Source organism: Ruegeria sp. AO1, assembly GCF_056535985.1.
Genome location: NZ_JBQFJC010000001.1, coordinates 3,530,172 through 3,637,083, shown reverse-complemented (window position 1 = coordinate 3,637,083; position 106,912 = coordinate 3,530,172). Strand labels below are relative to the sequence as shown.

General features: G+C 59.9%; 104 protein-coding genes, 1 tRNA gene, 8 pseudogenes and 1 riboswitch (1 of these 114 running past the window's edge). Of the genes and pseudogenes, 51 read left to right on the top strand and 62 right to left on the bottom strand.

Annotated elements, in window-relative coordinates:
* The coding region (locus ACR3FB_RS18110) for a DUF4399 domain-containing protein (protein WP_480566473.1) at positions 1-241 on the bottom strand (241 nt) is incomplete at its 3' end.
* Positions 242-468: 227 nt separating this feature from the next.
* On the opposite strand from ACR3FB_RS18110, the pseudogene ACR3FB_RS18105 reads away from it, so the two are divergent.
* Positions 469-1,371, top strand: a pseudogene (locus ACR3FB_RS18105) (LysR family transcriptional regulator).
* Between the two features lie 63 nt (positions 1,372-1,434).
* Here ACR3FB_RS18105 and ACR3FB_RS18100 read toward each other — a convergent pair.
* The 5 genes and pseudogenes from ACR3FB_RS18100 to ACR3FB_RS18080 all read right to left on the bottom strand — a co-directional run bounded on the left by ACR3FB_RS18100 (position 1,435) and on the right by ACR3FB_RS18080 (position 4,348).
* Entirely contained in the window at positions 1,435-1,887 is a 453-nt protein-coding gene (locus tag ACR3FB_RS18100; protein WP_480566471.1) for an OmpA family protein, read from the bottom strand.
* Positions 1,878-2,333, bottom strand: coding sequence for a hypothetical protein (locus ACR3FB_RS18095; RefSeq protein WP_480566469.1), 456 nt, complete (start codon positions 2,331-2,333; stop codon positions 1,878-1,880). Before ACR3FB_RS18095 ends, ACR3FB_RS18100 begins: the two co-directional genes overlap by 10 nt.
* The gene (locus tag ACR3FB_RS18090) at positions 2,330-2,902 is read right to left on the bottom strand and encodes a peroxidase-related enzyme (RefSeq protein ID WP_480563232.1); all 573 of its coding nucleotides are present in this window, start codon (positions 2,900-2,902) and stop codon (positions 2,330-2,332) included. The genes ACR3FB_RS18095 and ACR3FB_RS18090 overlap by 4 nt, the downstream gene beginning before the upstream one ends.
* Before the next feature lie 16 nt (positions 2,903-2,918).
* Positions 2,919-3,628 (bottom strand): annotated as a pseudogene (locus tag ACR3FB_RS18085) (GNAT family N-acetyltransferase).
* Positions 3,625-4,348, bottom strand: a pseudogene (locus ACR3FB_RS18080) (competence/damage-inducible protein A). Before ACR3FB_RS18080 ends, ACR3FB_RS18085 begins: the two co-directional pseudogenes overlap by 4 nt.
* A gap of 51 nt (positions 4,349-4,399) precedes the next feature.
* Here ACR3FB_RS18080 and sfsA point away from each other — a divergent pair.
* Positions 4,400-5,106, top strand: a pseudogene (gene sfsA / locus ACR3FB_RS18075) (DNA/RNA nuclease SfsA).
* Here sfsA and ACR3FB_RS18070 read toward each other — a convergent pair.
* Positions 5,103-5,468 carry a hypothetical protein gene (locus tag ACR3FB_RS18070; RefSeq protein ID WP_480563228.1) on the bottom strand — a complete coding sequence of 122 codons (366 nt, stop codon included), beginning with the start codon at positions 5,466-5,468 and terminating at the stop codon, positions 5,103-5,105. The pseudogene sfsA and the gene ACR3FB_RS18070 overlap by 4 nt on opposite strands.
* A gap of 111 nt (positions 5,469-5,579) precedes the next feature.
* Positions 5,580-7,127 carry a tetratricopeptide repeat-containing sulfotransferase family protein gene (locus tag ACR3FB_RS18065; protein ID WP_480563227.1) on the bottom strand — a complete coding sequence of 516 codons (1,548 nt, stop codon included), beginning with the start codon at positions 7,125-7,127 and terminating at the stop codon, positions 5,580-5,582.
* A 306-nt stretch (positions 7,128-7,433) separates the two neighbouring features.
* Here ACR3FB_RS18065 and map point away from each other — a divergent pair, with 306 nt between their 5' ends.
* Positions 7,434-8,246: a type I methionyl aminopeptidase gene (gene map / locus ACR3FB_RS18060; protein WP_480563226.1), complete on the top strand. Its 813-nt coding sequence runs from the start codon at positions 7,434-7,436 to the stop codon at positions 8,244-8,246.
* On the opposite strand, the gene ACR3FB_RS18055 is transcribed toward map, so the two are convergent.
* From ACR3FB_RS18055 to ACR3FB_RS18040, 4 genes are all read right to left on the bottom strand, one after another.
* A complete protein-coding gene (locus ACR3FB_RS18055) occupies positions 8,234-8,413 on the bottom strand; it encodes a hypothetical protein (RefSeq protein ID WP_480563225.1) in 180 nt (59 codons plus the stop codon). The genes map and ACR3FB_RS18055 overlap by 13 nt on opposite strands.
* 42 nt (positions 8,414-8,455) lie before the next feature.
* Positions 8,456-8,677 (bottom strand): hypothetical protein, encoded by a 222-nt coding sequence (locus ACR3FB_RS18050; protein ID WP_480566467.1) that lies wholly within the window; start codon positions 8,675-8,677, stop codon positions 8,456-8,458.
* 254 nt (positions 8,678-8,931) lie between these two features.
* Positions 8,932-9,498: a 16S rRNA (guanine(966)-N(2))-methyltransferase RsmD gene (gene rsmD / locus ACR3FB_RS18045; protein ID WP_480566465.1), complete on the bottom strand. Its 567-nt coding sequence runs from the start codon at positions 9,496-9,498 to the stop codon at positions 8,932-8,934.
* Positions 9,495-10,706, bottom strand: coding sequence for an NAD(P)/FAD-dependent oxidoreductase (locus ACR3FB_RS18040; protein ID WP_480566463.1), 1,212 nt, complete (start codon positions 10,704-10,706; stop codon positions 9,495-9,497). The genes rsmD and ACR3FB_RS18040 overlap by 4 nt, the downstream gene beginning before the upstream one ends.
* 99 nt (positions 10,707-10,805) lie before the next feature.
* Here ACR3FB_RS18040 and ACR3FB_RS18035 point away from each other — a divergent pair, with 99 nt between their 5' ends.
* The 4 genes from ACR3FB_RS18035 to ACR3FB_RS18020 all read left to right on the top strand — a co-directional run bounded on the left by ACR3FB_RS18035 (position 10,806) and on the right by ACR3FB_RS18020 (position 12,321).
* Positions 10,806-11,291 carry a peroxiredoxin gene (locus tag ACR3FB_RS18035; protein WP_170379412.1) on the top strand — a complete coding sequence of 162 codons (486 nt, stop codon included), beginning with the start codon at positions 10,806-10,808 and terminating at the stop codon, positions 11,289-11,291.
* Between the two features lie 102 nt (positions 11,292-11,393).
* Positions 11,394-11,639, top strand: a complete 246-nt coding sequence (locus ACR3FB_RS18030) for a hypothetical protein (protein ID WP_170379414.1) — start codon at positions 11,394-11,396, stop codon at positions 11,637-11,639.
* Between the two features lie 11 nt (positions 11,640-11,650).
* Positions 11,651-11,995 carry an EF-hand domain-containing protein gene (locus tag ACR3FB_RS18025; protein ID WP_425084854.1) on the top strand — a complete coding sequence of 115 codons (345 nt, stop codon included), beginning with the start codon at positions 11,651-11,653 and terminating at the stop codon, positions 11,993-11,995.
* A gap of 83 nt (positions 11,996-12,078) precedes the next feature.
* Entirely contained in the window at positions 12,079-12,321 is a 243-nt protein-coding gene (locus tag ACR3FB_RS18020; RefSeq protein WP_425084853.1) for a hypothetical protein, read from the top strand.
* Here the strand turns inward: ACR3FB_RS18020 and ACR3FB_RS18015 are convergent.
* From ACR3FB_RS18015 to ACR3FB_RS18000, 4 genes and pseudogenes are all read right to left on the bottom strand, one after another.
* On the bottom strand, positions 12,318-12,611 hold the full coding sequence (locus tag ACR3FB_RS18015; RefSeq protein ID WP_170379422.1) for a 4a-hydroxytetrahydrobiopterin dehydratase: 294 nt from the start codon (positions 12,609-12,611) through the stop codon (positions 12,318-12,320). The genes ACR3FB_RS18020 and ACR3FB_RS18015 overlap by 4 nt on opposite strands.
* Positions 12,608-13,791 (bottom strand): annotated as a pseudogene (locus ACR3FB_RS18010) (GNAT family N-acetyltransferase). The gene ACR3FB_RS18015 and the pseudogene ACR3FB_RS18010 overlap by 4 nt, the downstream one beginning before the upstream one ends.
* A 45-nt stretch (positions 13,792-13,836) precedes the next feature.
* Positions 13,837-14,603, bottom strand: a pseudogene (locus ACR3FB_RS18005) (glycerophosphodiester phosphodiesterase family protein).
* Entirely contained in the window at positions 14,600-15,055 is a 456-nt protein-coding gene (locus tag ACR3FB_RS18000; RefSeq protein WP_170459597.1) for a RidA family protein, read from the bottom strand. The pseudogene ACR3FB_RS18005 and the gene ACR3FB_RS18000 overlap by 4 nt, the downstream one beginning before the upstream one ends.
* A 333-nt stretch (positions 15,056-15,388) precedes the next feature.
* On the opposite strand from ACR3FB_RS18000, the pseudogene ACR3FB_RS17995 reads away from it, so the two are divergent.
* Together ACR3FB_RS17995 and ACR3FB_RS17990 are read left to right on the top strand one after the other, a co-directional pair.
* Positions 15,389-16,158: pseudogene (locus ACR3FB_RS17995) on the top strand (MlaA family lipoprotein).
* Positions 16,148-16,755: pseudogene (locus tag ACR3FB_RS17990) on the top strand (MlaC/ttg2D family ABC transporter substrate-binding protein). Before ACR3FB_RS17995 ends, ACR3FB_RS17990 begins: the two co-directional pseudogenes overlap by 11 nt.
* A gap of 183 nt (positions 16,756-16,938) precedes the next feature.
* Here ACR3FB_RS17990 and fliP read toward each other — a convergent pair.
* From fliP to fliF, 4 genes are read right to left on the bottom strand one after another with little or no spacing between them, the layout of a single operon-like run.
* Positions 16,939-17,670 (bottom strand): flagellar type III secretion system pore protein FliP, encoded by a 732-nt coding sequence (gene fliP / locus ACR3FB_RS17985; protein WP_480563222.1) that lies wholly within the window; start codon positions 17,668-17,670, stop codon positions 16,939-16,941.
* On the bottom strand, positions 17,670-17,948 hold the full coding sequence (locus ACR3FB_RS17980; RefSeq protein WP_425084849.1) for a FliM/FliN family flagellar motor switch protein: 279 nt from the start codon (positions 17,946-17,948) through the stop codon (positions 17,670-17,672). The genes fliP and ACR3FB_RS17980 overlap by 1 nt, the downstream gene beginning before the upstream one ends.
* The gene (locus ACR3FB_RS17975) at positions 17,941-18,537 is read right to left on the bottom strand and encodes an ABC transporter ATP-binding protein (protein ID WP_480563221.1); all 597 of its coding nucleotides are present in this window, start codon (positions 18,535-18,537) and stop codon (positions 17,941-17,943) included. Before ACR3FB_RS17975 ends, ACR3FB_RS17980 begins: the two co-directional genes overlap by 8 nt.
* Positions 18,537-20,129 carry a flagellar basal-body MS-ring/collar protein FliF gene (gene fliF / locus ACR3FB_RS17970; RefSeq protein WP_480566461.1) on the bottom strand — a complete coding sequence of 531 codons (1,593 nt, stop codon included), beginning with the start codon at positions 20,127-20,129 and terminating at the stop codon, positions 18,537-18,539. Before fliF ends, ACR3FB_RS17975 begins: the two co-directional genes overlap by 1 nt.
* 119 nt (positions 20,130-20,248) lie before the next feature.
* Between fliF and ACR3FB_RS17965 the strand changes: the two genes are divergently transcribed.
* Genes ACR3FB_RS17965 through ACR3FB_RS17940 form a run of 6 tightly spaced genes read left to right on the top strand, consistent with a single transcriptional unit; the run spans position 20,249 to position 24,900 of the window.
* Entirely contained in the window at positions 20,249-20,746 is a 498-nt protein-coding gene (locus ACR3FB_RS17965; protein ID WP_480566459.1) for a flagellar basal body-associated FliL family protein, read from the top strand.
* A 9-nt stretch (positions 20,747-20,755) separates the two neighbouring features.
* Entirely contained in the window at positions 20,756-21,259 is a 504-nt protein-coding gene (locus tag ACR3FB_RS17960) for a hypothetical protein (protein WP_480566457.1), read from the top strand.
* Positions 21,256-21,840: a MotE family protein gene (locus ACR3FB_RS17955; protein WP_425084844.1), complete on the top strand. Its 585-nt coding sequence runs from the start codon at positions 21,256-21,258 to the stop codon at positions 21,838-21,840. The genes ACR3FB_RS17960 and ACR3FB_RS17955 overlap by 4 nt, the downstream gene beginning before the upstream one ends.
* Before the next feature lie 45 nt (positions 21,841-21,885).
* Entirely contained in the window at positions 21,886-22,755 is an 870-nt protein-coding gene (motA, locus tag ACR3FB_RS17950; RefSeq protein WP_480566455.1) for a flagellar motor stator protein MotA, read from the top strand.
* Positions 22,752-24,551 (top strand): hypothetical protein, encoded by a 1,800-nt coding sequence (locus ACR3FB_RS17945; RefSeq protein WP_480566453.1) that lies wholly within the window; start codon positions 22,752-22,754, stop codon positions 24,549-24,551. The genes motA and ACR3FB_RS17945 overlap by 4 nt, the downstream gene beginning before the upstream one ends.
* Positions 24,532-24,900 (top strand): hypothetical protein, encoded by a 369-nt coding sequence (locus ACR3FB_RS17940; RefSeq protein WP_480566451.1) that lies wholly within the window; start codon positions 24,532-24,534, stop codon positions 24,898-24,900. Before ACR3FB_RS17945 ends, ACR3FB_RS17940 begins: the two co-directional genes overlap by 20 nt.
* Positions 24,901-25,097: 197 nt before the next feature.
* Here ACR3FB_RS17940 and betB read toward each other — a convergent pair whose 3' ends face one another.
* The gene (gene betB, locus ACR3FB_RS17935) at positions 25,098-26,552 is read right to left on the bottom strand and encodes a betaine-aldehyde dehydrogenase (protein ID WP_480566449.1); all 1,455 of its coding nucleotides are present in this window, start codon (positions 26,550-26,552) and stop codon (positions 25,098-25,100) included.
* 164 nt (positions 26,553-26,716) lie between these two features.
* On the opposite strand from betB, the gene ACR3FB_RS17930 reads away from it, so the two are divergent.
* Positions 26,717-27,046: a hypothetical protein gene (locus ACR3FB_RS17930; RefSeq protein ID WP_480566447.1), complete on the top strand. Its 330-nt coding sequence runs from the start codon at positions 26,717-26,719 to the stop codon at positions 27,044-27,046.
* A gap of 3 nt (positions 27,047-27,049) precedes the next feature.
* On the opposite strand, the gene ACR3FB_RS17925 is transcribed toward ACR3FB_RS17930, so the two are convergent.
* Together ACR3FB_RS17925 and trhO are read right to left on the bottom strand one after the other, a co-directional pair.
* Positions 27,050-27,550, bottom strand: coding sequence for a potassium channel family protein (locus ACR3FB_RS17925; protein ID WP_170379453.1), 501 nt, complete (start codon positions 27,548-27,550; stop codon positions 27,050-27,052).
* 64 nt (positions 27,551-27,614) lie between these two features.
* On the bottom strand, positions 27,615-28,520 hold the full coding sequence (gene trhO / locus ACR3FB_RS17920) for an oxygen-dependent tRNA uridine(34) hydroxylase TrhO (protein ID WP_480566445.1): 906 nt from the start codon (positions 28,518-28,520) through the stop codon (positions 27,615-27,617).
* A gap of 94 nt (positions 28,521-28,614) precedes the next feature.
* Between trhO and pncA the strand changes: the two genes are divergently transcribed.
* A complete protein-coding gene (pncA, locus tag ACR3FB_RS17915; protein ID WP_480566443.1) occupies positions 28,615-29,211 on the top strand; it encodes a bifunctional nicotinamidase/pyrazinamidase in 597 nt (198 codons plus the stop codon).
* Here the strand turns inward: pncA and ACR3FB_RS17910 are convergent.
* Entirely contained in the window at positions 29,208-29,573 is a 366-nt protein-coding gene (locus ACR3FB_RS17910; protein WP_170667321.1) for a hypothetical protein, read from the bottom strand. The genes pncA and ACR3FB_RS17910 overlap by 4 nt on opposite strands.
* A gap of 297 nt (positions 29,574-29,870) precedes the next feature.
* Here ACR3FB_RS17910 and pncB point away from each other — a divergent pair, with 297 nt between their 5' ends.
* Positions 29,871-31,163: a nicotinate phosphoribosyltransferase gene (pncB, locus tag ACR3FB_RS17905; RefSeq protein ID WP_480566441.1), complete on the top strand. Its 1,293-nt coding sequence runs from the start codon at positions 29,871-29,873 to the stop codon at positions 31,161-31,163.
* Here pncB and ACR3FB_RS17900 read toward each other — a convergent pair.
* Genes ACR3FB_RS17900 through ACR3FB_RS17885 form a run of 4 tightly spaced genes read right to left on the bottom strand, consistent with a single transcriptional unit; the run spans position 31,160 to position 36,003 of the window.
* Entirely contained in the window at positions 31,160-32,611 is a 1,452-nt protein-coding gene (locus tag ACR3FB_RS17900) for an aldehyde dehydrogenase family protein (RefSeq protein ID WP_480566438.1), read from the bottom strand. The two genes, pncB and ACR3FB_RS17900, sit on opposite strands and share 4 nt — an antisense overlap.
* A 37-nt stretch (positions 32,612-32,648) precedes the next feature.
* Complete coding sequence (locus tag ACR3FB_RS17895) at positions 32,649-34,247, bottom strand: ABC transporter ATP-binding protein (RefSeq protein WP_425084837.1); 1,599 nt, start codon at positions 34,245-34,247, stop codon at positions 32,649-32,651.
* On the bottom strand, positions 34,244-35,059 hold the full coding sequence (locus ACR3FB_RS17890) for an ABC transporter permease (RefSeq protein ID WP_170640558.1): 816 nt from the start codon (positions 35,057-35,059) through the stop codon (positions 34,244-34,246). The genes ACR3FB_RS17895 and ACR3FB_RS17890 overlap by 4 nt, the downstream gene beginning before the upstream one ends.
* Positions 35,056-36,003: an ABC transporter permease gene (locus tag ACR3FB_RS17885; RefSeq protein ID WP_480566436.1), complete on the bottom strand. Its 948-nt coding sequence runs from the start codon at positions 36,001-36,003 to the stop codon at positions 35,056-35,058. The genes ACR3FB_RS17890 and ACR3FB_RS17885 overlap by 4 nt, the downstream gene beginning before the upstream one ends.
* Before the next feature lie 105 nt (positions 36,004-36,108).
* Here ACR3FB_RS17885 and ACR3FB_RS17880 point away from each other — a divergent pair, with 105 nt between their 5' ends.
* Entirely contained in the window at positions 36,109-36,435 is a 327-nt protein-coding gene (locus ACR3FB_RS17880; protein ID WP_170640562.1) for an SH3 domain-containing protein, read from the top strand.
* Positions 36,436-36,444: 9 nt separating this feature from the next.
* Here the strand turns inward: ACR3FB_RS17880 and ACR3FB_RS17875 are convergent, their stop codons facing one another.
* Entirely contained in the window at positions 36,445-37,932 is a 1,488-nt protein-coding gene (locus ACR3FB_RS17875; protein WP_480566434.1) for an ABC transporter substrate-binding protein, read from the bottom strand.
* A gap of 171 nt (positions 37,933-38,103) precedes the next feature.
* On the opposite strand from ACR3FB_RS17875, the gene panB reads away from it, so the two are divergent.
* The 3 genes from panB to glpK all read left to right on the top strand — a co-directional run bounded on the left by panB (position 38,104) and on the right by glpK (position 41,339).
* Positions 38,104-38,940 (top strand): 3-methyl-2-oxobutanoate hydroxymethyltransferase, encoded by an 837-nt coding sequence (gene panB, locus ACR3FB_RS17870; protein WP_480566432.1) that lies wholly within the window; start codon positions 38,104-38,106, stop codon positions 38,938-38,940.
* Positions 38,937-39,788 (top strand): pantoate--beta-alanine ligase, encoded by an 852-nt coding sequence (panC, locus tag ACR3FB_RS17865; protein ID WP_480566430.1) that lies wholly within the window; start codon positions 38,937-38,939, stop codon positions 39,786-39,788. The genes panB and panC overlap by 4 nt, the downstream gene beginning before the upstream one ends.
* 72 nt (positions 39,789-39,860) lie before the next feature.
* Positions 39,861-41,339 (top strand): glycerol kinase GlpK, encoded by a 1,479-nt coding sequence (glpK, locus tag ACR3FB_RS17860; RefSeq protein WP_480566428.1) that lies wholly within the window; start codon positions 39,861-39,863, stop codon positions 41,337-41,339.
* A 67-nt stretch (positions 41,340-41,406) separates the two neighbouring features.
* On the opposite strand, the gene smpB is transcribed toward glpK, so the two are convergent.
* From smpB to ACR3FB_RS17810, 10 genes are all read right to left on the bottom strand, one after another.
* Complete coding sequence (gene smpB, locus ACR3FB_RS17855; protein ID WP_170379480.1) at positions 41,407-41,883, bottom strand: SsrA-binding protein SmpB; 477 nt, start codon at positions 41,881-41,883, stop codon at positions 41,407-41,409.
* Between the two features lie 47 nt (positions 41,884-41,930).
* Positions 41,931-42,473: an isopentenyl-diphosphate Delta-isomerase gene (gene idi, locus ACR3FB_RS17850; RefSeq protein WP_170459547.1), complete on the bottom strand. Its 543-nt coding sequence runs from the start codon at positions 42,471-42,473 to the stop codon at positions 41,931-41,933.
* 204 nt (positions 42,474-42,677) lie between these two features.
* Entirely contained in the window at positions 42,678-43,091 is a 414-nt protein-coding gene (locus ACR3FB_RS17845) for a c-type cytochrome (protein ID WP_480566426.1), read from the bottom strand.
* 109 nt (positions 43,092-43,200) lie between these two features.
* Positions 43,201-44,214 carry a P1 family peptidase gene (locus ACR3FB_RS17840; RefSeq protein ID WP_480566424.1) on the bottom strand — a complete coding sequence of 338 codons (1,014 nt, stop codon included), beginning with the start codon at positions 44,212-44,214 and terminating at the stop codon, positions 43,201-43,203.
* An 81-nt stretch (positions 44,215-44,295) separates the two neighbouring features.
* The gene (locus ACR3FB_RS17835) at positions 44,296-45,042 is read right to left on the bottom strand and encodes an SDR family oxidoreductase (protein ID WP_480566421.1); all 747 of its coding nucleotides are present in this window, start codon (positions 45,040-45,042) and stop codon (positions 44,296-44,298) included.
* A 60-nt stretch (positions 45,043-45,102) separates the two neighbouring features.
* Positions 45,103-45,522, bottom strand: a complete 420-nt coding sequence (gene arfB / locus ACR3FB_RS17830) for an alternative ribosome rescue aminoacyl-tRNA hydrolase ArfB (protein WP_480566501.1) — start codon at positions 45,520-45,522, stop codon at positions 45,103-45,105.
* A 264-nt stretch (positions 45,523-45,786) separates the two neighbouring features.
* Complete coding sequence (locus tag ACR3FB_RS17825) at positions 45,787-46,431, bottom strand: queuosine precursor transporter (RefSeq protein WP_480566419.1); 645 nt, start codon at positions 46,429-46,431, stop codon at positions 45,787-45,789.
* Between the two features lie 91 nt (positions 46,432-46,522).
* Entirely contained in the window at positions 46,523-47,407 is an 885-nt protein-coding gene (locus ACR3FB_RS17820; RefSeq protein WP_480566417.1) for an esterase-like activity of phytase family protein, read from the bottom strand.
* Positions 47,380-48,243: a penicillin-insensitive murein endopeptidase gene (mepA, locus tag ACR3FB_RS17815; RefSeq protein WP_480566415.1), complete on the bottom strand. Its 864-nt coding sequence runs from the start codon at positions 48,241-48,243 to the stop codon at positions 47,380-47,382. The genes ACR3FB_RS17820 and mepA overlap by 28 nt, the downstream gene beginning before the upstream one ends.
* Positions 48,240-49,607 carry an MFS transporter gene (locus tag ACR3FB_RS17810; RefSeq protein ID WP_480566413.1) on the bottom strand — a complete coding sequence of 456 codons (1,368 nt, stop codon included), beginning with the start codon at positions 49,605-49,607 and terminating at the stop codon, positions 48,240-48,242. Before ACR3FB_RS17810 ends, mepA begins: the two co-directional genes overlap by 4 nt.
* Before the next feature lie 129 nt (positions 49,608-49,736).
* Here ACR3FB_RS17810 and ACR3FB_RS17805 point away from each other — a divergent pair, with 129 nt between their 5' ends.
* The 3 genes from ACR3FB_RS17805 (at position 49,737) to yaaA (ending at position 52,946) form a co-directional block, all read left to right on the top strand.
* Positions 49,737-50,024, top strand: a complete 288-nt coding sequence (locus tag ACR3FB_RS17805) for a YggT family protein (protein ID WP_170472916.1) — start codon at positions 49,737-49,739, stop codon at positions 50,022-50,024.
* A 78-nt stretch (positions 50,025-50,102) separates the two neighbouring features.
* Entirely contained in the window at positions 50,103-52,142 is a 2,040-nt protein-coding gene (gene recQ / locus ACR3FB_RS17800; protein ID WP_480566411.1) for a DNA helicase RecQ, read from the top strand.
* A gap of 33 nt (positions 52,143-52,175) precedes the next feature.
* Positions 52,176-52,946: a peroxide stress protein YaaA gene (gene yaaA / locus ACR3FB_RS17795; RefSeq protein ID WP_480566409.1), complete on the top strand. Its 771-nt coding sequence runs from the start codon at positions 52,176-52,178 to the stop codon at positions 52,944-52,946.
* Between the two features lie 92 nt (positions 52,947-53,038).
* Here yaaA and ACR3FB_RS17790 read toward each other — a convergent pair whose 3' ends face one another.
* On the bottom strand, positions 53,039-55,228 hold the full coding sequence (locus ACR3FB_RS17790) for a response regulator (RefSeq protein ID WP_480566407.1): 2,190 nt from the start codon (positions 55,226-55,228) through the stop codon (positions 53,039-53,041).
* Between the two features lie 116 nt (positions 55,229-55,344).
* On the opposite strand from ACR3FB_RS17790, the gene ACR3FB_RS17785 reads away from it, so the two are divergent.
* Together ACR3FB_RS17785 and pbpC are read left to right on the top strand one after the other, a co-directional pair.
* Complete coding sequence (locus tag ACR3FB_RS17785) at positions 55,345-60,768, top strand: alpha-2-macroglobulin family protein (RefSeq protein ID WP_480566405.1); 5,424 nt, start codon at positions 55,345-55,347, stop codon at positions 60,766-60,768.
* Positions 60,765-62,825, top strand: coding sequence for a penicillin-binding protein 1C (gene pbpC / locus ACR3FB_RS17780; RefSeq protein ID WP_480566403.1), 2,061 nt, complete (start codon positions 60,765-60,767; stop codon positions 62,823-62,825). Before ACR3FB_RS17785 ends, pbpC begins: the two co-directional genes overlap by 4 nt.
* 43 nt (positions 62,826-62,868) lie before the next feature.
* Here the strand turns inward: pbpC and ACR3FB_RS17775 are convergent, their stop codons facing one another.
* Genes ACR3FB_RS17775 through ACR3FB_RS17760 form a run of 4 tightly spaced genes read right to left on the bottom strand, consistent with a single transcriptional unit; the run spans position 62,869 to position 69,546 of the window.
* Positions 62,869-64,911, bottom strand: a complete 2,043-nt coding sequence (locus tag ACR3FB_RS17775) for a hypothetical protein (protein WP_480566401.1) — start codon at positions 64,909-64,911, stop codon at positions 62,869-62,871.
* On the bottom strand, positions 64,908-67,670 hold the full coding sequence (locus ACR3FB_RS17770; protein ID WP_480566399.1) for a DUF4159 domain-containing protein: 2,763 nt from the start codon (positions 67,668-67,670) through the stop codon (positions 64,908-64,910). The genes ACR3FB_RS17775 and ACR3FB_RS17770 overlap by 4 nt, the downstream gene beginning before the upstream one ends.
* Positions 67,667-68,542, bottom strand: coding sequence for a DUF58 domain-containing protein (locus ACR3FB_RS17765; RefSeq protein WP_480566397.1), 876 nt, complete (start codon positions 68,540-68,542; stop codon positions 67,667-67,669). The genes ACR3FB_RS17770 and ACR3FB_RS17765 overlap by 4 nt, the downstream gene beginning before the upstream one ends.
* On the bottom strand, positions 68,539-69,546 hold the full coding sequence (locus ACR3FB_RS17760; protein ID WP_170481858.1) for an AAA family ATPase: 1,008 nt from the start codon (positions 69,544-69,546) through the stop codon (positions 68,539-68,541). Before ACR3FB_RS17760 ends, ACR3FB_RS17765 begins: the two co-directional genes overlap by 4 nt.
* A gap of 64 nt (positions 69,547-69,610) precedes the next feature.
* Between ACR3FB_RS17760 and ACR3FB_RS17755 the strand changes: the two genes are divergently transcribed.
* Positions 69,611-70,189 carry a DUF1285 domain-containing protein gene (locus ACR3FB_RS17755; RefSeq protein WP_480566395.1) on the top strand — a complete coding sequence of 193 codons (579 nt, stop codon included), beginning with the start codon at positions 69,611-69,613 and terminating at the stop codon, positions 70,187-70,189.
* Here ACR3FB_RS17755 and ACR3FB_RS17750 read toward each other — a convergent pair.
* Positions 70,186-71,085 (bottom strand): DMT family transporter, encoded by a 900-nt coding sequence (locus ACR3FB_RS17750; protein ID WP_480566393.1) that lies wholly within the window; start codon positions 71,083-71,085, stop codon positions 70,186-70,188. The genes ACR3FB_RS17755 and ACR3FB_RS17750 overlap by 4 nt on opposite strands.
* A gap of 217 nt (positions 71,086-71,302) precedes the next feature.
* On the opposite strand from ACR3FB_RS17750, the gene ACR3FB_RS17745 reads away from it, so the two are divergent.
* Both ACR3FB_RS17745 and ACR3FB_RS17740 read left to right on the top strand, forming a co-directional pair.
* Positions 71,303-72,082, top strand: coding sequence for a hydroxypyruvate isomerase family protein (locus ACR3FB_RS17745; RefSeq protein ID WP_480566391.1), 780 nt, complete (start codon positions 71,303-71,305; stop codon positions 72,080-72,082).
* A 49-nt stretch (positions 72,083-72,131) separates the two neighbouring features.
* Positions 72,132-72,362 carry a DUF2798 domain-containing protein gene (locus ACR3FB_RS17740; RefSeq protein WP_170379529.1) on the top strand — a complete coding sequence of 77 codons (231 nt, stop codon included), beginning with the start codon at positions 72,132-72,134 and terminating at the stop codon, positions 72,360-72,362.
* A 43-nt stretch (positions 72,363-72,405) separates the two neighbouring features.
* Here ACR3FB_RS17740 and polA read toward each other — a convergent pair whose 3' ends face one another.
* From polA to ACR3FB_RS17725, 3 genes are all read right to left on the bottom strand, one after another.
* Positions 72,406-75,201: a DNA polymerase I gene (gene polA, locus ACR3FB_RS17735; protein ID WP_480566389.1), complete on the bottom strand. Its 2,796-nt coding sequence runs from the start codon at positions 75,199-75,201 to the stop codon at positions 72,406-72,408.
* 70 nt (positions 75,202-75,271) lie between these two features.
* A complete protein-coding gene (locus ACR3FB_RS17730; protein WP_480566387.1) occupies positions 75,272-75,742 on the bottom strand; it encodes a hypothetical protein in 471 nt (156 codons plus the stop codon).
* Between the two features lie 81 nt (positions 75,743-75,823).
* Positions 75,824-76,000 (bottom strand): zinc-finger domain-containing protein, encoded by a 177-nt coding sequence (locus ACR3FB_RS17725; RefSeq protein WP_170459503.1) that lies wholly within the window; start codon positions 75,998-76,000, stop codon positions 75,824-75,826.
* Between the two features lie 87 nt (positions 76,001-76,087).
* Here ACR3FB_RS17725 and ACR3FB_RS17720 point away from each other — a divergent pair, with 87 nt between their 5' ends.
* Positions 76,088-77,080, top strand: a complete 993-nt coding sequence (locus ACR3FB_RS17720; RefSeq protein WP_170379840.1) for an ABC transporter ATP-binding protein — start codon at positions 76,088-76,090, stop codon at positions 77,078-77,080.
* On the opposite strand, the gene ACR3FB_RS17715 is transcribed toward ACR3FB_RS17720, so the two are convergent.
* Complete coding sequence (locus tag ACR3FB_RS17715) at positions 77,077-77,541, bottom strand: DUF1203 domain-containing protein (protein WP_480566385.1); 465 nt, start codon at positions 77,539-77,541, stop codon at positions 77,077-77,079. The two genes, ACR3FB_RS17720 and ACR3FB_RS17715, sit on opposite strands and share 4 nt — an antisense overlap.
* Before the next feature lie 111 nt (positions 77,542-77,652).
* Between ACR3FB_RS17715 and ACR3FB_RS17710 the strand changes: the two genes are divergently transcribed.
* The 3 genes from ACR3FB_RS17710 to ACR3FB_RS17700 all read left to right on the top strand — a co-directional run bounded on the left by ACR3FB_RS17710 (position 77,653) and on the right by ACR3FB_RS17700 (position 82,114).
* Positions 77,653-80,571, top strand: coding sequence for an error-prone DNA polymerase (locus ACR3FB_RS17710; RefSeq protein WP_480566383.1), 2,919 nt, complete (start codon positions 77,653-77,655; stop codon positions 80,569-80,571).
* Positions 80,572-80,619: 48 nt separating this feature from the next.
* The gene (locus ACR3FB_RS17705; protein ID WP_425084806.1) at positions 80,620-81,033 is read left to right on the top strand and encodes a group III truncated hemoglobin; all 414 of its coding nucleotides are present in this window, start codon (positions 80,620-80,622) and stop codon (positions 81,031-81,033) included.
* Between the two features lie 142 nt (positions 81,034-81,175).
* Positions 81,176-82,114, top strand: a complete 939-nt coding sequence (locus tag ACR3FB_RS17700) for a DMT family transporter (RefSeq protein ID WP_170555296.1) — start codon at positions 81,176-81,178, stop codon at positions 82,112-82,114.
* Between the two features lie 54 nt (positions 82,115-82,168).
* Here ACR3FB_RS17700 and ACR3FB_RS17695 read toward each other — a convergent pair whose 3' ends face one another.
* Positions 82,169-83,281 (bottom strand): S-(hydroxymethyl)glutathione dehydrogenase/class III alcohol dehydrogenase, encoded by a 1,113-nt coding sequence (locus tag ACR3FB_RS17695; RefSeq protein WP_480541965.1) that lies wholly within the window; start codon positions 83,279-83,281, stop codon positions 82,169-82,171.
* Between the two features lie 130 nt (positions 83,282-83,411).
* Between ACR3FB_RS17695 and ACR3FB_RS17690 the strand changes: the two genes are divergently transcribed.
* Positions 83,412-83,699 carry an I78 family peptidase inhibitor gene (locus tag ACR3FB_RS17690; RefSeq protein WP_170459491.1) on the top strand — a complete coding sequence of 96 codons (288 nt, stop codon included), beginning with the start codon at positions 83,412-83,414 and terminating at the stop codon, positions 83,697-83,699.
* Positions 83,700-83,760: 61 nt separating this feature from the next.
* Positions 83,761-85,413, top strand: a complete 1,653-nt coding sequence (locus tag ACR3FB_RS17685) for a DUF6504 family protein (RefSeq protein WP_480541961.1) — start codon at positions 83,761-83,763, stop codon at positions 85,411-85,413.
* 16 nt (positions 85,414-85,429) lie between these two features.
* On the opposite strand, the gene ACR3FB_RS17680 is transcribed toward ACR3FB_RS17685, so the two are convergent.
* Positions 85,430-86,155 (bottom strand): SDR family NAD(P)-dependent oxidoreductase, encoded by a 726-nt coding sequence (locus tag ACR3FB_RS17680; RefSeq protein ID WP_170493021.1) that lies wholly within the window; start codon positions 86,153-86,155, stop codon positions 85,430-85,432.
* Positions 86,156-86,383: 228 nt separating this feature from the next.
* Between ACR3FB_RS17680 and ACR3FB_RS17675 the strand changes: the two genes are divergently transcribed.
* Genes ACR3FB_RS17675 through ACR3FB_RS17655 form a run of 5 tightly spaced genes read left to right on the top strand, consistent with a single transcriptional unit; the run spans position 86,384 to position 90,590 of the window.
* Complete coding sequence (locus ACR3FB_RS17675) at positions 86,384-87,715, top strand: NAD(P)/FAD-dependent oxidoreductase (RefSeq protein ID WP_480566381.1); 1,332 nt, start codon at positions 86,384-86,386, stop codon at positions 87,713-87,715.
* Complete coding sequence (locus ACR3FB_RS17670) at positions 87,669-88,214, top strand: hypothetical protein (RefSeq protein WP_170379556.1); 546 nt, start codon at positions 87,669-87,671, stop codon at positions 88,212-88,214. The genes ACR3FB_RS17675 and ACR3FB_RS17670 overlap by 47 nt, the downstream gene beginning before the upstream one ends.
* On the top strand, positions 88,214-89,437 hold the full coding sequence (locus ACR3FB_RS17665; protein ID WP_480566379.1) for an MFS transporter: 1,224 nt from the start codon (positions 88,214-88,216) through the stop codon (positions 89,435-89,437). The genes ACR3FB_RS17670 and ACR3FB_RS17665 overlap by 1 nt, the downstream gene beginning before the upstream one ends.
* Complete coding sequence (locus ACR3FB_RS17660) at positions 89,434-90,051, top strand: DUF3833 domain-containing protein (RefSeq protein WP_480566377.1); 618 nt, start codon at positions 89,434-89,436, stop codon at positions 90,049-90,051. Before ACR3FB_RS17665 ends, ACR3FB_RS17660 begins: the two co-directional genes overlap by 4 nt.
* Positions 90,048-90,590, top strand: a complete 543-nt coding sequence (locus ACR3FB_RS17655) for a DUF3833 domain-containing protein (protein ID WP_170379562.1) — start codon at positions 90,048-90,050, stop codon at positions 90,588-90,590. Before ACR3FB_RS17660 ends, ACR3FB_RS17655 begins: the two co-directional genes overlap by 4 nt.
* On the opposite strand, the gene ACR3FB_RS17650 is transcribed toward ACR3FB_RS17655, so the two are convergent.
* The gene (locus tag ACR3FB_RS17650; RefSeq protein ID WP_480566375.1) at positions 90,530-91,024 is read right to left on the bottom strand and encodes a hypothetical protein; all 495 of its coding nucleotides are present in this window, start codon (positions 91,022-91,024) and stop codon (positions 90,530-90,532) included. The genes ACR3FB_RS17655 and ACR3FB_RS17650 overlap by 61 nt on opposite strands.
* Before the next feature lie 141 nt (positions 91,025-91,165).
* Positions 91,166-91,241: transfer RNA gene (locus ACR3FB_RS17645), tRNA-Lys, on the bottom strand.
* Between the two features lie 212 nt (positions 91,242-91,453).
* On the opposite strand from ACR3FB_RS17645, the gene dapF reads away from it, so the two are divergent.
* A complete protein-coding gene (gene dapF / locus ACR3FB_RS17640) occupies positions 91,454-92,296 on the top strand; it encodes a diaminopimelate epimerase (RefSeq protein WP_480566373.1) in 843 nt (280 codons plus the stop codon).
* Positions 92,293-93,549: a tRNA (N(6)-L-threonylcarbamoyladenosine(37)-C(2))-methylthiotransferase MtaB gene (gene mtaB, locus ACR3FB_RS17635; RefSeq protein ID WP_480566371.1), complete on the top strand. Its 1,257-nt coding sequence runs from the start codon at positions 92,293-92,295 to the stop codon at positions 93,547-93,549. The genes dapF and mtaB overlap by 4 nt, the downstream gene beginning before the upstream one ends.
* 202 nt (positions 93,550-93,751) lie before the next feature.
* Here the strand turns inward: mtaB and ACR3FB_RS17630 are convergent, their stop codons facing one another.
* The 3 genes from ACR3FB_RS17630 to petA are packed head-to-tail and all read right to left on the bottom strand — an operon-like array spanning position 93,752 to position 96,488.
* Positions 93,752-94,540, bottom strand: a complete 789-nt coding sequence (locus tag ACR3FB_RS17630) for a cytochrome c1 (protein ID WP_170644066.1) — start codon at positions 94,538-94,540, stop codon at positions 93,752-93,754.
* Between the two features lie 17 nt (positions 94,541-94,557).
* Positions 94,558-95,889, bottom strand: coding sequence for a cytochrome b (petB, locus tag ACR3FB_RS17625; RefSeq protein ID WP_170379706.1), 1,332 nt, complete (start codon positions 95,887-95,889; stop codon positions 94,558-94,560).
* 14 nt (positions 95,890-95,903) lie between these two features.
* On the bottom strand, positions 95,904-96,488 hold the full coding sequence (gene petA, locus ACR3FB_RS17620) for a ubiquinol-cytochrome c reductase iron-sulfur subunit (protein WP_170379708.1): 585 nt from the start codon (positions 96,486-96,488) through the stop codon (positions 95,904-95,906).
* A 462-nt stretch (positions 96,489-96,950) separates the two neighbouring features.
* Here petA and ACR3FB_RS17615 point away from each other — a divergent pair, with 462 nt between their 5' ends.
* Positions 96,951-97,394 carry a cytochrome c family protein gene (locus tag ACR3FB_RS17615; RefSeq protein WP_170767939.1) on the top strand — a complete coding sequence of 148 codons (444 nt, stop codon included), beginning with the start codon at positions 96,951-96,953 and terminating at the stop codon, positions 97,392-97,394.
* A 3-nt stretch (positions 97,395-97,397) separates the two neighbouring features.
* On the opposite strand, the gene ACR3FB_RS17610 is transcribed toward ACR3FB_RS17615, so the two are convergent.
* Complete coding sequence (locus ACR3FB_RS17610) at positions 97,398-98,006, bottom strand: glutathione S-transferase (protein ID WP_480566369.1); 609 nt, start codon at positions 98,004-98,006, stop codon at positions 97,398-97,400.
* 56 nt (positions 98,007-98,062) lie between these two features.
* Positions 98,063-98,692 carry an FMN-binding negative transcriptional regulator gene (locus ACR3FB_RS17605; RefSeq protein WP_480566367.1) on the bottom strand — a complete coding sequence of 210 codons (630 nt, stop codon included), beginning with the start codon at positions 98,690-98,692 and terminating at the stop codon, positions 98,063-98,065.
* Positions 98,693-98,746: 54 nt separating this feature from the next.
* A riboswitch (FMN riboswitch) is annotated at positions 98,747-98,901 on the top strand.
* Positions 98,902-98,976: 75 nt separating this feature from the next.
* On the opposite strand from ACR3FB_RS17605, the gene ACR3FB_RS17600 reads away from it, so the two are divergent.
* The 5 genes from ACR3FB_RS17600 to cobO all read left to right on the top strand — a co-directional run bounded on the left by ACR3FB_RS17600 (position 98,977) and on the right by cobO (position 102,948).
* Entirely contained in the window at positions 98,977-99,414 is a 438-nt protein-coding gene (locus ACR3FB_RS17600; RefSeq protein ID WP_480566365.1) for a 6,7-dimethyl-8-ribityllumazine synthase, read from the top strand.
* Between the two features lie 141 nt (positions 99,415-99,555).
* Positions 99,556-100,656 (top strand): chorismate synthase, encoded by a 1,101-nt coding sequence (gene aroC, locus ACR3FB_RS17595; RefSeq protein WP_480566363.1) that lies wholly within the window; start codon positions 99,556-99,558, stop codon positions 100,654-100,656.
* Positions 100,640-101,302, top strand: a complete 663-nt coding sequence (locus ACR3FB_RS17590) for an HD domain-containing protein (RefSeq protein ID WP_480566361.1) — start codon at positions 100,640-100,642, stop codon at positions 101,300-101,302. Before aroC ends, ACR3FB_RS17590 begins: the two co-directional genes overlap by 17 nt.
* Positions 101,303-101,356: 54 nt before the next feature.
* Positions 101,357-102,292 carry a DMT family transporter gene (locus ACR3FB_RS17585; RefSeq protein ID WP_170640659.1) on the top strand — a complete coding sequence of 312 codons (936 nt, stop codon included), beginning with the start codon at positions 101,357-101,359 and terminating at the stop codon, positions 102,290-102,292.
* Positions 102,293-102,348: 56 nt separating this feature from the next.
* Positions 102,349-102,948 carry a cob(I)yrinic acid a,c-diamide adenosyltransferase gene (gene cobO, locus ACR3FB_RS17580; protein ID WP_480566359.1) on the top strand — a complete coding sequence of 200 codons (600 nt, stop codon included), beginning with the start codon at positions 102,349-102,351 and terminating at the stop codon, positions 102,946-102,948.
* Here the strand turns inward: cobO and ACR3FB_RS17575 are convergent.
* The 4 genes from ACR3FB_RS17575 to ACR3FB_RS17560 all read right to left on the bottom strand — a co-directional run bounded on the left by ACR3FB_RS17575 (position 102,945) and on the right by ACR3FB_RS17560 (position 105,788).
* Positions 102,945-103,130 carry a hypothetical protein gene (locus tag ACR3FB_RS17575; protein ID WP_480566358.1) on the bottom strand — a complete coding sequence of 62 codons (186 nt, stop codon included), beginning with the start codon at positions 103,128-103,130 and terminating at the stop codon, positions 102,945-102,947. The two genes, cobO and ACR3FB_RS17575, sit on opposite strands and share 4 nt — an antisense overlap.
* A 252-nt stretch (positions 103,131-103,382) precedes the next feature.
* On the bottom strand, positions 103,383-103,748 hold the full coding sequence (locus ACR3FB_RS17570; protein ID WP_480566356.1) for an SPW repeat domain-containing protein: 366 nt from the start codon (positions 103,746-103,748) through the stop codon (positions 103,383-103,385).
* A gap of 111 nt (positions 103,749-103,859) precedes the next feature.
* Positions 103,860-104,810 (bottom strand): AraC family transcriptional regulator, encoded by a 951-nt coding sequence (locus ACR3FB_RS17565; protein ID WP_480526932.1) that lies wholly within the window; start codon positions 104,808-104,810, stop codon positions 103,860-103,862.
* A 111-nt stretch (positions 104,811-104,921) separates the two neighbouring features.
* Positions 104,922-105,788 carry a branched-chain amino acid aminotransferase gene (locus ACR3FB_RS17560; RefSeq protein WP_170379731.1) on the bottom strand — a complete coding sequence of 289 codons (867 nt, stop codon included), beginning with the start codon at positions 105,786-105,788 and terminating at the stop codon, positions 104,922-104,924.
* A 159-nt stretch (positions 105,789-105,947) separates the two neighbouring features.
* Here ACR3FB_RS17560 and ACR3FB_RS17555 point away from each other — a divergent pair, with 159 nt between their 5' ends.
* Positions 105,948-106,460 (top strand): MarR family winged helix-turn-helix transcriptional regulator, encoded by a 513-nt coding sequence (locus ACR3FB_RS17555; protein WP_480566355.1) that lies wholly within the window; start codon positions 105,948-105,950, stop codon positions 106,458-106,460.
* Positions 106,457-106,912, top strand: partial view of a response regulator gene (locus tag ACR3FB_RS17550; RefSeq protein WP_170379735.1) — the 5' portion only. It continues 246 nt past the right edge of the window; only the first 456 of its 702 coding nucleotides appear in the window; its start codon is at positions 106,457-106,459; its stop codon lies off the right edge, out of view. Before ACR3FB_RS17555 ends, ACR3FB_RS17550 begins: the two co-directional genes overlap by 4 nt.

The following is a 106,912-nucleotide window of genomic DNA, read 5'->3' as shown; positions in this document are numbered from 1 at the left end:
GACCTAGTGGCGGGCGGTTGATCAGCAGGTGGTGGTGGCCGGTATTGTCTGCTTCGGTCCCGGCAGGCGCAACGCCCATGCCGCTGAGGCCAAAGACCACCGTGACCGGTGATTGCACTGTGTCACCATCCGCAAGGTTCGCGAAATAGACCTGCGCACCCGGCGCGGATGGCGTTTGGTCCTGCGCTCCGGCGGCTGTGGCAAACAGAGCAACTGAAATGGCTGTAAAAAAGGCTTTCATGATCTCCTCCCTCGTCACAAAAATGCCATTCTAAACCTAGCACATCTTGAATATTTTCCAGAAAACGCCCGTTTGCAGGGCGATCACCATCGCGGGAAACAACTGTTTCCGCGTTTCTGATACGCAAACGATCCGATTCAAAACCCTGATATTATCCCATGTCCGCCCCGATTCCGCCCAGATTGAGGGGCAAAGTCGTTGCAAGTAGCAAGATCTGGGGAACGAGAATGGATCGACTGACGGAAATGGAAGCCTTTGCCAACGTGGTGGACCAAGGTGGCTTCACCGATGCGGCCAAGAAAATGGGTATCTCCAAATCAGCCGTTTCCAAGCACGTGTCCAGCCTCGAGTCGAGGCTGGGGGCACGACTGCTCAACCGGACCACGCGTCGCGTTTCTCCGACCGAGATTGGACTGGCCTATTATGACCGCCCGCCGGGTGCTGAACGACGCAGGTGAGGCGGATCGCTGGTCACCGCGATGCAATCGGCCCCTTCTGGCCTGCTGCGGATCAGCGTGGCGACGGATTTCGGGGTCAATCACCTGTCGCCCGTGCTGTCAGATTTTCTGGCCACCTATCCTGACATTACCGTGAACATGGTGCTCAATAACCGCTACGTGGAACTGATTTCCGAGGGCTTTGACGTCGCCGTTCGCATCGGAGAGCTGGAAGACAGCACTTTGCGCGCCCGTAAGCTGACGGAAACCGTCAAACGCATGGTTGCAGCCCCCAGCTACATTGAGAAATACGGACGGCCGCAGAAGATCGACGATCTGAATGAACACAAGCTGCTGCACTATTCCAGCCAATCCTCGGGCAATGTCTGGCGCCTGACTGCTCCGTCGGGCGAGAAACGTCAGGTGCGCACGGCCGGTTGGCTTAGCGTGAACGACGGGCAATCGCTGTTGAATGCAGCAGTCTCGGGCCTCGGCATCGCCTATCTGCCCAGCTATCTTTACGCCGATGCGCTGAAATCCGGTGAGGTTGTGGATGCCATGCCATCCCTGCCGGACGAAGTGCAAGGCATCTACGCGGTCTATCCTCCAGGCCGCTTTACTCAGCCCAAGGTACGGGCCTTCATAGACTTCCTCGTTGACGCTTATTCCGAAAAAGGCGCGATGGACTGGTAATTCTCCCGGTGAACTGGATCGGCCCGTGCGTTCTTCGTGCGGGTCTTTTTTTGTGTAGACGCGTCAATTGACCAGCAAGACAGCCTCAACCCTACGGTTCAGATCGCGCCCTTCAGGTGTCACATTCGAGGTCAGCGGCGCCAGATATCCCACACCCTGTGCTTCGATCCGGTCCGCCGCGACGCCATGCGTGTCGATCAGACGGGCGCGCACGGCCTGCGCCCGTTCGGTGCTGACCTTTGTATTGGCCTGCAACGTGCCGGTATCATCAGTATGCCCGACCAACGCCAACCGGGTCGACGGGTTGTCGGCCAGGAACTGCGCCAGCAACGACAATGAGGCGAACGGGCCGTCGCCCAGTGCCACCTCGCCGGTGCGGAAATGCAAATCGTCAAGGATCACATGGCCCGACTGCTGCAACGCGTCCAAAAGGCCTTCGGTTCCGCTGGCGGATTGCTCAACGACCACAGGCGTTGGGTCCGGCGCATCAACGGGTGCGACGCGGATCAGTTGCACGTAGCCATCCGGCGGGTTGCGGCTGACCAGCAGGCTGAGCGCTTCATCGCCTTTGGTGGCGGACAGAAAACGATAGTCGCGAATAGCGACATATCCGGCGTTGGCACCACCTCGGTTCCGAAGCGGAAGTCGAACCCGCCGCAGGTCCGGGCCTCACATTCGAACAGGATGTCAAAGCCTTGCGCCACGAGCTGATCCCGCAGCGGAGCCAGCAATTGCAGCGTCGTGCTAGAGCCCGCCTGCAAGCGCCATGTCAGCCGCTCGACCCGCCCCTCGACCGTTCGAGAGGGGACTATGCCATCTGCAACGGGCCCTGTGGGCAACTCATAGCTGTCCAGCGGCGAGGTCCTCTCGCTGATCCGACGCGCGCTGGCGGGCAGGGTCAGATCTTGCGCCAGAACGGGTCCGGCCATCAGACAAAAGGCAAGGGCGAGGCGTCGGATCATCGGGCTTGGGCGTGATATTCGGGGTTGGGCACCATTGCGGTGGCACTGGCCACCCGGTTGGACATGTTGAAGAATCCGGTGACGTTGGCGATGTCCCAGATATCCCGGTCACTGAAACCCTGATCGCGCAGGTGCTGGCGATCAGCCTCTTCAATCTCGGCGCTTGCGGTGGTCATCTTGGCAGCAAAATCCAGCATCGCACGCTGGCGCGCATCCAAAGGGGCGGTGCGGTAGTTCATCACCAGCATCTCGCCCAGTTGCGGATCACCGGACATCTGCCGCACTGCTGCACCATGAGCAACAAGGCAGTAGAAGCACTTGTTGATCGAGGACACGACCACCGCGATCATCTCACGTTCGAGCTTGGACAGTCCGCTATCTGCCAGCATCAGGTCGTTATACATAGCCGTGAAGGCGTTCAGCTTGTCGGTATCGAACGCGTAGGCTTTCAGCACATTCGGCACCATGCCCAGCTTTTCGAGGCAGACATCAAAGTATTTCTGCGTCTCAGGCGGCAAAGGGTCGGCCATGGGCAGGTTCAGCGCGGTGGGTAGATCAGTCTGGGTCACGGGCTTTCTTAACTCCTTAGACACGTTGACGATAATGGTATTCCCCGACAATCTCCATCCCGAGCGCACGGTAGAGGCCATTCGCCCCAGCATTAGCCTTTGTGCAGATCACGCTGAGCGTTTTCGCCCCGTTGTCCCGCGCCCAGAAGGCTGCTGCCCGCATGGCCCATTGGCCCAGACCCTGGCGGCGGTGATCGGGCAAGATTTCAAGCGCATGCACCATGGCCACATCGCCTTCATGGCCATGAACACAGTTCCCGCCGGGCGATCGGAATGCCGCAACAGGAACGCGGTCTTGGGGCCCGCAGCACGCTCCATCACGGCCAGACGTTCAGGGCCGATACCGCCCTTGGCCCAGATCTCCTCCATGACTGCAAGCGGTGGCCAAATGTCGAACGCGGTCACGCGGGGCAGAGGCTGATCGGTCAATTGTCCCGGCGGGCAGGCGTAGATGTTGACCGGGTCCAGAACCTCATAGCCGCGCGCTTCCAGTTGGGCGTCGAGCTTGCGGTCATCGGGCCAAAGACAAAAGATGCGCTTCTGGCCCATTGCCTTCATGGCACCCTCGGCCGCGATGATATCAGCCTCGGTCGCGTCACCCAGCGCATTGGCGGCAGACACGCGCGATCCACCACCCTGCCCTTCGCGCAGGCGGAAGGGGCCAAGGACGTCCGCGCGCGCAGCGGGCCATGTTCCGTCGACGATGTCGGGCCAGTTGATGCTCACAACTCAAGCTCTTTTGCCAATTGGGTCATGGCCGCGTCGATGCGCGCGCCTTCGATGCCCCGGATCACCACATTGGCGCCGAAGACCCCGTTGATCTGAAACGGATAGCAGCCGATGGACAGGTCCGCGAACGCCGCGGCCAGTGCAGACAGCGTCGCAGCGATGTCGCCTTCGCCCCGATCCACCCGCAAGGTCTGAGACAACAGCGGGCTACCGCCCGTCAGATCCGGCAAAACACTGGCCACCATGGCTTGGAAGACCGAGGGCACCCCGGCCATCACATGCACGTTTTCGATGGTAAATCCAGGCGCAGTTGAGACCGGGTTGTCGATCAATGCAGCCCCGTCAGGAATGCGGGCCATACGCAGGCGGGCCTCGTTCAACTCCAGCCCCGACTTGTCGTAATGCGCCTGCAACAGCGCCCGCGCATCGTCGCGCACGTCAATCGGGGTCTCGAAAGCACGGGCGATGCAGTCTGCGGTGATATCGTCAGCGAGTCGGCCCGATGCCTCCGCTGGTGAAGACGTTGTCGTAGGACCCCGACAGCGCCTTGACCGCCGCCTCGATCGCCGGGGCGTCATCGCTGACAATACGCACTTCTTTCAGGTCGATGCCATGCTTGGTCAGTTCACCCGCAAGGTAATGCATATTCGCATCGCGCGTCCGGCCCGAGAGGATTTCATCCCCGATGACGAGCATTGCAGCGGTTGGATTGGCCATGGCGCGCGCCCCCTCTTGATCGGCTGTTGGGGCAGGTATAGGCCGTGGGGCATGAGATTTGAAACCCCCCTTGTCCCCGCCCGCTTGATCCGCCGCTATAAACGCTTTCTGGCCGATTGCACGCTGGAGGATGGGCGTGAGGTGACAGCCCATTGCGCCAACCCGGGCTCGATGATGGGGTTGGCTGAACCGGGCGAGAAAATCTGGTTGGAGCCCAACGACGATCCGAAGAAAAGTTGAAACATGGGTGGCGGCTGGTCGATCACGAGAATGGCCATTTCACCGGCGTTGATACTTCGGTTCCGAACCGGGCACTGCGCGCGGCATTGGAGGGTGGCGAGATTCCCGAACTGGCCGCCTATCAAACAGTCCGAGCCGAGGTAAAATACGGCCAGAATAGCCGCATCGATTTCCTGCTGACCCAGCCCGACCTACCCGACGCCTATGTAGAGGTCAAAAGCGTCACGCTCTCCCGCCAGCCTGGTCTGGCCGAATTCCCCGACAGCGTCACAGCCCGCGGCACCAAACATCTGGGCGAGCTGGCCGCCATGGCCGAGCAGGGCCACCGCGCGATCATGCTGTATCTGGTGCAACGCACCGATTGCGACCGCTTCGCGCTGGCCGCAGATATCGACCCGGCCTATGCGGCGGCCTTTGAGGCAGCGCAAGCGCAGGGGGTTGAACGGTTGGTGGTCGGCACGCGGATTTCGCCACAGGGAATCGAGGTCGATGCGGCGAAGGATTGGGCTATCGGCTAAGGCAGGAGAGTGAACTCTCCGAGATAAGAGCCTCGCCCCGGTGTGTAACCGCGGTAGGTGCCATCCTCAACCTGCCCCACCACAGCGCAGAGGTCCTGATCTTTGCGGAACGTCTCCCAGCGGCTGCAGATCCTGTCACTTTCCAACCACCAGACGCCAGTGTCCCGGCCAAGCCGAGGGATCTCGACTTCAAAACTCTGGCCGGCGTTCACGCGTGCCGTGCCGGTGACGCCCGCGCGGTTCAGTGCAATCTTGCGATCCAGTATCAAAAGCGCCGCAAGCTGATCCTGCGTCAGCATCGTTACCTCTTCGCGGCAACCGCAGGTCAGAACGACCAGAAGAGCAGCAATCGCTCTGACCATCTCAGCCCCAGTTTCCACCGAAAAAATTTCAGGGGCACAGTGGCGCAAACCGGCGCGTATGACCACGTGCACGCGGGATGATCAACGGAATTTGAACCCTACGCGTTTCGTTTAGGCCTGATCATTGAAGACTTCAGGCCAAAGATCGGCGTCCAACCCTTTCACAAACGGTGCGAAGTGATCGGCCACAGCCTGCCATCCCCCGACCGAAGCCGTGTTGACCGGTCTCCGCGCCTGAAGATTGCTGACCGTTCTGATCGCATCCGAGGATTTGTCGGGCGACAGCATCGCCGGTTCAAAAGGAAGGTCGCAGAGCTGGGCCAGCTCCTTGGCACCGTCCTCCAGATTATTCACCAGATGTTCGTAGCTTATGTCATGGATCCGCTCCGGAAGCATGGCATGCCAGTGCTGAATATAGCGGCGATAGCGGTTCGCCTCGGCTGCCATCCAGCTCAGATTATGCGTGTAATACAGGCCACCCGCTCCGAAATGCGTCCGCCACATCGACAGCGCCACATCGCGCGGATCGCGCATAACGTTCAGGATTACCGCGTTCGGGAAGGCCTGTACAATCGGTCCCAGAAACGCGTAATTCCCCGGAGCCTTGTCGACAAAGGCGCGCGTTTCTTCTGCGGTCTGGGGCAAATTATCCGCGTAGTAGTCGGCCAGCGCCTGCGCGTCACTTCCAGCGCTCGATTGGCTTTCGACCCTGCGGGCCCAGTGATGCACGCCTGCCAACTCTCCCAGCCCTTGCACGGCGGAATGTGAGGCCAGAATCCGCTCGATCAGAGTGGTGCCAGAGCGCGGCAAGCCAACCACGAACACCGGCCGCGGGATATCGGTGCGCGGCGCTGAGGCAGGGTCGGGCAGAGGCGTGCTCAGACGCTGGCGGCAGGCTTTCTCGGCCCGGGTTTCCCAGCTTTTGAACCCATGCTGCAACTGATCATGCGCCTTGCGCAGCTGAAGCATCTCAGTCGCGGTATCGCCATCCTGTTTCGCAAGGCTCGCGGCGGCGAAATGCACGGAGGCTGCGGCTTCCCGATTGGCGTTGCCCGCCTCAAGCAGTTTAGAGGTCAGAGCCTGCAATTCCGCCCTATCCTCAGCCGACAGGTTCGGCAGAGTTGCAGCGAACTCCAGCGTTTCGGGATCCTCGGGCGCCAGCGCAAAGGCGGCGCGGCCATGGGTTAGAGCCTCAGACATACGCCCCAAACCGACCAGGCCCTTGGCCAGTCGCAGCTGACCATAGTGGAATTTCGGGTGCTTCTCGGCCACGGCCAATAGGACGTCGATGGCCTGGTTCCACTGGTGCATCTCATCGAGAATATCGGCCTTCAGGCAATGGGCCTGCAGATTGCCGTTTTGATGGCGCAGAACCTCATCAACGTCCTCTAACGCCTCGCTCAGCTGACGCTCCTGCAACAGCGCCATGGCGCGCACATAGCGTTGCGGTGGGGTCAGAGGGGCCTTGGCAGCGACTTTATTCATCAGGGTCAGAGCCTTGCCAGCATCGCCGCCCTGAACAAGGCTCAGCCCGAAATTCTGGATCAGGTCGGGGTTCTCCGGCTCCATCTTCCAGGCGCGCTCCAGATGGGTCTGTGCCTGTTTGAAATCTCCCTGGTGAATGCATGCAAGACCTGCCATCTGCGGAAACGCTGGCATTTGGGCCATTTCTTCCAGGCCTTGACTGCACGCTTCAGCGCCCTGTCCGCGCGCCCGGTCTTGAGCATTTCACTAATGGTGGCAATCTCGGCCCTCAGCTGGTCGGCTTTCTGCATCTGACTGCCCTTCTTCTATTTTAACGCCCGAGAACTATCTTAACCGTGCTAGTTTATATCACTGTACACGTCCACCTGCGATCGGATCGTCAACCATCCTAGAGACAGCCTGCGACGCTGCACCCTCTGGAACTTTCTGCACAAGCAGCGTAAATAGAGCACTGCGCGAAACAATTGGAGCCTCGCATCCATGAAAGATCATCGTGGCCGCCTGACAAAGGACGGTATCCGCATTTACGAACAAGGTGACTTTGCCGGCATGCATGCGGCAGGGGCTTTGGCCGCGCGGATACTGGATGACATCGCGCAACATGTCTTCCCCGGCCAAACCACCGGTGCGATCGACGGGATCATCACCCAGATGGTCGAGGACGCAGGAGCTACTTCGGCGACGATTGGCTACAAGGGCTATCAACACGCCAGCTGCATTAGCGTGAACCACGTGGTCTGCCACGGTATTCCCGGTGAGAAAAAGCTCAAGGATGGGGATATCCTGAACATAGACGTGACCGTCATCGTGGACGGCTGGTTCGGTGATACCTCGCGGATGTATGTCGCAGGCAAACTGCCGCGTAAGGCGGAGCGTCTGATTCAGGTCACCCATGACGCGCTTTTCAAGGGCATCGAGATGGTCAAGCCGGGCAACACGTTCGGCGATATCGGCCATGCGATCCAGTCCTATGTCGAAGCGCACCGTATGAGCGTCGTCCGCGATTTCTGTGGCCACGGGCTTGGTCGAGTGTTCCACGCGCCGCCAAACGTGCTGCACTATGGTCGCCCCGGCACCGGTTCCGTTCTGGAAGAGGGAATGTTCTTCACCATCGAACCGATGGTTAATCTGGGCCGCCCTGTGACCAAGACTCTGGCCGACGACTGGACTGCTGTGACCCGCGACAAGTCGCTCTCGGCGCAGTTCGAACATTCGGTCGGCGTAACCGCAAATGGGGTCGAGATTTTTACCCTGTCACCCGGCGGCAAGTTCCATCCGACCTATTCTTCGTGATCGGCAGCCTGATCCCGTAGCACTTTCAGCAGCATCGTCTCAGCCCCCCACGGCGTGATCGCGTCGTGGATGAACACCGGCGCGCGTGCAGGTTTGCACGGCGGGCCGGTTTCTGTGTTAGTGTCCTGAGCCAAACCCCAGAACAAGGGCGGTAGGGCGCGGTCCATGCCAGAAGCCTAGCACAAACCGGCCCGCGCCTCAAAATCGGATCAAGATGGCGTGCAGCTGCCCCTGTCAAATCGCTGTGAAGCTCCTTTGATCATCATGTCATATTCGAGACTCACAAGATCAACGGCAAAGTTGACGACCTGACCGTCCTGAATCAGCAAAAACGTCAGGTTGTCCAAACCCGGCAGGATGTCCGCCTCGCCCTGCAGATCTCCGACAGTGATGTGCCCTTTGTTGGACCCGCCCGAACGGGCCAACGTCACGCTTGATTGATCCACAGACGAGGTGCAATTGGCCAAAAATCATTCGCATCGAGTTTAGTTTGCCCTGCAACAACAGGGAGGAGCCCAGCACGATGGCCGAGGTCAGGGCAGCTCTGAGAAGCATAGAGAGTCCTTTGAGGGTTGTTCCGCGTTTCTACGGCGCCTAGAGGCGAATTTGGCCGCAATTTTGGCGGAGATACGTCAAATTGCTGGCCGCCCAAATTCAATTTTAAAACGAATTGGGGCAGTCAGGATCAACCCAAATGATCAAGTGATTGAAGCATCAAAGAGATATGCGTGTCGCCGTATTTTCGACTGTCCAACAACTGGAATCCATCCGGCGCTTGCATCGGAGCGTTTTCTTCCCACACGATAAACGCCCCCGCAGCGATCCATCCTGCATCGGACGCCTTGGCCAGCGCCTTTTGGCCCAGAGACTTGCCGTAAGGCGGGTCCAGAAAGATCAGGTCGAAGGGCGCGTTCGGGTTTTCACCTAAGCGCGTCGCATCCCGGCGGATCAGATCGGTCCGGTCAGCGCTGCGGGTCAGGTCGATATTCTTGCGGATCAGGCCCTGCGCCACACGCCCGTCATCCACAAAGGTGATGTGGTCAGCCCCGCGCGACAGCGCCTCAAGCCCCAGCGCACCGGTGCCTGCGAACAGGTCCAATACACGCAGGCCTTCAAAGTCGATCAGATGGCTTAAAACGTTGAACAGACTTTCACGTACTCGGTCGGTGGTAGGACGCAGATGGGCACCCGCATCCCCTTTGCCAACCGAGGCCAAGGCACGACCCCGGAACTCTCCGGCGATGATCCTCACGCTTTGAGCAGCGGTTTCAGATCCGCAGCCGGATCGGCCACCACGGCGGGATCAGCGGTTTTGCCCGCGTCGATCAGGCGCTTGCCAACCATATAGGCGCGCGGGTCGTTCATCGCGTCGACTGCAATCAGCTGGTCACCCTTGTAGTACCAGAACGACACGGTCTGACCTTCGCCCTGACGGGTGACAACCCGATCATAACCCGTATTCAGACCTGCGATCTGCAGTTTCACGTCATACTGATCCGACCAGAACCACGGCCTTGCTGTATAGTCCTTGGCTGCCCCTAGCATGTTCTGAGCGACGATCTCGCCCTGATCAATGGCGTTGGGCACGCTTTCCAGACGAATGCGCCCCTCTCCATGCGGGAAGGAGGCGCAATCCCCCGCAGCCCAGATCGACGGATCAGATGTACGGCCATGGGCGTCGGTTTTGATGCCGTTGTCCAGTTCAAGCCCAGCCATCTCGGCCAGTTGGCTGGACGGCGCGATGCCAACGCCAACAACCACAAAATCAACCTCGATTTCGGTTCCATCCGTCAGAACCGCGCCGACGACCTTGCCGTTTTCACCGATCAGACGATCAAGGCCCACACCCTCGCGGATGTCCGCGCCGTGACCCGTATGCAGCGCGCGGAAATAGTCGCTGGTTTCCTTGGCGGCGACGCGTTGCAGGATACGCTCGGCCATTTCTACCAGCGTCACCTTGACCCCGCGCTTGGCGCAGACGGCTGCGGCCTCAAGCCCGATATAGCCGCCCCCGACAATCAGCGCGCGCGCGCCTTCGGTGACCCGAGGCTCCATATCGTCGATATGAGCCAGATCACGTACCACATGAACGCCCTGAAGATCTCCTCCGATAGAGGCAGGTAGGTAGCGCGGATCCGACCCGGTGGTAAGCGCCAGTTCGTCATAGGAGATGACCTCATCCCCCACGGTTACGGTCTTGGCCTTGGGGTCAATCGCAGTGACACGCTGCCCCAGACGCAGGGTGATGTTGTTGTCGGCGTAGAAGCTTTCGGGGCGCAGGAACAGACGCTCCAGCTCCATCTCGCCCAGCAGATAGGCCTTGGACAAGGGTGGGCGCTGGTAGGGCAGATGCGGCTCGGCCCCGATGAGGGTGATATCACCTTCAAACCCATCCTTGCGCAGCTTTGCAACAAGCGACGATCCGGCCTGCCCGGCGCCGATCACGACAATATGGCTCATGTTCATCACACCCTGTCGAATTCTAATGGTTACTTCTGTCCGACCACCTATATTGCGGCATAGCCCGACTCTGCAAATCCAAACGACAGGAGCTGATAAATGATTACAACAGGTGAGATGCTGCCCGACGCCACGCTGACCCAAATGGGTGCGGAAGGCCCCGAAGAGGTTCGGATTTCCGACAAAACCGCGGGCCGCAAAGTGGTGATCTTTGCAGTGCCCGGCGCGTTTACGCCAACCTGTCACTCAGCCCATGTGCCCAGCTTCATGCGCACCAAGGATCAGTTCGAAGCTAAGGGCGTGGATGAGATCATCTGCATTTCCGTCAACGACCCCTTCGTGATGAAAGCCTGGGGCGAAGCGACCGGCGCAACCGAGGCCGGCCTGACCCTGCTGGGCGACGCCGCGTCCGAGTTCACAAAGGCCATCGGCATGGATTTCGACGCCCCACCAGCCGGGCTGCTGGCGCGTTCGCAGCGTTATGCGATGCTGGTCGAAGACGGCAAGGTCACTGCGCTGAACCTGGAAGAAAGCCCCGGCGCTTGCGAGATTTCAGCCGGTGAAGGCTTGCTCGAAGTAATCTGACTTGTTTGGCCCCGGCTAAACCGGGGCCGTCCTAACCCTATTTAACTTGATACAACGCCCCAGTGTGCGATTATCAAAGGCACATAGCTGGGGAGTATGTTTATGTATCTCAAAGCCATTTCACTCATTCTGGGCGGCGCAGGCCTTCTTGCAGCTTGCGGTCCGGCCCCAACACCACAGCAACAAGCGGCACGGCAACATGAAATCGCCTGCCTGAGCGGCACCTTGGGTGGCGCGCTGATCGGAGGCGCAATCGGCAATCAGTTCGGAGGCGGTTCAGGCAAGTCCATTCTGACGGGCGCAGGTGCCGCTACCGGCAGCATCAGTGGCGCAAGATTCGCATGTTGAGGGGGACAGTGATGAAACGAATAATCTGTATCGCCGCGCTTGTGATGGCCAGTGCCGCAGCTGCGGACGACGTGGCAGAGTTGAATGAAAAAGAGCTGACAGCCATCGACTCGAACAATGATGGCTTCCTGTCCAAGGACGAGTTCAATGCCTTTTCAGACTACGCCTTTCAGGCGATGGACGAAGACAAGAACGGCGCGCTCGGCCTGTCCGAGGCCAAACCCTTCCTGGACATAAAGCAATTTCAGGACGTTGACCGGAACGGCGACAGCCTTATCTCAAGGGCGGAATACGATGCGCAGATGAGCAACGATTTCGACTCTGCGGACAAGGATGGAAACGGCCGGTTGGACTAAACCCGGAGGGTGAGAGGAACTGATGAATGTGAATCGGTGCGCTGGCGGTATCGGCGGCTTGTGATGTACCGCGGGCCCCGATTGTGACCGGCCCGAACGGGCAGATCCGGATCCAGATCAACACCAGCGGGCTGACCTGCTATGAGAGGCGGTGTCTGGACATCAACCCAGCGGCACGCAGTGTTCGGTCTATCGGCAACAAAACGACCCGCATTCCTGGCAATATCGACGTCAGTAGTGGCACGGTCACGCCGGATGAATTCCGCCAGATGGCGATCACGGCATCCTTGGCTGGCGGCATCGGGTCCGGACAGGATCGCGACTAGACCAGTCCATCCATCTTGCGCGCCAGTTTTGCATCCAGCGAAGACAACCCGCCGACGTCATGGGTGGACAGCACAACCTCAACCGTGCGGTAGACGTTGGACCATTCGGGGTGGTGGTTCCACTTCTCGGCCCAGATCGCCACTTGAGTCATCCATCCAAAAGCCGCGACGAAATTGTCAAAGATGAAAGTCTTGGTGATTGCATCCCGGCCTTCAACCATCGTCCAGCCATTGTTGAACAGCGGATCAAGAAGGGGGCCACGGGTCTCGGTCGACAAAAGCTCGGTCATTGCTGTTCCTCCGGGTTCGATTTTCTGAACGGACCGTAATCCGTCAGAATCTCAATCTCTTCTCCCACCGCGCGGCCTTCAGCGTCCAGATATTTTTTGACGGCATCGGCGAATCCCGGATCGGCAATCCAATGAAGGCTGTGCGTGCGTGTTGGCAGGTAGCCACGTGCAAGCTTGTGTTCACCTTGCGCTCCGGCTTCGACCCTTTGCATGCCATGCGCGATGGCAAAGTCGATGGCCCTATAATAGCACAGCTCGAAATGCAGGCAGGCATGATGTTCGACACAGCCCCAATAACGACCATAGAGCGTCTCACGCCCGATGAAATTCAGCGCCCCCGCGATGGGATACCCATCGCGTTCTGCCAGCACCAAAGCCATATCAGCGGCCATCGTTTCCTGCGCGATATCAAAGAACTGGCGCGTCAGGTAAGGTGAGCCCCACTTGCGCGCGCCGGTGTCCTGGTAGAACCGCCAGAAGGCATCCCAATGCTCGGGCCGCAGGTCATCACCGGACAAGGTACGGATCTCACCACCGAATGCGTTGGCCTGAGCACGCTCCTTGCGGATGTTCTTACGCTTGCGCGAGGACAGCGCCGCCAGAAAGCCGTCGAAATCCGCGTAATCGTCATTCAGCCAATGAAACTGCTGCGAACTGCGCAGCATCAGGCCCATCTGCTCACCCGCCAACGCCTCGTCCTCGGTGCAGAAGGTCGCGTGAAGCGACGAGACCTGATTGTCTGCCGCCAGTTGAACGGCGCCCTGCACCAGCGCGGACATCCCAATCCCTTCATATCCCGGACGCACCAGCGCCGCCCGGTGGCGGGCGTGAAAGGGGCCGCAATCTGTAGTTTGGGATAGTACCGCCCGCCCGCGTTTTCGTACGCATGGGCCCAGCTGTGGTCGAAGATATATTCTCCCTGACTGTGCGACTTAGCATACATCGGGGCCGCCGCGATCAGCATCCCATCCAGATAGGCCGTCAGGTATTGCGGCTGCCAGCCGGTGCCCCGCCCAACCGAGCCGCTGTTTTCCAAGGCCAGCAAAAACCGGTGCGTGGTAAAGGGATCCAGCGGACGCCCGCCATCCGCCGCCTCAGGGCAGGCGCAGGCATCCCACTCGGCCGCAGAGATTTGCGAGAGTGATCCAAGTACCTGAATTTCGATCTGCGCCTGATCCATGTGCCCTCCGCGTCTGGTCTTTATCTGTGACGAGGTGCGACAGGTTCAACCCGGATGCTTGGCCAGATACCCCTCAAAGGTCACATTGTCGGCAACGGCGCGGGCCTCTGCCTCTTGTTCAGGCGACTTTACCGTCCAACACAGGATCGGCACACCGCGCGCTTTCAACTCGGCAACGCGCGGACGGTCCAGATCATGAACCTCATGGCTGATGAAACTGGCCCCAACCCGGTCGAAATCGGGAATGTCGCGCAGGTGATCACACACCGATTGCGGCAGCAGTTCGACCTTCGGCTTGTAGGAACAAGTCACGATCCCGCGGGCAGATGCGGGGCCAACCGGGCCAGCTCTGCCACGCTGTTGGGGTTGAACGACATCAACGCCACCGGACCGTCGTAGCTCTCTAGCGCCCGCGCAGCGTCCGCCTCAAGCGGGCCGACATTGGTGCCCATGGCGCCATCCTGATCCTTGAGTTCGATCAACAACGGGACTTTGCCTGCGACCATCTCAAGCACATCGTCGAGGGTGGGAATGCCATCCTCGGCATGCAGCAGCTGCGTGGCCTGCGCCCGCGCGGCCGAGACCTGCTGGATCGGTCCAGACTGCCCGGTCAGACGCGCCATGTCGTAGTCATGAAACACCATCGCACGGTTGTCCGAGGTCCGCTGCAGGTCAATCTCGATCCCGTAACCGGCATCGATCGCGGCACGAATGGCCGCCCGGCTGTTTTCCGGGCGGTTATCTGTTTTGTCATGCAGCGCCCGGTGGGCAATCGGGGCCTCTAGAAACGCGGGCGGCAGAGCAGGTGTCATTGGACTTCGAAAATACCTTCGATTTCGACAGCAACACCCAGCGGCAGTGATGCAGCGCTAACCGCCGAGCGGGAATGACGACCCGCCTCGCCCAGCGCTTCAACCAGAAAATCGGACGCACCGTTGATCACCTGCGGCTGCGCCGTGAAATCAGCAGTCGAGTTCACAAAACCGGTCAGCTTGATCACCCGCACCAGCTTCTCGATATCCCCATCGCAGGCCGCTTTGACCTGAGCCAGCAGGTTGATCGCACAGACCTTTGCCGCCGCTGCACCCGCGTCGACATCCATGTCATCGCCCAGTTTGCCGGTGATCAGGTCGTCCGCTTTGGAAATCTGACCCGAGACATAGACAATATTGCCCACGCGCACGAAGGGCACATAGTTTGCGGCCGGGGCCGGTGCGTCTGGCAGCGATACGCCCAGGCTTTGCAGTTTTTCCGAGATGCTCATGTGATTGTCCTCACCCAAAATCGACTCGGGCGGACGCTAACCGGGATGATGCCGCTGGGAAAGCCGGAAACCGAATTTTCTGATTGTTGCGCTCAGTGGGCGTATCCTGTCCTATTTCGAACTGTTGAAGTCGTGTCACTTTACCTTGTTTGATTTACCGGGTTTAACGCTATGTGTTTCATTCAAGCGCTGAAACCTCTATGTGACAACAACTTGTGTCTGTCGGACACGCAGGTATTGATTGATCGCCCAAGCGTCGAGCCGGGCCGTATTGGAGTAGCTAAGACCGTGTTGAGCAAATTTGGCTTCAAACATCTTGTTGTTCTGTCACTTATGGTCCTCTTGTCGGCCTGCGCGTCACAACCCCCGGAACAGGCTGCCCGGGGTGAGGTTTTCGACCCTTTCGAAAACGCTAACAGGGGCATTCACAAGTTCAACCTTGGCGTCGACCGCTTTTTGTTTCGTCCCGCCTCGAAAAGCTATGTGAGGATCGTACCAGATCCGGTCGTGACAAGCTTCAGTACCTTTGCTGAAAACATCACGCTGCCTGGGCAGGCGGTGGATTACCTGCTGCAAGGTAACCCCAAACAAACGGGCAACGCGCTGCTGCGGTTCGTGATCAACATGACTGCGGGCGCTTTTGGCTTGTTTGACCCTGCGGCTGAACTGAACATGCCCCCCGTCGACACTGATTTCGGCGAAACTCTGCATGTGTGGGGTTTTGGAGAAGGGGCATATGTTGAGTTGCCTTTCTACGGCCCGTCAACCACCCGAGACGCTGTGGGTGTTGTATTCAATCTTTTCTCCAACCCGATCAACTTCACACCGGTGCGGCCTGCGGAAAACATAGGCGTCTATGCCGAGGTCGTACGTCGGATGGGGGATCGGGGACGATTTTCTGATACAGTGGACTCGATTCTCTACGAAAGTGCCGATAGCTATGCGCAGGCCCGACTGATCTACCTGCAAAACCGCCGCTTCGAATTGGCACGCGACGACGAGGACGCCTTCCTGGATCTCTACAACGATCCATATGCCGACGCCGGAACCGACCCTGTTAGTGATCCCTTCTCGACCCCTACGAGGACCCTTATGCTGAGTAACGCTTTAAACCGAAGACATTTCCTAAAACCTCTGTGGCCGGAGCAGCTATTGTTGCCCTGCCTTTGCCCGCTCTGGCCCTGACCGAGGCGGGTGCCAAACAACTGGTCAACAGTGTTGTCGCGGATATCAACCGCGTGATCGCCTCGGGCAAATCCGAAAAAGCCATGCTGCGTGATTTCGAGAAGATTTTTGTGCAATACGCTGATGTTCCGATCATGGCGCGCTATGCGCTTGGGGCGGACGCCCGTTCTGCCTCTCCGGCGCAGTTGAGACAATTCACCAAAGCGTTCCAAGGCTATATCTCGCGCAAATACGGACGCCGGTTCCGCGAATTCATTGGCGGCCAGGTGGATGTACGAAACGCGCGCCGAATCAAAGCTGGCTATGAAGTGCGCACCTCGGTCAAACTGCGGGGATCGTCGCCCTTTGACGTGACCTTCCTGGTTTCTGACAAATCCGGTCGCGATAAGTTCTACAACATGTTCATTGAGGGAGTGAACTTGCTGCTAACCGAACGCACCGAAATCGGGGCGATGCTGGATGCACGTCAAGGAAACCTGAACCAGCTGATCAAAGACCTCAACAGAACCGGGTAGCACCGCCTTTTTGTGTGCTCAAACGCCTCCGCGCTCTGTGCGTCGGAGGCGTCTTCGTTTCTATACCCACAAGAAAGTCATTTTACCTTGTGACCTAACACGCGCCGAAGTTGATGCGCCGCTTTCCAAAGCTCTCACTAAAACTAAGCTTGTACCCCGCTCCACGCCCAGCCCGCGGACCCTCTAGGGCATGTAACTTCGGACCAAAGCGCTGGCGATCAAAGCCCATCCATCTGCGATCACGAAAAACGCCAGCTTGAACGGCAGCGAGACGATTGCAGGCGGCACCATCATCATGCCCATCGACATCAAGACGGCGGCCACAACTAGGTCAATGATCAGAAAAGGCAGGAAAATCAGGAACCCGATCTGAAACGCCCGAGCGATTTCAGACAACATGAAGGATGGCATCAGAACTGAAAGTGAAGCATCCGGAGACAGGACCATCCCCTCGCCTCCAGGACGCAGAGCGGCCATGGATTGAAACGTCTCAACATCCAGTCGCGCTGCCATGAACTCTCGGAACGGGTTCAGGGCGCGTTCCAGAGCCGTTTCAACCTCAAGCGTTTCATTGATCAAAGGCTCAATACCAATAGTCCAGGCTTCGGTAAAAACCGGCTCCATTATGAAATAGGTCAAGAACAGCGCAAGGCTAACGATCAGCATATTCGGCGGAGATTGCTGCAACCCAATACCCTGCCGCAGGATCGCGAGAACCGTGATCAGGAAGGGAAAACAGGTGATCATGATCGCCAACCCGGGCGCAAGGCTGAGAACGGTGATCAGCAAGATCAACTGGATCGTCCGGGCCGAGATGGACCCGCCCTCCCCAAGCGACAGGGTCACGTCTTGGGCCGCAGCCAGGGAGGGCAGCATTGCCACAACCGCGACAGTCAACCAGAGCCACAAGCGCATCAGCCGATCCCGTTCTGCAGATCCGCGATTTCGGTTAGACGCACAGCCAGTTGACCGGCCTGATCGCCCTCCATCTCTTCCAGAAGACCACGGGCAACCAGTTGGTCGCATACATATAGGTCCACGGGGTCTTCGATCCGTTTGTCCAGCGTCAGCACTGCGTTTTCACCCATATTCAGCAGGTCCCGGATCAACGGGCGGGCGCGGCCAACGGAAACTGTGACTTCTATCGGGACAGCATCAAAAGGGTTGGTTTTTTGGGATTGGGTATCAGTCATGGGTCAAAGCCTCTTTCGCCTCAAACAGGTAGGAGTCAAATGCTTGCTGCACCGAAGACAGCAGATCCACGCAATCCACCTCGCGCCGCGAGATACCGACCTGCAGCCTTGCTTGTCCTGGTTGCAGCGAGGAATCTTCGATCACCCGCGGAGGTTGAGACATGTCTGATGACAGCAAGTATTCGACCTCGGCCGCGCGGCCTTCCGGCACAAGTATTTGGATGAGTTGGTCGATTTGGGTTCGTGCCATGTCTTGCAGCTGTTCCGACAGGCGGTGAGCAAAGCTGCGATCGATACAATCCGGCAGCACCAGTTGCACCAGGCTCTGGAACATCGGCTCCAGCGAAAGTGTCATACGTGTCAGCGCTTCGTGATAGGTAAAGGACATGTCTTCCAACGCCTTGGCCAGCTCTGCCGAGACATGGCCCCGGTTCTGCTCCTGCGCTTGAACGGCGTCTTCCCATCCCGCGCCATAGCCTTGTTCGAAGGCAGCCAGGCGCTGTTCCTCCAGCGCGTCTTCATCCAAAAGATGCAGCTTGCAGCCTTGGACCTGCGCGGTGAAATCCTCAAGAAGGTGAGCAATCGACATCAGACCCGCTCCTCGCCTTCTTCAAGCCAACTGCGCAGAATTTCGACCGTTTCTTCCTGCTTGTCACCGATCATCGCCCGCAACCGGTCCACAGGGTCTGCATTGCTGTCTGACCCAAGCGCCGGCACGCCGACCGACTGCGCCTGTCCCGGCAAAGCCGTGAACTCAGCCGTCTCATCTGGCGCGATCTCACCAACCAGAACCTTAGCATCCTGTGCGTCACCACCGCCTGCAGGCAACAATGCGGGGGCTGCCGCCGGTTTCATCAGGATGGGGCGAATAACGAACAAGGCCAGAACCAGCGAAACCAGTGCAAGCACAGCCATCTGGATCAGAGACATCGCGTCCAGATGGATATTCTGCCACATGGAGGACGAAACCAGCGTTCCCTGCGGCTCTACCACCGGCAGATCAAGCGATTTCAACGTGATCACATCGCCCCGAGCTGCATCGAAGCCTACGGCTGAGGCCACCAGCTCCTCAAGCGCATCAAGCTCGGTCTGAGGCAAGGGATCAAAGCTTTCCGCCCCGTTTTCATCTACCGACCGGAGGCCATTGACCAACACCGCGACTGTCAGGCGCTTGATGGCTCCGGGTGCGTTGTGAACCTTAAGCTCCGTTTCTGAGACCTCATAGTTCACGCGCTCGCGGGTCTGCGTCGCGTTCGAGTTCGATCTGTCCCCGCCCGCTCCGTCCCCATCCGGCAGGTTGGAGGCGACCGTCACATCGCCGGACTGATTGCGCGCACTGTCCGAGCGTTCCTCGACATCCGTGCTGATCGCAACCCGCCCTTTGGGGTCAAAGCGGCGTTCGCGGATGGATTCGGTCTTGGTTACCGTGTCGACACTGACCTCAACCACAGCGTTTCCGGTGCCCACGCGCGCCTCGACAAGGCGCAGCACGCGTTCACGCAACTGACGGGATTTGTCATCCGCCTTGTCAGCTGCAACCGCCGTGTCCTGTCCGCCAATCACGGCGCCGCTTGAATCCACAACCGTCACGTTTTCCGGCGCAAGCCCGCTGACCGCCGAGGCGACCAGAAAGCGAATCGCCTTGGCCTGATCGCCCGTTATCTGCGCGCCCGATGGAACCAGATACACCGAGGCCGTGGGCGCAACGCTACGCTGAAACGGGTTGGCCGAGCCATTTGCGATATGCACCCGCGCCTGACTGACATGAGGACCACCGACGATGGTGCGCGCCAGCTCACCTTCTTTTGCGCGCCAATAGGCGGCATCGAACATCTGCGACGTGGTGCCAAACCCGCTCAGCGAATCGAGCAGCTCATAGCCACGATTGCCATTTGCTGGCAGGCCTTCGCTGGCCAGGGTCATGCGCAGCTCATCCCGCTGCGAGCCGGGCACGTAGATTGAGCCGCCCCTGATCTCATATGTGACGCCGCGCTGATCGAGCGCACGCACGATATCGCCTGCGGCCCCGCTTTCCAGCCCTGCATAGAGAAGGGTCATAGAGGGTGCCGTCACAAGACGGGACATCCCGAGAACCCCCAGAAACACCAGCGCAACCGCACCGACGACTATGATTTGCTTTCGCCTGTCCAAACTTGCCCAAACAGTTCCGATCTGCTGCACGCTCACCTCCGACTCGCCGACATTCTGCCCGGCGCATCCCTTGTTTGAACGATTGCCCTTAACAATCGGTTAGTCCCTGCCGGGTTATGACAGCTTCAGATCGAATGAATGAGGACGTCATGACTGACGCTACAGCAGAAGAGGCAGAAACCCCTAAGAAATCAGGGAAAATGGGTCTGATCATCGGGGTGATTCTGGCGCTCGTCGGGGCGGGCGGCGGCTATTACGCGACCACGTCCGGGCTGTTGCCCTTTGGGGCAAAACCCGAAAAGGCGGAATCGATGGACGCAGTTAAAGACAAACCGGCCAAAGCCCTGCCGGATGTGGGATTCGTCGATCTTCCGCCTGTGATTCTGTCGGTGAATGCGGGTGAGTCACGGCATCTGAAATTCCACGCGCAGCTCGAAGTTAACTCGGCCTACATCAGTGATGTGGAAAAAACGCAGCCGCGGATCATGGATGTGCTGAACGGATATCTGCGCGCGCTTGAGGTTGCGGATCTCGAGGACTCCTTAGCGCTGGTACGTATCCGGGGGCATCTGCTGCGGCGCATTGAAATCGTCGTCGGAGAGGGTCGTGTGCGCGACGTTCTGGTAATGGAATTTGTTCTGAATTAGGAGGCGAAATTGGAGCTTATTGCAGATATTTTGCTGGTCGCGGGCGCGCTGGGCGCTGGTCTATATTGCTTTGTTCTGTCACGCCGCCTGAAACGGTTCACGAATCTGGAACAAGGCGTGGGTGGGGCCGTTGCGGTGCTGTCCACCCAGGCGGAAGAGTTGAAAAAGTCGCTGGACAGCGCGCGGGCTGCCTCGGACCAGTCCGGGGATGAGCTGAAAGAGCTGAAAGAGCGCGCGCAATCGGTTGCGCAGCGGCTCGAACTGATGATGGCCTCGATGCATGATGTCATTCCCGAGGGGAAGGCGTCGCCGGAACCGCCTGCGCCGGACGTATCGTCAGATCCAGATGAAGAAGCTGAGGAAGGGGCAGAGACGGAAGAGGTCTCTGACACTCAGGAATCGGATGCAGACGACACCCCTGCTGAGGACAACAAGCCCGAGCAACCAGCCAAAGCCCCAGAAGGTTTGATGTTTTTCCGGCACAAACGGCAAGGTGCGGAGGCTGCGGAATGAAACGCCCTGGCACGCAGAAAGGCAGGGCGCGACCCCGCGGCGGCGTGTTGGCGGTGATTGCGCTGTTGATGATCGGGTCCGCCGCGATTCGCCTTGGACTGGAAGCCGGGCCCGCATTGGCCAAAACCGTCGAGCCGACAAAGGCCGAAGAGCCGCCGATGTCAAAACCTTCTCCGGATCTGCAGGTGCTCTTGACCGAGCTTTTGCGCCGCGAAAAACGCCTGAAGCAGCGGGAAGAAGCCTTGGAAGAGAAGGAAAAGGCGCTTGAGATTGCCCATGGGGCCATCGAAACGCGCCTGGCCGCACTACAGCAAGCCGAAGAAGACCTGCGGGACACGCTGGCACTGGCGAACAAGGCCGCCGAAACCGACCTGACCCGGCTGACGGATGTCTACCAAAACATGAAACCCAAAGATGCCGCCGCCTTATTCGAGACAATGGACCCCAGCTTTGCCGCCGGTTTCCTGTCGCGCATGCCCGCCGATGCAGCAGCGGGCGTGCTGGCCGGCCTCAGCCCCGAGGCCGCCTATACGATCAGCGTGGTCATGGCAGGTCGAAATGCCAATGCCCCACAGGAATAATTACGTGCTTGTCAAAGCTATCTGGATACTTGTCGGAGATCGCAAATGATTGGAATTGTTGGAATTGTTGTCATCTTTGTGATGGTGTTCGGCGGCTATCTGGCTGCGGGCGGCAAGATGACGATTATCATGAAATCCCTACCGTTTGAGATGATGATGATCGGCGGCGCCGCTGTTGGCGCCTTTCTGATCAGCAACGATATGGGTGGGATCAAACATACGATCAAAGATATGGGCAAGGTCTTCAAGGGGGCAAAGTGGAAACCGGAAGACTACCGGGAACTTCTATGCCTTCTATTCTCTTTGATCCGGATCGCACGCGCGAACCCGGTCGAGGTTGAACAGCACATTGAAGACCCCGAAAACTCGAGCCTGTTTTCCGCCTACCCGAAAATCCAGTCCGACAAGGAAGCTGTGGACCTGATCTGTGACACGATGCGCTCGGCCGCGCTGAACTATGATGACCCCCATCAGGTCGAAGAAGTCCTGGAAAAGCGGATGGAGGCCAATTTTCACCACGCCATGCATTCCAGCCACGCGCTGCAAACCGTCGCGGATGGCTTGCCCGCCCTCGGGATCGTTGCCGCCGTTCTGGGCGTGATCAAAACGATGGGGTCAATCGACCAGCCGCCCGAGGTTCTGGGCAAGCTGATCGGGGGCGCTCTGGTCGGGACATTTCTAGGGGTGTTTCTGGCCTATGGTCTGGTGGGGCCTTTTGCGGGCAAGCTGAAAACCGTCGTGGAAGAAGACAATCACTTCTACCAACTGATCAAAGAGGTTTTGGTCGCCAACCTGCACAACCACAATGCCGCCATGTGTATCGAGGTCGGTCGCCAGAACACACCAACCCACAACCGGCCCGGTTTCTCGGAACTTGAGGACGCTCTCAAAGAACTCAAACAGGCGGCGGCATGAAACGTGTAGCTCTCTTCACGTCGATCCTGATCGCAATGGCAACCTCGGCGACCGCTGAAACGCTGGTTGTCCGGTCCGGAGAACATGACAGCCACACCCGCCTCGTCGTAAAGGTTCCGCCGGGCACCGAATGGGTTCTTGCGCGCCGTAAGAACGGGGCGCGGCTGACCGTTTCAATCGACGACGTCCTGTTTCAGACAGAAGGCGTGTTCGGGCGGCTAACATCAAATCGCCTCTCTGCCCTGTCCCAATCGAAACCGGGTTCGGCGCTTGATTTGGAATTTGGCTGCGACTGCGTGGCGACGGCCTTTCTGTATCAACAATCAATGATCGTCGTGGACATTTCGCAGGGCACTTTGCCTCCGCCTTTGACGGCCAACATCCCTCTGCCACCGTCCCTGCCGCCGTTGGAGGTAGAAGACCCACTTGAACCCTTGGCGTTGCCGCTTTTGACGCTGAACCAACAGGGCTTCAAAGATCAACTCTCGGCCAGGTTACTGCAAGGCGCAGACCGAGAGGTCCTGGACCTGGACCTGGCCGCCATTGGCCCTCGCGCGTCAACTCTGCCCAGCGACGCGGACATGCTGCCGAGTTTTGCAGCGAATATGAATGTCTCGACGATTGTGGACGAGTTGGAAGGTCTTCTTGGCCCCGATATCCCCCAAATAGAGAAACGACCAGCCTGTATCAGCAGCGCTCGGCTGGGGTTCGACACATGGTCCGACGCGCGCCCATTTGACAAACAGATCGCCGATCTGCGCTCTGGCTTGTATCAGGAGTTTGACCGCGTGGACACCGATCTAGCGTTCAAGCTGGCCAAACTCTACGCATATTTCGGGTTCGGAGCGGAAGCTGTCTCCACGCTTGAACTGGTTGAAGACCATTCCGAAGAGAAAAACTGGGTGCATGCCATAGCGGGGCTTGTGGATCACCGTGAGCCCGCAGAAGATAGTCCGTTTCGGGGTCTTCAGCGCTGCAGTAGCGATGCGGCTTTCTGGTCAGTACTCAGCGAGCAAACGCTGAGCCCGGATGCCGATCTGAACGCAATTGAGCAGTCTTTCTATAGCCTCCCCCAACACTTGCGTCGCAGTTTAGGCCCAAGACTGTCATCGATTCTGGTCGAAGCAGATAAGTTGGAGGCGGCGCGGCGGGTGATGCGTTCCGTTGACCGCGTTGAAACTGAGGAACAACCCAGCGTTGCCAAGGCTCAGATCGCTCAGGCCGAAGGCGACTCTGAGGTGGCCGATACCATCTTGGAAGAGGTGATTTCTACGCCGGAAACCTCCACAGATGCCCCTCTGGCCTTGGCGCGCTTGATCGAGAAACGCTGGGCAGAGCGGGGCGCCGTATCCCCGCAGAACGTTGCCCTTGCTTCAGCCTACGCGTTGGAGTTTCGTGGGTCTGAAACCGGACCAATGATGCAGCACGCACATATCGTTGCGCTGAGTTTGAACAATGAGTTCGATACGTCCTACGACCTGATCCAAGCTCTGCCCGAGGGTGATGATCGCACGGATGTTCTAAACCGCCACACACATCTGCTGGAAGAAAGGTCAAACGATGTAACCTTTCTGAAACAGGTGCTGTCCATGTCTGATAGCGACTCGATGGCTTTGACCACGCAAGCCGCTATTGCAGTGTCAGATCGGTTAGGCGCTTTAGGATTTGCGGCTCAAAGTTCTGCCTTTGCCAATCGCACGTATGACACGACAGACCGATCCCAACGTGCACGATTGCGCGCGCGCGGCACTGTTGGACGAAAAACCGCACAAAGCGATGCTGGAACTGTCCGATGATGCATCAACGGCTGCCGATACCCTGCGCGCTCAGGCATTGGCGGCGATCGGCGATCAGGCTGCGACGGCAGAGCTGTACCGAGAACTCGGCGAAACCGAAGTTGCGAACCGGTATTTCTGGTTGGCTGGATTGTCCGAAAAAATTGAACTTGAAGGGCGGTTTGCGAACCTGTCCGAGATTTCGGACAAGCTTGCCTTACTGCCTCGTCGCCTTCTTAAGACGCCATTAGCCGATGCCAATAGCCTACTGACCGATAGCGAGGAGACCCGAGCGCGTATTGCCGACCTGTTCGCTCTAATCCCCGATCCAGAGGTCGCCTTCGATGAGAGAACCGATCCCAACCAATGACCTCAACCGTCTCGGGCCTCGTCCAAAAACTCTATCCATGCTACTAGCGTAGTTTCCCTTCGTGCCGTGGAAAAACAATAGCTCGATCAAATCTCTGACGGGGCTTCGTGTGTTCTTTTGATCTTGTAACGGTCACAATAGAAAAGCGCTCTGCCCCTCAAGTATTGCGAAGGACAGAGCGCCAACAAGGCGGTTGATCAGTAAGGTGCCTCGACGTCGTTCATCGAGACGTAAACGGTTTTCATCTCGCTGAAATGATTGATGGCGAGCTTCGAGTTCTCGCGACCGACACCCGACATCTTGGACCCGCCGAACGGCGCCTCAACCGGGGCGAGGTTGTAGGTGTTGATATAGCAAGTCCCGGCCTCGAACCCTGCGACGATGCGATGGGCACGGCTCAGGTCGTTGGTGAAGACCCCAGCCGCGAGGCCGAATTCGGTGTCATTGGCGCGGGACAGAACCTCTTCTTCGGTGTCGAAGTCCAGAACGGACATGACTGGGCCAAAGATCTCTTCGCGGGCAATGGTCATGTCGTCGGTAACATCAGCGAACACGGTGGGTTGCATATAGAACCCCTCGCCCTCGATGCGCGCGCCACCAAAAACCAGACGCGCGCCTTCGGCCTTGCCCTTTTCCACATAGCCCAGCGCGATGTTCATCTGATTTTCGCTGACCATGGGGCCAAAGTTGACCTCTTCATCCAGCGGATCGCCAATCTTGGCGGTTGCCAGACGTTCGGCCAAACGGGCCAGGAACGCCTCTTTGATACCTTTTTGGACGAACACTCGGGTGCCGTTCGAACAGACCTGACCTGAGGAATAGAAATTGCCCAGAATTGCGCCCGAGACCGCGTTCTCGATATCGGCGTCATCGAAAACGATCATGGGGGATTTGCCGCCCAGCTCCATGGTCACGTGCTTCATGCCATCGGCGGCCGCGGCATAGACCTTGCGACCGGTCGGCACCGAACCCGTCAGCGACACTTTGGCAACGCGCGCATCAGTCACCAGCGATGCACCTACATCGCCATAGCCCTGAACCACGTTGTAAATGCCCTTGGGTGCACCTGCCTCGATCAGGATCTCGGCCACCTTCAGTGCTGAGAGCGGGGTCGTCTCGGACGGCTTGAACACCATCGTATTGCCGCAGGCCAACGCCGGCGCGCCCTTCCAGCAGGCGATCTGGGTGGGGTAATTCCATGCGCCGATCCCGACGCAAACGCCCAACGCCTCGCGGATGGTATAGACGAAGTCGCCACCGCCCAGAGGGATGTGTTCACCGGTCAGGGACGCGGCCAGACCTCCGAAATACTCCAGCGCGTCCGCGCCCGAGGTCGCGTCGGCCACCAGCGTCTCTTGCAGGGGTTTGCCGGTGTCATGGGTTTCCAGAACCGACAGGTCGTGATTGCGGTCGCGCATGATGTCTGCGGCGCGGCGCAGAACGCGGCCACGCTCGGTCCCGGACATGGCGGCCCATTCCGCTTGCGCCGCTTTTGCACTGTTCAAAGCCTGATCAACGATTTCGGGCGTGGCTGAATGCAGCCGGGCAATGACCTCACCGGTTGCAGGGTAGATCACATCAATCGGCGCGCCGTTGGTGTCTTCGACATATGCGCCATTGATGAAATGGCTCGCCTTGGGCTGAAATTTCATGCCGGGTTCCTTTTCCGAAGCAATTTCCCAAGCGTGTATCTTTTGTTGATTGGTCAGTCAATAAAACTGAATCACGGCAAACTCCCGCTGATGTGAATCGCCTTGCCCTTGAAAAAAAGAGTTAATGTTCTATTTATGTTCCACATAGTCAGAGGAACATTCCGATGTCTTACCACGCACGAAACCAGGCCCTAAACGGCCCTTCGAATGACTACCACCTGCTGCCGGTCACAGATCGGCAGATGCGCTATGCCCGCGCCATCGCCGAGCAGACCGCACTAGAAATCCCGGTGGAGGCGCAACGTGACCGCAAGTCCATGTCTGCTTGGATCTCGGCTCACAAGCCCGAGGATTCATCGCCCTTTGCCAACTACCCGACCGGCAAACAGGTCGCCTTTGCTGAACGGATATCGCGCAGCAAACGTCGCCCGATCCCGTCCGAGTGCTTTCGCGCCAAACAGTTGATGTCGCGTTGGATCGACCAGAATAAGTAGAGCTTAATGCGCGTGGTTTCGCGAATAAAGTGACACAGCAGCCGCAACGAACATGCCCAAAAGGATATACCCTGTGACGGCCTCGGACACGGCCAAGCCGCGGCACAGGCCTGTTGGGCTCATGTCGCCATACCCGACTGTGGTGAAGGTGACATATGAGAAATACAGGATATCAGCAGGGCCTTCCGCCCCGAGAACGCAATTGTCGTTGTAGCCAAAGGCACCGTAAACGGCCGCAAACAGGAACGGCACGACCTGAATGAAAGAAACACCCATCAGGAACAACAACCTGCGCGGCGACTTCACCTGGGTCATGTAGTACCACGACTGCGACACCAGCCAGATCAGCAACGCGACCGAGGCAATGGTGCCGATCGTGTCCCCAGCGGTGGTCTCACTCAACCGCGACAGGCCGAACCATGCTAGAAAACTGGCCAGCACCAACCCGGCAGCGGCCAGAAAGGTCGATTTCCACTCCGCCAGAGTTGTCGGTTTGCGGGTCATTGACGCTCCATCACAGCAGTTCGGGGATGATCATCGGGATTCCCCTCCGACCTGCAAGCGGAATTCAGACGCTGCCCAGATGCTCATCGCCGCGCGCGCGGGCCAGAAGGATCTGTTTCTGCCGCTCGCGGAAACGCATCTTGTCGGTCTCCGACGTCTCATCCACGCAGAGATGGCAGGACACGCCATGTTCATATTCCGGGCGCTTCACATCTTCGGGCAGGATCGGGCGGCGGCACCCGTGGCACAGGTTATGCGGCCCCTCGACCAAACCGTGGCCAACCGACACACGATTGTCGAAAACGAAACACTCGCCCTGCCAGGTGCTGTCCTCGGCCGGCATTTCCTCAAGATAGCGCAGGATGCCACCTTTGAGGTGATAGACATCCTCGACCCCCTGCCCCAGCAGAAAATTGGTGGATTTCTCGCAGCGGATACCACCGGTGCAGAACATCGCGACGCGCTTATTGTGGAACCGGTCCTTGTTCTGTTCCCACCAGTCGGGAAATTCGCGGAAGCTGGCGGTTTCAGGGTCAATAGCGCCCTCAAACGTGCCAATCGCCACTTCATAGTCGTTGCGTGTGTCGATCACGACCACATCGTCCGAGCGGATCAGATCGTTCCATTCCTCGGGTTCGACATAGTTGCCGACGCGGGCGCGCGGATCGACATCCGGCTGGCCCATGGTCACGATCTCTTTCTTCAGGCGCACCTTCATCTTGCCAAAGGGCGGATGGTCGGAGGCGGCCTCTTTCCACTCCAGATCGGAGCAGCCCGGCAGGGCCTTGATATGCGACAGAACGGCGTCGATCCCGGAGCGCGGGCCAGCAATCGTACCGTTGATCCCCTCTTGCGCCAGCAACAGGGTCCCTTTGACCGAATGCGCGCGGCACAGGTCCAGCAGCGGCGCACGCAGGGCGGCGTGATCAGCGAAACGGGTGAAATGATAGAGGGCAGCGATCGTATACATGCGCGCGGTCTAAACCCGACAGCGCAGAGTCGCAAGGGATCGGATTGACGCTTCCTGCACTGCACCGTACCGATAGACCAAAGGAGAGATTGCCATGACCCATGCCCTGCTTGTCATCGACGTCCAGAACGATTTCTGCCCCGGCGGAGCGTTGGCCGTGGCCGGAGGGGACGAGATCGTTGCCCCGATCAACGCCATGATGGACAGGTTTGATGCCGTCATCCTGACGCAGGACTGGCACCCAGAGGGGCATTCCTCATTCGCCAGTTCGCATCCGGGCAAGGCCCCCTTTGAAATGACTGAGATGCCCTATGGCCCACAGGTTCTGTGGCCCGACCATTGCGTGCAAGGCACCGATGGCGCGGGTTTTCACCCGAATTTGCGCACGGATGGCGACCTGATCATCCGCAAAGGGTTCCGAAGCGCCATCGACAGTTATTCGGCGTTTTTCGAGAATGACCAAGCGACGCCAACCGGGCTGAAAGGGTATCTGGACACGCGCGGCATTTCGAAACTGACCCTCGTGGGGCTCGCGACCGATTTCTGTGTTCACTATTCGGCCGTTGATGCCGCGAAGCTCGGCTTCGACGTCACGGTTGTGCAAAGCGCCTGCCGTGCGATTGACATGGATGGTTCACTGGCTGCTGCGCAACAGGCTATGCACGCCGCCGGGGTTACTCTGGCCGACTAGGGCGCTGCACCCGTTTCTGCGAGATACTTAAACACCGCGAACAGAATCACCGCAACTCCAAGACCAACACCAATCCGCCCCTTTGCCGTCCTGCGTTTGGGCCTGTCAGGCTGTGGGGTCGGAGGGTGTTGAACGGGAATAACCCGGACAAGCCCATCAACTGCCTCGGCGCGGCGAATGTGACCGAGGAATTGCCGTAGATCGAACTCACCACTATATTCGCCCCGCACACCGCGGGTTTTGATGTTGTCGAACAGAGTGCGCAATATCCGAGTTCGGTCGGGCAGGTCTTCGGTTGGAAACTTGTCCGGTACGATGCCACTGACATGGGAGTCGAGATCGAACCCCGCGTCCTGGAACATCATACGAATCCCTGGGGAAGCCCCTCGCAACGCGTCAGAGGTCTTCACATCTCTGAACCGCGCACAGACCTGAGCCGGAACATCCCCTTCCGCCGGTCTTACAACCATATCAAAATCGTACAGCAAACTCATTAACAACCATCAGTTTTGTCTTTCCATCCCACCCCATCACTAATTGGTGAAAACACCGGACAATAAGCCCGCATTGTGACGCCAAACGGGCATTGTCACCGAATCAGCGACTCTTGCCATTCACCGTGCTGATTGATCTAACAACGGAAATTGCAGGAGTTCCCCATGGTCGACATCGCGACCCGTGTCTACAATCACAAATGGAAGATCGACCCGATTGTGCGGTCTTTGATCGACACGGATTTCTACAAACTGCTGATGTGCCAGTCAGTGTTTCGCAACAAGCCCCAAACAGATGTCGCGTTTTCCCTGATCAACCGCTCGAATCACGTGCCGCTGGCCCATTTGATTGACGAAGGTGAGCTGCGGGAACAGCTGGATCACATCCGTTCGCTCAGCCTCAGCCGGGGGGAAAGCACGTGGCTGCGGGGCAATATGTTCTATGGCAAAAGGCAGATGTTCCGTTCGGATTTCATGGAGTGGTTCGAGAATATGCGCCTGCCGCCCTACCATCTGGAACGTAAAGGCGACCAATACGAACTGACCTTCGAGGGCAAATGGCATGAGGTCATGCTGTGGGAAATCCCGGCGCTCGCGGTGCTGATGGAGCTACGCTCGCGCGCGGTGCTGAACCACATGCGTCGGTTCGAACTTCAGGTGCTCTATGCCCGTGCGATGACGCGTGTGTGGGAAAAGATCGAACAGCTGGGTTCTATCGACGGGCTTGGGATTGCAGATTTTGGCACGCGGAGGCGGCATTCCTTCCTTTGGCAAGATTGGTGCGTTCAGGCCATGATCGAGGGGCTGGGCGAGTCGTTCACCGGCACCTCGAACTGCCTGATCGCCATGCGGCGCGAGGTTGAGGCTATCGGCACCAATGCGCATGAACTGCCCATGGTCTATTCCGCCCTCGCCGACACTGATGAAGCGCTGGCGCGGGCCCCCTACGACGTCCTCAGCGACTGGCATGACGAACATGAAGGCAATCTGCGCATCATCCTGCCTGACACCTATGGCACCAAAGGGTTTCTGGACCATGCCCCCGACTGGCTGGCCGGATGGACGGGCATCCGCATCGACAGCGGCGATCCCGCCGCCGGTGCCGAGATTGCGATCGACTGGTGGGCGTCTCGTGGCGAGGACCCTAAGCAGAAGCGGATCATCTTCTCGGACGGTTTGGACGTCGACAAGATCAAAGAGCTGCACAGTCAGTTCTCAGAGCGCACCAATATCTCCTTTGGCTGGGGCACGCTGCTGACCAACGACTTCCGCGGCCTTGTTCCAGATGACGCGCTGGCGCCGTTCTCGCTGGTTTGCAAGGCGGTGTCTGCCAATGGGCGCCCGACGGTCAAACTGTCGGATAACCCGGAAAAAGCCATGGGACCTGCCGAGGAAATCGAGCGCTACAAGCGGGTGTTCGGCGTTGGCGCGCAGAAACCGATCGAGGTGATCGTTTAGCCGTGCAGGGCAGCCACCGTCTTGAGTTGCGAAAAGCCATAGAGCGCCTCGAACCCTTTTTCGCGGCCGTGGCCGGATTTACCGACCCCTCCGAATGGTAGCTCTACGCCTCCGCCTGCGCCGTAGTTGTTGATGAACACCTGCCCCGAACGCAGGCGCTTGGCCAATCGCATCTGCCGCGCCCCGTCGCGTGTCCAGATGCTGGCGACCAAACCGTAGTCTGTGCTGTTAGCTATGGTTAGAGCCTGTTCTTCGGTCTCAAACGGGATCAAGACCTGCACTGGCCCAAAGATCTCTTCTCGGGCCAGAGCGTGATCTGCTGGCACATCGGCGAAGAGGGTCGGGCGCACATAGGCCCCCGCTTCTGGTGCCTCCGGAACGATCTGCCCCTGCCCGGCAATCGCCAAACCCGCGCCTTTGGACAAGAACCCTGAAACAATTGCCTTCTGTCGATCCGAGATCAACGGCCCCACGCGCAGGTCGTCTAACGCAGGCCCGACGGTCAGTTGCGCGTAGGCCTCAGCCATCCGCTCCTTGACCTGATCATACACATCGCGCTGCACCAGAATGCGCGACGAGGCCGAGCAGGTTTGTCCCGCGTTCTGAATGCCCGCATTGACCAGAAACGGTAGGGCAGCTTCTAAATCGGCGTCATCGAAAACCAATTGCGGAGACTTCCCGCCTAGCTCCAGCGTCACCGGAACCACATTTTTCCCGGCCGCTTGCTGCACCAAAGCCCCCGTCGCAACCGATCCGGTGAACGAGATATGGTCGACACCCGTATGCCCGGACAGCGCCGCGCCAGCCTCGGCCCCCAGACCGGGAACGACGTTCAGCGCCCCGGCGGGCAAACCGGCCTCAACCGCCAGATGGGCGAAGGCGAGGGCGGTCAGGCAGGCCTCTTCTGCGGGTTTCAAAACGCATGCATTGCCCATGGCCAGCGCCGCCCCGACCGAGCGTCCAATGATCTGCATCGGGTAATTCCAAGGCACGATATGCCCCGTGACGCCATGCGGCTCGCGCAGGGTGTAGACGGTGTATCCGTCAAGATAGGGGATAGTCTCACCCATCACCTTATCCGCCGCACCGCCGTAGAATTCGCAATACCGCGCCAAAGCGATGGCATCCGCGCGGGCCTGGGTCAGCGGTTTGCCCACATCCATTGCCTCAAGCCGGGCGAGGTCGTCCACCCGGTCCAGAACCAATTGTCCCAGTCTGCTCAGGATGCGCCCCCTCTCAAACGCGGACATCCGGCCCCAATCTCCATCCAACGCAGATCGCGCGGCAGCAACACCCGCGTCGATATCGCCCTGCTGACCTCGGGCAATCTGGCAGAGTTCGGACCCGTCCGAAGGGTTCACAAGCGGCAAGTATCCCCCCGCTTCCGGCGTTTTCCATTCCCCGCCGATCAGGCATTGGCTGGGGTCGAACCAAATCGGTTTGGTCATCGGGAACTCCTAACTTCAGACTCTAATAAAGCAAATATCACGCGATTTTCCGCCCGATCTCGGGCAATTGCGGCGCTGCCGAGATCAGCTTGCGGGTATAGGGATGGCGGGGGTTGGCAAAGACATCTTCGGTCTCGCCCTGTTCGACGATTTTCCCGGCCTGCATCACCATCACCCGATCCGTGATCGTGCGCACAACGCTCAGATCGTGGCTGATGAACAGGTAGGTCAGATCGTAGGCCGCGCACAGTTCTGCCAAAAGATCAAGGATCTGCGCCCGGACCGACACGTCGAGGGCCGAGACCGCCTCATCAAACAGGATCAGTTCTGGGCGAATTATCAACGCGCGGGCGATAGCGATACGTTGCCGCTGCCCTCCCGAGAATTCGTGGATGTATTTCCCGGCATCATCCGGGCTGAGGCCGACAGCGCGCAGCATTTCGGCGATCCTGTCCTGACGCTCGGACCCGGTCGGAGGGGCTTCCAGCAGGTGAAACGGCTCTGTGATCAACCGCGCGACGCGGTGGCGCGGGTTGAAGCTACCATAAGGGTCCTGAAACACGACCTGCATCTTGCGGCGCACGTCGAGATTTGACTTATGGCCCGAGAAAACGGGCGCGCCGTCCAGCCGGATATCGCCGGATTGGACCTCCTCCAGCCCCAAAATAGCCCGTGTTAGGGTCGATTTACCACACCCTGACTCTCCGACAAGACCCAGACGCTCTCCGCGGTTGAGGGTGAAGCTGACCGTGTCCACCGCTCGCATATAGGCGGGCTTCGTGAACAGTCCCGTGCGTGGCAGACGGTAGTCACGAACCACGTCGGTGACCTCAAGCAAGGACTTTTGCTCCTGCGTCTCAGGCAGAGCAACTTGATGGTTCGAGGCGTCAAACAGCATCCGTGTATAGGGGTGCTGCATGTTTTTAAGCAGATGATCGGTTGCGCCGCTCTCGACCACTTCGCCCCGACGCATGACCACGATCTGATCCGCCATATCGGCCACCACGGCCAGATCATGGGTGATCATCAGAAGCCCCATGTCGTATTCGCGCACCAGCCCTTTCAGCAGGTCCAGAATCTGGGCCTGAGTGGTCACGTCCAGGGCTGTCGTGGGCTCATCCGCAATCAGCAGTTTGGGCCTGAGTGCGATCGCCATCGCTATGACCACGCGCTGACGCTGACCGCCCGACAGCTCATGCGGGTAGCGGGACAGAGGGAAACGGTTAGGAGGCAGGCCAACACGGCTGAGAACCTCTTGCGCTCGGGCCTCAGCTTGCGCGCGGGGCATTGCTTTGTGGATCAGGATGGTCTCCATAACCTGATCACCGATGGTTTTGACCGGGTTCAGAGCGGTCATCGGTTCCTGAAACACCATTCCGATCGACGCGCCGCGAAGGGCGCACATTTCAGTCTCAGGCAGGTTTAGAATCTCTTGCCCGTCCAGATGTATCGACCCGTCGGTGCTCGCGCCGTCTGGCATCAGTTGCATGATGGCCAGCGCAGTCATGGACTTGCCCGAGCCGCTCTCTCCCGTGACCGCCACGATCTGACCGGGCGCAATTGACAGACTGACTTGCTTCAGAATCTCAGCTTCATGAATGGCCAGAGACAGGTTTTCGATCCTCAACAAACTCATGCCCGCGCCACCCGAATGCGGGGGTCCAGCCAGTCGCGCAGACCGTCACCCAGCAAGTTCAGACCCAACACCGTCACAATGATTGCCAGACCCGGAATTAGAGCCAAATGCGGGGCAAAACTGACCATCGTCTGCGCATCGGCCAGCATCCGGCCCCAGCTTGGCGTGGGTGGTTGCGCGCCGAGACCGACGTAACTCAGCCCCGCTTCGGCCAGGATTCCAAGGCTGAATTGGATGGTCCCTTGAACGATTAGCAGATTGGCGACATTGGGCAGGATATGTTCCGCCGAAATCCGAGCCGCGCCTTTACCGGAAACGCGGGCAGCGAGGATGAACTCCCGTTCCCAAAGCGACAACGCGGCCCCTCGCGTGATGCGCGCAAAGACGGGGATGTTGAAGATGCCAATAGCGATGATCGCGTTGATCGCACCCGCGCCGAAAACGGCGGTGATCAGGATGGCGATGACCAGAGAGGGAAAGGCAAAGACCAGATCATTGCCGCGCATGATGACCTCATCCAGCCAAGACCCCTTGCGCGCTGCCGCCGTCAGGCCCAGGGGCACGCCCAAAGCCATACCGATCCCCACCGCCACCAGCGCCACGGCAATGGATGTCCGCGCGCCAACCATGATCATCGAGAACATATCGCGCCCGAAGTGATCGGTGCCGAACCAATGCTGCGCGTTGGGCGGTTGCAGTTTAGCAGGAATGTCCAGCGCGGCGTGGTCATAGGGCGTCCAGACAAACGAGATCAGCGCCGCCAGCAGAACCAGAGACGATAGCACCGCTCCAAGGATCAGGTTTCGGCTCATGTCCGGCTCCTTAGCCGTGGGTCTACGGCGGCATAGGCCAGATCGACCAGAAAGTTTACGGTGATGACGGCGAAAACCAGAAGCATCACCACGGATTCCACAACGATCAAATCGCGGGCTGAGATTGCCTGAAACACCAACCGCCCGAGGCCGGGCAAGTAGAAGACCTGCTCGATAATGATCGACCCGGCCAGCAGGAACGAAAATTGCAGCCCGATGATCGTCAGCACCGGAATCAGCGCGTTGCGCACTCCGTGTCTCCACAGCGCCTGACGGCGGGAAAGCCCCTTAGCACGGGCGGTGCGCATGAAATCCTCGCCAAGTATGTCGAGCAGCGACGACCGCATCACCCGCGCCAGAATGGCCGCTTGCGGCAGCGCCAAAGCGATGGCGGGCAGGGTCAGGGAATGCAGCCCGGGCCAGAACCCTTTGTCCCAACCGGCGAACCCTCCGGCGTTGAACCAGCGGAGGTTGATGGCGAAGATCAGCACCAACATCATCGCGAACCAGAAGTTCGGCACCGCAATGCCCAGTTGCGTAGCCCCCATGACCGTCAGATCGCCCGGTTTACCGCGACGGGCGGCGGCGTAGATGCCCGCTGGAAAGGCGATCAGGGTGGACAGGGTCAGCGCATAGAGCGCCAGCGGCAATGACACCCATAGCCGATCCGCGATCATCTGCGATACCGGCGTGCGATAGGTGTAAGAGGTGCCAAAATCGCCGGTCAGCATCCCTCCGACCCAATTTAAGTACCGATCGAGTTTGGACATATCCAACCCCAACTCGGCCCGCAGCGCGGCCAGCGTATCGGGCTGAGCGTTGACGCCCAGCATGAATGAGGCTGGATCGCCCGGCGCAATCTCGATCACAGCGAAGATCACCACCGAGGCAACCGCGAGGCTGATCACCAGCGAAATCAGACGTTTGAGGGCATAGCGAAGCATCAGCGCCACGTTAGGCCGGGCCGCGCTTTGGGTCCAGCACCAGTTCCATTGTCGAGAATCAGCATGGGCCTTATCCTGAGACCATTGTTTGAAAGGAAATTGATGATGAGAATACCTGTACTTGCGGCTTTGTTTTTAGCCGCAGCGGGCACGGCGCCTGCTCAGCAACTGGATGTGGATTTCGTGATCACCGAAGACGGGCAAGCCGCAGGATGCGCGGCCAGTATCGTCTCGGGTCTGGATCCAAACGGTGATGGCTTTCTGGCTGTGCGCACGGGACCGGGGTCAAACTATTTCCAGGTCGACCAACTGCGCAACGGCGACACGGTCCGCACCTGCGCGCAGCAGGGGGAGTGGATCGGCGTCTACTATGGCCAGCCCCGTCGCAAGGGCTGGGTTCATAGCAATTGGCTGATTGACGGGGCGGGTTAGCCCCGACAGTTACTCAGCCCAGCTGATCGCGGTTAGATCAATGGCGGCTGTTGGCGCATTCTGCCACAGCCCCTGAACGCCTGCTTTCGCCACGCCGAGCTTGGCCAATTGGAACAGGTAGCCGTTGACATAGTCGCTGGAGATCAGCCGCTGTGCCTCACCCATCAGGCGGGTGCGCTCATCCGGGTCGGTTGTGGTGTTCAGCAGATCCATCAGCGCCTGAAAATCCGAGCTTTCATACTGGAAATAGTAATCGGGCCGGGCATAGATGCCGATATCCATCGGCTCGGTATGGCTGACGATGGTCAGGCCGAAATCCTTGCCCTTGAAGACCGATTCCAACCACTGCGCCCATTCGACATTGATGATCTCGGCCGTGATTCCGACCTCGGCCAATTGAGCGGCGATGATCTCGCCGCCACGGCGCGCATAGGACGGGGGCGGCAGATGCAGGGTGGTTTCGAACCCGTCTGCCAGACCGGCCTCGGCCAGCAGGGATTTGGCTTTTTCCGGATCATAGGCGGATTGCCCGGTCAGATCGACATAGGCCGGGTGATGCGGCGCGAAATGGGTGCCGATGGGGGTGCCATAGCCGAACATGGCTCCATCAATGATCGCCTGACGGTCGATCGCGTGGGCCAGCGCCTGCCGAACGAGGATATCGTCAAAGGGCTCTTGCTTGTTGTTCGTGGACAGGATCGTCTCACCCTCGGTCGAGCCGACAAGCACCTGAAAGCGTGGATCGGCCTCGAACTGAGGCAGGTTCTCGGGCGCGGGGAAATTGTCGAAGACATCCACATCCTCGGCCATCATGGCCGCAAAAGCGGCGGTCGGATCCGAGATGAACTTGAACGTAGCCGTCTCTAACGCGGGCTGATCGCCCCAATAATCGGGATTGCGGTTCAGCGTGATACTGTCGCCTTGCACCCATTCGCCAAAGGTGAACGCCCCGGTTCCGACAGGGTTGGTCTTGATGTCGTCAATGCTGTCTGACGCCACGATCACGGCGTCGCCCCAGGCCATGTTGAACAGGAAATTCCCATTTGGCTCGGACAGGGTCACCTTGACGGTCGTCGGGTCCACTGCTTCGACGCTTTCGATGCCAGCGAACAGCGCCTTTTGCGCATTCGCACTGTCCTCGGCCATAGCGCGATCCAGGCTGAACTTGACGTCCTCGGCATCCATCGTGGTGCCATCATGGAAGGTCACGCCATCGCGCAGCTTGAAGGTATAGACGGTGCCGTCGTCTGAGATTTCCCAGCTTTCCGCCAGCCCCGGCACGACCGAGCCGTCGCCCATGAAACGGGTCAGACCTTCGAAAATATTGGTGTAAACAACCGAATCAATGGCCTGCGCGGCGGCACTGGTCGGGTCCAGATGCGGTGGCTCCAGCTGCATGGCGATGGTGATGTCGGATTTCGCCAATGCCTGCGTCGCCAGCACACTGGCGCTGAGCGCCAAGACCGATCCGAAGGTTCGAAACATCTGCTTTGTCATGAAAATCTCTCCCCGTTGATGTCAACGTAGCCGCGTGTTTTTGGGCCTATCGGAGGCCAGTGTTCCCTTAAACCTAGGGTCATTCAAGGAAATGTTCGCGCAACCGGGGTTTCGCGGGCCCGGTCCGATCTGTTATGCCGCGCTGCAACATGAACCGTGCCGGAGCCGAGCATGAGCGCCACAGCCCGCAAAAAAGCCCCGAACGCCGAGGATATCCGCGCGCGCAAAGGCGGCGATCCTTTGGTCAGTCTGACGGCCTACACCACACCGATGGCCCGACTGATGGACGCCCATTGCGACTTTGTCCTTGTTGGCGACAGCGTTGGAATGGTGCTGCACGGGTTGGAATCGACCCTTGGCGTGACGATGGAAATGATGATCCTGCATGGTCAGGCCGTCGCGCGCGGGCTGGAAGGCGCGATGATGGTGATCGACATGCCCTTCGGCAGCTACGAGGAAAGCCCCGCGCAAGCCTTCCGCAACGCCGCCCGCCTGATGGCGGAAACCGGTGCAGGCGCGGTCAAACTGGAAGGTGGGGTCGAGATGGCCGAAACCATCCGCTTTCTGGTCAAGCGCGGCATCCCGGTCATGGCTCATATCGGCCTGACGCCGCAATCCATCAACACGCTGGGCGGCTATAAGGTGCAAGGCCGCGACGAACAGGCCGACGCGGTGCTGGCTGACGCCGCCGCCGTGGCACAGGCAGGTGCGTTTTCGGTCGTGTTAGAGAAGGTTCCGCAAGGTCTGGCCGATCGGATCACGGCTGAGGTGGAAATCCCGACCATCGGCATCGGGGCCTCGGCCGGCTGTGATGGGCAGATCCTTGTGGTCGACGACATGGTAGGCTTTTTCACTGCGTTCAAACCGAAATTCGTCAAACGCTACGCCGAACTTGGCCCGTTGGCCGAAGCCGCCATTGCCGAATACGCCGCCGAAGTACGCGCCCGCACCTTCCCCGCAGATGAGCATGTGTTTGCGGATCAGGCCCCCAAGGGCGCCAGCACATGACCGCTCCTATTCTACGCCGATTGGCGGACCTGCGGGCTTTGACCACGCAATGGCACCGTGACGGAGAGATAGTCGGCGTCGTCCCCACAATGGGCGCGCTGCATCAGGGGCATTTGTCACTGGTCGAGGCGGCCAAGGCCGGATGCGACCACGTGATTGTCACGATCTTTGTGAACCCCAAACAGTTCAACAACCCCGAGGATCTGGCCAACTACCCGCGGACCGAGCATGAGGACGCCGAAAAGCTCTCCCCCTATGGCGTTGACGCGATCTATGTGCCGGACCCGGATCAGATCTACCCCGAGGGGTTCTCGACAACGGTTTCGGTCGCGGGCCTGACCGATGTGATGGAGGGGCCCTTCCGCCCCGGTCACTTCGAAGGCGTCGCCACGGTGGTCGCCAAACTGTTCCTGCAAACGCAGGCGGATCGAGCCTATTTCGGGGAAAAAGACTATCAACAGCTGTTGGTCGTGCGGCGCATGGCCCGCGATTTGGATATCCCGATCGAGGTCGTCGGCTGCCCCACCGTGCGTGAGCCGTCGGGCTTGGCGATGTCCTCGCGCAATCTGCGCCTCTCAGCCGAAGGGCTGCAGATCGCGGCGCAGAAGAACCAGATCATGCGCGGGATGGCGGAAAAGCTGTCACAGGGCGCGGATTTCGCGCCGATTGCGCAAGCTGCGCGCGACACCCTGATTAAGGCGGGCTTCACCGAGGTCGAATATATCGACCTGCGCTGTGCCGAAACGCTGCAGGCCCTGCCTCGCGCCGACCGCCCGGCCCGCCTGTTCGTCACCGCCTGGGCGGATGGCGTTCGGCTGATCGACAATATCCCGGTCGCTGCGGCCTGATTTCTGCTCTGGCCCCTGCGCGAGTGTTTGCGCTAAAGTCCCGCAAAACACCACCGGGGGAGGAACGCGGGCATGACATATATTCTGGCTATTGATCAGGGCACGACATCATCGCGCGCAATTTTGTTTGACGCTCAGATGCAGCGCGTGGGCACGGCCCAGCAGGAATTTCCCCAGCATTTCCCGCAGGAAGGCTGGGTTGAACATGATGTCGAGGATATCTGGAACAGCGTTCTGAGCGTTTGTCAGGAGGTGATGGAGGCCACGGGCACAACGCCTGCGCAAATCGCCGGGATCGGCATCACCAACCAGCGTGAAACCACCGTGGTCTGGGACAAGACCACCGGCAAGGCGATCCACAATGCCATTGTCTGGCAGGACCGCCGCACCGCCGATATCTGCGCCCGCTACAAACAGGCCGGGTGCGAGGATGATGTGACTCTGCAAACCGGGCTGCTGTTAGACCCTTATTTCTCGGGCACCAAGGTCAAATGGCTGTTGGATACCGTTCCGGGCGCCCGCGAAAAGGCCGAAGCCGGAGAGTTGCTGTTCGGCACCATCGACAGTTTCCTGATCTGGCGGTTGACCGAAGGGCGCAACCACGTCACCGATGCCACCAACGCCGCCCGGACCCTGTTGTTCGACATCCACAAAGGCGCTTGGAGCGCTGAGATCTGCGATCTGCTGGACGTCCCGATGGCGATGCTGCCAGAGGTGCTGGATTGCGCCGCTGATTTCGGTGCGACAACGCTGCTTGGCGGCAATATCCCTATTCTGGGCGTTGCCGGGGACCAGCAGGCCGCCACTATCGGACAGGCTTGTTTCCAGCCCGGCATGATGAAATCGACCTATGGCACTGGCTGTTTCGCTCTGTTGAACACCGGCACGCAGCCGGTTGCCTCGAAGAATCGTCTGCTCACCACGATCGGGTATCAGCTGGATGGGCAGCGAACCTATGCGTTAGAAGGCTCGATCTTTATCGCCGGGGCCGCCGTTCAGTGGCTGCGCGACGCGCTGCAAATCATAGACTCGGCCCCGCAGAGCGGCGATCTGGCCAAGCAGGCCGATCCGAACCAGCATGTGGTGCTGGTGCCCGCCTTCACCGGTCTGGGCGCGCCCTACTGGAAACCGGATTGCCGTGGCGCAATGTTCGGACTGACCCGCAACTCGGGCCGGGCCGAAGTCACCCGTGCCACACTAGAAAGCATCGCCTTCCAGACCCGAGACCTGTGGCACGCCATGCAGGGCGACTGGGGGGCCGAGGCTGAGGTGATCCTGCGCGTCGATGGCGGGATGAGCGCATCTGACTGGGCCATGCAGGGCCTCTCAAACATTCTGGGCGCACCGGTCGATCGGCCCGTAATGCAGGAAACGACCGCCTTGGGCGCGGCTTGGCTGGCGGGCATGAAGGCCGGGATCTACCCCGATCAGGACGGTTTCGCCAGGACATGGCAACTGGATCAGAGATTCGAGCCGGACATGCCGCAAAAGGACCGCGACGCCGCCTATGCACGCTGGCAACGCGCCGTTCAGGCAGCCATGACATTCTGATCACGCGATCTGCAATCGCCGGGTAAGCCGGGCTTCAGCCCGGCGCAGCCCTCAATTGCGTTTAGAGTTAGCTGTGATCTTTCATCAACCGCTGCTTCTGCCGTGACCAATCCCGCTTGGCCTGGGTTTCGCGCTTGTCATGCAGCTTTTTACCCTTGGCGATCCCGATCTTCAGCTTCGCCCGGCCCTTGTGGTTGAAATACAGCACCAGTGGCACCAGCGTCATGCCCTTGCGCTGGGTTGCATTCCAAAGGTTCGACAGCTCTTTGCGCGACACCAACAGCTTGCGGCGGCGGCGTTCTTCATGCTTGAAAACCTTGGCTTGCTCATAAGGGGCAATGTAGCTGTTGATCAGCCATAGCTCACCGTCGTCGACCGAGGCATAGCTTTCGGCGATGTTCGATCCGCCCGCCCGCAGGGATTTGACCTCAGAGCCCTCCAGCATGATGCCGCACTCGATATCCTCTTCGATTGCGTAATCGAAGCGGGCGCGCCGGTTCTCGGCGATGACTTTGTAATTCGGGTCTGTCTTCTGCTTGGCCATGACGCGATGATGTAGGCGGCTTGGGCCGTCCTTGCAAGGCGCAGTGCCTACCTCTTGGCCGAGATGATCAGATCTGGGCCAAAAATCGTGTCGGCGTGGTTGGCGAGGTAGATCTTGAGCCACGGCGTAAAACGGGTGGGATGGCGGCGCACTTCGGCCAGCAGATCATGGTAGTCGATCCAGCGGATATCCATCACTTCGTCCGGGTTAGGCTCGATTTTCAACGGTCCACGGACATGGGCGAGGAAGACGTCAACGACCTCATGTTCCACCATGCTGTTGCCAACATCAGCGTGATATTCCAGCCGGTGGCGGTACTCCGGGTAAAGGCCGGTGATCCCTAATTCCTCACGCAGGCGACGCACAGCGCAGGCTGAGGCGCTTTCGTTCCAGTCGGGATGCGTGCAGCAGGTATTCGCCCAAAGACCCGGCGTGTGATATTTGCCCATGGCGCGACGCTGCAGCAGAATTTCGGTGCCCCGCACGACAAAGACAGACACGGCCTTGTGCTTGAGGCCCTTTTCATGCGCCTCCAGCTTGTCGACGGGGGTCAATTGGCCATCAACCCAGGCCGGAATCATCAATCCCATCTGTCATCTCCTGATGCCGATCCGCCGGAACAGCGGGAATTTGGGGTTATGTAATGGCCAGATCGGCGTGGCGGTTCGGTGTCATAAGGCTGAGCACAGGCACCGCATGGAACGAAAGTGGCAATGATTGGTCAGGTTATCAATCGCACGAAAGGCCGCAGGTGTGCGGCCTTTCGTCATGTCCAACGGGATTTTCGGCCGATTTTACTCGCCAGAGACGCTCACGATGTAGGCATAGACATCCTCGCCGCCTTTTTTCAGACGGAACGACATCTTGGATTTGGCCGAGGTCTCGCCCAGGTAATCCTTCAGGAACGCTTTAGGGTCCTGCGAATAAGCGACGAAACTCTCTTCGTCCCAAACCAGCCCGTTTTCACCGGCAGCAACGATGCTGTCACCGTATTTGAATCCCTCATAGGTGCCCGCAGTCCGACCCGCGATGCCATAGAGGTTCGGCCCGGTCTTGCCGCCCTTGACGATCACTTCGCCCTCTGGGTCTGCGATCATGTGGCAGGATTTGCACTTGTTAAAGGCTTTCTTGCCTGCTTCGGCGTCGCCTTCCGCATAGGCTGGCAGGGCCAGCAGGCCGATGATTGCTGTAGCTAGGATGCGATTCATATTTTGGCTCCGATACTTGGTGGCTTGCGCAGATGGTGCTTTTGAACGGCCCAGAGTCAACGCGCAGATTGCCGCGCTTACGCGCCTATAGGCGCTTGTACAGGCGTTTCTAATCTGTCGCGTTTAGAGTCGACCAGCAAGGTAGCAAATCGTCGTAGACAGGTGTCGCAAGATAAACCGCCCGCGCGATCGCCCGCGCCAGACAGAGAGAGGCCGCATGGCCGATCTGCCCAAGCTCGACCTCCGAGGTCATGGGCTTTGCCCCGGTGCTGACGCCAAACACCAGATCGCCATCGCCCGGCGTATGCGCGGGAACGATTGCGCGCGCGATCCCATCATGGGCGGCGACCGCCAGTCTCTGACATTGAGGTTTGGAGAGGGCCGCGTCGGTGGCAACGATTGCTATCGTCGTGTTGGCCTTCTGCGGATCGGCACGCATGGCCTGCGACTTACGGCTGATTTGCGGTTGGCCCAGTCCGGCGCTGGGATCAGGCCCTAAACCGCCGAATTCATCGCCAATCTCGAACGGGGCGGCCCAGAAGTGGCGATCACCCCGCGTTGTCACACTACCCAGCGGGTTCGCTGCCACCAAAGCGCCAACGGTCACTCCGCTGTCCAAAACGAATGAGGCCGAACCCAGCCCGCCTTTGTGCATCGCCGCCAAGGCTCCGGTCCCTGCCCCAGTTGTGCCCAGGGTGAAGTCCTCGCTGGCGGTTTCGAAAGCCTTGCGTCCCAAAGCGCGGTAAGGGTTTTCGTCCCATGACTTGTCACCGCCGTTCAACAGGTCGAACAGGATTGCGCCGGGAACGATTGGGACCTTGATATCGCCGACAGGAAATCCCCGGTCTTGTGCCCGTAGCGCGTCCGAGACGCCCGAGCAGGCATCCAGACCAAAGGCCGATCCACCGGACAAAGTGATGGCGTCGACATGGGTGACGGATTTGTCGGGGGCCAGCAGGTCGGTTTCGCGCGTGCCGGGGGCCCCGCCCATCACGTGGACCGAGGCGGTGAATGGCGTGTCGGCGGTCAGGACCGTTGTGCCAGACTTCAGCGCAGTGTCCTGCGCATTGCCGACCTTCAGGCCGGGGACATCGGTGATAAGGTTTCGGGCTCCGGGGGTCATTTTCGCCTTTTGTGTTGGGCCGAAAGCGCGCTAGCGCGCGCTGCCTCCGGCGGAGGTATTTTTGGCCAGATGAAGAGCGGATCAGATACAGCGGCCACCGTCGACCTCTAGCGCTGTGCCGGTGATCATGCTGGCCTCGTCCGAGCAGAGGAACAGGGCCGCGTTGGCCATGTCTTCCGGTGTGGAGAAGCGACCAAGCGGGATGGTCGAGAGGAACTTGGCGCGAATCTCGGGCGTGTCTTCGCCCATGAAAGATTTCAGCAGCGGCGTTTCCCCCGCGACCGGGCAGATGGCGTTGACCCGCACGCCGGAGGAGGCCAGTTCGACCGCCATGGTTTTTGTTGCTGTGATCATCCAGCCCTTGGAGGCGTTGTACCAGTTCAGATTGGGGCGCGGCGACAGCCCGGCGGTTGAGGCGACGTTGAGGATCGCCCCGGCGCCGCGCGCTTTCATCGCCGGGACAAAGGCGCGGGCGGTTAGGTAGACGGACTTCATGTTCACGTTGAAGACGCGGTCAAAATCCTCTTCGCTCACGTCTTCCAGCGGGGTGGGCAAATGGGTGACGCCCGCGTTGTTGACCAGAATGTCGAGATGTCCAAAGGCAGCCTGAGCCACATCAGCCATCGCCTGAACCGACACGCCATCACTGACATCCACCTGCTGCGCCATGGCGGCGGAACCCAGTTGGACCGCCAAGTCCTGCGCCGCGTCGCCGTTGATGTCAGCGATCATCACGCGCGCGCCTTCGGCCAGAAACGTGTGTACGATCCCGGCCCCGAATCCAGATGCGCCGCCGGTTACGATTGCCGTTTTCCCCCCTAGCCTCATGGCGTTACCCTCCTGCCGCTTTTGCGGGTCAGAGTATCAACGGGTCGGCAAGATTCCAGATCAATCTTCAGATACTTTGCCGCGCAGCGCCTTGACGTCGCCACGGGCCTTTTTCGCGGCCAGACGACGTTTGACCGAGCCATAGGTGGGTTTCGTCGCAATTCGCCGCTTGGGTTTGACCAACGCACGGGTGATTAATTCAGCCAGACGGGCACGGGCAATCTCGCGGTTGCGGGCCTGCGATCGGGTTTCCTCGCATTGGATGATGATTGCGCCATCCTTGGTCCAGCGTCGCCCGGCGAGCCGTTTCAGCCGGTTCTTGACCAGGTCGGGCAAAGACGGTGAGCGCGCAGCTTCGAACCGCAGTTCCACCGCTGTCGAGACCTTATTGACGTTCTGCCCGCCGGGGCCGGACGAGCGAACAAAGCTCTCGGTCATTTCCCAGTCTTGCAGGGTGATATCTTCGGTGATGCGCAACATGGTGTGGACCTTATCCGGCAGGGGCAGAAACAAAAAGGGCCGCCCCGGTGGGACGGCCCTTCGAAAGTACAAGGAGGTCGGGTCGGTTAGATCAATCGACCAGCCGGAGCGCACGCTCCGCCAAGGGCTGCCCTAGCAGGCGATCCCCCCGGTTGTTCCGACACCTCTCTCCAATCTCTTTCTCGACACTGGATCACCTCCTTTTCTATCTGTTGCGGTTAAGTTTGAGCCTGACACAATATGCGCCATTCTCAAAGCACTTTTTTACGCAGGCTGAGCGGTCAGTCGCGCAACGATCACTTTGAACGGGATCAGGGCGACCAAGGCCAGCGACAGCTTTACCAGCCAATCCGCGAAGGCCAGTGTCACCCACAGAGGCGCCATCGGACCGGACAGCATGAACGGCACAGGCTCCCACGCCCAGTTGATCGCAGCATCCGCATTGGCACCGAAGAAGGTAACCGAGGCCGAAAACGCGATGGTGAAGAACAGTGCAGTGTCCAGCGCTGAGCCGACCAGCGTCGAGACCAGCGGCGCACGCCACCAACGACCACCGCGCAGCGAATTGAATACGGTGACGTCGGTCAACTGCGCGATCAGGAAGGCGGTACCCGACGCAACGGCGATCCGCAGCGGTACGGCAGCGTAGGTGAAGCCGTCACCCTGCAGAATGATCTGACTGCCAATCAGCGAGCAGATGATGCCGGTGATGAAGCCGGCAAACACGACCTTGCGGGCGGTGGCCACGCCATAGACGCGGTTCATGATGTCGGTGACCAGGAAGGCCAGCGGATAGGTGAAGGCACCCCAGGTCAGCAGCCCGTCAAAGATCAGGAACTGGACCAGGATGTTGGAGGCCACAACAATGGCGGCCATGGCAAGAATGCCGGGAATAAAAGCGCGTTGCATTTTCAGATGCCCGTTTTGACAAGGTAGCGGCGACTTGGCCCCGGGCTCATCCCAAGGCAAGCCGTGCGTTTAGACCCTCGAATGCCTTGTGTCAATCGGGCAGTAGGTATTCCACCAGTTCAGTCCGCTGCAGCGCCAGAAAGTTATCGTCCGAGACCATCGTTGCGCGCAGGCGGTTCTGATCGTCGCGCCAGACCGACAGACCTTCGAGGTTGTCATGTGTGCCGGTTTCGGTATCCAGCAGAACCTCCTCGGCGCGTGGTGTATCGTTTGAGACGTCCCATCGGCGCAGGCGGGTGCGAAATCCGATGAACGCGACCGCGCGCTCAAGCACATAAAAGCGCCCGTCGGGGCCGAAATCTGCGGAAACGGGCAGGAAGCGATCCCGTTGTTGTAGGGTAAAAGGGGTCGACCAGGTGGTCCCGTCCCAGCGAAAAACCGGAATATCGCCGCTCACCGTGCGGGTTTTCTCCGGTAGGGTATAGAGGTGCCCTTGCCCGTCAATCGCCAGCCCTTCGAACGAGCCATTGCGATTCAGCGCGCTGAAGGCGTGAGGGCGCGGCAGAACCAACGCGTTGGCTGCCGGAGAGCTATAATAGGCCACGCGATGAACACCTTCGAAGGACACGAAAAAGCCGCCACCTGGCGCAAGGGCGATTCCTTCAGAGTCCCCCGCCCGGCCGCTCAGCTTACGCCCCATGCTGGACAGAAGCGGCCCGCGGTTTTGCACTTCGACACCCGATATCGCATCTCCATCGCGCGTGATCCGTGCCGTGACCAGGGTAGCTCGGTCACTCAGGAGGGTGGCTTGGGAGCCGTCGTTGCTCAGGTGTATGGCCGAGAAGCCACCGAACCAATCGGTGGCCTCGACCCATGTGTAGCTGCCCAGAAATGTGGCGCTCTTGACCTCAACCGCTGCGACCTGACCGGCCCACATGGCGGTGGCAATCAGTTGGACGACAAAACGGCTGAGCATTGCTGGGGCAGATCGGCCAAAACATACTCACGACGTTTCTTGGGCGCAGGTGCGTTCGGATCGGGTGGCGGAGGGTTGAGGATATTGTTGACCCATTCCTGCGCCTGTGCGCAGCCATCACCCTTTGGCGGCGGGTCCTGATTGACGCAGCCCTTCGACCCGCGCGGGCATTTCAGGCGCACATGGAAGTGGTAGTGATGCCCCCACCAAGGCCGGATCTTACGCAGATAAGCCCGGTTGCCCTTCTCTTCCTTACACATCTGAACCTTGGCACCGGGGAACACAAAAATCCGCGCGACGCGCTTGTCCTTTGCGGCTGCTCGCAGAACGGCGTGGTGCTGTTTGGTCCAGTTGCCGTTCACGAACGCTCCGTTCGCGCGACGCAGGGAAATGGACGAGATATTCTCACGCGCGTTGCGCGACAGCCGCATGTTGTCTCCGGGCAGCATCCAGATATCGATATCCAGCCCCAACTGGTGCGAGCGATGGCCTGACGTCATCGGCCCGCCCCGCGGCTGGCTGATATCCCCGACATAAAGACCATTCCAGCCCGGCTGCTTGGCCGCAAACCGGCTGAGGTCTTGTACGTAGTCAATCGCCTCGGGGTGGCCCCAGTTGCGATTGCGCGACAGGCGCATGGCCTGCCATGTGGGCCCGGTTTCAGGCAGCTGCACCGATCCGGCGGCGCATCCGCGCGAATAACTGCCGAAAGCGGCTGGTTTTTGTTGTGAGCTTTGCTTTTGCGCCCCGAACAATTGCTTGGCTAAGGGCTGCGCCCCCGCCGTGCCTGCCCATGCGATCGTGGCTAATAGTGCCAAAAAACGTAGTAAAATCATCTGCTCTGATCCCCTTCCGGCTTTACCCAGCGCATCAGGAATAGACCCAGAATAAACAACAGAATGATCGGTGACACCCCTAGTCTTGCACTACCGGTCACAGTTGTTGCCACGCCAATCAGCAAAGGCGCGGCAAAGGCGGTCGCACGGCCGGACAAGCCATAAAGGCCGAAACTTTCAACCGGAGCGGTGGGATCGGTATGGCGCACCATCATCGAGCGGCTGGCGGATTGCAGAACCCCGCCCATCCCGCCGATCAGGATGCCACAGCCGAAAAACACCATGTCAGGCAATCCGGACCCTTCCGGCAATGCTATGCCATAGATCTGCGTCCGGTCCATCGATACGACAGTGATACAGACAAAGATCAACACCCAGATTGCGACCAGAATGACTGGTTTAGGGCCATACTTCCGATCCAGCTTACCTCCGATCCACGCAAAAATGGCCGAGGCCAGAACGCTGACAATCCCGAAGACACCGATCTTGATCAGATCCCACTCCAGAACCAGCCGCGCATAGACCCCACCAAAGCTGTACAGCCCGTTCAACGCGTCGCGGTAAAACATGGACGACCCGAGATAAGTCGCCAGACTGACTCGATGCCGCAGGTTCGAGATTGAGTGCCCCAGCAGGCGTAGCGCCTCGGCGAAACTGCCGGTTTTCTCGGCTTTCGGGTCATCACGTACCCACAGGAAATAGGGCACCATGAACAAAACGAACCACGCGGCGGTGAAAGGTCCAACAAAGCGCGTACCCTCACGAGTGGCGGCATCAAGTCCCAGCGCAGGCTCCATCCCGATCAATGTCTTACCGCTGGGTTGTTCGACAAACAGCGCCAGCATGATCGCCAGAGAAATCAGCCCACCAAAATACCCGAAGGCAAAACCCGAGCCCGAGATCTCACCCACCTGACTATCATCGCCCAGATCAGGCAGCTGCGAGTTGATAAAGATCAGCGCATACTCTGCCCCGACAAAGCCCAGCCCGAAGGCCGACAGCATCAGCCACATGTTTGAACCGTCGGGCATCGTGTACCAAAGTGCGGCGGACCCCACCACATACATCACCGAAAACGCAAAAATCCACGGTATGCGGCGACCCGAAACATCCGCCATTGCCCCAAGCAGAGGCGCGCCGAAAGCGATGATCAGCCCGGTGATGGTCAGGCAATTGGCCCAGACCGTCTGCGCCCGCGCAGCAGCGGCTTGCGGGTCCAGCCCGGCTTCGGTGAAATACCCTGCGGCGACTCCGGCGAAATAGGGGCCGAAAACAAAAGTGACCAGCAGCGTATGATAAGGCTGCGACGCCCAATCAAAAAACCACCAGCCCCAGATGCGCTTGCGATTGGAAATCTCTGCCATGACTGCCCCAGTTATTCTTTTGTCCAATAAGACGGGTGTTTGGCCCATTTCGCAAGCTTTCAGTTGGCGCAGGCTTGCTCTTTGCGGCGTGTGTGCTTAGGTCTTTTTCGGTGAAAGAACGGAGTACCCATGCTGTCGCTGATCCAAATACTGCTGCTGATCCTGGACATTGTCTGGTTCATCATCCTCGCCCACGTGATCATGAGCTGGCTGATCAATTTCCAGGTGCTGAATCTGCACCAACAGCTGGTCGCGCAAATCTGGTACGGCCTGAACCGCATACTCGAACCGATCTACGGCCCGATCCGCCGTATACTGCCGAATATGGGCGGGCTGGATCTGACCCCTCTGGTCGTGCTGATCGGGGTCTATGCGGCACGGATTATCTTGATCAACAATGCGGGCTATTTCGTCTGACCTCTTGTTCACCGAATCTTAGTGTGTGATTGTCCTGTCTTAAGAGCAGATAAACCTTAAAACAGGGCAACCCCACAAATGTTCGACGCCGCACCCCTGCTGCGAGATGTCTTTGGATTCGACGACTTCCGCCCTGGTCAGGAAGAGATCGTCGATGCCGTGACCGCAGGTGAAAACGTGCTGGCCATCATGCCAACAGGCGGCGGTAAATCCCTGTGTTATCAATTGCCTGCGCTGCTGCGCGACGGTGTGACGGTAGTAATCTCCCCTTTGATCGCTTTGATGCGCGATCAGGTCCGTGGCTTGCAGGAGGCCGGGGTTGAAGCCGGTGCGCTGACCTCGGGCAACACGCCCGAGGAAACCGATGCGGTGTGGGAGGCGTTAGAGGCCGGGCGGCTCAAGCTGCTTTACATGGCGCCCGAGCGTCTGGCGGCCGGGTCGGCACTGGGCATGTTGCGCCGCATCAATGTCAGCCTGATCGCTGTGGACGAGGCACATTGCGTCAGCCAATGGGGTCACGATTTCCGCCCCGACTATCTGCGGATCGGAGAACTGCGGCGCGCCCTGAACATACCTCTGGCCGCGTTCACTGCCACGGCGGATGCCGAAACGCAGGACGAGATCGTTGAGAAACTGTTCGACGGCGGCACCCCACGCAAATTCCTGCGCGGCTTTGACCGGCCCAACATCCATCTGGCCTTTGCCGCCAAAGACGGACCGCGCAAGCAGATCCTCGATTTCGCCGCCGCGCGCAAAACCCAATCCGGCATCGTCTATTGCGGCACCCGCAACAAGACCGAAGTTCTGGCTAGGGCTCTGCGCGACGAAGGACATTCGGCCTGTCACTATCACGGCGGCATGGACCCCGAGGACCGGCGTATCGTCGAAACCCGTTTTGCGCGCGAGGACGGGCTGATCGTCGTCGCCACCGTCGCTTTCGGGATGGGCATCGACAAACCCGATATCCGCTGGGTTGCCCATGCGGACCTACCGAAATCCATCGAGGCCTATTACCAAGAGATCGGCCGCGCCGGGCGCGACGGAGGCCCGGCTGAAACCCTGACTCTATTCGGGCCCGACGACATTCGCTTGCGGCGATCTCAGGTGGATGAGGGCCTCGCCCCGCCCGAACGGCGCATGGCGGATCATGCACGCTTGAATGCGCTGCTGGGTCTGGCCGAGGCGCTGGTGTGCCGTCGTCAGACTCTTCTGGGCTATTTCGGAGAAACGGCCGAACCGTGTGGGAAATGCGATCTCTGCGACACCCCGCCCGAGGTTTTTGATGGCACAACCCCCGTCCGTATGGCGCTGTCGGCGATCCTGCGGACTGAAGAATGGTTTGGCAGTGGCCATCTGATCGACATCCTGCTCGCCAATGAAACCGATAAGATCCGTGCGCGTCGCCATGATACGCTGTCGACCTGGGGTATCGGTAAGGACTGGTCGCGCCCGCAATGGCAGGCGATCTTTCGGCAGATGATGGGCCATGATCTGGTCCGCCCCGACCCCGAACGCCACGGTGCCCTGCGCATGACCGAGGCCGCCAAACCGATCCTGAAGGGTGAGGCGCAGATCAACCTGCGCAAGGATACAATCCGCAAAGCCACTCGTCGTCCGGCAGTCAAGGCGATGGTAGCCGAAGAAGACGCGCCGCTGCTCTCTGCCCTCAAGGCCAAGCGCCGCGCTTTGGCCGAAGCCGCGCGTGTACCTGCCTATGTCATCTTCCCCGACCGCACCCTGATCGAAATGGCCGAGAAACGCCCGCAAGCACTGGACGACATGGCCCGCATCGGAGGGGTCGGTGCCAAGAAGCTTGAACGCTATGGTGACACCTTCCTTGAGGTCATCGCCGGGGCCGTAGAAGCTGTCCACCCCGCCCGCCGCAAGCTGGCCGGGCGCGAGCAGGGCGAGATTTACGACCGCCTGCTTGAGGTGCAGTCACAATTGTCACGCGGGCCAGAGGGGATCGACAAGCCGCTGAGCTGCACGGCCTCGCAACTGGCGAAGGTGGCGCAGATGCGACCCGATGATCTGCGCGGGGTCGAGCAGGTGTTGGGCGATCGTCGTCACGAAAGGTTTGGGGCGGCCTTTCTGGACGTGCTGCGGCAAGAGGGCTAAATACGCCCTATCAGGCAAGAAACGAGGGCGGATATGCTGGTAGTGATTTCCCCGGCCAAGCGGCTGGACTGGGCAGAACGGGATGTTGAGGCCACTCAGCCCGACTTTCAGGACGATGCGATCCGTCTATCCAAGACCGCGCGCAACCTGACGCTGGGCGACCTCAAGAAACTGATGGACCTCAGCGATGATCTGGCCCGGCTGAACCGCGACCGCTATCGCGCTTTCGCCGACGCGCCCAAGCTTGAGGCGACACGCCCCGCCGCACTGGCCTTTGCCGGTGACACCTATCAGGGGCTGGAGGCAACCTCACTGGACGCTGATGAGATGGCATGGGCGCAGGACCATCTGCGCATTCTGTCCGGTCTTTACGGTGTGCTGCGCCCTCTGGACGCGATTCAGCCCTATCGGTTGGAAATGGGCAGCAAGCTAAAAACCCGGCGCGGCAAGAACCTGTATGAATATTGGCGCGATCAGCTTAGCAAAGCACTGAACGCGCAAGGGGCTGAGGTTGGTAGCGAGGTCCTGGTGAACTGCGCCAGTCAGGAGTACTTCGGGGCGGTCGACCTGAAAGCACTGAACCTGAAGGTCATCACTCCGGTCTTCATGGAAGACAAAGCAGGCACGCCCAAAATCGTCAGCTTTTTCGCCAAGAAAGCGCGTGGCGCGATGGCGCGGTATATCATTCAGCATCGCTTGACCGATCCGGCCGGTTTGCTGGATTTTGACAGTGGCGGCTATGAATACCGCCCCGATCTGTCCGAGGACCACAAGCCCGTTTTCGTGCGTCCCTACACGGCTTAGAGGGCAGGAAGCGAGGGGCCAGCCCCTCGCGCTCCCCGAGGTATTTTTAGCCAGATTAAGCTGGGATCCTTTTTTAGGGTCTTTGTCGCTGCTTAATCGGGCTTGGTTGCGACAAGTTTGGCGTCCTCGGGGCAATGGTCCAAGATCATTTGCTGGATAAGGTTCTTGTGCAACGGCTTGGTCAGGTAGTGATCCAGACCAGCCTCTAGAATACCTTGATCATCCCCCGCCATGGCGTGCGCCGTCAGGGCGACGATTGGTACGCGACGACCGGTTTCAACCTCGCGGCGGCGGATTTCGGCGGTGGCTTGTTTGCCATCCATCCGGGGCATCGAAATGTCCATGAAGATCAAATCTGGTGAAAACTCCTGATAGAGATCAACAGCCTCTTGTCCGTTAACTGCGAAACGCAGGTCGATGTTCAGATCCTTAACCATTTTCCTCAGGATCAGCTGGTTGGTCCGGTTATCCTCGGCCGCCAGAACGCGCATCACGCGGTTCCCGTTTGGGTGAGTCTCAGGCTCGGGCTGCGGTCTGGTATCTGGCTGAGATGCAGGGTCCCCCAAAGCGATAAGTCGGCTGTATAGCTCAGACCGAGGAATGGGTTTTTGCAGAACACCTTCGATCAGGTGCCGTGCAGGGCTGGCGTGAATGACGCCCGGATTGGTGGACATGATGACCACTGGCAATTCAGTCCAGCCGCGTTCGTGCAGCATGGTCGCAAGCTCCATCCCGTCCATGTCGGGCAGGTCATGATCGCATAGGAACAGATCAATCGAGGGATCCAGATTCGACAGCGCTTCCCCCCCGGAAGCGCAAACTGTGACCTTTGCCCCAAGGCGCCCCAGTTGCTTGGCGAGGATGGCCCGGTTGGCGGCCATATCCTCGACCAGCATCACGTGTTTCAGGCACCCTTGCAGGTCAGGCGGAGAGGGTTGCGGCCCCTCGGCGGTGGGCAGAGACACCCGGAAACCAAAACACGACCCTTGCCCAACTTCGCTTTCGACCCAGACATTGCCCCCCATCATCGTGATCAAGCGTTTGGTGATCGCGAGGCCCAGCCCTGTGCCTTCGAATTGGCGGTTGCGCTCATCTTCGACCTGATTGAACTCACCAAAGATGTGGTTGATCTTGTCGTCCTCAATCCCAATACCAGTGTCTTCGATGGCGATGTGGACATCGCAGTCCTGCCGGTCCGGATGGGGGACACCGGTCACGCGGATCAACACATGCCCCTCGCTGGTGAACTTGACGGCATTGCCCACAAGGTTGGTCAAAACCTGCCGCACGCGACCCGGATCCCCCACGAACAGCGTCGGCAGGAAGAGGTCGTAATCCACCAGCAGCGTCAGGCCCTTATCCCGCACGCTGGGCTGCAGCAACATCGCAACCTCAAGGATGCAGCGTTCGAGATCGAATTGCTCGGGGTGCAGGATCAGCTTGTCCGCTTCGATTTTGGAATAATCCAGCACGTCGTTGATGATGACCAGCAAAGCCTCACCCGAGTTGCGGATCGTGTTGACATATAGACGCTGTTCTTCGTCCATCGGCGTTTCGGACAGTAACTCGGTCATGCCGACGATGCCATTCATGGGCGTCCGGATTTCATGGCTCATATTCGCGAGAAAGGCCGATTTGGCGCGGTTTGCAGCCTCGGCCCGGTCGCGTGCGGCCTGCAATTCGGCCTCATGCCGGACGGATGCGGTGATGTTCAGGGCAAGACTGACCACATCACCGCCGCTGCCACGCTGGTCGATCAGGCGGATATATTGACCATTCCATAGTTGGATCACTTCGGGTGGCGGATTGGCCCGTGCCCAGCGTCTTTGCATCCGGGCCTGCCAGTCCTCAGCCTTTTCCGCGCCAGTGTCGACGATGCCTTCGTTGGTCAGCAAATCAAGAATGCGCGTATACGAGATACCCGGCGCGACCTCATCAAGACCTTCGAACACGCTCAGATAGGCGGTATTGGCCCCGATCAGGCAACTGCCACCGTCGAAAAAGGCAAACCCGTCCTGAATGGTCTGGATCGAATGCCACAGGCGACGCTCGGCCACTTCGACCTTGGCATGGGCCTCGGTCAGATCGGATTTGACCTTTTCATTCTCGTCCCTGACGGTCTCAACCTCAGCCTGGGTTTCGCCGATGCGTTTGGTCAGCGCCATCGCATGGCGGCCCAGTTTGCGGTTGGCCGAAGACAGCTCGGCCTGTTTCAGCGCCAACATCCGTTCCGCCGCCAGGCGCGCGCGCCGTTCCTGTGCCAGTTTTTGTGCAAGGCTCATGATGCGTGATTCCGGTCTGCTCTGCCGTCAGCATCCGGGCAATCAGTGAAAAAGTGTTTAAGCCGTTGCCTGAGGGGCACCGCACGTGTCAAATTGACCCCAAACAGGAGGTCACAATGCACCGCTTTGTATTTTTTTCAATAGCTTACATCATTTCAACTTTCGCCCTGACGCTGGGCGCGCTGGCTCAGACTGCCGTGCCCGAGTTCCGCTATATCACGACCCGAGATGCGGATTTTTATGGCTCGGATCTGGATGCGCTGTTCGATACGGATCTGAAGTCCTGCATTCGCGCGTGTTCGGCCAATAAAAGCTGCACGGCTTTCACTTACAACACTCGGTCGGATGCCTGTTTTCCCAAAAGTGGCGTGAACCGACAGGAGCCCTATCAAGGCGCGGTGTCGGCACAGAAAGTATTCATCCCAGAACAGACCCAATTATTGGGGAAAACGCGCGCTGATTCCCTCACATTCCTTCGCCAGAAAGACCTGAACGAAGCGTTTCAACAGGCCCGCGACCTTGGGTTTCGCCACCCTGCCGGAGGGCGTGACCTGCAGACTTTGCTGAAGTCAGCGCTGAACGCAGATACGGATCGGCTTGCGATGTTGTGGACTGGGGAGGCCGTGACCCTCAGCGATGCGTCCGACCTATGGGTTGAATACGCCCGGCTGCTGCTGCGCCTGAACCCGAACGGATATCAGGAGCAGCAGGACTTCCGCACCCGCGCGTTGAACGCCGCCATCAACGGATATCTGCGCGCGGACACACCGGGGGCCCAAATCGCGGCGCTGATGGTGATGTCAGACACGCTGGAAGCGGTCGAACGCGGTCGCGATATGGTGTCGGCACTGCGGCTGGCCGAACATGTCCAACCGCGTGAGGATGTCCTGGCGGCTTTGGATGATGCCATCGGAAAATACGGCTTCCGCATCATCGACAGCACGGTGGAAAGCAACGCCGCTGCGCCGCGTATCTGCGTTGAGTTCTCGGAACCCTTGGTCAAGGCGGGCGTCGACTATGACCCGTTTGTGCAGCGCAGTGACGATGGGCTGGTGGTGCAGGTCGATGGCAAAAGCCTCTGCCTGGACGGCGTTGCGCATGGTCAACGTTATCGCTTTGCCCTGCGTGAAAGGCTTCCGGCGGCCTCGGGGGAGGCCCTGAACCGGACTGTCGAGCTGACACATTACGTCCGTGACCGCGCGCCATCGGTCCGGTTTCCGGGGCGCAGCTATGTGCTGCCGAAATCGGCGGATGCGGCCCTGCCGGTCGAGACGGTCAATACCGGCTCTCTGGACCTGACCTTGCGACGCGTCAGCGACCGCAACCTGATCCGGGCGGTCCAGCAGGATTTCTTTGGCCGCCCCCTCAGCGAATGGCAGGAACGTGAGTTTTCGGACGAGATTGCCGAGGATGTCTGGACCGGCACAGCCGAGATCGCGAACGAGCTGAACCAGAGCATGACCGCCCGGCTGCCCATGGCCGAGACGATTGCCGATCAACCTGCCGGGATCTACGCCTTGACTGCGCGCGTCCCCGGGGCCGATCCCTATGACGATCCGGGCGCAACCCAGTGGTTTGTACTGACCGATCTGGGGATTCGCACGGCCCTGGGCACCGACGGGCTGCATGTCACCGTACGCGGCCTGCACGACGCAACCCCGCGCGAGGGGATCGAGGTCTCGCTGGTTTCAAACGCCAACGCGGTGATTGCCAAAGCGCAGACAGATGCCACCGGCTATGCGCAGTTCGAAGCGGGCCTGACCCGCGGCAAAGGGGCCAGCGCACCTGCTTTGGTGATGGTCGCTGATGGGGATTCTGATTTCAGCTTCCTCTCTCTGACCGATCCCGCCTTTGACCTGTCGGATCGCGGGGTCGTAGGGCGCGCGCCTGCGGGTCCGGTGGATGTGTTCCTAACCACGGACCGGGGCGCGTATCGCGCCGGAGAGGTCATTCACATCACAGCCCTGTCGCGCGACAACACAGCTCAGGCCATCGAAGGCCTGCCCCTGACCGCCATTCTCTATCGCCCGGATGGGGTGGAATATCGCCGTGCCGTCTCGGATGGCGGCGTTGCCGGGGGGCATGTCTTCAGCCTGCCCGTCGCCCCGGATGTGCCGCGCGGAACGTGGAAGATCGAGATCAAGTCCGACCCCAAAGCCGACGCTCTGGCCCGTCAAACCGTGCTGGTCGAGGATTTCCTGCCCGAGCGCATCGACTTTGACCTCAGCCTGCCGGACGCGCCTCTGCGCCCCGGCGATACGCCGCCCTTGCAGATCGACGCCCGCTATCTGTTCGGTGCACCGGGATCGGATCTGAGCATTGACGGACAGGTCATTGCCCGCCCAACCGACGCCGTTCCGGGTTTTGAAACCTATCGCTTCGGCCGCTACGACACCGAGATTTCAACGAAAAGCACCTATTTCGGTGATGCGCAGACGGATGCTTCTGGACAGGCCTCGATCGCGGTCAAAATCCCCGTGTTAGAGACGAATGGCAAACCTCTTGAAGCCGAAGTAATCGCCCGATTGACGGACGGATCAGGCCGCCCTGTCGAACGCCGCCTAATGGCTCCGGTCCGATCTGCACAGGCAATGATCGGTATCCGCCCCCTGTTCGAGGATGTGATCCCCGAAGGCACCGAAGCCGCATTCCAAGTCATCGGCCTGTCCCCGGACCTGACCGCTGAACCTATGCGCCTGCGCTGGACGCTGAACAGGCTGGAAACCCGCTATCAATGGTATCAGCTCTATGGCGACTGGAATTGGGAGCCGACCACGCGACGTACCCGTATTGCCACAGGTGAGGTTGAGACAGGTGCAGACCCACTGAACCTGTCGCAACCGGTCGACTGGGGCCAGTATGAACTGGTGGTCGAACGCCTCGATGGCACTTACGCGGAGACCGCCGTGGAGTTTAGCGCGGGCTGGTATCAGGCGGCAGACGCCTCAACCTCGCCCGACCGGCTGGAGATGTCGCTGGACCGCGACAGCTATCGCCCGGGTGAGACCGCGCAACTGCGGATCGTGCCGCGCATGGCAGGCGTGGCGCAGATCGAGGTCCTCTCGAACCGTCTGATCCACCGCCAGATGGTCGACGTGCCAGAAGGCGAAACCGTGATCCCGATCGACGTGACCGAGGAATGGGGTGCGGGGGCCTATGTCACCGCTACCGTGATTCGCCCCATGGATGTCGCAGCCGGTCAGAACCCGGCACGGGCAATGGGCGTGGCCCATGCAACAGTTGAGCCTGTCGGGCGAAAGTTGGATGTGAGCATTGATGTGCCGCAGGTGACCTCTCCGAGAACAATGCAAAAAGCCCTTGTTAGGGTCGAAAATTTGCCGGAAGGAGAGCCTGCTTGGCTGACCCTGGCCGCCGTGGATGTGGGTATTCTGAATCTGACCGGTTTCGAAAGCCCCGATCCGCAGGGTTACTATTTCGGCCAGCGCCGTCTGGGTGTGGACCTGCGTGATGTCTATGGTCGCCTGATCGACGGCATGAACGGTGCAATGGGCACGATCCGCTCCGGCGGAGACAATTCCGGAATGCAGAGGCAGTCCCCTCCGCCCACACAGGACCTGATGGCCGTTTTCAACGGTCCGGTTCAGGTGGATGCGAACGGAGAGGTTGAGGTCGACATCCCTCTGCCCGCTTTCAACGGCACCTTGCGGCTGATGGCGGTCGCCTGGTCGGCGGCAGCCGTCGGACAGGCCGAGGCCGAGATGATCGTGCGCGACCCCGTGGTCGTCACCGCCAGCCTGCCCCGTTTTCTGGCCCCCGGCGACCAAAGCCGGATGTTGCTTGAGATCGTCCACGCCGATGGCCCATCAGGTGAGATGGCGCTGGGGCTGACCGCCTCATCCGGGTTGGAGTTGGGAACACCACCCGCCAGCTTTGTTCTGGAGGACGGCGGTAAGGCGGTGTTCGAAATCCCGCTTCGCGCGCTTGCCGTCGGAGACCCGGAAATCAGCGTGGCGATCACGACGCCGGATGGCCGTGACTTGTCGCAAACGCTTCGGATGCCAGTGCGCGCAAACGACCCTTTTGTGGCTCAAACACGGCGGTTTTCGCTGGGTACGGGCGACAATTTCCTATTCACCCAGGACGTGTTCGATGGCTTCCAGCCCGGCACCGCAAAGGCGATCCTGTCTGCAGGCGCTTTGGCAAAGTTCGACACGCCCGCCCTGCTGGATCAGCTGAATCGCTACCCCTATGGCTGCACCGAGCAAATCACCAGCAAGGCCCTTCCGCTGCTTTACCTGTCGTCCGTGGCGCAAGCGTCGGGGCTGGGTGACGGGCCAATTGTGGATCAACGCATCGGCGACTCGATCCGCAGCATCCTGACCCGGCAGGCCCCGAACGGAGCGTTCGGCCTCTGGCGTGCAGAGAGCGGAGATTTCTGGTTGGACGCCTATGTCACCGACTTCCTCTCACGCGCCCGAGCGCAAGGCCACTCGGTGTCGGACCGCGCCTTCGCGCAAGCCATGGATAACCTGCGCAACCGCGTGAACTATGCCCCAGACTTCGACGAAGGCGGTGAGGATATCGCCTATGCTCTTATGGTGCTGGCGCGCGAAGGCGCAGCCTCGATGGGCGATCTGCGCTATTACGCGGATACCAAGGGGGACGTTTTCGACACCCCTCTGGCCGCCGCGCAACTTGGGGCGGCGCTGGCGTCCTACGGAGATCAAACCCGTGCCGACGCCATGTTCGCCCGTGCGGCCCAGCTGCTGCAGCGTCGACCCGCGCAGGAGCGCTACCTGTGGCGGGTCGACTACGGCACAGATCTGCGGGATGCCGCCGGTCTTCTGACCCTTGCGGTCGATGCGGGCAGTCAGGCAGTGGATCGCGACGCGCTTGTCCAGCGTGTCACCTCAGGCCGCGCGCATTTGTCGACGCAGGAGGCTTCATGGTCCCTGCTGGCCGCGCATGCGCTTGTATCAGACCCATCCGACTCGGGGTTGATGGTGAACGGCACGCCGGTCTCGGGTCCCTTCGTTCAGGTGCGTGAGGCAGGGTTTACGGATGACCTGAACATCTCGGCCACCGCAGCCAACCCAACCGATATCACACTGACAGTGACGGGCATCCCAACCACTCCGCCCGAAGCCGGAGGCACCGGATACGCCATAAACAGAGCCTACTACTCTCTGGACGGCGACCCTCTGGACCCGTCCACCTTCACTGCCGGCGACCGCTTTGTAACCGTCCTGACCGTCACACCGTTCGAAAACGGTGGAGCGCGTCTAATGATCGATGACCCTCTGGCAGCGGGGATCGAGATCGACAACCCCAACCTGTTGCGATCAGGCGATGTGCGCGCGTTGGATTGGCTGGACCTGTCCGACGCGACGCATACCGAGTTCCGCTCGGACCGCTTCCTGGCGGCGGTCGATCTGTCTACAGGCGAGACGGTGACGCTGGCCTATGTGGCCCGCGCCGTTACGCCCGGTGCGTTTCACCACCCGGCCGCCTCGGTCGAGGATATGTATCGCCCGCAAAACCGCGCGCGAACGGAAACCGGGCGGGTTGAGGTGCGGTGATCCCGCGCCATCCATATCGGCGCAGTGGGTTCGCCCCGGCGCTGCTGGCGCTGGCCTCTGCGCTCTACCTGACCGCCTTTGCGCGCGACCGGTTGGATGCGTGGGTAGACGCAACCGTCCTGCCACCTGTTCTGGCCGAAACCTCAGTCGAAATAAGGGACCGGGACGGAGCACTCCTGCGGGCCTTCCCGGTCGAAGATGGCATCTGGCGAATGCGCCCCGGTCCGGTGGACCCGGCGTTCATCGAAATGCTGGTCCGGTATGAGGATAAACGGTTCTGGTCACATTCCGGCGTCGACCCCGTCGCGTTCCTCCGCGCTGCCGGGCAAGCCCTATGGAATGGGCGAACTGTTTCGGGTGGATCAACCCTGACCATGCAGGTCGCGCGGTTGATCGAGGATGGCTCAACCGGGCGTTGGAGCGGCAAAATTCGTCAAGTTAGGGTCTCATTGGCGCTGGAACGGCGGCTGAGCAAGCAGCAAATCCTAAACCTCTACCTGACCCACGCGCCCTATGGTGGCAATCTGGAAGGCCTCCGCGCAGGCAGCCGTGCGTGGTTTGGAAAAGCCCCGGCGCGGTTGACTCCCGCACAGGCGGCCCTGCTGATTGCCCTTCCTCAATCGCCCGAGGTTCGACGCCCTGACCGCGCGCCGTCGACCGCCCGAGACGCGCGTGACCGGGTTCTGAAGCGGATGCAGTCTTATGGGGTTTTGACCGAATCTGAGATGCACAGCGCGCTGACGGAAGATATCCCGGATCAGATACGCGCATTTCCCCGTTTGGCCCCTCACCTCACTGACCGAGCGCGGCGCGAAAACCCGGGATCAGAGGCTTTCGATCTGACACTGGATGCCGGGCTGCAGGAACGGCTGGAGCCTCTTGTGGCGCAGGCAGCGGCGCGAGCGGGACCGCGTATTTCGGGGGCTTTAATCGTGGCTGATCACCGCAGCGGAGAGATTCTGGCCTCGGTCGGTTCTTCGGGCTACCAGGACGCGCGGCAAGGGTTCGTGGATATGACGCAAGCGCTGCGCTCGCCGGGGTCGACGCTGAAGCCTCTGGTCTATGGGTTGGCCTTCGATCGGGGGCTGGCCCATCCCGAAACGTTGATCAGCGACAGCCCCGTGATGTTTGGCCGCTACGCGCCGCGCAATTTTGATGGCGTCTTTCGTGGCGATGTAAGGGTGCGGGACGCTTTGCAACTGTCGCTTAATATCCCGGTTGTGCGGCTGACGGATGAGCTTGGGCCTGCGCGCGTGATGGCCGCCCTTAAGCAGGCCGGAGCCCACCCGAAACTGAACGGAGGCACCCCAGGCCTTGCCATTTCACTAGGCGGCGTTGGACTCAGCCTGCACGATCTGGTGCAACTCTACGCCACGCTGGCCGCAGGTGGGCAGGGACCAAAGCTGCGCCATGAGGCACTGACAGACCGCACTGAGACGCCTCGGGTTCTGTCAGAAGTCGCGGCATGGCAGGTGAGCGATATTCTGACCGGTCTTGCCCCTCCACCAGGGGCCGCCGCGCTTGGATTGGCGTATAAGACCGGCACGTCTTACGGGCATAGGGATGCTTGGGCGATCGGCTTTGACGGTCAGCACGTCATCGGTGTCTGGCTGGGGCGCGCGGATGGTACTCCGGTCCCCGGCGCATTCGGTGGAGAACTGGCGGCCCCGCTGTTGTTTGAAGCCTTCGGTCACCTGAAACCGACTACCACGCCATTGCGCCCACCACCGCCATCGACTTTGATCGTGGGGGCCGCCGAACTGCCGCAACCTTTGCAACTCTTTCGGCCCCGAGGGGCAGCGTTCGAAGACAACCCAAGCGCCCCGGACCTCATCTTTCCACCCAATAATTCTGTGTTAGAGACGAATGGAGGCCCAGTGACCGTCAAACTGCGCGGTGGGGTTGGGCCGTTTTCGCTTCTAGCGGATGGCGTTCCGGTGTTGACGGGGCAACGGCATCGCGAGTTCGAAATTCCGAACCCGGGTCGCGGGTATTCCGCACTCGTGGTGGTGGACGCACATGGCGCGTCAGATCGGGTGTCAGTTCGGATCGACTAAAGCGTCGCAGAGTATTCGTGTCGTAGGTTTAACCCGAAGCGATCTAGCGACGGCCTTCGCGCAGCCAACCGCCCAGCAAGAACCCACCGGCCAGCAACAGAACCAGCCATGGTGGCAGCAGCCCGGCTTGCGTAACGTCCCGCGTCTCATAAGCTTCGCGTGGGGTAAGACCGATCCAGCCGCGCCCTGCAGCCGGACGCCCAGCGCGGACGTTGCGGATTGAAGGTAAGCCCTCTTCCAGCCGGATCACACCACCGCGCATGGCGGCGATCACAGGTTCCAGCACGTCCCCTGTTGCGATCGTACGCTCGAACTCTTTCGGGGCCGCAGGGCCGAGGCCGATTACCGCCATCAAATCGCCTTCCTGCAGGCGATAGAGGCCAATCTCGGGCCCGAAATACTGCGCCTCGAACCGTCCGGGTGAGACCTCTTCAAGGGTGATCTCAAGCGTTTCGCCATTGGGCCGGGTAATCGTGACCGGCCCTACCTCTTCTTCGAGGGTCTGGCGAATGATGCGCATCGACTGGCCGTTGGCCTCGGCCCAAAGCGCCTCTTCTTCAAGCTCGGGCTCTTTCATCATCCAATGTGCCAGACGTCGCAACAATTCCAGCTGCGGCCCGCCGCCTTCAAAACCACGGCTCCACAGCCAGGCGTGGTCTGACGCCAACAGGGCCACCCGTCCCTCACCGACCCGGTCCAATACCAACAGCGGCCGGTCCTCAAGGCCGGTCATCAGCACCTGGCCTGAGCGCTCATTCACATCGATCTGGCGCAGCCATGCACCCCAATCCTCGTAATCGCCCAGATTTGTGGTTACAGGGTGCCGATGCCCCAGATCACTGACCATGGGAACGTAGCGCTCTTCGATCACCCGTGCCGTCGGTTGCGCTGGCAGACTGCCCGCGAGGGGCGAGCGGAAGATGCTGTCTGCGGTAGCGAAATCAGGGCCTGCGGCAATCAGCACAGCGCCCCCGTTGTCTATATAGTCGGCGACGTTATCCAGATAGATCGCAGGCAGGATGCCCCGGCGTTTGTAGCGATCAAAGATGATCAGATCGAAATCGTTGATTTTCTCCAGAAACAGCTCGCGCGTCGGGAAGGCGATCAGCGAAAGCTCATCCACCGGGACACCATCCTGTTTCTCGGGCGGGCGCAGAATGGTGAAATGCACCAAATCGACCGAGCTGTCGGATTTCAGCAGGTTGCGCCAGGTGCGCCCGCCGGGATGCGGCTCGCCCGACACCAAAAGAACGCGCAGCCGGTCGCGCACGCCGTTCATCTGGATCAATGCGGTATTGTTGCGATCGGTCAGTTCACCTTCGGCCTCCGGAACCGTGAACTGGATGACGTTCCGCCCGCCATGCGGCAGAGAAATCGGCAGTTCGACATCCACGCCAATGGGTATACGGAATTCCTCCGGCTCGCCCCCATCAACCGAGATTTCAAGCGGCGCGCTGGTGGCCCCGCCCGGAGCCGCCCCGCTGTCTTCAACGCGCAGGGTCAGGGTTACGGGTTCACCGATGATGGCAAAGGCAGGTGCATTGCGGACGATGAGCCTGCGATCCCAGTCGCTCTCACGTCCGGTCTGCAAAAGGTGCAGTGGCGCAGGCAAGTCGGGCGCTTGATCAACGTCATGAACGATCCCGTCCGAGACCACAAGTATACCGGCCACCCGCGCGCGCGGCTCCTCGGCCAGGGCCGCATTCACAGCGGCCATCACCTGCGTGCCTTCGTCGCCATCTCCGTCGCCCACGCGGATGCGGCGCAGCTCGGTATTGTCACGCGACTCGATCTCGGCCGCCAAGGCCTCAGCCGCTTGGGCGGTTTGGTCGGCCCTGTCCGAGAGCGTCTGGCTGGCGCTTTCATCCTCGATCATCAGAACGATATCTGTCAGCGGCGCGCGGTCTTCGACCTGATAGACCGGACCGGCAAGCGCCGCGATCACCACCAAAACGGCCAAGCCGCGCAACGCCCATCCGGACAACCCACGCCAGACCGCCAAGACCACGCCTGCAACGGCGATCGAGGCGACCGCAAGTAGTATTGGCCAAGGGATCAGCGGATCAAAGATAACGGTTCCGGTCATTGTCCCAACCTGTCCAGCAGAGCAGGCACATGGACCTGATCGGATTTGTAGTTCCCGGTCAGCACATGCATCACCAGATTGACCCCAAAGCGATTGGCCAGCTCGCGCTGACGCTCCCCCGCATAGCCACGCCCGACGGGGAGGAGGGCCTGCCCGTTTCGATCAACCGCCCAGGCCCCGGCCCAGTCATTGCCACCGATCACCACGGGCGTCACGTTGTCGTTGAGGTTGCGGAAGGGCATCCCTTCGATCTGTTCCGCATCCAGCGGAGCGGCCTCAACCCAGACATCTGTTCCTGCGTAGCGTCCGGGGAAATCCTGCAGAAGATAGAAGGTCCGCGTTAGCACATGATCGTTCGGAATCGGCTCTAACGCGGGGATATTCAGCGGCGCAGCCAGTTGCTGTAGCTTTCGCCCATTGGGACTGGAGGCACCGAACCCTGCGATATCCGCATCGCGCGTGTCAAACAGGATCATACCGCCCGAGCGCAGATAGGCATTCAGCTTGGCATATGCCTCATCCGAAGGGCGCGGCTGATCCTGCGTGATGGGCCAGTAGAGCAATGGGAAAAAGGCCAGCTCGTCCCGTTCCAGATCAACGCCAATCGGCGCAGCGGGTTCGACCGAGGTTCGGTAGTTCAACGTCTGGGCCAATCCCTGCAACCCGGCTTGCGCGATGTCGTCCACCTGGCTGTCGCCAGTCAGCACATGCGCCAAAACCAGTTCGTGCGTGGCGGCGAGGGCAAAGTCGGTCTCATCGGGCGACTGCGCCTGCGCCTCGGGCACGAGCAACACGGCCCCCATAGCAACCGCTGCCGCCTTGGCCAGACCCAAACGGCCCGACAAGGCCAGAGACGCGACTGCGTCCACGGTCAAAAGGATCAATGCGAGGCTCAGAAGTATTCCTCCCAAGGGCGTCTCGGTTGAGGCCTCCTGCCCACGGATCGGCACATCTGCGGGCCATGCAACAGGGCTGAGCGTTGTATCCTCGGACAGCACATTCCGCGCCAGCTTTTGTTTGCCGCTCTCATAGAGACCGGGGCGAAGGTCGGGCCCGATCTGCCCTGACACCAGCTCAACCCCATCCACACCCGCCAGCGTACCGGCATCGGACAACGCGCCGAACCCATCCATGATCTGAACCGGCTCCCACGTGGTGCCCTCCAATTGCGCGACCTGACGCGATTTCGCGGCCGAGGCAACGGCCAGACGGTCCAGCATTTCCACGAACAGGCCAGACAGCGGCAAGCTGGACCATTCCGCATCGGCGGTCACGTGGAACAGGACAACCTGCCCCAAACCTAGCGCCTTGCGGGTGACCAGAGGGGTGCCGTCCGACAGCGACGCAATCACGCGATCGGCCAAGTTAGGGTCTGGTTGCGCCATGACCTGAGTGGAAACGGTCACATCATTCGGTATCTGCAACCCGTAGAAGGGCGAGTCCTCTGGAAAGGGTGCCAGTGTCTTGGATTCCCCCCAGCTCATCGCGCCGCCAACGGTGCGCCCGCCGCTGCGCAGGCGAACGGGCAGCAGCGTATCCTCTTCGTCGCGCCCCAGATCGCTGGCCGCCATGCGGGGCCCCGCAAACCGCAGCAACAGACCGCCTTGCTCGACCCATTCGATCAGACCAACCTCTTCCGGGCCCGAGATCTGGGCGACATCCGACAGAACAATCACATCGGGATTGGCGGGTAGAACCTCGGGCAAGCCGCCCTCGACAAAATCGGCGGTCGGGATCAGAACCTGCGTCAGGTAGTGCAGCGGCGACAACAGCTCCAGCCCCTCACGGTTGAGGGTTCCTGCAATCAGCGCAACCTCGCGCCGCCGCAGGCTGTCATCGGTCAGCGTCACGGCTCCGGCTGAGCGCTGGCCCTGAAGCTCAAACCGTGTGATCCGGGCGCGCAGCTCCGACGGCAGGGCGAAGTCGATTTGAGCCTGGGTCTCGCCAGCTGCGAACGTCATCTCGGCCGATTGCAATACCCGCGCCGTGCCCGCAGGGTCACGGCCTTGCGCCAGAACGGTCACACTCTCCTCCGGGCCCGGTTTGGCCCGCAGTGCGGTCAATTGAATGACGCCGTCCTGATAAACGGCAGGCAAAAGCGCCAGCGCAGCCGCGTTCGAGCGGTAGACGGTGACTTGCCCGCGGGACTGCAGTTCCGACACTAACTCTGGGTGTTTTTCATACTCCAAGCGGTCGCTGAACCAATGCGTATCAAACCCGCCATCGACCTGATCCAGCGCAGCGATGACCTGATCAACCTGATCCTCGGTCGGCTGCCACGGGTTTGGAACAAGGCCTGGCAAACGGTTGCGCCACGCCTCGGCCGCCTGGAATACGGGCGGCTCCGGCTCGGTCAGGCGCAAGATCGAGACGGGGCGGCCCGCGCGTCCGGCTTCGGTCAATTGCGCGTCGATCTGGTCTAGCGTTGACGACCAGCGCGTGGCCCCGGCCCAGCTTGCATCCAGCACCAACATCAGGGGACCCGTGCCCGTCTGATCACGCGACGGATTCAGCACTGGGCCAGCCAACCCGATGATTATTGCTGCTGCCGCCAGCATCCGCAGCAAAAGCAACCACCAGGGTGTCCGGTCCGATACGGTTTCGTCGTCTTTGAGGCCCAGCAACAGTGTGACCGCAGGGAACATCCGACGGATCGGCGCGGGTGGGACCGCGCGCAGGATCAGCCACAGAATCGGCAGGGTCAGCAGACCCAACAACACCCATGGCGCGGTGAAGCCGATGCCCGCCAAAACGGTCATTGAACACCCCCGTCCAGCGCACGATAGAGCCACAATAGAGCCGATTGCGCGCTTTCTTCGGTGTGGTGCAAACCCAATTGCCAGCCTGTCGCGCGGCACAGATGCGTCAGCGCATCCTTACGCGCAGCGAGGCGGTCCAGATACCGGTCGCGCAGTTCTCCGGCCTTCAGCGTTTCATGCCGAACGGTGCCGCCGACGCTTTCAAAAATGGTGCGGCCCGCGAAGGGAAACGTCTCTTCCCCCGGATCGAGGACTTGCAACAAAACGCCCCGAACGCCGCGATCTGCTGCTTTGGTCAGGGCCAGTTCGACCTCATCCATCGGGCCAAGAAAGTCCGAGATGAACACCGCACGGGCATGAGGGATCATGGCGCGGTGTTCGGGCGGGGCGTAATCGACCTCCGAGTCCTCGGACCATGCCTCGGCCAGGCGTATGATCTGCGCATTCCCGCGTCGGGGCGGCAGGGTTGTACCTGTCAGGCCAACACGCTCGCCCCCGCGCACCAGAAGGATCGCAGCCGCCAGACCCAAAATTCGGGCACGATCCGCCTTGGAGGGCAGCGCCTTATCCGACGCAAAGCGCATCGAGGCCCCCTGATCGACCCACAGCATGACCGATTGCGCGATCTGCCACTCGCGTTCACGAACGAATTGCTGATCTCCGCGTGCCGAGCGGCGGTGGTCGATCATCCGGCGGCTGTCTCCGATCTGAGCGGGACGATATTGCCAGAAGTCGTCCCCCATGCCGGATCGCCGCCGACCATGGTCACCCAACAGAACAGTGCCTGCCAGATGCTCGGCGCGCGCCAATAGAGGCGGCAGCCGGGACGCCTCGACCTCGGAACGTTGACGAAGGGTCAGCGCAGCATTCACGCCGCAGCCTCAGTGCGGATCAGACCAGCCGCTGTGCTATCGATCAGGTCTGCAAGGCTGTCACCCCGCGCACGTGCCGCAAAGTTCAGTGCCATCCGGTGGCTGAGAACCGGGCGCGCCATATCCAGAACGTCCTCGGCATTCGGGGCCAGACGCCCTTGCAGCATCGCCCGCGCCCGCACGGTCATCATAAGTGCCTGCGCCGCACGCGGACCGGGACCCCAAGCAACGGTTTCAGCGACGCGATCCGAGACGCCCGCTTCCTCGGGACGGAACGCGCGGACCAGATCGAGGATCAGTTCCACAACCGAATCCCCCACAGGCATCCGGCGCAACAGGACCTGAGCGGCCAACAGCTCTTCTTTGCTAAAGATCTGATGCGCCTCTTCCTCGGCCACACCGGTGGTGGCCAGAAGGATATCCCGCTCAGTCTGGCGATCGGGGTACTCAACGTCGATCTGCACAAGGAAACGGTCCAGCTGAGCTTCGGGCAGCGGATAGGTGCCCTCTTGCTCAATCGGGTTCTGCGTTGCCAACACGTGGAACGGCGTGCCCAGCACGCGGTCTTCGCCCGCAACGGTCACCGTGCGTTCCTGCATCGCCTGCAGCAACGCCGACTGCGTTCGAGGGCTGGCGCGGTTGATCTCATCCGCCATCAGCAGCTCACAAAAGATCGGCCCCGAAATAAACCGGAAATGGCGCGTGCCATCATCGGCAGTATCCAGAACCTCGGACCCCAGAATATCGGCGGGCATCAGGTCGGGCGTGAATTGAATACGGTTGCCATGCAGGCCCATAACGGTCGAAAGCGTCTCGACCAGTCGGGTTTTGCCCAGACCTGGCAAGCCGATCAGCAGTGCATGCCCCCCGCACAGCAGCGCCGTCAGGGTCAGGTCCACGACCCTCTCCTGCCCGATGAAGCGGCGAGTGATCGAGGATTTCGCCTCTTGCAGCTTGTTTTCCAAAGCTTCGATCTCGGATACGAGGTCGGCAGGTTCGGACATGACTTTCCCTTCCGTGGACTATTATAGATGAAGTCTATCGCGCTGAGAGGAAATGGCAAAAGCAATGAGCGGACAAAAACCTGTGAAACCTTCCCCTGACGGTCTTGCGGCCTCGATCAAAGCGACCAAAACCAAGGGTTTACCCCCCGTTCACCTCTGGAATCCCCCTTTTTGCGGTGATCTGGACATCCGGATCGCCAAAGATGGCACTTGGAGTTATTTAGGCTCGCCCATCACCCGTTTCGAGCTTGTGAAGCTTTTTTCCTCAATTCTTAAGCTGGAGAACGGGAAATACTATCTGGTGACTCCAGTCGAGAAGGTGGGAATCACCGTCGAGGATGCGCCGTTCATCGCGGTGGACGTCGATGCCTCGGGCGAGGGGGTGGCGCAGGCTCTGACTTTCACCACCAAGGTTGGCGATGTCTCGGTGGCTGGGCTGGATCATCCGATCCGCGTTGTCATGGACCCGCAGACCCAGGAACCCTCTCCATACATTCTGATCCGCGACGGCCTGGAGGCCCGGATTGACCGCAAAAGCTTCTATCGGTTGGTCGAGATGGGTGCGCATCATGAGGGCTGGTTCGGCGTTTGGTCTGAACAACGTTTCTTTCCGTTGATCAAATCAGAAGACCTGCCGGACTAAGCCGCCTTAACGACTTTCCGATCCTGCGCCAGCACGACGGCCACAGCAACGATCCCTGCGCCCAAAGCGCGGGTCCAGTTCCACTCTTCCCCCAGCACCAGCATGATCAGCATCACGTAGAACGGTGCGATGTTGATGTGGAACGAGGCCAAAGCAACGCCCAGTTTCCCGACGGATGCGACAAACAGAACCTGGCTGAGGCCCATAGACACCAGAGCATAGATCCCAAGCATTCCGACCTGTTGAACATCAATCTGCGCCGTTGGCATGACGTCCATACCCACTTGGCGTGCCCCAAAGAACAGAAACAAAGCGACGACCAAGCCGCCGAAGAACGTAATAGTGCTGCGCCCGGTTTGGCTCAGCTCGGGGAAGTCCCTCGCCGTTGCCATTGTCGCCCAGCAGAACAACCCGGTGGACACGATGGCGCAAATCGCGCCCAAACCCAATTGCGCGGGCGCCACTGCACTAGTCGCGATCAGACCGCCGATGATAGACACCACAACGCCCAGCGCAAAATTCCAACGTAACCGCCGTGTCCCGGTTGCCAGTTCGATCAGGGTGGCAAACAATGGCGCGCAGGAGGCAATGATGGCTACGGTCACCGGATCTGTCAGTTTTTGCGCCACGATGATAAGGAACATCCCGGCCCCGAGTGTCCCGCCAACAAGCAACGCATGCCCCCAACGGGCGCGTAATACCCGGCTTGGCCCGTCAATCAGAAACCACAAAGGCACCATGACCGCCACGGCAAGCGCCAGACGCGCCACGAACAGCGCGACTGGAGGCCAAGTCTGCAACAACACTTCGGCCGCAGGAAACCCCGCCGCCCAGGTCAGCATGGACGCCACAGCCAGACCGTTTCCAGACAAGGCCGAGCTGCGGCCAGTGGACATAGGAAGAGTGTTCCCGCGCACAGGATCAGGGCTCATCGCCATAGGATCGGACCTTCTGTTGGAACGGCGTAGAAAAATGATTCGCCGTGTTAGCCCAAACATCTCTGGACTTGGGCCTGCCTTCTTGTCGATTTTCGACAATCTGTCGTTTTCAATCCCTTTCCTCGAAAATCGGTGGAGACTAAGCTTGGGCGGATCACCGACCCAAAGGCCTCTCATGCCCAAATTCGCCGCCAATATCTCTCTGCTCTTTGCCGAACTCCCATATCTGGAGCGGTTCCCGGCTGCGGCCGAGGCGGGCTTCAAGGCCGTTGAAATTCTGTTCCCCTATGAGCTGGCCGCGAAAGAGACCCGCCGTGCCCTTCTGGCCAACGGGCTGGAGCTTGTGCTGATCAATGCACCTCCGCCAAACTACACCGGGGGTGAGCCGGGCTATGCCGCCGTTCCAGGCGGTGAAGCGCGGTTCCAATCCGATATCCGCCGCGTCTTGCGCTATGCCGAGGTGCTCAAACCCGGCCTGATCCACATCATGTCCGGCTATGCATCGGGGCCCGAGGCGCTGGATTGCTTTGTCCGCAACCTGCAATGGGCCGCCGACACAGCCCCCAATCAGGCCTTCACCATCGAGCCGCTAAACACCATGTCCCAGCCCGGCTATTTCCTCAACGACTACGATTTGGCCGCCGAGGTTTTGGATCACGTGGATCGCCCCAATCTGGGCCTGCAATATGACAGCTTTCACGCAGAGATGATCCACTCGGACCCGCTGGAGATTTGGGATCGTTTTCACAATCGCGTCATCCACGCCCAGATCGGCGCAGCGCCCCACAGGTCCGAACCGGGTAGCGGAGATCTGGATTTTCAGACCCTATTTAAAGCGATGGAGGTCTCTGGCTATGAAGGATGGGTCAGTGCGGAATATACTCCCTCAACAGCTTTGACGAGCTCATCCCTGGATTGGATGCATAAGGCAGTTCTTGCCAATGCAGATCTCTGATCCGCAAATAGCGCCGTCCGTCCTACCGTAGATACCAAGGAAACGCCTTATGATCCCTGCCCGCTATGCCCGCGCCGTGTTCAGCCTGATCATGTCCGGGTTGATGTCCTGCATCGTCACCGGGATCGCAACAGTCAAAGCCATCGGCTTTGGCCCGTCCACCCTCAGCGATTGGATGGCCTCATGGGCCTTTTGCTGGCCCATCGCCTTTACCGTAATCCTTCTGTTTGGCCCCAGCGTACAACGGTTCGTCAACCGTATGGTCAGGCCGCAGGACTGACCCGCTGCGAAGAGGGTCCGCCGGGCCTGATGAGCAGCGCCTCTTAATGCGCTTCGGCCCAGTTCGCCCCCTGGCCAGCATCCACAACCAGCTTCACGTCCAGCTTAACGGCAGGGTCCGAGGCCCCCTCCATCACGTCCCGCGCAACGCCGATCACCTCATCCACCGCATCCTCTGCGACTTCGAACAGCAATTCGTCGTGGACCTGCAGCAGCATTTTGGCCGGCAACCCATTGATCGCTTCTGGCATCCGCACCATCGCGCGCCGGATCACATCCGCCGCTGTCCCTTGAATAGGGGCATTGATCGCCGCCCGACGCGAGAACCCGGCATGAGGCCCCTTGGCGTTGATCTCAGGCGTATGGATCTTGCGTCCGAACAAGGTTTGCACATAGCCATTCTCTTTCGCGAAGGCGACCGTGTCGTCCATATAGGCTCTAATACCCGGGAAACGCTCAAAATACCGGTCGATAAACCCTTGCGCCTCGGCCCGCGGGATACGTAGGTTTCGCGCCAAACCAAAGCCCGAGATGCCATAGATCACACCAAAGTTGATCGCCTTGGCCTGACGGCGGATATCCGGCGTCATCTCATCCAACGGCACATCGAACATCTCGGACGCGGTCATCGCATGAATGTCCAACCCGTCGGCAAAGGCCTGTTTCAACGCCGGTATCTCAGCGATATGTGCCAAAATCCGCAACTCGATCTGGCTGTAGTCGAGGCTCACCATCACGTTGCCCGGCTCAGCGATGAACGCCTCACGAATGCGACGGCCTTCCTCGGTCCGGACGGGAATGTTCTGCAGGTTCGGATCGGTCGAGGCTAAGCGGCCCGTGTTCGCCCCAGTGATCGAATAAGACGTATGCACGCGGCCCGTGTCCGGGTTGATATGGGTCTGCAGCGCATCCGTGTAGGTCGATTTCAACTTCGAAAGCTGTCGCCAGTCCAGCACCCGACGCGGCAACTCATGCTCGGTCGCGAGGTCCTCAAGAATATCGGCCCCGGTCGAGTACTTCCCGGTTTTCCCCTTCTTTCCGCCTTCCAGGCCCATCTTGCCGAAAAGGATCTCACCCAACTGCGCGGGCGAACCGACATTGAAGTTCTCACCGGCCAATTCGTGAATTTCAGCTTCTAACCCGGCCATTTTCTGCGCGAAGGCGTTCGACATCCGGCTGAGGACATCGCGATCCACCTTAATACCGTGCATCTCCATTTCTTTGAGAACCGGCACCAGCGGGCGTTCGAGTGTTTCATACACCGTCGTCACCTGAACCTGATGCAACTGCGGCTTGAACAACTGCCACAGGCGCAGCGTGATATCCGCATCCTCAGCCGCGTAGGCCGTGGCCTCATCAATTGCGACCTTGTCGAAGGTGATCGCCGATTTGCCCGACCCCAGCAACGGTTTGATCGGGATCGGCGTGTGGCTCAGATAGCGCTCGGACAGAGTATCCATCCCATGCCCATGCTCACCACCATGCATGGCGTAGGACATCAGCATCGTGTCATCGATCGGAGCTATCTCGATGCCATAGCGCGCAAAGATCTTGGCATCGTATTTCATGTTCTGCCCGATCTTGAGGATCGAGGGGTCTTCAAACAGCGGTTTCAGCAGTGTTAGAGCCTTATCCAACGGCATCTGCCCCTCGGCCAGCGCATCCGAGCCGAACAGATCATCCGCCGATCCGTCGCGGTGGGTCAGCGGGATGTAACAGGCCTCACCGGCTTCGATACAAAGCGAAATGCCGACCAGATCGGCGATCATTTCGTTCAGCCCCGTGGTCTCGGTATCTACCGCAACCCAACCACGCTCATAGGCCTGATCAATCCACTTCTGCAAAGCGCTGGCGTCCCGCACGCATTCGTATTTCGACGCGTCGAACGGAAGGGCCTCGACCTCTTCCGCCTCGACCGGCGCGGGCGCATCGGCGATGACCGGGGCCTCAGCCCCTAGCTTGTCGGCAATCCGTTTGGTAAGGGTGCGGAACTCCATTTCCGCCAGAAAGCCCAGCAGGGTATCGGGATCAGGGTCCTGTACTTCGAGGTCGTCGAGGGTGAAATCCAGCGGCGTGTTCTCATCCAACTGCACCAGCTTCTTCGAGAGCTCGATCTGATCCCGCTTTTCGATCAGCGTCTGGCGGCGCTTGGGCTGTTTGATCTCTTCCGCACGATCCAGCAGTGTTTCCAGATCACCATATTCGTTGATCAAAAGGGCCGCCGTCTTGACGCCGATCCCAGGGGCCCCCGGCACGTTGTCAACGCTATCCCCAGCCAGAGCCTGCACATCGACCACGCGATCTGGGCCGACGCCGAACTTCTCGAAAACGCCATCTGTATCGATGCGTTTGTTCTTCATGGCGTCCAGCATTTCAACGCCGCCGCCGACCAACTGCATCAGGTCCTTGTCCGAGCTGACGATGGTCACGCGCCCACCAGCCTCGCGCGCCTGCACGGCAAGCGTGGCAATGATGTCGTCGGCCTCATAGCCCTCAAGCTCTTTGCAGGCGATGTTGAAAGCCTTCGTTGCCTCGCGGGTCAGCGGCATCTGCGGACGCAAATCCTCGGGCATTGCCTCGCGGTTGGCTTTGTAGAGATCATAGAGATCGTTGCGGAACGTGTGCGAGCCCTTGTCGAAGATCACGGCCACATGGGTCGGCGCGTCAGGCCCGGCGTTCCCCTCAACATATTTCTGCAGCATGTTGCAGAAGCCCGACACAGCACCAATCGGCAGCCCATCCGACTTGCGCGTCAGTGGAGGCAGCGCGTGGTAAGCCCGAAAAATAAAGGCCGATCCGTCGATCAGATGCAGGTGACATCCTTTTCCGAAATTGCTCATGCGCGTGCTCCCTGTCGGTCAGGGACGGTTCTGCCACAGGGCCGCGCGACTGACCAGTGAGGAACGTCAGTTAACCGCCAAAGAGGCCGCCAAAAACATCCGAGAAACTGTGAAGCAGCGCCATAATGACCAGCGCGCCTAGGAAAGCAAAAAACGCCATCGCGAAGAACTGAAACAGGATAGCGCCGACGCCAATGGTCACTCCGGCGATGGCAGGCCGCATCCGTTCATGGCGCAAAATGCCAATAACAGAGACGACAATGGCCAATCCGCCCAGCATGGCGACACCGATTTGCAGGAAATCATCCAGATCGCGGGTTTGGGCGACAGGTTCTGGCTGCTCGAGACCTGCAGCGGCGCGCAGGGTGGATTTCCCAAGCTCGGCCGCCAGCTCCCCCAGTGACACGCCGGTGGATTGCTGCGGTGCAAACGGCCCGGCCCAGAACACGAACAGCGCGGCGAACAAAGCCATCGCTGCAAGGCAAAATCCGATCCAGCCGAACACAGGGTTGGCTGTCTCAGTTGCAGTCATGTCGGTCATCACACTCACCTGCGTTGATCTCAGCGAGAGTTACCATGATAAACGCGGCGAGATTGGGGCGGCACCCGTTTGGGCGGGCAATCAGTTTTGCTCTGTGCCCTTCAGGACATATTTGCAATCGCAATAGGGGCATTCGACCCAACCGGTGTCTTCCGGAATCTGCAGCCACACCCGCGGGTGTCCCAACGCGCCTTCGCCGCCATCACAGGCAACACGAGAAGTTTCCACGATCTTCGTTTCCGGCGCTTCGATTGTCACGGCTGGCGATCCTTCACTGGTTGTCGGCCTCGCGGGCATGCATTAGGTGCGTTTATGAGCGATGAGCAAACCGGGGGCAAGAGCCACATGAGCGATGCGGCAATCAGGATCGAAGGGCTGCGCAAGACCTATCGCGGCGGCAAAGGCCAGCCCGAAAAACACGCGCTGAAGGGCGTTGACCTGACCGTTCCGCGCGGGTCGGTCTTTGGTTTGCTCGGTCCGAACGGGGCGGGGAAATCGACCCTGATCAACATCCTTGCGGGGTTGGTGGTGAAGTCTTCCGGCCATGTTTCGATCTGGGGATATGATCAGGACAAGAACCCACGCTCGTCCCGCGCTGCCATCGGTGTCATGCCGCAAGAACTGAACCTCGATCCCTTTTTCACCCCACGTGGTGCGTTGGAGGTTCAGGCTGGTCTCTATGGTGTGCCCAAGGCCGAACGCCGCAGTGATGAGATTCTGGAACTGGTGGGCCTGAGCGACAAGGCCGAGGCCTATGCCCGCACGCTGTCCGGCGGGATGCGGCGTCGGCTGTTGCTGGCCAAGGCGCTGGTGCATCACCCCAAGATCCTGGTGTTGGACGAGCCAACGGCAGGCGTGGATATCGAGCTTCGCCAGATGCTCTGGGCCAATGTGCGCAAGCTGAACGAGCAGGGTATGACCATTATCCTGACCACGCATTACCTGGAAGAAGCGCAAGAGATGTGCGACGAGATCGCCATCATCAATCACGGTGAAAAGATCACCCAGGACAGCACGGCCAACCTGCTGGGCCGAATGGACAGCCGAACGATGGTGATCGCCCCTGACAGCCCCGTTACCGATTTGCCCATGACGGATGGTGTCGAGGCCAACCTGCGCGACGATGGCAGCCTTGTGCTGCAGTACCGCAGCGCCCAGACCAGCGCCGAGCAGGTTCTGGAATCGGTGCGCGCCGCCAATATCCGCATCCGCGACGTCCGAACCGAAGAAGCAGACCTCGAGGATGTGTTCCTTGCGCTGACCTCATCGCGCGCGGATGACACCCCGGCCGAGGATCAGGATCAGCCGCGCCGGGGTATGCACCGGGTCAAGCTCTAGGCCCGGTCGATCCGCGCCTGATAGCAATTGTTCCGCGCTGATCGGACGTGGATGTAAGCGATGTCCGCTCTGTCAAAGATATCAGCAATTTTGGCTCCGATCTGGTCCGTCGGCGTGATGGCACCCGTGCCGTAGACGATCCGATCATCCTTACCATAGCCCTTGATCAGGTAGTCGGGGGAAGACTTCAGTATCTCCGGCAATGCATCTCCTTCGTAACGCTCGCATGGTTTGGCGCACAGGAAAATTGGGCCGGTTTCTGCATAAGGATGTGGCTCTAAAAAGGGTCTATGTGCCAAAGTCAGCATGTCCTGCCCCTCTGGGATGTTCTGCAAGCAATGGCGACAGGGATTACCTGCGCCGGTGGAAACAGCCCGCTCTGGCGTGGCGCCGTAGGCATCTGGCCCGCCCGCCTGCAGGGCGCGGACTTCGTCAGTGGGAAGTGCGGTGATCTTGAACATTTCGGGTCTCCTTTTTTCCCAAACCATGCCCTCCTGATCAGCCGCAAGCGACCCGGTTCCTGCGCAAAGGACTCGAAAAGGAACAAAACGTGAATATAATAGTGACTCGCCATGTATGCCGAGCTGTCGATCACGTCAAACTTCACCTTCCTCACCGGGGCCTCTCACCCCGAGGAGTATATGGAGCGTGCCGTGACCCTGGGCCTGCCCGCCATCGCGATTGCCGACGACAACTCGGTCGCCGGGATCGTTCGCGCCCATACCCAAGCGCGCGAGATCGCCCGTAAGGTGCGCGAACGGCTGGAGTGGGAGGCGCAGAACACGAGCCTAGGCCCGCCCTGCCCCGATCACATCCCCAAACCGCCGTCCTATCCGATCCACGCGGTCCCCCGCCTGATCCCGGCAGCGCGGCTGATCTTCACCGACGCGCCCACCGTCACCGCTCTGCCCCTGAACCGACAGGGCTGGGGAAACCTGTGCCGCATCCTGTCCAAAGGCCGCCTGCGTGCGGAAAAAGGCGATTGCATCCTGCACCTGTCTGACCTGCTGGAGTTTTCCGACGGCCTCCACCTGCTGCTCTGGCCACAAGCAGACCGGTCAACGGGCGGCGCGAGCGCGTGGCGGACACAGTCGCAACAGCTGACGCGCCGCTTTGGTGGGCGGATGCATCTGCTGATGCACCCTCGGTATGATGGCGCGGATGGTACATATTTCTCTTTGTTAGAGACTGAATCAAAGCAACTCGAGATCCCCACCCTCGCCAGTGCCGCGCCAATGATTCACCACGGCGCGCGCCGTAAACTGGCCGATGTGCTGACCGCCATCCGCCTGCGCCGCAAGGTGGATGAGTTGGGCCGCGACGCGCTGGCCAATGGCGAACAGCGGTTACGCTCCGAGGGGGAAATGCTGCGTATCTTCAAAGGTCACGAGGGGGCCGTCACCCGCGCCCATGACCTCAGCGAGCAGCTCACCTTCTCGCTGGATGAGCTGCGCTATGAATATCCCAGCGAAGGCAGTGAACAGGAAACCCCGACCCAACGCCTGCACCGCCTGGCGCATGAGGGGTTGAAATGGCGCTATCCGGCAGGCGCATCCGAGAAGGCCAAAAAGATGCTGGCCCATGAGCTGAGGCTGATCGGTAAGCTGAAATACGAACCCTATTTCCTGACCGTCCGGGATATCGTCCATTTCGCCCGCTCGCGCGATATCCTGTGTCAGGGGCGCGGCTCAGCGGCCAATTCGGTGGTCTGTTTCTGCCTCGGCATCACCGAGGTCAGCCCCGAGATGGGCACGATGGTCTTTGAGCGCTTCGTCTCCGAGGCCCGCGACGAGCCGCCCGATATCGACGTCGATTTCGAACACGAGCGCCGCGAGGAGGTGATCCAGCATATCTATGACCGCTATGGCCGCGAACGCGCGGGCCTCTGCGCCACGGTCGTTCACTATCGCGGCAAGCGTGCCATTCGTGAGGTCGGCCGCGCCATGGGTCTGACCGAGGACACGATCTCGGCCCTGTCCTCACAGCTCTGGGGCTTTTTCTCGACCAAAGGGCTTGAGGCGCATCGGATGCGCGAAATCGGTCTCGACCCTGAAGATCGACGGCTAAAACAGACTCTAATGTTGGCCTATGAGATCGACGGCTTCCCCCGCCATCTGTCACAACACGTGGGTGGCTTCATCATCACCGAGGGGCGGCTGGACGAACTTGTCCCCATCGAAAACGCCACGATGGAGGGGCGCACGGTCATCTGCTGGGACAAGGACGATATCGACTCCTTAGGCATATTGAAGGTCGATGTCCTCAGCCTCGGGATGCTCACCTGTATCCGCAAGGCGTTCGACCTGATCGGACAGCATCATCAGACCGGCTATACCCTCGCCACCCTGCCGCCCGAGGACCCCGAGGTCTATGATATGCTGTGCAAAGCAGACTCTATTGGGGTGTTTCAGGTGGAAAGCCGGGCGCAGATGAACTTCCTCCCCCGGATGCGGCCGCGTAATTTCTACGATCTGGTGATCGAGGTCGCCATCATCCGCCCCGGCCCGATTCAGGGCGACATGGTCCACCCCTACATCCGCCGCCGGAACGGAGAGGAGGAGGTCAGCTTCCCCTCGGATGCACTGGGTGATGTGTTGGGTAAAACACTGGGCGTGCCACTGTTTCAGGAACAGGCGATGCAGATCGCCATTGTCGGCGCGGGCTTCACCCCGGAGCAGGCGGACCGGCTGCGGCGGTCTCTGGCGACCTTCAAAAAGCATGGCAATGTCAGCGAGTTCCGCGCGCTGTTCCTGCGCGGGATGAAGCGCAACGGGTACGAACAGGATTTCGCGGAACGCTGTTTTTCACAGATCGAAGGGTTCGGGTCTTACGGCTTCCCCGAAAGCCACGCGGCCAGCTTTGCGCTGCTGGTCTATGCCTCGGCCTGGATCAAATGCCACCATCCGGGGATTTTCGCCTGCGCGCTGCTGAACTCGCAACCGATGGGGTTCTATGCACCCGCCCAGATCGTGCGCGATGCCCGTGAACACGGGGTTCACGTGCGGCCAGTCTGCATCAATGCGAGTTTCTGGGACAATGTGATGGAGCCCGACGGCCATGGCGGGCTGGCCCTGCGACTGGGGTTCCGCCAGATCAAGGGCCTCAGCGAGGAGGATGCCAGCTGGCTGACCGCCGCACGGGGCAACGGTTACACCCAAGTGGATGACGTCTGGCGTCGCGCAGGATTGGGGCCGTCGGTGATCGAACGTCTGGCCGAGGCTGATGCCTTCGCCGCCTGCGACCTGACCCGGCGCGAGGCTCTGTGGCAGGCCAAGGCGATTGCGACCGCGAAGCCTCTGCCGCTGTTTTCACAGGATCTGGAAGGCGAGACGTTGGATGAACCCGAAGCCTACCTGCCGCAGATGACATTGGGCGAACAGGTGGTTGAGGATTACGTTGCCACACGCCTCAGCCTGAAGGCGCATCCGGTGGCCCTGATCCGGCATCTGCTGACTCCCGAGCCGCGCGACAAAACCACACCTGTTGCCTGACCTAAGCCCCGGATATCTACCAGTCTAGAGTCGAAATCTGAGACCATTATGACCAGACCCACCTTGCCCCCGCGCTTTCCCGCAACACCGGACCAGATCAACGCGCAGGTCCACGCTTTCTATGCCCGCGTGCGCGAGGATGCCGTTCTGGGGCCGGTGTTCAACAAGCACGTCCATGACTGGCCCGCGCATGAGGACAAGATCGCCGCCTTCTGGCGCAACGCCATCCTTTTTGAGCGCAGCTACAACGGCAATCCGCAGCGCGTCCACAGCGAAAGACCCGACGTGCAGCCCGAGATGTTCGCCCGTTGGCTGGACCTGTTCGAAGAGGTCGCCACCCAAACCCTACCCGCTGAGATCGCCACCCCTTGGGTTGCGCTGGCCCGACGGATCGGTGTGGGGATGAAGGCGGGCGTGCAATCCGCCCGACAGCCCAAGGACGCGCCGCCGATCCTGCGTTGATCTCACAACATGGCGGCTTTGCCGTGTTAGCGGTAAAATAGGGGCTATGCGGTCCGGGAAAATGCGTCTACTCAGGGAAAAGACAGCCCATTTGGCTGCGCCGGCTTAAAGCCACCACACCGACATCACCTGAGGCCAGATCATGAGCACTCAAAACACCACCCTCCGGGGACTTGGTTTCGCGTTTTTGGGATTCGCGGTTTTTGCCAGCCATGACGCGCTGATCAAAGTGCTGGGCGGGACCTACTCGGTGATGCAGATCATCTTCTTCGCCACGTTGTTTTCCTTTGTGCCCATGGCAGTGACAATCCTGACAGACCGCACGACCGGGAATTTCCTGCCACACCACCCATGGCTGGTCTTGCTCCGGTCGGCGCTGATGGTCACATCCATGGTCTGCGCTTTCTATGCCTTTTCGGTCCTGCCTCTGGCCGAGGTCTATTCGCTGCTGTTTGCCTTCCCCTTGTTCGTCACAGTGCTATCGATTCCGATTCTAGGAGAGGTCGTGCGCGTCCAACGTTGGGCAGCGGTCGGCGTCGGGTTGATCGGTGTTCTGATCGTTCTTCGCCCCGGCGCGACGGATATCACACTCGGCCATATGGCCGCCCTGACAGCCGCGTTTTGCAGCGCGTTAGGCTCTGTTCTGGTGCGCAAGATCGGGAATGAGGAACGCTCGGCCGTTCTGATCCTTTACCCGATGCTGCTGGCGATCGTGGTCATGAGCTTGATGCAACCGGCAGTCTATCAACCGCCATCGCTGCTGCATCTGGCGATGATGGCGCTGGTCGGCGTGTTCTCGGTCATCGCGCAACATCTGATCATTCTGGCCTATCGCGCGGCCCCGGCGGGCGTCGTGGCCCCCAGCCAGTACAGCCAGATCATCTGGGCCACTTTGTTCGGCATGATCTTCTTTGGCGAACGACCCGACGGCTGGGTCGCGGTCGGCGCAAGCGTCATCATCGCCTCGGGCATCTTCGTCGTCTGGCGCGAAAGCCGGTCGAACACCACCTCGGCCAACACGCCGGTGCTGCGCGTGCGATCACCAAGGTCAGATACGGGCGCATCGCGACCCGGCGAATGAAAAACGGCGCGCCATACAGCGCGCCGCTTAGGCAAATTCAACTGGTTTAGAGCCTTAGTAGACCACCACCGAGCGGATGCTCTCGCCTTTATGCATCAGGTCGAAACCGTGGTTGATGTCGTCCAGACCCATGGTGTGGGTGATCATCGGGTCGATCTCGATCTTCCCTTCCATGTACCAGTCGACGATCTTGGGTACATCGGTCCGGCCCCGCGCGCCGCCAAAGGCGGTGCCGCGCCAGGAACGGCCCGTGACTAGCTGGAACGGACGGGTCGAGATCTCGGCCCCCGCAGGTGCCACGCCGATGATGATCGACTCACCCCAGCCCTTGTGGGCCGATTCCAGCGCGTCGCGCATCACGCCGACATTGCCGGTGGCGTCGAACGTATAGTCTGCTCCGCCTTTGGTCAGGTTGACCAAATAGGGAACCAAATCGCCTTCGACCTCTTTCGGGTTAACGAAATCCGTCATGCCGAACTTGGTGGCCATTTCGACCTTTGATGGGTTCAGGTCGACACCGACGATCTGATCGGCCCCGGCCAGACGTAGGCCCTGGATCACGTTCAGGCCGATACCACCCAGACCGAACACGATGGCACGGCTACCGATTTCCACTTTGGCGGTGTTGATCACAGCGCCGATGCCGGTGGTAACGCCACAGCCGATGTAGCAGATCTTATCGAAGGGTGCGTCCTCACGCACTTTGGCCAACGCGATCTCAGGCAGGACAGTGTGGTTGGCGAAGGTCGAGCAGCCCATGTAGTGCAGGATCGGATCGCCATCCAAGGTCGAGAAGCGCGAGGTGCCATCGGGCATCAGGCCCTTGCCTTGAGTCTCACGGATTGCCTGACACAGGTTGGTCTTTGGATGCAGGCAGTATTCACACTCCCGACATTCGGGTGTGTAGAGCGGGATCACATGGTCGCCCGGCTTCAGGCTGGTGACGCCCGGGCCGACCTCGACCACGACGCCTGCGCCTTCATGGCCCAGAATGGCCGGGAAAAGGCCTTCGGGATCCGCGCCGGACAGGGTGAATTCATCGGTATGGCAGATGCCGGTGGCCTTGATTTCGACCAAAACCTCGCCCGCCTTGGGGCCTTCGAGGTTCACCTCCATCACTTCCAAAGGTTTGCCAGCCTGAACGGCGACGGCTGCACGGGTGCGCATGGTGCTTGTCTCCCAGTCTTGTTTGACCCGACCCTGCGTCAAATGCAGGGTGTTTTCAACTGCACTTTCATGGCAGATTGGCTAAACATTTGATATTGCAGAAACGACATTGTCATACTGGGGAACGCCAATGCACCGATTTATCCCGATCCTGATCCTTCTGGCCGCCTGCGCCGAAACCTCGACCTTGGACGGAGCAGACCTTGCGCCCGAGGCCTCGCCTGTGGATCTGGCCTTCTGCAAAGGCGATCCGTTTGCGGATTCCATCGGCCAGCCGGTTTCGACCATTCAGGCCAGCCTGCCCGAGCGCGCGCGGGTGTTGGGACCCAATGACATTGCGACTCAGGATTACCGTATTGACCGGCTGAATGTCTTCGTGAACGGTGCGGGCATCATTCAGCGCCTGACCTGCGGGTAAGCGTGGACTCCGGCGCTGATTCTCGGATAAGAACAAAATGGGAACATTTTGATGTCTGCCGATGCCAAAACGCCGAATACTTTCACTCTGGTTTCCCCGTCTGGGGGCTGAACGGCTGATCCGCGCCGCGCGGGGGCTGCATGTCGGACCTTTGGCCGTGGTGGCCGAACAGTCGAACATGCAGGTGATCACCTCACTGAACGCGGAAGCTCAGGCCGCCGGGCTACAGGTGGGTCAGCCGGTGCGCGATGCCCATGCCATGTGTGCGTCCCTGATCACGCGGCACCGCAACGCCCCGGCCGAGGCCGCGTTCCTGACCGCGTTGCGCCGCTGGGCAGGCAAGTTCAGCCCTTGGGTCGCTGAAGAGGCTCCGGACGGGCTGATCGTTGACCTCTCGGGCTGCGCGCATCTGTTTGGTGGGGAAGAGGCGTTGCTGCGCGTACTTGAGGTCGACTGCGCCGATATGGGCCTGAGCGTACAGATGGGCATTGCCGACACGTTGGGCGCGGCCTGGGCGCTGGCGCGCTATGCCGGGCAAGAGGCCATCTCCGACCGCAACGGTGACGCCATCAGCCAAGAGGCCCGCGCCACCCGTGCCCGGGCCAGCCAGCGACGACACTGGACCAAGGGCGGGGCCGCACCGCAAGTGGTGGCCTTGGGCGGCGGGGCGCGGATCGCAGCCCCGGGGCAGTCTTATGGGGCGCTCAGCCCGCTGCCCATCGCGGCGCTGCGGCTGGAGGATCAGGTGGTCGCGCAGTTGAACCGTCTGGGCCTGCGGAGGATCGGGGATCTGCTGGGGCAACCGCGCGCCTCCCTTGCCCGCAGGTTCGGGCGGGGGCTGGTTTTGCGGCTGGATCAGGCGATGGGTAGCGCGCCCGAGCCAGTCTCTCCGGCCCGCCCGCCACATCACTTCGCGGTGCGGATGACTCTGCCCAACCCGATTGGTCTGGTCGAGGATGTGATGGCCGCCATCGACCGGGTTCTGCCGACGCTGTGTGCCAAGCTGGAAGAAAAGGGGCGCGGCGTCCGCACCCTGCGGCTTGAGGCTCATCGTGCCGATCAGGCGGCCGAGGTCATCGAAGTTGGGCTGGCCCGGCCAACTCATGACAAACACCGCATTCGCCCTTTGTTAGAGATGAAAGTTGACAAGATCGACGCGGGCTATGGCATTGACATGCTGCGGCTTGAGGCGGTGCAGACGGAACCCATCCACGCCCGCACCATTGCCGGTCATGCCGAGGCCCGCCGTGTGGCCCGCAACCGGCTGGAGGGCAACACCGCCGTCGAAGACCTTATGGCCAAGTTGGGCGCACGGGTGGGACTGGAGGTCATCACTCGGCGTCACCCTGCGGCATCGCATATCCCCGAGAAAACCGCGCAAGTGCTAGCAGCGGCATGGTCCGAACCGGCGCGAGACTGGCCTGCGCCGCCACGCCCGCGCCCCCTGCAGATGTGGCAGCCCGAGCCGGTGATGGCCCCAGAAACCCCGGATGTGCCCTCCGCCTTTCGCTGGCGCGGGCGTGATTGGCAATTGGCACAGGCCACTGGCCCCGAACGGATCGCGCCGGAATGGTGGCTGGACGACCCTAACTGGCGCAGCGGCGTGCGCGATTACTGGGTTGTGGTGACCGAACAGGGGGAGAGGCTCTGGCTGTTTTATGGCCACGGCGGCACCATGTCCGCAGGCTGGTTCTGCCAGGGGCAATTTGGCTAGAAGCCCAAATTAGGGTCTATTTTCCGCGATAAATCAGGATGTCGGGCAGATAGTCCAGCAACCGGATCACCCAGGAAAACGGGGCCGGAAAATCGGTGCGGAACCGGCGGCGCGACATCGCTTTGATCACACGCTCTGCCGCGTCTTCAGCCGACATCAGCATGGGCATTTTGAAATTGTTCTTCTCAGTCAGGCGGGTTTTGATAAAGCCGGGATTGACGATCCGAACCGTCACGCCCGTACCCGCCAGATCAAACCGCATGGTCTCGGCCAGCGAGACCAGCGCCGCCTTGCTAGCTGCATAGCCCACCGCCGCAGGCAAACCGCGATAGCCCGACAAAGAGCCGATCAGAGTGATATCCCCGCGTCCGGCGCTCACGAAGCCCGGCACGGTTTCACCCAACACCCGAAGGGCACCGGTGTAGTTCACGTCGGTCATCGACAAGACCGCCTCGGTATCCCAATCACCGGTGCGCATAGGCTCATAGGCTCCGGCGTTGTAGACAAGACCATCGACCTCTCCGACTTCAGCCACGGCACGGCGCACGGCCTCAAGGTCGGTCACGTCAAAAGGCACCGCACGCGCATTGGGAAGGGTTGCGCAGATCTCGGCCAGCCGATCCGCATTGCGCGCCGACAGGACAAGATGCGCGCCGCGCTCGCTTAGCCCTTGGGCCAAAGCGCGCCCGAGCCCTTCGCTCGCGCCTACAATCCAATACGTCTTTCCTTCGAAACCGGTCATGCCTGCCCCAACGTGGAACCATGAAACAACGCCCCATGCGCGGTTACGGTTCTGCTTCAGCTATCATGTATATTTTACGACCAAGCCAACCGGTCGGATCATCCCCAGCTGAGTGAATTTTGCCACGAAGTCACAATATAGTGCGTTGGGAAATATAATCTAACCTGATTGATCCGCGTCAGAACCTGCTACGTATCCATAGATAAATGTCGCACTTAAGGGGATCACATGTTCGACGAAACGCGAGGCGAGCGCAAGAAAATCGCAGTCATAGGTGCAGGCATTTCAGGACTTTCCGCAGCTTACTACCTTTCAGAACAGCACGATATTACCGTTTATGAGGCCGAACCGCGCCTTGGCGGGCACGCCCGAACCATGATGGCGGGCAAAAACGGAGATCAACCGGTCGATACCGGCTTTATCGTCTTCAACTACGCGACCTACCCCCACCTGACCAAGCTGTTTGATGAGCTGAACGTCCCCGTTGAGAAAAGCGAGATGAGCTTCGGCGCGACCATCGATAATGGCCGCATTGAATACGGGTTGAACACGCTGCGCACTCTGACAGCCCAGAAACGCAACCTATTGCGACCGTCTTATTACAAGATGATCTCGGACATCCTGCGCTTTAGTAAAGAAGCCCCGGATGCGGCGAAGGATGATGACACAACCATTGGAGAACTGGTGGACCAGATGCGTCTGGGTCATTGGTTCCGCCACAACTACCTCATGCCGATGTGTGGCGCGATCTGGTCCACGCCGGTTGAGTTTGTGGATCAATTCCCGGCCCGCTCGCTGGTGCAGTTCTTCCGTAACCATGCTCTGCTGGCCAGCGGCCGCGCCAACCAGCATCAGTGGTACACCGTCAAAGGCGGCAGCATTGAATATGTGCGCCGAATTGATGCCGCGCTGCGGTCGCGTGGATGCGACATCCGTCTGGCGGCTCCGGTAGATCACGTACAGCGTCATGAGACCGGCGTCACGGTCACCAGCCAGGGCCACGCCGATCAGTTTGATGAGATCATCCTTGCGACCCACTCGGACCAGTCGCTGGCCATTCTGGGCGACAACGCCACGGCGGATGAGGCCGCGGCCCTTGGCGCGATCCGCTATCAACCCAATCACGCGATCCTGCATTGTGATGAAAGCCAGATGCCAAAGCGGCGCGCCTGCTGGTCCAGCTGGACCTATCGCTCACAAGCCGGGGATGTCGGCGTGACCTATTGGATGAACCGGTTGCAGAACATCCCGGACAGCGATCCGCTTTTTGTATCGTTGAACGCGTTTTCGCAAATTGCCGAGGACAAGATTTATGACCAAGTCGAGTTCGCCCACCCGGTTTTCGACAAAGCCGCGCTGAAAGCGCAGGGGCAAATTCGCGACATGCAGGGACAAAATCACACCTGGTACGCCGGAGCTTATAACCGGCACGGGTTCCACGAAGACGGGATCGCCAGCGCGATGCATGTCGTCGACCGCTTGCGCGGCGCCCCGAACATTACCGGAGCTGACAATGGCATTCTTGAAAAAGATCCGGCCATCCATGTGGCCGCCGAATAAATCCACTTTGCGCGCAGCGCTGCTGTCGATCGCCTTACTGTCGAGTGGTGGGGCAGTGGCGTCGCCTCTGTCCAGCGAACTGAGTGATCCCAAGCTTTTAGGCAGCTCGACATTTAGGTTCTTGGGCCTGCCTGTCTATGACGCCAAGCTATTCACGCCTGCTGGAGCGGCATTCAATTGGACCGAGGATTTCGGGTTGCAACTGACTTATCGAAAAAACCTCGCACAAAAGGCTCTTGTAGAGTCGACGCTGGATGAGATGGCAAGGCAAGGCAATCCCGCGCCGACAAAGGCCCAGCTAGAGACCTGTTTTCAAGCAGTCAGCAAAGGTGACAGCTATCTGGCCATATCCGAAGGACCTAACAAAGTTGGGTTTTGGCGCAATGGTGCACAAACCTGCACACTAACCAACACAGGCATCAAGAAATCATTCATGTCGATTTTTCTTGGCGACAACACTCGGTCCGCCAGTTTTACACGGCAGTTGAAGGGACAGTGATGCTGTATCCCCGGGTCAGCCTTTATGCGCTGATGCTCGCTGCGGCGGGTATCCCGCTCTATATTCACCTGCCGCGCTTTGCGGCGGTGAATTTGGGCATTGGCCTTGGGGTGATCGGAACCGTGCTGCTGGTGATCCGGCTGGTCGATCTGGTGCAAGACCCGCTGATCGGCTGGGCCATCGACCGCTGGCCCGGCGCGCAGCTGCTGTTTGCAGCTCTGGCGGCGCTGGGGCTGGCGGTCGGGTTTCCGCTGCTGTTCGGCCTGCCGGACGGGGCCAGCGTTGGCGCGCTGGTCGCCATCCTCGTGCTTCTGTTTTCGGCCTACAGCCTGGGCACAATCCTGCTTTACGGGCGCAGCGCAACTCTGGCCAAACAGGCCGATCCGCAAGAGCTGATGCGCCTCGCCGCCTTCCGCGAAGGCGGGCAACTGACCGGAGTTGTGCTGGCTGCCAGTGCCCCGGCCCTGTTCGTTGCCCTCGGCGCGCAGGGACAGGGCTATCCCGCCTTTGGCCTGTTTCTGGGCGCGCTGGCGTTGCTAACCCTGATCGTCACCATACCAATGTGGCGACGCACACCCATCACGGGCGAGGGTATCTCGTTCACCGCGCTTGGACAATCTGGCGCCCTCCGCCTGTTGGTTCTAGCGCTGGTCAACAGCCTGCCGGTCGCCCTTACAGCCACGCTGTTTCTGTTCTTCGTCGAGGACAAATTGCAGCTTTCCGGTATGGCCGGCCCATTGCTGATCCTGTTCTTCCTCAGCGCTGGGGCCAGCGTGCCGCTCTGGGCGCGGCTCAGCAACCGGATTGGCCCGAAACAGACCCTGATGATCGCAATGCCGCTTGGCATCGCCTCCTTCATCGGCGCGGCCACCCTCTCGGCCGGAGAGCTGACTGCCTTTGCCATAATCTGCCTGGCCTCAGGCGCAGCGGCAGGGGCGGATATCGTGATCCTGCCCGCCATGTTTTCAGTGGTGCTGACACGCGCGGGGCTGAATGCCTCCGCCGCGTTTGGCATCTGGTCTTTCGCTGGCAAGCTGGGCCTCGCGCTCGCTGCCTTTTTCACCCTGCCCCTGCTGGAACGCAGCGGCTTTTCACCCGGTCAAGCCAACTCGGCACAGGCTCTAAACACACTCACATTCGCCTATGCCCTGCTGCCCTGCATCCTGAAGCTGGGCGCATTCGGGATGGTCTTGACCCTGCCTACGGAGGTCCCAGCCAAATGAATACGCTTGTTGTGATTTTGCTCGCCATCCTCGTTATCGTGGCGGTCAAAAGACGGTTCCTGAGCTTTCGCTCACAATCCCCGGCTGACTATTCGGGAACGGGACCAGAGTTTTCCCTGACCAAACACCTAAATGGAGATATCCTTTCCGAGGGGCTGATCTATGGCCCGAACGGCAAGATGTCGAACAGCTTTGTTGCCCGCATGGTCGGTGAATGGGACGGCAACACCGGCACTCTGGCCGAATGGTTCACCTATTCCAACGGTAAACAGATGACCCGAAAGTGGTATCTGACGCTGGGCACCGGCAACACGTTCACGGCTAAAGCAGACGATATCGTCGGTGAGGGCAAAGGCGTGATCTCGGGCTCGACCGTCAAGCTGTCCTACCGGATCATCCTGCCCGAAGACGCCGGAGGGCACACGCTGGACGTGACCGACTGGATGTACCTGACCGAAAACGGGGCGATCATGAACCGCTCAGAGATGCGCAAATTCGGCCTCAAGGTGGCGGAACTGGTGGCAACCATGCGACCCGCGCCCGAGGTGCAGACCGCGCATTTACCCGGAGCAAACGGGTATGATGCGGACGCTGAAAACAGGCCGCTACAATGACCCGGCTTCGTTTTCTGATCTCACTGGTCGCAATCACCAGCCTGACGCTGCTCGCGGCCTGCTCGGCTAAACCGCGGGTGCCCAAAAGCTTTCTGTCCGACCGGCAGCTGAACCTCGAAGAGTTCTTCGAAGGCAAAACCGTGGCTTATGGTCAGTTCCAGGACATTCTGGGCAACGTGCCGCGCCGTTTCACGGTTGAGATTGACGGCACATGGGACGGAGAAACCCTGACCTTGGTCGAGGATTTCGTCTACGATGACGGCGCAACCGAACAACGCGTCTGGACCCTGACTAAAACCGGCGAAGACACCTGGACCGGCACTGCTCCGGGTGTTCTTGGTGTGGCCGAGGGGATCGAGCGCGGCGATACCTTCAACTGGAAATACAAGATCGACCTGCCGATCAAAGAGGGCACCATGCGTGTAAACTTCGACGATTGGATGTGGCTTCTGGAAGATGACCGCCTGCTGAACCGCGCCTATGTTTCGCGTTTTGGCGTCCGTATAGGCGAGGTTATCCTGTTCTTCGAGAAACTGTGACGGCCCGACGGGGCCTCGGCGCGCTGATCCGGCTGCTCCACCCTGTCGCGTTCATAGAAGATAAACTCATCAACCCAACCGAACATCTTGTTCGCCTCAGGCGCGCGTGGTTCAGGGGGCGGCGGCGCGGCCTTGGCCTTCACCTGCGCCCGCGCGACCTCGGCCCACAGGAAAAATACCCCGTGCCGGGTGCCGTTAAGATGCTCGGGTATTTTGACCCACACCACCTGTGAGGATTTTCCGGATTTCTGCTCGATTTTTGCCCCCGGGTTTCTAACGCCCTTTAGCCAAACGATAGCAAGTGTTGCTGAATCCGCCAATTTTTTCGAAGCGCGCAGGCGGAAATCCACTCGAAAGTCGCCAAATAACACGTTTGAATATAAGTGCAATTTGCGCAAGCAACCAAAGGTGGTGCCGCAAACGGGCACCGCCACCTCAAGCGTTTACCATTTTGGTGGAGTTGAAACCGATCCTCAGAAACCTGGCATCGACGCTCAAGTGTTTCGGTTGGATGCAAGTTTCCCGTCATTGGCGACAAGCACTCTCATGCATTTCTTCGGTCTCTTTGAAAAAAGTGGTGAGCCGTGCAGGATTCGAACCTGCGACCCACTGATTAAAAGTCAGTTGCTCTACCAACTGAGCTAACGGCCCACTCTTTTGTCTGGATCTGTACGATCCGTGGCGCTCTTTAAGGCATTTTCCCGACCGGGTTCAAGACCTTATTTTGCACCTCGTTTCGCCAGAGTAGTCAGTGTTTCCGGCGACCCGATAGGCGGCCTAATTAGGCAGGTGGCGCAGGGGGGTCAAGCCCTTTTTTCAGGAATCGTCACCGCAGGGTGGATTCATCGCAGGACCAACGTTATATGCCCGCCATGCAACAGAGACTCGATACCGGTTTGCCCTTCATGAAGATGCACGGGCTGGGCAATGACTTCGTCATTGTTGACGCGCGCGCGCAGGCGACGCCGATAAGCGCTGCGTTGGCAAAGGGAATCGGACACCGCCAGTTTGGTGTCGGATTCGATCAGCTGGCCGTGATCGAGAACGGAGCGGCCGACGCGCATCTCGTGTTCTACAACGCAGACGGGTCGACCTCGGCCGCTTGCGGGAATGCCACGCGGTGTATCGCCCGTTTCCTGATGGAAGAAGGCGGCAAAACAGACCTGACTCTGACGACCGAACGCGGCACGTTATGCGCGCAGGATGCAGGCAACGGCCTGACCTCGGTCAATATGGGGCAGCCCCAGCTGGACTGGCAGGACATACCTTTGGCTGAAGAGATGGACACGCTGGAACTCCCGATTGAGGGCACGCCCTCGGCGACAGGCATGGGCAACCCCCATTGCACGTTTTTCGTGGACGACGCTGAAGCGATCCCCCTGGCAGAGTTCGGCTCGCGGTACGAACACCATCCGCTCTACCCCGAACGCACCAATGTGCAGGTGGCGCAGGTGATCGGGCCGGACCACATCCGTATGCGCGTCTGGGAGCGTGGGGTGGGGATCACGCTGGCCTCAGGGTCCTCGTCCTGCGCTACAGCCGTCGCCGCGGCCCGGCGCGGCCTGACGGCGCGCAAAGTGCAGATCGAGCTGGACGGCGGCACAATCTGGATCGATTGGCGCGATGATGGCGTCTGGATGACCGGGCCGACCTGCCATGTGTTTTCGGGCACTCTGACCTCGGAATTCCTGAGGTCACTGGGATGAGCGCCCCCAAATTCACCACTCTGGGCTGTCGCCTGAACGCCTATGAGACTGAGGCGATGAAAGAGTTGTCTCAGCAAGCGGGTCTGCAAGATGCGGTGATCGTCAACACCTGCGCCGTGACAGCCGAGGCGGTTCGCAAGGCCCGGCAAGAGATTCGCAAGCTGCGCCGCGAAAACCCCAATGCGCGCCTGATCGTGACCGGATGCGCCGCGCAGACGGAACCGCAGACCTTCTCGGCCATGGACGAGGTTGATGCGGTGATCGGCAATACCGAGAAGATGCAGCCTGATACCTGGAAAGGCATGGCGGCTAACTTCATCGGCGAAACCGAAACCGTTCAGGTCGATGACATCATGTCGGTCACTGAAACGGCAGGGCACCTGATTGACGGGTTCGGAACCCGCTCGCGCGCCTATGTGCAGGTCCAGAATGGCTGCGACCATCGCTGCACCTTCTGCATTATCCCCTATGGCCGCGGAAACTCTCGCAGTGTGCCGGCTGGAGTGGTCGTGGATCAGATCAAACGGCTGGTCGACAAAGGCTATAACGAGGTCGTCCTGACCGGTGTTGACCTGACCTCATGGGGCGCTGACCTGCCTGCACAGCCCAAACTGGGCGATCTGGTCATGCGCATTCTGAAACTTGTGCCAGACCTCCCGCGTCTGCGCATCAGTTCGATCGATTCGATCGAGGTGGACGAAAACCTGATGCAGGCCATCGCGACCGAGCCGCGCCTGATGCCACATCTGCACCTGTCCCTGCAGCATGGCGACGACCTGATCCTGAAACGGATGAAACGCCGCCACCTGCGCGATGACGCCATCCGTTTCACCGAAGAGGCGCGCAGCCTGCGGCCCGACATGACCTTTGGTGCCGACATCATCGCTGGCTTCCCCACGGAAACCGAGGCGCATTTTGAAAACTCCCTCAAGCTGGTCACGGACTGCAACCTGACCTGGCTGCATGTCTTCCCCTACTCCAAGCGCGAAGGCACGCCAGCGGCGCGAATCCCACAGCAGGTCAACGGCAAGATCATCAAGGACCGCGCCGCCCGCCTGCGCACAGCCGGAGAGGCGCAGGTCGCCAAGCACCTCTCAGCACAGATCGGTCAAACCCATCACATCCTCATGGAAAACCCGCATATGGGCCGCACCGAACAATTCACTGAAGTCAGTTTCGACACCCCCCATCCCGAAGGTCAAATCGTCACCGCGACGATCACCGGACAAACTGCGACCCAGCTACAAGCCTGATCCGCTCTTCATCTGGCTAAAAATACCCCGTTGGGGTGAGCGGCGTAAAAGAAATCGTCCAGTGGACGATTTCAGCCGCGAACGGGCGGAGCCCCGGAATTGGCCGCAGGCCAAGAGGGGCTGGCCCCTTTGCCCCATCAAAAAGAAAAACCCCCGCGACCTGAAAGGCGCGGGGGTCTTCAATTTCAAAAGCTCAAAAGCTTTACTGCTCGCGTAGCTTGCCTTTATGCGGTGCCCACAGGCGCTTGTTGACCAGATACAGCAGCACCGACAGGACGGTCAGGAAGATCACGCCGACAAAACCAGCGTTCTTGCGGTCCGTCAGCTTGGGCTCCGCAGCCCACATCAGGAAGGCTGCGACGTCTTCGGACATGGCTTCGACAGTGGCCGCGTGGCCATCGGCGAATTCAACCTGATCTTCGGACAGCGGCGGGCCCATCGAAATCCAGCCTCCAGGGAAGGCCTTGTTTTCGTACAGGATGGTGCCTGCCTCTTCTTTCTCTTCACCAGTGTAGCCGTCCAGCAGAGAGGCGATGTATTCCGCGCCGCCCATGCCTTTGACCAGCTGGTTGATGCCAAGACCGTAGGGGCCGTGGAAACCCGCGCGGGCTTTTGCCATCAGGCTCAAGTCCGGCGCGCCAACACCGTTGTTCGCCGGGAAGTGGTCGGTCGGGATTGCCGGGCGGAAATCGTCCAACTCGGGATCGAAAACCTCGAAATTGTCCGCGGCGTAAGTGATCACCTGCTCTTCGCTATAACCCAGCGCTTCCAGATCGCGCAGAGGAACGTATTGCAGGCCGTGGCAGGCCGCGCAGACTTCGGTATAGACCTGAAGACCGCGTTGCAGCTGGTTCTGATCCCAGGTTCCAAACGGACCCTCAAACGAGAAGTCGAAATCCTCGATATGAGTATCATAGTCGCCTGCCGCAAAAGAAGCGGCAGGGGTAAGAGCCAGGGCAAACGCAGCGCCGATTGCAAGTTTCTTGAACATGTTTCCGGTCCCTCTTCTTACTCGGCCGGCGTGGCGTCGGCGTCAGCCTTGCCATAATGCGCGTTGAAGTCTTCTTCGATGGTCTCAGGCGGGGCCAGAGGTTTCTCGATCACACCAAGCAGCGGCAGGATTACGAGGAAATACGCAAACCAGTACGCAGACGCGATCAGCGAGAAGGTCGCATAGGGCTCTTCCGCAGGCATCGCACCCAGCCACATCAGGGCAAAGAAGTCGATGATCAGCAGGTAGAACCACCATTTGAACATCGGACGATACCGACCCGAACGCACGGTCGAGGTGTCCAGCCAGGGCGCCAGGGCCATGGCCAGGATCGCACCGAACATCGCCAGAACACCGAAGAATTTCGCATCAATGATGCCGCCGGTGATGAAGCTGGCGAACTGAACAACCCAGACCTCGCCGGTGAAGGCGCGCAGGATCGCGTAGAACGGCAGGAAGTACCATTCGGGCACGATATGTGCAGGCGTCACAAGCGGGTTGGCCTCGATATAGTTATCGGGATGGCCCAGATAGTTCGGCATGAAGCCCACGATGGCCCAGAACACGACAAGGATGACCGCCAGAGCGAACAGATCCTTGATCACGAAATACGGCCAGAAGGGCAGCGTGTCTTTCTCGGCCTCGGCCTTTGAGCCGCGACGTACTTCAACACCCGTAGGGTTGTTGTTGCCGGTGGTGTGGAAGGCCCAGATATGCACGATAACCAGCGCCGCAATGATGAACGGCAGCAGATAGTGCAGCGAGAAGAAGCGGTTCAGCGTGGCGTTATCCACTGCGGGTCCACCCAGCAGCCATGTCTGCAACGCATCACCCACAAACGGGATCGCGCCAAACAGGCCGGTGATCACGGTCGCACCCCAGAAGGACATCTGGCCCCAGGGAAGAACGTAGCCCATGAAGGCGGTGCCCATCATCATCAGGTAGATCAGCATACCGATGATCCACGTGATCTCACGCGGGGCCTTGTATGAGCCGTAGTAGAGACCACGGAACATGTGAATGTAGACCGCGACAAAGAACAGCGACGCGCCGTTCATGTGCAGGTAGCGGATGAAATAACCACCATTCACGTTACGCATGATGTGTTCGACGCTGGCGAAGGCCAGATCGACATGCGGCGTATAGTGCATAACCAGCATGATGCCGGTGACGATTTGCAGCACCAGGCAGAAGGCCAGAACGATGCCCCAGATCCACATCCAGTTCAGGTTCTTGGGTGTGGGAATCATCAGGGTGTCGTACATAAGGCCGACGATAGGCAGGCGGCTGTGCAGCCACTTTTCGCCGTTTGACTTCGGCTCGTAGTGATCGTGGGGAATGCCGGACATAAGTTGGGTCTCCCTTAGCCGAGTTTAATGGTTGAAGCGTCGACCCACTCGACCGGTGGGATCGGCAGGTTCTCTGGCGCGGGGCCTTTGCGGATCCGGCCTGCCAGATCGTAGTGCGAGCCGTGGCAGGGGCAGAACCAGCCGCCAAAGTCGCCGGCATCACCCAGAGGCACACAACCCAGGTGGGTACAAACGCCCATCTGAACGATCCACGCGCCCTCTGCCTCGCCTTCGGGCGATGGCATGACGCGGTTTGCGTCGGTCGCGGGTGCATCGGCGTTGATGTTGAAGTTCCGGGCCAGCGGGTCTGGCAGGTTACCTACCGCTTCTTCGTCCTGCTGCTGCGCTTCGGCGATTTCAGCGCCGGTGCGGTGACGGATGAAGACCGGTTTACCCAGCCACTTGACCGTCAGCTGTGTACCCGGCTCAACCCCGCTTACATCCGTACGGATCGAGGACAGAGCCTGCACATCCGCCGACGGGTTCATCTGATTGATCATGGGCCATACCGCAGCACCGGTCGCAACGACCCCTGCGCCGCCCGCGACGTAGTACAGGAAATCTCTGCGGGTGCCTTCGTGGTCTTCTACGTGGGACACGAGGTTTTCTCCGATTGTCTAGCGCCCGTGCGAACGGGCCAATAGCTGGAACCCGGCACGGATGCCGGGTCTTAGCGGAATTCTCTACCGAGCAGAATAGTATTCGTCCAGCGGTGTTGAATGCGCAATACGCCGCATCTGCGTAATTTATCATCGCGCGGGGCAGTCTTTTTGATGTTTCTCGCCCTCATGTTTCAACGAAGCGTCGAATCAGCCCCGCTTGATTCGCGCCCTGTGACCCCAATCTGGCCAGGACCAGCGAACCTAGGCCGACAACACAAGCGTGTCGCATTGGTGCGAAAACCTGAAAAATCCGACATACGAAACCGGGTTTGTTAATCAACAAATCATATGCCTGAAATAGACGATTTTTCGCACCGCGAACGGGCCTGTTTCCTGTTGCACTTATTGCGCGAATACCTGATGCCCGGTTTCGCGCGAACGCCGATCAGGAGATCCCCCATGTCAAAGACCCACTTGGCCGCCGTTCTGTTAACGATTTCTATTTCGACCCAAGCCACCGCGGCCGGAGACCCCGCCAAAGGCGAAAAACTCTACAACCGCTGCTCGACCTGCCACGCGATCATCAAGGATGGCGAGGTTCTGGTCAAAGGCGGCATCACAGGCCCCAACCTATACGGGGTCGTGGGCCGCACCGCCGGATCCGAGAACGACTATCGCTATGGCAGCGAACGCCTGCCAATTGGCATGTTCACCGACGACATGATCCGCGCCGGTGACGCAGGTCTGGTCTGGACCGAGGAAAACATCGCCGCCTACTCCGAGGACCCGATCGGGTTCATCAAAGAGTTCCTGCAGGACGATACCGCCCGCCCGAATATGAGCGTGAAGCTCAAGAAAGGCGCGGACGACATCGCCGCCTATCTGGCGACGTTCAGCCAGTAAGGTCTACGTCACCGGGCGCGTGGCGACCATGCTCGGACGCGCGTCAAACTCGGCAAACCAGGTTGCGAGGGCATCATTGCCCTTGCGCCAGCCCCGCGCGTCATGGCGCAGATCCAGATAACCCAGCGCACAGCCCACGGCCACCTGTCCCATGTCCAGCGGACCCGACAGATGCGCCATCCAACGCTGATTCAGGACGGCACAAGCGCGTTCGACCTTGACCCATTGCGAGTCGACCCATTCATCCCATTGTTTGTCTTCGGGACGCAGTCGGCTTTCATATGTCATCAGCAGCGCCGCATCCAAAATGCCATCTGCCAGCGCCTCAAGCGTCAGAACATCCCAGCGCCGCGCACCCTCGGGATAAAACCGCCCCCCGGCGCGGTTATCCAGAAAGGCGCAGATCACACGACTGTCGAACAGGGTCGGGCCGTCGGGGCGCTCCAGCGCCGGAACCTTGGTCAAAGGTGCCTTGCCGATCAAGGGCGCGGCCGGGGCCACTGGCGTACCCGCCACCGTTTCCAACTCAACATCCTCTAACTGTTCGGTTTCATGCAACAAGACCATGACTTTACGGACATAGGGCGAAGTCAGACTGTGATAGAGTTTCATGCGCGCACTCCTTTGTTTGGGCCGACCTTACAACAGGGTGCAGAAAACAAAAGCCGTCATTTCCCTGAGGGCTCTACAGCGCGCATCAACTCCTGCAGGGCCTGCACCTCTGAACCGATTCCACAACTCCCGACCTGCTCCGCCGCCCGCATACGAACGTCATCGGGCTTGTTCTGGTTCAGCTTCCACGTGCCCTGAATATCCTCGACCCGCATCCGGCAGGGCAGAATCATCCGCATCATCCGCTCCAGCGCGTCGTCATCCATCTTGCTGCTGTGCCAGGGCGGCTTCGGGCGCAGCCGGCCTTCAAAAAACGCCGACTGCCGATCCAACAAATCCCGCATCTCCTCCGCCGGGCGCAATTCCAGAATGCCGGATAGGTGAACGGCGACATAGTTCCATGTCGGCACCTGATCGCTCACCTCATACCAATCGGGCGACACATAGCTATCCGGACCAGAAACCGCGATTCGCGCTGCCTGCGGTGTCCTCAAAAGCCGGACAATCGGGTTCGACCGCACGAGATGCAGCTCAGCCACCGAGCCATCTTCGGACAGCAGAAATGGCACATGACTGATCAACGGCGCAGCATCCGTCGACACGGCCAAAACGCCAAAACCGCGATCACGGGCAAAGGCGATATGTCGGCTGATCTCCTCAGCGCGGAAGGCGGGATTAGGGTGCATGAGACTCCTCCTGCCAAATCTCTTGCAGAGGAGGCCCAATCTATGCAAGGTCCGCCTCGTTCTCAGGGCGGGGTGAAATTCCCCACCGGCGGTATGCGGGCGATGACCCGTAAGCCCGCGAGCGACCTCGTCGTATTTGCGAAGGGGTGTCAGCAGATCTGGTGAGAGGCCAGAGCCGACGGTTAAAGTCCGGATGAAAGAGAACGTGCCAGATACGTCGGTGATGCGGCGTGTCCGCTCGTGATCGCCTTGGGTGAAGTGTCTGTTTTGCTAAGGAGATCATGATGACACACACCCGCTATGCTTTTATCAAAGCCAACTGGCATTCCGATATCGTTGACCGCGCGCTTGAAGGGTTTCTGGAACTCATCCCCGCCGATCAGGTGGATGTGTTCGACGTCCCCGGCGCGTTTGAAATGCCCCTGATCGCCCGTGATCTGGCACAAACCGGCCATTATGCCGCCGTCGCCTGCGCTGCCTTCGTGGTTGATGGAGGCATCTACCGGCACGATTTCGTGGCCCAAGCCGTGGTTGACGGCTTGATGCGCGCAAGCCTCGACACCGGCGTTCCGGTGCTGTCGGTCTCGCTCACCCCACACCAATATCAGGAAACCGACCACCACAACGCCATCTACCGCGACCACTTCGTACAAAAAGGGCGCGAGGCCGCCACCGCCGCCCTCAACATCACAAAAACCCGCCAGGCGATCAACGCAACCTGATCCTTGTTCTGTTTGAAAATACCTCGGGGGAGGCGCGCTTGCGCGACGGGGGCAGAGCCCCCTCCCCCTATATCAAATGCAAATTCGCTTGAGGCCAAAGGCTCTCCCCGCTAATCACAACCCCGCAAAGGAGCCCGCCCCATGTCGATGAACAGCTTTGGACACCTCTTCCGCGTCACCACCTGGGGCGAAAGCCACGGGCCCGCTTTGGGCGCGACGGTCGACGGCTGCCCTCCGGGCGTGAAGATCGACGAGGCGATGATCCAGCACTGGCTGGACAAGCGCAAACCGGGGCAGAACAAGTTCACCACGCAGCGGCGCGAACCTGATCAGGTCAAAATCCTCTCTGGCGTGTTCGAAGGCCAGACCACCGGTACGCCCGTTCAGTTGATGATCGAGAACACCGACCAGCGCTCGAAAGACTACGGTGATATCATGGAGAAGTTCCGCCCGGGACATGCCGATATCACCTACTGGCAGAAATACGGCATCCGCGACTATCGCGGTGGAGGGCGCAGCTCGGCCCGTGAAACCGCCTCACGCGTTGCGGCCGGAGGGTTGGCGCGCGAGGCGATCAAACAGTTCGCACCCAATGTGCAGATCACCGGCTACATGACCCAGATCGGCCCTCACAGGATCGACCGCGCCAATTTCGACTGGTCGCAGATCGAACAGAACCCCTTCTGGACGCCTGACGCCCAAGCCGCCGAGGACTGGGCCGCCTATTTGGATGACCTGCGCAAGTCCGGCAACTCGGTCGGCGCGATCATTGAAGTCGTCGCGCGCGGCGTCCCCGCCGGGCTCGGCGCGCCGATTTACGCCAAGTTAGACACTGATCTGGCCGCCGCGATGATGTCGATCAACGCAGTCAAGGGCGTCGAGATCGGCGAAGGCATGGCCGCCGCTGAACTGACCGGCGAGGCCAACGCGGATGAGATTTTCATGGGCCAGAACGGCCCGCAATACAGCTCGAACCACGCCGGTGGCATCCTTGGCGGGATCTCCACGGGGCAGGATGTCGTGGTGCGCTTTGCCGTCAAACCGACTTCGTCAATTCTGACCACGCGCAAGACGATCACCAAATCCGGTGAGGAAACTGAGATCATCACCAAAGGCCGCCACGACCCTTGCGTCGGTATCCGCGCCGTGCCGGTGGGTGAGGCGATGATGGCCTGCGTGATCCTTGACCATCTGCTGCTGCACAGAGGCCAGATTGGCGAGAACCGTGGACAAATTGGCTGATCTGCGCACACACCTGCGCGGCATCGTCGCTCAGCGTATGCAGACCGATCCAGCCCATGATCTGGCGCATCTGGACCGTGTTTGGCGAAACGCACAAGCGATTGCGGATGATCAGGCGGACATGGCTGTGTTGCTGGCCGCCAGCTATCTACATGATCTGATCAACCTGCCAAAGAACGACCCGAACCGCCACTTGGCCTCACGCCAATCCGCGCAGGAATCAGAGCCTATTCTGCAGGAATTGGACTTTTCTGACGCACAGATCCAAGCCACCCAACATGCGATCGAGGCACACAGCTTCTCGGCCAACATCCCGCCCCGCACATCCGAAGCCCGCATCCTGCGAGATGCGGATCGGCTTGATGCGCTGGGGGCCATCGGTATCGCGCGCACCTTTGCGGTGGCTGGTGCATTGGGCCGGGATCTCTATGACCCCGAGGATCCATTTGCCGAGGCGCGCGATCTGGACGACCTGAATTTCTCGATCGACCACTGGAAAGTAAAGCTGCTGAGCCTGCCCGACGATATGTTGACCGAGGCGGGCCATGCTCTGGCGCAAGAACGCCGGGCGCAGATGCTTGAATTCCTCAGGGCCTTCGCGGATGAAATCGGCCACCCTGTCCCCGACGCCTGGAATTCCCCCTGATTGGTACAATCCCGTCGTTGATCTTTCCGCGCCAAAAGCGCAGGTTCCCGGCCAATGGCACAATCCTTGACATCGCACCGCCCCGCTCTTGCTGTGGGCCTGAAATTGACCGCCTTGATGCTGTTCACTTTGATGTCGGCCTTGGTCAAAGCGTTGTCCGAAGATTTTCCACCGGGTGAGCTGGTCTTTTTCCGGTCTCTCTTGGCGATTCCCGTCATCATCGCCTGGCTGATCTGGCGCGGGGAGCTGTCGCAGGGTTTTGTCGTCAAGAAACCCATGGGCCATTTCTGGCGCGGTGTTCTGGGCACCAGCGCAATGGGCCTGACCTTTACCGGCCTCAGCCTGCTGCCTTTGCCCGAGGTCACCGCCATCGGCTACGCGACCCCGATTTTCACCCTCGTCCTGGCCGCCTTGCTGTTGGGCGAGCGCATTCGCATGATCCGCATCGGTGCGGTGATGCTGGGGCTTGTGGGGGTTCTGATCATGCTTTGGCCCCGGCTTGGCAGCACCGAGATGGAGGTGGCGGCAACGATTGGCGCCCTTTGCGTTCTGGCCGCGACCATCGCGCGGGCCTTTGTGCAAATCCATATCCGGCAATTGGTCAAGGTCGACCACCCCGCCGCCATCGTGTTCTATTTCTCGATCACGGCAACGCTGCTTTCATCGCTGACCGTGTTTTGGGGTTGGACCATGCCGACACTGGATCAGGCTCTGTTGTTGGTCGTTGTGGGCCTGATTGGTGGGGTTGCGCAAATCCTTGTCACCTCGTCCTACCGGTTTGGCCAAGCGTCGATGCTGGCGCCTTATGACTACACCACCATGCTGTTCGCCATTGCGATCAGCTATTTCTGGTTCGATGAGCTGCCGACGCTGGCGATCTTGCTGGGTGCGGCACTGGTGATCGCGGGCAATGTGGTCGTGGTTTGGCGCGAACATCAGCTGGGGTTGGAGCGCGGCAAGGCGCGGTCTCTGACCGACCACAAACCGTGACTTTACCTTTCGCCAACTTCGCTTAGTTTGAGCGCAACAATCAATGAGGGCTCCGCATGAGTGACGCACAAGACCACAAGGAAAAGATGCAAGAGGTGCAGGCCAAGCACCGCAAGAAAGTGTCCGAAGCGGTCGACCCTGACCGTGGTTTGGTGCTGATCAATACCGGCAAGGGTAAAGGCAAATCCTCGGCCGCTTTTGGTGTGGTGATCCGTGCGCTTGGCTGGGGGCAGAAGGTGGCGGTCGTTCAGTTCATCAAGGGTAAATGGAAAACCGGCGAGCGGCGTTTTTTCGAAGAACGCGATCTGGTGACGTGGCACACGATGGGCGAAGGCTTTACCTGGGACACTCAGGATCGCGAGCGCGACATCGCGGCCGCCACAGCCGCGTTCGACAAGGCTTGCGACCTGATGGCCAGCGGAGACTACGATCTGGTCGTACTGGATGAGATCAACATCGCGCTGCGCTATGAATACCTGTCGGTTGAACGTGTGATTGAGGGGTTGAATGGCCGCTCCGACGAGACCAGCGTATTCCTGACGGGACGTGATGCCCCGCAAGAACTGCGGGACTATGCCGATCTGGTCACCGAGATGACCGAAGAAAAGCACCCTTTCAAGGCCGGAATCAAAGCCCAGCGCGGCGTGGACTACTAACCACGCGCCCCTTTGGGTGTTTCTTTGACAAATTCATCCGAGGGCTGCAGGTTCAGCTCTCGGCATTTTTCTGCGTCGCAGGTCTTGCGATCCAGATAGGCCTCGACATCCGAGGCTAGTGCGTCGCAATCGCAGGACGCGCAACACGGGTCGGATAGAAGCTCTTCAAATCTGGTACGCATCGGTGCCCTCGGTCGTTCCCGGAACGGTGGCAGGCCATCACGATTGAACTTGCTGAGCCCGCTGACCGCCCCGGAACCATGTGCTTGATCGGTTCATCTCGCGTTGATTTTTTCTGACTGTTTTTGTTGGTTTTTACAAGGGAAAACGACCGGGCAAGCCAGCGAGATTGTTTTTCCCAAAAAAACAGAGCCTAAAAAAGGGAAAAGCCGCGCAGAACAGCGCGACTTTGAGCAGTGAGGGATAGACTGGATTCAGGCCGCTGCGGTCTGTTCAGGCGCGCTGAGCGAGATCACTGCGACAACAGCGGCCCCGTTCAGCCAGTAGAACAGCGCGTCGATTCCCGAAAAGCCGAGCAAGCTGGGGGCCAACAGGAAGGTCACGCCAACGGCCAGATCCACGGCCAGATGCAGTTTGTAAGGCAGCACCCGCCAGATCCCCAGATGATGGTCGGTGAGTACCGTCAGGACGAAAGCGGCAACGCCAGTGACAACGGACAGCCACAGCGCCAGCGGGTTGGATTGGCCCAGCCCCAGAACAAAGGGCAGCATCATCAGCGCAATGGCAACAGGATAGTCGAGATAGGCGTGAATAATGCGGGTGACAAAACGGAGGGACATCTGGGTTTCCTTTCCTCAATCAGAGACAGATCAAGAATAGGACCTGCATTGGGACCGCAGCAGCCCAGATCGTTTGCAAAACATTGCAGATCGTTCAGAAGTATTGGTGGATCAGTGCATCTCGCGATAAGCGGCCGGAGACACTCCGACCTGCTTCTTGAACACCCGCGAAAACGCCGCCTCAGATGCATATCCGGCCTCGGCTGCGGCGTCGGCCACGTTCCAACGCCCCTCGGTCAGACCGTGGCAGGCGATCTGCATCCTCCAGTCCGTCAGATATTGCATCGGGGTGGTTCCCATCTTCTCGGCAAAGAGCTGAGCGAAGGCCGTGCGCGACATCGCTGCCTCGTTGGCAAGGCTGGCCACGCTCCATTCCTGCGCGGGGGCTTGGTGGAACGCGGTCAAAGCGCGCGAGATTCGTGGGTCGGCAAACCCGGCCAAGGCGTCATCGTCAGGGCTTTGATGCTCCAAATATGCCCGGATCGCCTGAGCAAACAGCACTTCGGACAGTTTCAGAGCAATCAGGTCACCGCCAATCCGCGCGCCGGACACTTCTGAGCCGATCATGCGCAGGGTGGCCTCGATCCACGATCCCGCTTCTTGTCCGTAGTTCTGGATCAGGATGTAGGGCGGCAGCCGGTCGATCAGCATATGACCGGTGCCATTCCGGCCAGCCTGTCCCGTGAAGGAAAAATGCCCACAGATCAGTTGGGTGTCGCGTTCCTCATCCCCGCCGCCATAGACCAGAACGCCTTCACCGGTATAGCCCGCGATATCTAGGACCTGTTCCAATGGCAAGGCGTCAAACGGCCTGACCTCATTGCACAGCAGCGCATGTTGCGCGCCATGCGGGATCACGATCAGATCGCCCTGTTTCAGACGCACAGTCTCGCCAGTTGCCGGGATGTTGACCTTCAGCTCTCCGCGTTGGACGAAATGAAACCGGGCCACGTTTTCAAAGCCAGGCACCTGAATCCCGAAAGGCGGGGTGAAGGAGGTTCGGAAATAGAACGTACCGCGCAGGGATAGGCGGGTGAGGATATCGCTGAGAAGGTCCAACATAGGACAAGGATACAGCGCGGCACGCCAAGGTCCATGCTGTTGAACGATCTGCAAAACACTCTGCACGACCTGCAACAAAAACCCCCGCCGAAGCGGGGGTTTCAGGTCTTATCAGGCGCGGACGAGTTTCTCGTAGTCTTCCGCAATTTCGCGGGTCAGATCGCCCACTTCGAAGGTGTAGTCGCCAATCTGCCCAACCGGAGTGACCTCGGCCGCCGTTCCGGTCAGCCAGCATTGTTCGAAATCAGCCATTTCCTCGGGCTTGATACGGCGTTCATGCACGGTGATGCCTTTGTCTTTCAGCATCTGGATCACGGTCTGGCGTGTAATGCCGTTCAGGAAGCAATCCGCCAGCGGTGTGTGGACCTCACCATCCTTGACGAAGAAGACGTTTGCACCGGTGGCCTCGGCCACATAGCCGCGCCAGTCCATGAACAGCGCATCCGAGCAGCCCTTGGCCTCGGCCTTGTGCTTGGAGATGGTGCAGATCATGTAAAGACCCGCCGCTTTGGCATGCACGGGGATGGTTTCCGGGCTGGGGCGTTTCCATTCGGCGATGTCCAGCTTGGCGCCCTGCATCTTGGCGTCGCCGTAGTAGGCCCCCCACGGCCAGACGGCGACAGCCATCCGCACGGGGTTCTTGGCCGAGGCCACGCCCATATCCTCGCCCGAACCACGCCAGACCAGCGCGCGGACGTATGCGTCCTGCAGGCCGCTGGCTTTCAGGGCCTCTTCCTTGGCGGCCTCGATCTGATCCACATCGTAAGGCATCGGCATGTCCAGAGCCTCGGCCGAGGCGATCAGGCGTTCGGAATGTTCCCGGCTCTTGAAGATCTTGCCGTTATAGGCGCGCTCACCCTCGAACACGGACGAGGCGTAGTGCATCGCATGTGTCAGGATATGGACATTGGCCTCGCGCCATGGGACCAGCTTACCATCCAACCAGATGGTGCCATCACGATCATCATACCCCGCCATGCGAAACCTCCTGAACCGGGTTGAATTTGCGAATGTTGCGCTAGTTAGGTCCGGAGCGGACACAATCTTGCGCAAAAACTGCGATTCGATACCTGTCTGCCCTTGGAATGTCAATAAGGCTGACTTAAACTGCAAACCGAGTAACGCATGAGGCATGATATGTCCGAAATCCGCCCCGCCCCGATTTACAGGGGTGAAAGCCTGTTATTCCTAACCGATGAGCAGTTGCGGCAGGGGATTGAGGCGATGTTTTTCGCCTATCGCGGGTTTACGGCGGATCCGGATCGTATCCTCTCGGACATGTCTTACGGGCGCGCGCATCACCGCGCGATCCACTTTATCAACCGCGCCCCAGGCACGACGGTCAACAACCTGCTGGCCATTCTGGGCGTGACCAAACAATCCCTGAACCGGGTGCTGCGGACCCTGATCGAAGACGGCATGGTCGAAAGCCGGGTTGGGACCGTCGACAAGCGCGAGCGGCATCTGTTTCTGACGGAAAAAGGCCGCGCACTTGAGTCAACATTGTCAGACGCCCAACGCGCGCGCATGCGAGCCGCATATAAGGATGCGGGGCCCGAAGCCGTGGCCGGTTTCCGCAAAGTACTTGAAGCAATGATGGATGCTGATATGCGTCATGCTTACAAGAAGTTGCGGGATACGACCTCATGAGCGATATGGATGCCCACCTGCTGATCGTCGATGATGACGAGCGCATTCGCGACCTGCTGAAAAAATTCCTGATGCGGAACGGGTTTCTGGTGACCGCCGCGCGCGACGCGGCGCATGCGCGCCGTGTGCTGTCCGGGCTGGACTTTGACATGATCGTTCTGGATGTGATGATGCCCGGCGAGGATGGCGTAAGCCTGACCAAAGCGCTGCGCGAGACCCACAGCACCCCCATCCTTTTGCTGACGGCGCGTGGAGAGACCGAGCATCGGATTGCGGGCCTTGAGGCCGGGGCGGATGACTATCTGGCCAAACCGTTTGAGCCGAAAGAGCTGTTACTGCGCATCAACGCCATTCTACGGCGGATGCCCGAAGCTCCGGCTCAGGATGCGGCAGCGAAAATCCTGACCCTTGGCCCGATCCGCTATGATATCGAACGAGGAGAGATGTGGCAG

Excerpts from the sequence above, each read along its gene's own strand:
- ACR3FB_RS17940 (WP_480566451.1), top strand. The coding sequence starts at position 24,532 with ATGCTGGAACTGTCCGATGATGCATCAACGGCTGCCGATACCCTGCGC.
- ACR3FB_RS17670 (WP_170379556.1), top strand. The coding sequence starts at position 87,669 with ATGGCATTCTTGAAAAAGATCCGGCCATCCATGTGGCCGCCGAATAAA.
- mepA (WP_480566415.1), bottom strand. The coding sequence starts at position 48,243 with ATGATTTTACTACGTTTTTTGGCACTATTAGCCACGATCGCATGGGCA.
- ACR3FB_RS17975 (WP_480563221.1), bottom strand. The coding sequence starts at position 18,537 with ATGTCGATTGCTCACCTTCTTGAGGATTTCACCGCGCAGGTCCAAGGC.
- ACR3FB_RS17560 (WP_170379731.1), bottom strand. The coding sequence starts at position 105,788 with ATGGCGGGGTATGATGATCGTGATGGCACCATCTGGTTGGATGGTAAG.
- ACR3FB_RS17745 (WP_480566391.1), top strand. The coding sequence starts at position 71,303 with ATGCCCAAATTCGCCGCCAATATCTCTCTGCTCTTTGCCGAACTCCCA.
- betB (WP_480566449.1), bottom strand. The coding sequence starts at position 26,552 with ATGAAATTTCAGCCCAAGGCGAGCCATTTCATCAATGGCGCATATGTC.
- ACR3FB_RS18065 (WP_480563227.1), bottom strand. The coding sequence starts at position 7,127 with ATGCCAGCGTTTCCGCAGATGGCAGGTCTTGCATGCATTCACCAGGGA.
- panC (WP_480566430.1), top strand. The coding sequence starts at position 38,937 with ATGACCGCTCCTATTCTACGCCGATTGGCGGACCTGCGGGCTTTGACC.
- map (WP_480563226.1), top strand. The coding sequence starts at position 7,434 with ATGAAAGATCATCGTGGCCGCCTGACAAAGGACGGTATCCGCATTTAC.
- trhO (WP_480566445.1), bottom strand. The coding sequence starts at position 28,520 with ATGTATACGATCGCTGCCCTCTATCATTTCACCCGTTTCGCTGATCAC.
- ACR3FB_RS17845 (WP_480566426.1), bottom strand. The coding sequence starts at position 43,091 with ATGAATCGCATCCTAGCTACAGCAATCATCGGCCTGCTGGCCCTGCCA.
- ACR3FB_RS17715 (WP_480566385.1), bottom strand. The coding sequence starts at position 77,541 with ATGTTCAAGATCACCGCACTTCCCACTGACGAAGTCCGCGCCCTGCAG.
- ACR3FB_RS17810 (WP_480566413.1), bottom strand. The coding sequence starts at position 49,607 with ATGGCAGAGATTTCCAATCGCAAGCGCATCTGGGGCTGGTGGTTTTTT.
- ACR3FB_RS17750 (WP_480566393.1), bottom strand. The coding sequence starts at position 71,085 with ATGTCCACTGGCCGCAGCTCGGCCTTGTCTGGAAACGGTCTGGCTGTG.
- ACR3FB_RS17615 (WP_170767939.1), top strand. The coding sequence starts at position 96,951 with ATGTCAAAGACCCACTTGGCCGCCGTTCTGTTAACGATTTCTATTTCG.
- ACR3FB_RS17930 (WP_480566447.1), top strand. The coding sequence starts at position 26,717 with ATGTCTTACCACGCACGAAACCAGGCCCTAAACGGCCCTTCGAATGAC.
- ACR3FB_RS18015 (WP_170379422.1), bottom strand. The coding sequence starts at position 12,611 with ATGACCGAGCTTTTGTCGACCGAGACCCGTGGCCCCCTTCTTGATCCG.
- ACR3FB_RS17825 (WP_480566419.1), bottom strand. The coding sequence starts at position 46,431 with ATGCAACGCGCTTTTATTCCCGGCATTCTTGCCATGGCCGCCATTGTT.
- mtaB (WP_480566371.1), top strand. The coding sequence starts at position 92,293 with ATGAGCGCCCCCAAATTCACCACTCTGGGCTGTCGCCTGAACGCCTAT.
- ACR3FB_RS17695 (WP_480541965.1), bottom strand. The coding sequence starts at position 83,281 with ATGCGCACCCGTGCAGCCGTCGCCGTTCAGGCTGGCAAACCTTTGGAA.
- ACR3FB_RS17875 (WP_480566434.1), bottom strand. The coding sequence starts at position 37,932 with ATGACAAAGCAGATGTTTCGAACCTTCGGATCGGTCTTGGCGCTCAGC.
- dapF (WP_480566373.1), top strand. The coding sequence starts at position 91,454 with ATGCCCGCCATGCAACAGAGACTCGATACCGGTTTGCCCTTCATGAAG.
- ACR3FB_RS17740 (WP_170379529.1), top strand. The coding sequence starts at position 72,132 with ATGATCCCTGCCCGCTATGCCCGCGCCGTGTTCAGCCTGATCATGTCC.
- ACR3FB_RS17885 (WP_480566436.1), bottom strand. The coding sequence starts at position 36,003 with ATGCTTCGCTATGCCCTCAAACGTCTGATTTCGCTGGTGATCAGCCTC.
- ACR3FB_RS18030 (WP_170379414.1), top strand. The coding sequence starts at position 11,394 with ATGTATCTCAAAGCCATTTCACTCATTCTGGGCGGCGCAGGCCTTCTT.
- ACR3FB_RS18040 (WP_480566463.1), bottom strand. The coding sequence starts at position 10,706 with ATGAGCCATATTGTCGTGATCGGCGCCGGGCAGGCCGGATCGTCGCTT.
- yaaA (WP_480566409.1), top strand. The coding sequence starts at position 52,176 with ATGCTGGTAGTGATTTCCCCGGCCAAGCGGCTGGACTGGGCAGAACGG.
- ACR3FB_RS17665 (WP_480566379.1), top strand. The coding sequence starts at position 88,214 with ATGCTGTATCCCCGGGTCAGCCTTTATGCGCTGATGCTCGCTGCGGCG.
- ACR3FB_RS17755 (WP_480566395.1), top strand. The coding sequence starts at position 69,611 with ATGAGCGGACAAAAACCTGTGAAACCTTCCCCTGACGGTCTTGCGGCC.
- aroC (WP_480566363.1), top strand. The coding sequence starts at position 99,556 with ATGTCGATGAACAGCTTTGGACACCTCTTCCGCGTCACCACCTGGGGC.
- ACR3FB_RS17805 (WP_170472916.1), top strand. The coding sequence starts at position 49,737 with ATGCTGTCGCTGATCCAAATACTGCTGCTGATCCTGGACATTGTCTGG.
- idi (WP_170459547.1), bottom strand. The coding sequence starts at position 42,473 with ATGGGATTGATGATTCCGGCCTGGGTTGATGGCCAATTGACCCCCGTC.
- ACR3FB_RS18095 (WP_480566469.1), bottom strand. The coding sequence starts at position 2,333 with ATGATCCGACGCCTCGCCCTTGCCTTTTGTCTGATGGCCGGACCCGTT.
- ACR3FB_RS17705 (WP_425084806.1), top strand. The coding sequence starts at position 80,620 with ATGACCAGACCCACCTTGCCCCCGCGCTTTCCCGCAACACCGGACCAG.
- ACR3FB_RS17630 (WP_170644066.1), bottom strand. The coding sequence starts at position 94,540 with ATGTTCAAGAAACTTGCAATCGGCGCTGCGTTTGCCCTGGCTCTTACC.
- ACR3FB_RS17555 (WP_480566355.1), top strand. The coding sequence starts at position 105,948 with ATGTCCGAAATCCGCCCCGCCCCGATTTACAGGGGTGAAAGCCTGTTA.
- ACR3FB_RS17730 (WP_480566387.1), bottom strand. The coding sequence starts at position 75,742 with ATGACCGACATGACTGCAACTGAGACAGCCAACCCTGTGTTCGGCTGG.
- ACR3FB_RS17690 (WP_170459491.1), top strand. The coding sequence starts at position 83,412 with ATGCACCGATTTATCCCGATCCTGATCCTTCTGGCCGCCTGCGCCGAA.
- ACR3FB_RS17565 (WP_480526932.1), bottom strand. The coding sequence starts at position 104,810 with ATGTTGGACCTTCTCAGCGATATCCTCACCCGCCTATCCCTGCGCGGT.
- ACR3FB_RS18035 (WP_170379412.1), top strand. The coding sequence starts at position 10,806 with ATGATTACAACAGGTGAGATGCTGCCCGACGCCACGCTGACCCAAATG.
- arfB (WP_480566501.1), bottom strand. The coding sequence starts at position 45,522 with ATGTTGCGCATCACCGAAGATATCACCCTGCAAGACTGGGAAATGACC.
- pncA (WP_480566443.1), top strand. The coding sequence starts at position 28,615 with ATGACCCATGCCCTGCTTGTCATCGACGTCCAGAACGATTTCTGCCCC.
- ACR3FB_RS17585 (WP_170640659.1), top strand. The coding sequence starts at position 101,357 with ATGGCACAATCCTTGACATCGCACCGCCCCGCTCTTGCTGTGGGCCTG.
- ACR3FB_RS17820 (WP_480566417.1), bottom strand. The coding sequence starts at position 47,407 with ATGCTCAGCCGTTTTGTCGTCCAACTGATTGCCACCGCCATGTGGGCC.
- panB (WP_480566432.1), top strand. The coding sequence starts at position 38,104 with ATGAGCGCCACAGCCCGCAAAAAAGCCCCGAACGCCGAGGATATCCGC.
- glpK (WP_480566428.1), top strand. The coding sequence starts at position 39,861 with ATGACATATATTCTGGCTATTGATCAGGGCACGACATCATCGCGCGCA.
- ACR3FB_RS17710 (WP_480566383.1), top strand. The coding sequence starts at position 77,653 with ATGTATGCCGAGCTGTCGATCACGTCAAACTTCACCTTCCTCACCGGG.
- ACR3FB_RS17840 (WP_480566424.1), bottom strand. The coding sequence starts at position 44,214 with ATGACCCCCGGAGCCCGAAACCTTATCACCGATGTCCCCGGCCTGAAG.
- ACR3FB_RS17835 (WP_480566421.1), bottom strand. The coding sequence starts at position 45,042 with ATGAGGCTAGGGGGGAAAACGGCAATCGTAACCGGCGGCGCATCTGGA.
- recQ (WP_480566411.1), top strand. The coding sequence starts at position 50,103 with ATGTTCGACGCCGCACCCCTGCTGCGAGATGTCTTTGGATTCGACGAC.
- ACR3FB_RS17760 (WP_170481858.1), bottom strand. The coding sequence starts at position 69,546 with ATGTCCGAACCTGCCGACCTCGTATCCGAGATCGAAGCTTTGGAAAAC.
- ACR3FB_RS18070 (WP_480563228.1), bottom strand. The coding sequence starts at position 5,468 with ATGGTCAGAGCGATTGCTGCTCTTCTGGTCGTTCTGACCTGCGGTTGC.
- petB (WP_170379706.1), bottom strand. The coding sequence starts at position 95,889 with ATGTCCGGCATTCCCCACGATCACTACGAGCCGAAGTCAAACGGCGAA.
- ACR3FB_RS17700 (WP_170555296.1), top strand. The coding sequence starts at position 81,176 with ATGAGCACTCAAAACACCACCCTCCGGGGACTTGGTTTCGCGTTTTTG.
- ACR3FB_RS17600 (WP_480566365.1), top strand. The coding sequence starts at position 98,977 with ATGACACACACCCGCTATGCTTTTATCAAAGCCAACTGGCATTCCGAT.
- ACR3FB_RS17660 (WP_480566377.1), top strand. The coding sequence starts at position 89,434 with ATGAATACGCTTGTTGTGATTTTGCTCGCCATCCTCGTTATCGTGGCG.
- ACR3FB_RS17900 (WP_480566438.1), bottom strand. The coding sequence starts at position 32,611 with ATGACCAAACCGATTTGGTTCGACCCCAGCCAATGCCTGATCGGCGGG.
- fliP (WP_480563222.1), bottom strand. The coding sequence starts at position 17,670 with ATGCGCTTGTGGCTCTGGTTGACTGTCGCGGTTGTGGCAATGCTGCCC.
- ACR3FB_RS17675 (WP_480566381.1), top strand. The coding sequence starts at position 86,384 with ATGTTCGACGAAACGCGAGGCGAGCGCAAGAAAATCGCAGTCATAGGT.
- ACR3FB_RS17955 (WP_425084844.1), top strand. The coding sequence starts at position 21,256 with ATGAAACGCCCTGGCACGCAGAAAGGCAGGGCGCGACCCCGCGGCGGC.
- ACR3FB_RS18025 (WP_425084854.1), top strand. The coding sequence starts at position 11,651 with ATGAAACGAATAATCTGTATCGCCGCGCTTGTGATGGCCAGTGCCGCA.
- ACR3FB_RS17605 (WP_480566367.1), bottom strand. The coding sequence starts at position 98,692 with ATGCACCCTAATCCCGCCTTCCGCGCTGAGGAGATCAGCCGACATATC.
- ACR3FB_RS17680 (WP_170493021.1), bottom strand. The coding sequence starts at position 86,155 with ATGACCGGTTTCGAAGGAAAGACGTATTGGATTGTAGGCGCGAGCGAA.
- ACR3FB_RS17890 (WP_170640558.1), bottom strand. The coding sequence starts at position 35,059 with ATGAGCCGAAACCTGATCCTTGGAGCGGTGCTATCGTCTCTGGTTCTG.
- polA (WP_480566389.1), bottom strand. The coding sequence starts at position 75,201 with ATGAGCAATTTCGGAAAAGGATGTCACCTGCATCTGATCGACGGATCG.
- ACR3FB_RS17895 (WP_425084837.1), bottom strand. The coding sequence starts at position 34,247 with ATGAGTTTGTTGAGGATCGAAAACCTGTCTCTGGCCATTCATGAAGCT.
- ACR3FB_RS17790 (WP_480566407.1), bottom strand. The coding sequence starts at position 55,228 with ATGAGCCTTGCACAAAAACTGGCACAGGAACGGCGCGCGCGCCTGGCG.
- ACR3FB_RS17610 (WP_480566369.1), bottom strand. The coding sequence starts at position 98,006 with ATGAAACTCTATCACAGTCTGACTTCGCCCTATGTCCGTAAAGTCATG.
- ACR3FB_RS17880 (WP_170640562.1), top strand. The coding sequence starts at position 36,109 with ATGAGAATACCTGTACTTGCGGCTTTGTTTTTAGCCGCAGCGGGCACG.
- ACR3FB_RS17720 (WP_170379840.1), top strand. The coding sequence starts at position 76,088 with ATGAGCGATGCGGCAATCAGGATCGAAGGGCTGCGCAAGACCTATCGC.
- ACR3FB_RS17655 (WP_170379562.1), top strand. The coding sequence starts at position 90,048 with ATGACCCGGCTTCGTTTTCTGATCTCACTGGTCGCAATCACCAGCCTG.
- smpB (WP_170379480.1), bottom strand. The coding sequence starts at position 41,883 with ATGGCCAAGCAGAAGACAGACCCGAATTACAAAGTCATCGCCGAGAAC.
- ACR3FB_RS17575 (WP_480566358.1), bottom strand. The coding sequence starts at position 103,130 with ATGCGTACCAGATTTGAAGAGCTTCTATCCGACCCGTGTTGCGCGTCC.
- ACR3FB_RS17770 (WP_480566399.1), bottom strand. The coding sequence starts at position 67,670 with ATGACCGTTTTGGCGGGCATCGGCTTCACCGCGCCATGGGTGTTGTTG.
- ACR3FB_RS17980 (WP_425084849.1), bottom strand. The coding sequence starts at position 17,948 with ATGACTGATACCCAATCCCAAAAAACCAACCCTTTTGATGCTGTCCCG.
- ACR3FB_RS17910 (WP_170667321.1), bottom strand. The coding sequence starts at position 29,573 with ATGTTCCAGGACGCGGGGTTCGATCTCGACTCCCATGTCAGTGGCATC.
- ACR3FB_RS17685 (WP_480541961.1), top strand. The coding sequence starts at position 83,761 with ATGCCAAAACGCCGAATACTTTCACTCTGGTTTCCCCGTCTGGGGGCT.
- ACR3FB_RS17775 (WP_480566401.1), bottom strand. The coding sequence starts at position 64,911 with ATGACCGGAACCGTTATCTTTGATCCGCTGATCCCTTGGCCAATACTA.
- motA (WP_480566455.1), top strand. The coding sequence starts at position 21,886 with ATGATTGGAATTGTTGGAATTGTTGTCATCTTTGTGATGGTGTTCGGC.
- ACR3FB_RS17965 (WP_480566459.1), top strand. The coding sequence starts at position 20,249 with ATGACTGACGCTACAGCAGAAGAGGCAGAAACCCCTAAGAAATCAGGG.
- ACR3FB_RS17785 (WP_480566405.1), top strand. The coding sequence starts at position 55,345 with ATGCACCGCTTTGTATTTTTTTCAATAGCTTACATCATTTCAACTTTC.
- ACR3FB_RS17945 (WP_480566453.1), top strand. The coding sequence starts at position 22,752 with ATGAAACGTGTAGCTCTCTTCACGTCGATCCTGATCGCAATGGCAACC.
- cobO (WP_480566359.1), top strand. The coding sequence starts at position 102,349 with ATGAGTGACGCACAAGACCACAAGGAAAAGATGCAAGAGGTGCAGGCC.
- ACR3FB_RS18000 (WP_170459597.1), bottom strand. The coding sequence starts at position 15,055 with ATGAGCATCTCGGAAAAACTGCAAAGCCTGGGCGTATCGCTGCCAGAC.
- ACR3FB_RS17570 (WP_480566356.1), bottom strand. The coding sequence starts at position 103,748 with ATGTCCCTCCGTTTTGTCACCCGCATTATTCACGCCTATCTCGACTAT.
- ACR3FB_RS17925 (WP_170379453.1), bottom strand. The coding sequence starts at position 27,550 with ATGACCCGCAAACCGACAACTCTGGCGGAGTGGAAATCGACCTTTCTG.
- pncB (WP_480566441.1), top strand. The coding sequence starts at position 29,871 with ATGGTCGACATCGCGACCCGTGTCTACAATCACAAATGGAAGATCGAC.
- ACR3FB_RS18055 (WP_480563225.1), bottom strand. The coding sequence starts at position 8,413 with ATGGACCGCGCCCTACCGCCCTTGTTCTGGGGTTTGGCTCAGGACACT.